This is a genomic window from Comamonas sp. MYb396 (assembly GCF_037479555.1).
GTDB lineage: Bacteria > Pseudomonadota > Gammaproteobacteria > Burkholderiales > Burkholderiaceae_C > Comamonas.
Genome location: NZ_JBBGYU010000012.1, coordinates 1 through 115,343, shown reverse-complemented (window position 1 = coordinate 115,343; position 115,343 = coordinate 1). Strand labels below are relative to the sequence as shown.

Here is a 115,343-nt window from a genome sequence, read left to right as displayed (position 1 = left end):
TGTTGAGCGCGGGATCGGCCAGCAGCGTCCACCAGCTGGCCAAATCGGCCGCCTGGACGGCGCGCGCATTCGCCTGTGCCTTGCCGACCTGGCGCCACTGCGCAGGGGTGTCCTGGTCCAGCGGGGGCTGGGGCGGTGTCATGCAGCCAGCCAGCAAAGCCGCAGGCGCAAGCATCAGCAGTGTTTTGCAGAACAGGGGTTTCACGTGCAAGGCAATCGGTTCATGGCCCGCAGGGGCCGCAGCGGCCCAAGCCGCAGATGCGGGGCCGGTATGCGTTGGATTCAACCCTGTAAAACTTGCGCAAGCTTGCACAATTGATGGAGGAAACATGGAGGCGCAAAAGGGGGTGTCAGGGGGCGGCGGCACGGTCATAATGGCTTGTTTCAACAGCGTGTGCGCGCCTTGGAGGCTGCACCGCATGCCCTTATTTTTGGAAGCAGTCCGCGATGAAACTACCCACCCCAACGGTGGCGGCTCCGCTGGTGCTCGTCGTGGAGGATGAGCCGGGAATCGCCACGATTTTGCTGGCCTACCTGGAGCGCGATGGCCTGCGCAGCCTGCATGCGCGCGATGGTGAACAGGCGGTGCAGCTGTTTCGCCAGCATGCGCCCGACCTGGTGCTGCTCGACATCCACCTGCCCGGCATGGACGGGGTCGATGTGCTGCGCTTTATCCGCGACCAGGGCCAGACCCCGGTGATCATGGTGACGGCGCTCGCCGACGATGTGGACAAGCTGGTGGCTTTGCGCCTGGGGGCCGATGACTATGTGGTCAAGCCCTTCAATCCTGCGGAGGTGGTGGCGCGGGTGCGCGCCGTGCTGCGCCGCAGCCAGCCCAAGGCCGCCTCTGCGCCGCTGGCGCCGATCCGGGTGGGGGCGCTGGAGATCAACTCCGCCGAACACAGTGCCCGGGTCTATGACACGCAGGGCCAGGCCACGCCGCTGCCATTGACGCTGACCGAGTTTCGCCTGCTGGCCCTGCTGGCTTCGCAGCCACGGCGCTGTTTCTCGCGCGCGCAACTGATCGAGCATTGCCTGCCCGAGAGTGACGCGCTCGAGCGGGTGATCGACTCGCACCTGTCCAAGCTGCGCCGCAAATTGCAGCTGGCTGGGCAAGATGAGCTGATCGAGACTGTCCGCAGCATTGGGTACCGCCTATGGCCCGGGGATTGAACCGCATCTGGGTGCGCTTTGGCCTGTGGATTGCCGCCACCCTGCTCACCTCCATTGCCCTGCTCAGCGCCTGCGCCTGGGCGTTCGATGCGTTGGAGTACAACCAGTTCTACAAAAGCCTGCCCGAGACCGTGCGCGTGGAGCTGGACGATCTGGTCGAGCGGAACATGGAGAGCAGCCCGCGCGCGATGCAGATCTATGGCGAGTACTGGCGCGGCGAGGTGTTTTTTGGCGAACAGGTCTCGGCGGTCATTGCGCTGCTGATCTGCCTGCCATTTGGCCTGGCCATGGGCTTTTTCGTCTCGCGCTATATCACCCGGCCGCTGGCCTCGATGGTGGAGGTGGCGCAGCGGGTGGCGCATGGGGATTTCAGCTCGACGCGGGTGGTCGAAGAGGGCGCGCATGGCGAGCTGAAGGAGGTGGTGCACACCTTCAACGCGATGCTCGATGCGCTGCAAAAGCTCAAGGCTGAGCGCCAGGCGTCGGCCGCCTCCATCTCGCATGAGCTGCGCACGCCCTTGTCGGTGCTCAAGACCCATTTGCATGCGCTCTGCGATGGCGTCATTGCGCCCAGCGAGCTGGAGTTTCGGCTGCTGCTGGCGCAGACCGAGCACCTGGGCCGCCTGATTGACGACCTGCATACGCTGGCGATGGCCGAGGCGGGAGAGATGTCGCTGCGCAGGGAGCGGCTGAGCCTGGGCGCGCTGGTACGCGCGAGCCTGCAGGAGCTGCAGCCCCAGCTGCAGCAGGCCGAGATGGCGCTGTCGCTGCTGCTGCCCCAGGACGATGCGCTCAGCACGATCCGCGCCGACCCATTGCGCATGCGCCAGATCATTGCCAACCTGGTCGGCAATGCCGTGCGCCACGCGGCCAGCGGGCATTGGCTGGAGGTGGAGGTGCGCAACCTGCGCGATGCGCAAGGGCATATCTGGATCGAGCTGCTGGTCAGCGATGCCGGGCCGGGCCTGCCGCAGGAGCTGCGCGCCCACCCCTTCCGCCGCTTTGCAATGGCCCCGGGCCGGCGCAAGCGGGAAGGCTCGGGCCTGGGGCTGTCCATTGTGCAGGCGCTGACCGAGTTGCAAGGCGGGGTGGCGCATGCCGAGAGTTCGCCGCGGGGCGGCGCGCGGTTTCGCCTGCGTTTTGCGCCGGCCTGAAGCCCTCCACCCGGTCAAAGGCAAGGCCACACAGCAGGCAGCGGGCGCAAGCGATGGCCGGCGATTAAAATGGCGTTTACGCTCTGTGATTGCAGAGTTTTTGCTATTTTTTAAGGAGCGGATGGTGCGTTGTTGCGCCAAGCCGCAGAGTTGCTGCCATGCAAGCCCAAGACCCCCAAGCCATTCGCCTGTCCAAACGCCTGGCCAGCGACATCGGTTGCTCGCGCGCCGAGGCTGAGCACTACATCGATGCCGGCTTTGTCTCGGTGGATGGCCAGATCCAGGACACCCCCGGCGCCCGTGTGCTGCCCAGCCAGACCGTGCTGCTGCAGCGCGGCGCCGATCTGCGCCCGATCCAACCGGTCACCTTGCTGCTGCACAAGCCTGCGGGCTACAGCCTGCGCGCGCTCGAGCCCGGGCGCCCGGGCCTCAGTGCGCTGGATTTGCTGACGCCCGACAACCTGGCCGATGTCGATACCCCCCAGCCTGCCCGGCCCGTGGCGCGCCATTTTCGCCACCAGCAGTTTTTGCTGCCGATCCCGCGCGCTGCCAGCGGCCTGGTGGTCTACAGCCAGGACCCGCGCATCATCCGCCACCTGGCCGAAGAGGCGGATTTGCTGGAGCAGGAATGCCTGGTCGAGGTGCAGGGGCAGATCGTCGACGATGGCCTGGCCTTGCTGGCCCAGGGGCTGTATGTGGATGGCGAGCGCCTGCCGCCCCTCAAGGCCAGCTGGCAGAACGAGACCCATCTGCGGTTTGCGCTCAAGCGGGTCGCGCCCGAATGGCTGCCCGCCATTTGTGCCGCGCTGGGGCTGGAGCTGCTGTCGCTCAAGCGTTTGCGCATCGGCCGGATTTCGCTGAGCAAGCTGCCCCAGGGGCAGTGGCGCTACCTGCAGGGCTACGAGCGGTTCTGACGCGCTCGGGGGCACCCACGGTGCCTGCTCGAAAAAACCAGACCGCCATTTGTTATTGATTTGATAGCAAGCTTTTTTGACTGGCATTGAAATATCCGCCGCTTGTTCCGTTGAATGTGCTGCCTGCAAAACATGCCACAATAGCCCGCTGTCGGCATCGCCACAGAAATTACCTGTGGCTGTCTTGATATTGCCTGGCATGGCCCCATATAACGGTGTTTGATACAAAGGCCTGAGCTTGTGCGCTGGGCCGTGGGCGGGCAAGCCTGGCGCGTGGCGCGGCTTGTGAACGCTGCCTTTTGTGTAACTATCAGGGGTCCTATGTCACTCATTCCAGTCACCATCCTCACGGGCTTCTTGGGCTCGGGCAAAACCACGCTGCTCAAGCGCGTGCTGCATGAGTCGCACGGCATGAAGATTGCCGTGATCGAGAACGAGTTCGGCGAAGAGAACATCGATACCGACATCCTCAAGACGGAATCGAAGGAACAGATTCTGCAGATGAGCAATGGCTGCATCTGCTGCACCATCCGTGAGGACCTGCGCGAAGCGCTGCAGCTGCTGGCGGCCAAGCGCCGCAAGGGACTGGTGGATTTCGAGCGCATCGTGATCGAAACCACGGGCCTGGCCGACCCCGGACCGGTGGCGCAGACCTTCTTCATGGATGAAGAAATTGCCGAAACCTATTTGATCGACTCCATCATCACCCTGGTGGACGCCAAGCATGCCGGCCAGCAGCTCGACACCCGCCAGGAAGCACGCCGCCAGGTGGGCTTTGCCGACCAGATCTTCCTGTCCAAGACCGACCTGGTGACGGAGGCCGACAAGGACGCGCTGGTCCACCGCCTCAAGCACATGAACCCGCGCGCACCGATCCGCGCTGTGCATTTTGGCGATGTGCCGCTCAAGGACGTGTTCGATCTGCGTGGTTTCAACTTGAATGCCACGCTCAACATCGATCCGGACTTCCTCAAGGAAGAAGGCCACGACCACGGCCATGTGCATGACGAGCATTGCGGCCACGACCATGACCATGGCGATAGCCATGGCCATGTGCACGATGAAAACTGCGGCCATGACCATGACCACGTGCATGGCGAGCACTGCAACCACCCGCACCACCACCACCATGACGATGATGTGAAAAGCTTTGTCTACCGCGTGGACAAGGCCTTTGACCCGGCCAAGCTGGAAGACTTCCTGGGCGCCATTGTGAACATTTATGGTCCGCGCATGCTGCGTTACAAGGGCGTTCTGGCGATGAAGGGCACCGACCGCAAGGTGATTTTCCAGGGCGTGCACCAGCTGATGGGCAGCGATCTGGGTCCCGAGTGGGCTGCCGACGAGCGCCGCCAGAGCAAGATGGTCTTCATCGGTATTGATTTGCCGCAGGACATCCTGCGCCAGGGCCTGGACCAGTGCGTGGTGGAGGCCTGATTGCCCACGAGGGGCCGGCCCGGGGATGAGACCCCGGGGAAACCCCCCGTTGCATCCGGGCTGCATCCACTTGTTGCTGTGCAGCGATGCCATATACAATCGCGGCCCGAAATGCAGCAAAGCAGGCATGCGGCGAGATACGGTTTCCGTGGTTCGTCCTGAAGATTTCGATGAGAGAGCGCGGTGTGACAAGGGGCTATGGCCTGTTGGGCACGGCGCTGAAGGAGAAGGAGGCTTGTGCAAGCGAGCTTTACCCTGCCAGGTGCTGGCCGGGTTGGCCTGCAAGATGACGGAGTTGCGGGCACCGGCCCGACTTCATAGATGTGCCTGGGTCCCTGTGGGACGCGGGCAAGTTGATCAGGGGGCGGAGCCTGTCGGGCTTTGCACCTTTTGTAACGAGACGGACATCCGTCGCATGTAAGAACTGCGCTAGCCAGTCGAGAGAACTATGCCTACCACTACGCAAACCATCCCTAAACGCGACGCCAAGCTGGCCAATGCCTGGAAGTCCAAGACGGTAGACACCCTCACTGACGATGAGGTGCTGTCGATGCCGGAGAGCGAATACATGAACGACATCCAGCTGGCGTTCTTTCGCAAGAAGCTGGTGGAGCTGAAGACCGGCATCCACCTCAATGCCGATGCCACGACGGAAAACCTGCGTGAAGACACCGTGGTCGTGCCCGATCCAGCAGACCGCGCTACCATTGAGGAAGAGCATGCGCTTGTCTTGCGCACGCGCGACCGTGAGCGTAAGCTCTTGAAGAAGATCGACCAGTCGATCAGCCGCATCGATGCGGGCGACTATGGCTACTGCGACGAGACGGGCGAACCCATCGGGGTGGGCCGTCTGCTGGCGCGTCCTACGGCCACTTTGTCGCTGGAAGCGCAGCAGCGCCGTGAATTGAAACAAAAAATGTTTGGTGATTGAGGCTGGGGCAGCGCACCGGACACACAAGGGGAGGGAGTAACCATGAGTGAGGCTCAAAAGCCAACCAAGGGTTTGTTGTCCAAAGTGGTGCGCTTTGTAACCAAACCGACCACGCAGTGGTCGGAGCTGGACAAGACGCCGGAGCCGGAGAACCCTGAGGCGCAGTTTTCCAAGCAGGCGCTCAAGGAAATCATGGAGCGCAAGCGCCGCAATGATTTTGTGCGCAAGCTGGAGTTCGACCAGCTGCGCAAGATCCGGCGCGAAGCCAACAAGTCCAGCAGCGCTGGCGCTGATGGGGCTGCCAGCTCGGCGGCCATGCTCGAAGGCGGGGTGGCGCCCGATGCCGCAGCTGTTGCGGCGGGCAAGCATGCCCATCCTTCGCACACCATCGAGAAAATCAACCAGATCGAGCGGCAGATGTCCAAGCAGTGGTGGTCCGGCGACAACGCCGCTGCGGCTGCGGCCGATCCTGCCGCTGCTGCCCCTGCCGAGGCCACGCCGGTCAGTGCGCCGGTGCCTGTGGCATCTGCTGCGGCGCCCTTGGTGGCCGAAGCTGTGCCTGTGGCACCCGCCGCTGCACCGGTGGCGCCGCCGCCAGCGGCACCGGCGACCTTGCCTGCCGCTGCCTTTGATGCCCAGGTCGAGTCGGGCCGGTTTATCCACGATACCGATCTGGAAGAAGCGGCGGTGTTGTTTGCCAACGGCGATGCAGCCGGGGCCGAGGCCTCGCTGCTGGCCCTGGTGCAACAGCGCCGTGGCGATCTGATGGGGCAGCTGACGATCTGGCTGACCTTGTTTGACCTGTACCGCGCCACCGGTGACCAGACCAAGTTTGATTTCCACGCTATTGAATTTGCCAGCAAATATGGGCGCTCTGCGCCCGTGTGGTTCTCGATGCCGCAAGAGCTGGGCGCCAAGGCGCTGCAGGCGGGCGACACCTCCGCGCAAGAGGTGCGGCTGCTTAACTGGCAGGCGCCGCCCGTGCTCAGCAGCGCGGCGCTCAGTGGCCTGCAAGGCAACCTCAAACGCTATGCACCCCCCTGGACGCTGAACTGGTCCCGCGTGACCGAGGTGCGCGATGAGGTGGTTGCCGCGCTGCTGGCGCAGTTCCGCGTATGGGCAGACCAGCCCGATGCGCGCCTGGTCTTTGTCGGGGCGGACCATCTGCTCTCGGTGCTCGAGGCGCAAACGCCGGTGGGTGACAACGCCGTGGCCCAGGAGCGCTGGTCGCTGCGCATGGCCTTTTTGCGTTTGCTGCAGCTGGAGCAGGATTTTGAAGCGGCTGCGCTCGATTACTGCATCACCTACGAGGTCTCGCCGCCATCCTGGGTCGCGCCCCGGGCCGAGACCAGCAGCGACAGCGCGCGCTCTGGCGCCCCCGCTGCGCCCGATATGTCGCTGGGCTTTGATCTGCCCGAGAGAAAGCCGGTGGCCGCCGACAGCCCGCAGGCCGTGCTCGAGGGGATTGTCGAAGGGGATGTCTCCCAGCAGCTCGATACCTTCACGCCGATGGTGGAGCCGGGCATGCCGTTCACGGTGCGCTGCGACCGCCTGATGCGCATCGATTTTGTCGCGGCTGGCTCGGTGCTCAACTGGGTGGCCGAATGCCAACAGAAAAACGTGCTGGTGCGTTTTGGCAACCTGCACCGCTTGAATGCCGTGTTCTTCAACCTGATCGGCATCAACGAGCACTCCATCGTCAACCAGCGGGAAAACTGATCGGTCAGCGGCAGCTGGCGACCAACGCACCTGCGGGTGCGTTTTTTTCTGCCTGCTGCGCCGCCCCCCTCCTTGGAAAACCCGTGCCAGGCTCCATATAGGCAAGACTATGGAACAGTATCACGGCACAACCATTCTCAGCGTGCGGCGCGAAACGCCGCAAGGCATCCAGGTCGCCATCGGCGGCGATGGCCAGGTCACCCTGGGCAACATCGTCGTCAAGGGCACTGCACGCAAGGTGCGCAAGCTCTATGGCGGCAAGGTGCTGGCCGGCTTTGCCGGCGCCACGGCCGATGCCTTCACCTTGTTTGAGCGCTTCGAGGCCAAGCTCGACAAGCACCAGGGCCAGCTGACCCGCGCAGCGATCGAGCTGACCAAGGACTGGCGCACCGACCGGGTGCTGCGCCGGCTCGAAGCCATGCTGGCGGTGGCCGACCATTCGGCCTCGCTGATCATCACCGGCAACGGCGATGTGCTGGAGCCCGAGCAGGGCATTGTGGCCATTGGATCGGGCGGCGCCTATGCGCATTCTGCCGCCAAGGCGCTGTTGAACAACACCGAGCTGTCGGCCGAAGAGGTGGTGCGCAAATCGCTGGGCATCGCCGGTGAGCTGTGCATCTACACCAATATGCACCACACGATTGAGACCTTGTGAGCGTCTGGCAGGCTGGCGCGCCGCCTGCCGCCCCATCTCCCATTGATCGACTGCTGTACCCGTTGCCCGGCGGGTGCCAACCGGATTTTTGCACTATGTCCTCGATGACACCCCAGGAAATCGTTTCCGAACTCGACAACCATATCGTTGGCCAGGCCAATGCCAAGCGCGCGGTCGCTATCGCGCTGCGCAACCGCTGGCGCCGCCAGCAGGTTGCTGACGGCCTGCGCCAGGAGATCACGCCCAAGAACATCCTGATGATTGGCCCCACGGGTGTGGGCAAGACCGAGATCGCCCGGCGCCTGGCCAAGCTGGCCGATGCGCCCTTCATCAAGGTTGAGGCGACCAAGTTCACCGAGGTGGGCTATGTGGGCAAGGATGTGGATGCCATCATCCGCGATCTGGCCGAGGTGGCCGTCAAACAGACCCGCGCCTCGGACGTGAAGAAGCTGCGCGTGCGTGCCGAGGATGCCGCCGAAGAGCGCATTCTGGACGCGCTGCTGCCACCCGCCCGCACCGGCGAAGCCGCACCCGATACCAGCACGCGCCAGGTGTTCCGCAAGAAGCTGCGCCAGGGTGAGCTCAATGACAAGGAAATTGACATCGAGGTGGCCGAGGCCAAGCCCCAGCTCGAGATCATGGGCCCCCAGGGCATGGAAGAGATGGCCGAGCAGCTGCGCGGCATGTTCAGCCAGATGGGCCAGGAAAAGCGCAAGGTCCGCAAGCTCAAGATCAGCGAAGCGCTGCAGCTGATCACCGATGAGGAGGCGGCCAAGCTGGTGAACGAGGAAGATGTCAAATCCCGGGCCATCGAGAACCTCGAGCAAAACGGCATCGTCTTCATCGACGAGATCGACAAGGTCGCCACGCGCCAGGAGACCAGCGGCAGCGATGTCTCGCGCCAGGGCGTGCAGCGCGATCTGCTGCCCCTGGTCGAAGGCACTTCGGTGTCGACCAAGTACGGCATTGTGAAGACCGACCACATCCTGTTCATTGCCTCGGGCGCCTTTCACCTGGCCAAGCCCAGCGACCTGATCCCCGAGCTGCAAGGGCGTTTTCCGATCCGCGTCGAGCTCGGCTCGCTGTCGGTGCAGGATTTCGAGGCCATTCTGACGCAGACCCATGCATCGCTGATCAAGCAGTACGAAGCGCTGCTGGCCACCGAAGGCGTGACGCTGCAGTTTGAGGCCGATGGCATCACGCGCCTGGCGCGCATCGCCTTTGACGTCAATGAGCGCACCGAGAACATCGGCGCGCGCCGCCTGGCGACGGTGATGGAACGCCTGCTCGAGGAGATCAGCTTTGGGGCCGCCAAGCTGGGCGGACAGACGGTGGTGATTGACGCCGCCTATGTGGACCAGCGCCTGGGCTCGTTGAGCCAAAACGAGGATTTATCGCGTTATATCCTCTAGCCATAAGGTGCGCGGCAGCGCGCATTCTGAACCGCGTGCCCGCCCATGTTGGCGGGCACTTGCTTTTCGGCCAGCCGCCGCATCTGGGCCTGTAGGAGAACATCTAGTTTTGTAACAAAAGACGATCAGATGCTAATCCCTGATGGCGTCAATTTTGCTAAGAGTCTGGATATAGAGGCGATTGTAAGTGCCTATCAAATAAGAAGAATTTCATAGCGGTTTTTGCTCGAAGTGCGTTATAAGTTATTGATTTACTTGTATTTTCATTGCAAATCATTGTGTTGAAGTGTGGCGTGATCTGGAATTCCTGATACAGTGGGGAAAAGTGCAGTTTTGTGGGAAAAAGTGCACTTACTCCCTCCGAAACCCCAACCAGAGTCCACACCGTGTTTCAAGGAGCTTCCTCACTCAGTCTTGATGCGAAAGGTCGGTTATCGATACCGACCCGGCATCGCGACGCGCTGACGAAGCCCGGACCTACGCTCACCATTACCCGCCACCCCCATGGTTGCCTGATGATCTTCCCGCAGGATGCCTGGGCGGTTTTCAGCGCGCGCATGGCGCAGGTCAAGATGGGCGAGCAGGTGCTCAAGCGGATTTTTCTGGGTAGCGCCATGGATGTGGAGATGGATGGCACCGGCCGTGTGCTGGTGTCCCCCGAGCTGCGTGCTGCGGCCAACATCACCAAGGACGCGATCCTGATGGGGATGGGCAGCCATTTTGAATTGTGGGACAAGGCGACGTACGAGAAGCAGGAGGCCGAAGCCCTGCAGAATCTGCCGCCCGACGCCCTGGATAACTTTGCATTCTGAGGTGCATGTGGAAACCAAGAACTACCTGCACACCACCGTCTTGCTGAACGAGGCCGTGGACGCCTTGTTGGAGGCCAGGGTCGAGATGGACCCGGTCTTTGTCGATGGGACTTTCGGCAGAGGCGGGCACTCCCGCCTGGTGCTGTCCAAGCTGCCGGCCCAGGGCCGGCTCATTGCTTTTGACAAGGACGTGGAGGCGATTGCCGAGGCCGGCAAGATTGCCGACGCCCGGTTTGCCATTCGCCATGAGGGCTTCAGCCACATGGCGCAGCTGCCTGCCGCTTCGGTGGCCGGCGTGCTGCTGGATCTGGGGGTCAGCTCCCCGCAGATTGACAGTCCCGAGCGCGGCTTCAGTTTCCGCTTCGATGGCCCGCTCGACATGCGCATGGACACCACCCGAGGCCAGAGTGTGGCCGAGTGGTTGCAAGAGGCGGAAACACAGCAAATAGCGGAGGTGATTCGTGACTTCGGTGAAGAACGGTTTGCTGGGCCCATTGCAAAGGCGATTGTTGCGCGGCGGGAGGCTGGCTCGCCAGTCGCCACCACTGCCGATCTGGCCGAGCTCGTGGCTGGCGCAGTCAAGACCCGCGAGGCTGGGCAAAATCCAGCTACGCGGACATTCCAGGCTCTTCGGATTTTCATTAATGCCGAGCTCGAAGAGCTCGAACAGGCGCTAGAGGCCAGTCTGCGGGTGCTCGCTCCCGGCGGCCGCCTGGTGGTGATCAGCTTCCACTCGCTGGAAGACCGCATCGTCAAGCAGTTCATCGCCAAGCATTCCAAAGAGGTGTTCGACCGCCGTGCACCCTTTGCAGCGCCCAAGCCCATGCTGCTCAAGGCGCTCGAGCGCATCAAACCCAGTGAGGCAGAAGTCTCGGCCAACCCGCGCGCCCGCAGTGCGGTGATGCGGGTGGCCGAACGCACCGAGGTGGCGGCATGATGCACCGCTGCCTGCCCGGACCATGCAACAGGGGGTGGCTGTGCTGCTGCGCCTGAACATTCTGCTGCTCATGGTGACGATCCTCAGCGCGATGGCGCTGGTGCAGTCGCAGTATGAATCGCGCAAGCTGTTCACCGAACTCGACCGCGCACTGGCCGAGTCGCGCCAGCTGGAGACGGACCACCAGCGCCTGCAGGTGGAAAAGCGCGCCCAGGCCACGCCGCTGCGCCTAGAGCAGCTCGCGCGCGACAAATGGGGCATGCAGACGGCGACGCCGGCCGTCACCGTCTATGTGCCCGAGCCTGGCACCGGAGGCGTGGCACCATGAGCAAGGACATGCGCTACTCCACCAGCCCGCTGCTGGCCGAGCGCACGCCGATGTGGCGCAGCCGCTTCATCATGATTGGCCTGGCGCTGGCCTTTACCGGCCTGATTGGCCGCGCCGCCTATGTGCAGGTCATCGGCAACGATTTCTTCCTGCGCCAGGGCGAAGTGCGCTTTGCCCGCACGATCGAGCTGCCGGCCAACCGGGGCCGCATCCTCGACCGCAATGGCCTGATTCTGGCCTCCAGCGTGCCCGCTGCCAGCATCTGGGCGATTCCTGAAGATGTGGACCAGGCCGATCCGGCGATCAAGGCCAAGATTGGCGAGATCGCCAAGCTGATGGGCATGCCGCTGGCGCAACTCGATGCCAAGCTGGCCGATGAGGACAAGTCCTTTGTCTGGATCAAGCGGCAACTCGATTGGGACATCGGGCAGAAGATCAAGGCGCTGGATGTCAAGGGCATCTACCTGCGCAAGGAATACAAGCGCCAGTACCCCGAAGGTGAATCCGCAGCCCACGTCGTGGGCTTTACCAATGTGGAAGACCAGGGCCAGGAAGGCATGGAGCTGGCCTTCAACACCGAGCTGGGCGGCAAGGCCGGCTCGCGCCGCGTGATCAAGGACCGCCTGGGCCGCATCGTCGAAGGCGTCGGCGTGGAGACGCCGCCGCAAGAGGGCCAGGACATCCAGCTGTCCATCGACAGCAAGGTGCAGTTCTTTGCCTACCAGAAGCTGCGCGACCAGGTGGCCGCCTTCAAGGCCAAGGCCGGCAGCGTGGTGGTGATGGATGCCCACACCGGCGAAGTGCTGGCGCTGGCCAACTACCCCAGCTACGACCCGAACAACCGCTCGCGCCTGACCGGCGAGCAACTGCGCAACCGCGCCATCACCGACACCTTTGAGCCCGGCTCGACGATGAAGCCCATCACCGTGGGCACGGCGCTGGAGCTGGGCCGGGTCAAGAACACCACGATCATCGACACCACCCCCGGACGCTACGCGATTGGCGGCTTCACGATCAGTGACACCCACAACTACGGGGCCTTGACGGTGGATGGCGTGATCCAGAAGTCCTCCAACGTGGGCGCGCTCAAGGTGGCGCAGAAGATGACGCCCCAAGAGATGTGGAATGTGCACTCGGCGCTGGGTTATGGGCAAAAGCCCCAGATCGCCTTCCCGGGCGCGGCCAGTGGCCGCCTGCGTCCCTGGAAGACCTGGAAGCCGGTCGAGCAGGCCACCATCTCCTACGGCTACGGCCTGTCGGCTTCGCTGTTCCAGATGGCGCGCTCCTACACCGTGTTCTCGAACGACGGCAATGTGATCCCGGCGACCATGCTCAAGCGCACGGGCCGTCCTGCGGGCACGCCGGTGTTCTCGAAGAAGACCGCCGAGCTGGTGCGCCACATGCTGTGGATGGCTGCCGGCCCCGGTGGTACCGGCCAGAAGGCGCAGACTGTGGGCTACTCCATCGGCGGCAAGTCGGGTACGGCCCGCAAGCAGCAGGGCCGGGGCTATGCCGCAGGCAAGTACCGCGCCTGGTTCACCGGCATTGCACCGATCGAGAACCCGCGCATCATCGTGGCCGTGATGGTCGACGAGCCCAGCCAGGGCAGCTTTTATGGCGGTACCGTCGCTGGCCCGGTGTTCAGCGAAGTGGTGCAGCAGACCCTGCGCCTGATGGGCGTGCAGCCCGATATGTCGGTCAAGCCGCAGATCGTGGCCAACGATGTGGAGGAGCCGCTATGATCACCACCACCCACAACACCACCACCGTGACCACGGTGCACAGCACCGCCGCCGCCGTTGAGTGGCTGCGCGAGCGTGTGCGTGGCGGTACCCTGCACACCGACAGCCGCCAGGTGCAAGCGGGCGACGCCTTTATCGCCTGGCCCGGCGGCGTCAACGACGGCCGGGCCTATGTGGCCCAGGCCGTGCAACGCGGCGCGGCCGCCTGCCTGGTCGAGCAGGCAGGCCTGGAACAATTTGATCTGCAAGGCATGCCCGTTGCTGCGATGGCCGATTTGAAGGCTGTCACCGGCCCGATGGCCAGCGCCTGGTTTGGCCAGCCCAGCGAGCAGCTCGATGTGCTGGCTGTCACCGGCACCAATGGCAAGACCAGCATCAGCTGGTGGCTGGCCCAGGCGGTGAGCCATCTGTGCGAAGCCGGCGTGCTGCCGCACCGGGGCTGCGCGATGGTCGGCACCCTGGGCGTGGGCATTCCGCCGCACCAGCTCGATGTGACCGGCATGACCACCCCCGATCCGGTGCTGCTGCAACGCGCCTTCCGCGGCTTTGCCGATGCCGGCTATGGCGCTTGCGCGATCGAGGCTTCGTCCATTGGCATTGCCGAGCACCGCCTGGCTGGCACCCGTATCCGGCTGGCCATCTTCACGAATTTCACCCAGGACCATCTGGACTACCACGGCAGCATGGATGCCTACTGGGCCGCTAAAGAGGCTCTGTTCCACTGGTCCGGCCTTCAATCGGCCGTGGTCAACCTGGACGACGCCCGGGGCGCGGCACTGGCGGCCTCCCTGGCCGGCGGCGCACTCGATCTGTGGACCGTCTCCGTGGATAAGCCCAGCCAGGCCCGTCTGTCTGCCCAGGCCATCCGCGCAGGCGAGCGTGGTCTGGTGTTCGAGGTCGTAGAGGCCGGCGCCGAAGGCGCTGCCGTGACGCTGCACAGCCAGGTGATTGGCCAGTACAACGTGCTCAACCTGCTGCAGGTGATGGCCAGCCTGCGCGTGCTGGGAGCCAGCTTGCAGCAGGCTGCACAAGCCTGCGCGGTGCTGGCGGCAGTGCCCGGCCGCATGGAGCAGGTCAGCCAGGCCGGTGCGCCGCTGGTGGCCATCGATTACGCCCACACCCCCGATGCGCTGGACAAGGCCTTGCAGGCGCTGCGCCCGCTGGCTGTACAGCGCGGCGGCCAGCTGTGGTGCGTGTTTGGCTGTGGTGGCAACCGCGATGCCGGCAAGCGCCCGCTGATGGGCCGCATTGCCCAGGCCGGTGCCGACGAGGTGGTCGTGACCAGCGACAACCCGCGCGGCGAGCAGCCCCAGGCCATCATCGACGACATTCTGCGCGGCATGACGCCCAGTGCGCATTGGCATGTACAGGCCGACCGCGCGGCCGCCATCGAAGAGGTGCTGCTGCGTGCAGCCAGCCAGGATGTGGTGTTGCTGGCTGGCAAGGGCCATGAGGATTACCAGGAAGTGGCCGGCGTGAAGCTGCCCTTTCTCGATGCCGCGCAGGCCCATGCTGCGCTGGCCAAGCGGAAAGAACAACTATGAGCATGATGACCCTGCAGCAGGCGCTGGGCTTCATTGAGCCCCTTGTCCCCCAGGCCCGGCTGGTGGGGGATGGTGCTGTGCCGCTGCTGCGCGTCCATTCGGACTCGCGCAGCCTGCAGGCGGGCGATTTATTTGTGGCGCTCAAGGGCGAGCGCTTTGATGCCAACCAGTTTCTGGCCCAGGCCCAGGCCGCAGGTGCAGCGGCCGCACTGTGCCATGCCGACCCGGCCGAGGCTGGCCTGCCCGGCATTGTGGTGCCCGATACCCTGGCGGCGCTGGGCGCGCTGGCCACGGGCTGGCGTGCGCAGTTCCCGCTGCCGCTGATTGCGGTGACGGGCAGCAATGGCAAGACCACGGTGACCCAGATGCTGGCCTCGATCCTGCGCGCCCATGCGGGTGATGCGGCCTGGGCCACGCGTGGCAACCTGAACAACGAGATCGGCGTGCCGTTGACCCTGCTGGGCCTGACGGCTGCGCACCGCGCTGCCGTGGTCGAGCTGGGCATGAACCACCCTGGCGAAATCGCCGTGCTCGCCGCGATGGCGCAGCCCCAGGTGGCCCTGGTCAACAACGCGCAGCGCGAGCACCAGGAGTTCATGCACACGGTGGAAGCCGTGGCCCGCGAAAACGGCAGCGTGCTCGCCGCGCTGCCGGCCGATGGCGTGGCGGTGTTCCCTGCTGGCGATACCTACACCCCCTTGTGGCAAGCACTGGCTGCCGGCCGGGCGACCTGCCTGTTCGGCGAACAGGCCGATGGTGCCCAGGCCTATGCCAGCGATGTGCGGTGGCAAGAGGGTGCCTGGCATTTGCAGCTGCACCTGCCCGGTGGCGCTGCGCCCGTGGTGCTGCAGATTGCCGGCCGCCACAACGTGCGCAATGCCTTGGCCGCCGCTGCTTGCGCCCATGCCGCCGGTGTGCCGCTGGCTGCGATTGCCCAGGGCCTGTCGGCGTTCGAGCCGGTCAAGGGCCGTTCGCGCGCGCTGGCCCTGCCCATCGCCGGCCGCAGCCTGACGGTGGTCGATGACAGCTACAACGCCAACCCGGATTCGGTGCAAGCCGCGATCGAGGTGCTGGCCGAGCTGCCTGCGGCCCAGCTCTTGGTGCTGGGTGATATGGGCGAGGTGGGTGACCAAGGGCCCCAGTTCCATGCCGAGGCCGGTGCGCTGGCCAGGCAGCATGGCATCGCCCAGTTGTTTACTTTGGGTGCCCAAAGCCAGTCGGCCGCCGAGGCCTTTGGTGCGGGTGCTCAGCATTTCGAGAGCATGCCTGCCTTGCAGGATGCGGTGTGCAAGTTGATGCCTCAGTTGGGCAGTGTGTTGGTCAAAGGTTCGCGGTTCATGAAGATGGAGCAAGTGGTGCAGGCGATGCAGTCGTGCGCAGACAAGGGCCTGAACGCCCATGAGGAGGCCGCATGCTGATTGTGCTCGCCAGCTGGTTGCAAAGCCTCTCGCCCGAGTTCGGCTTTTTGCGCATCTTCCAGTACCTGACCTTCCGCGCGGTGATGGCGGCGATGACGGCGCTGGTGATCGGCTTGGTGGCTGGCCCCAAGGTCATCCGCACCTTGTCGGCGCTGAAGATCGGCCAGCCCATCCGGGGCTATGCGATGCAAAGCCATTTGAGCAAGAGCGGCACCCCCACGATGGGCGGCGTGCTGATCCTGCTGGCGATCACCATCTCGACCGTGCTGTGGTTTGACCTGTCCAACCGCTTTGTCTGGATCGTGCTGATCGTCACCTGGGGCTTTGGTGCCATTGGCTGGGTCGATGACTGGCGCAAGGTGGTCAACAAGGACCCCGAAGGCATGCGCTCGCGCGAAAAGTATTTCTGGCAGTCGGTGCTGGGCCTGGCCTCCGCGCTGGCCCTGGTGTTCTGCATCTCGGAAAACACCAATGCCGAGGTCTGGAGCCTGTTCGTCAACTGGGTGCAGTCGGGCTTCTCGCTGGATCTGCCGCCCAACGCCGGCCTGATGGTGCCCTTCTTCAAGCAGGTGAACTACCCGCTGGGCGTGCTGGGCTTTGTGATCATGACCTACCTGGTCATCGTGGGCGCCAGCAATGCCGTCAACCTGACCGACGGTTTGGACGGCCTGGCCATCATGCCGGTGGTGATGGTGGGCTCGGCCCTGGGCGTGTTCGCCTATGTGACCGGCAGCGTCAATTTCTCGCGCTACCTGCTGTTCCCGCACATTGGCGGCACCGGTGAGCTGCTGGTGTTCTGCTGCGCAATGACCGGCGCGGGCCTGGCCTTCCTGTGGTTCAACACCCACCCGGCCCAGGTCTTCATGGGCGATGTGGGCGCGCTGGCGCTGGGCGGCGCGCTGGGCACGATCGCGGTGATCGTTCGGCAAGAGATCGTGCTGGCCATCATGGGCGGCATCTTTGTGGCCGAGGCCGTGTCGGTGATGATGCAGGTGGTCTGGTTCAAGTACACCAAGAAGCGCTATGGCGAAGGCCGGCGCCTGTTGAAGATGGCCCCCTTGCACCACCATTTTGAAAAGAGCGGCTGGCGTGAAACCCAGGTCGTTGTGCGTTTCTGGATCATCACGATGCTGCTGTGTCTGATCGGTCTGTCTACCTTGAAGCTGCGGTGAGCACCATGTCAACCGAGCACCTCCACCCTCTTGATCCTTTGGCAGAAGCCGCAGCTGCGCCCCTGGCGCCAGCGGTAGCGCCGGTGGCTGCGGCTGAGCTGGCGCAGCCTGCCGCGTTGCAGCCTGAGGTGGCAGCGCCTGGCGATGATGCCCAGGCACCAGCGCTTGCGACCACGGATGCGGCCTTGACGATGGATGAGGCCGCGCTGGAGGCCGCAGCGGATGCTGCAGCCTTGGTGGCCGGCGATGCTGCGGATGCTGCAGTGACTCCCCCGGCCGACGCCTCGGCAGTGGACATGGCCCCCGTGCCCGATGTGTCGACCCTGACGGCCGCCAAGGATGCGGCGGCCTTTGTCGCGCAGATCTTTGCCGATCCTGGCGTGTCGGACGCGGCCAGCAGCGAGGTGACCGCAGTGGATGTACAGCCCCAGGAGGCCGAGGTGGTCTATGCCCCGGTGCCGGCCCAGTGGCCGCAGGGGCAAGAGCATCCGCTGCAAGGCCAGCAGGTGCTGGTGCTGGGTTTGGGTATCTCGGGCCTGGCGATGGCGCGCTGGTGTGTGCGTTGCGGCGCCCAGGTGACGGTTGCGGATACGCGCGATGCGCCATCCCATTTGGCGCAGCTGCGCAGCGAGCTGCCGGAGGTGCGTTTTGTCGCCGGTGCCTTGTCCGCCGCGCTGGTCGATGGCCAGCCGGTGCGCGTGGTCTACCGTTCGCCCGGCCTCAGCCCCGAAACCGTAGCCCCCGTCGTTGATGCGGCGCGCGCCATTGGCTTGCCGGTCAGCGGCGAGCTGGATCTTTTCAGCCTGGCCCTGCAGTCGCTGGCCCAGGCCCATGGCTATGCGCCCAAGGTGCTGGCGATCACGGGCACGAATGGCAAGACCACGGTCACGTCGCTCACGGGGCAATTGCTCGCGCATGCCGGCATGACCACGGCCGTGGCCGGCAATATCGGCCCCAGCCTGCTCGATACGCTGTCGCAGCACATCGATGCCCAGAGCCTGCCCCAGGCCTGGGTGCTGGAGCTGTCGAGCTTCCAGCTCGAAGATGCGCATGCCTTCAACCCGACGGCAGCGACCGTGCTCAATATCAGCCAGGACCACCTGGACTGGCATGGCAGCATGGAGGCCTATGCAGGCGCCAAGGCCAAGATTTTTGGCAGCGATGCGCTGATGGTGCTCAACCGCGACGACCCGGCCGTGATGGCCATGTTGCCGCCACCGGTGCGGGTCAAGCTGCAGCGCCCCCAGCTGCGCCCCCACATCAGCTTTGGTCTGGATCTGCCCACGCAAGTGGGTGACTATGGCCTGGACGTGGTCAACGGCATGGCCTGGCTGGTGCGTGCGCAGGACGATGGCAACAGCGCCAGCAACAAGCGCAACCAGGCGGCTGCAGACGATGTGTTCCTGCAGCGGCTGATGCCCGCCGATGCGCTGCGCATCCGGGGCCGCCACAACGCGATGAATGCGCTGGCCGCGCTGGCGCTGGGCCATGCGGCAGGCGCCGGTTTTGCGCCGATGCTGTTTGGCCTGCGCGAGTACCGCGGTGAGCGCCACCGGGTCGAGCCCATCGGCATCGTCAGCGATGTGGAATATTTTGACGACAGCAAGGGCACCAATGTGGGCGCTACCGTGGCCGCGCTGATGGGCCTGGGTGCCGAGCGCCGCATCGTGCTGATCCTGGGCGGTGAGGGCAAGGGCCAGGATTTTTCGCCGCTGGCCGCGCCCGTGCTGCGCTATGCGCGCGCCGTGGTGCTGATTGGCCGCGATGCGCCGCTGATCGAAGCCGCACTGGCCGACACCGGTGTGCCGATGTTGCACGCAGCCAGCATGGACGATGCCGTGCTGCTGGCCAGCCAGAAGGCGGTCGCAGGCGACGCGGTGCTGATGTCGCCGGCCTGCGCCAGCTTTGACATGTTCCAAAACTACGGCCACCGCGCCGAAGTCTTCTGCCAGGCCGTTGCGGCGCTGGCCGAAGAGCGCGGTACCAGCCTGGAGGTGCAGCCATGAGCGCCGATACCGGACTGCGCAGCAGGTTCTCGGGCTGGTTCAAGCCGGCCGGGGAAAAGCCTGTGGATATCCTGCCGGTGCGCGTGGGTGGCAATGAGTACCGCCAGACGCCATCGAACACCACCAATATCTTTGGTGCCGACCAGGTGCTCATCTGGCTGGTGGTGGCCATCCTGTCCTGGGGCATCGTCATGGTGTTCTCGGCCTCGATCGCGATGCCGGACAACCCGCGCTTCGGCAAGATCGCGCATTACTATTTCTTCCAGCGCCACCTGATGAGTGTGGGGCTGGGCTTTGTGGCGGCGGTGCTCACCTTCCAGATCCCGATGAAGGTCTGGGAGCACTGGGCGCCCTGGCTGTTCATTGCCTCGATCCTGTTGCTGATTGCGGTGCTGATTCCGCATGTGGGCACGGTGGTCAATGGCGCGCGCCGCTGGCTGTCGCTGGGCATCATGAACTTCCAGCCCTCCGAGCTGGCCAAGATCGCGGTCATCATGTATGCCGCCGATTACATGGTGCGCAAGATGGAGGTCAAGGAGCGCTTCTTCCGCGCCGTGCTGCCGATGGGGCTGGCCGTGGGTATCGTCGGCGCGCTGCTGCTGGCCGAGCCCGACATGGGCGCCTTCATGGTGATCGCCGTGATCGCCATGGGTATCCTGTTCCTGGGCGGCGTCAATGCCCGCATGTTCTTCCTGATCGCGCTGGTGCTGGTGGCCGCCTTTGCGCTGATCGTGATGACCTCCGAATGGCGGCGCGAACGGATTTTTGCCTACCTCGATCCCTGGAGCGAAAAGCATGCGCTGGGCAAGGGCTACCAGCTCTCGCATTCGCTGATTGCGATTGGCCGGGGCGAGATCTTTGGCGTGGGCCTGGGTGGCAGCGTCGAGAAGCTGCACTGGCTGCCCGAGGCGCATACCGACTTCTTGCTGGCGGTGATCGGCGAGGAGCTGGGCCTAGTGGGCATCATTGCGCTCTTGGGTCTGTTCTTCTTCATGATCCGCCGCATTGTCGAGATCGGCCGCCAGGCGATCCGCATGGACCGCATCTTCTCCGGCCTGGTGGCGCAGGGCATTGCGATCTGGCTGGGCTTTCAGACCTTCATCAATGCCGGTGTGAACCTGGGCGCCTTGCCCACCAAGGGCCTGACCCTGCCGCTGATGAGTTTCGGCGGCTCGGCGATCTTGATGAACCTGGTGGCGATTGCCATCGTGCTGCGCATCGATTGCGAAAACAAAGCCATGGGTGCCGGGGGGGCGCGATCATGAGCGGCAAGACGGCACTGATCATGGCGGGCGGCACCGGCGGCCATATTTTCCCCGGCCTGGCCGTGGCCCAGGAGCTGCGCAGCCGTGGCTGGACCGTGCACTGGCTGGGCGCGCCCGACAGCATGGAAGAGCGCCTGGTACCCCCCCAGGGCTTTGCGCTGGAGCGGGTGGCGTTCTCGGGCGTGCGTGGCAAGGGGCTCATGTCCCTGGTCGGCATGCCGTTGCGCTTGTTGAAGGCCTTGCAGCAGGCGCGCGCCGTGCTGCGCAAGGTCCGCCCCGATGTGGTTGTGGGCATGGGCGGCTACATCACCGTGCCCGGCGGCCTGGCGGCCAAGCTGGCCGGTGTGCCCATCGTGCTGCATGAGCAGAACTCGGTGCCGGGCATGGCCAATAAGCTGCTGGCCCGCATGGCACAGCGCGTGTTCAGCGCCTTCCCCCATGCGATTGACGGCGGCCAGTGGGTGGGCAACCCGCTGCGCGCCGAGTTCCTGCAGCAGCCAGAACCTGCTGAGCGCTTTGCCGGCCGCAGTGGCCCGCTGCAGCTGCTGGTGGTGGGCGGCAGCCTGGGCGCCAAGGCCTTGAACGAGGTGGTCCCTAAGGCGCTGGCGCTGATGGCACCCGAGACCCGCCCGGTGGTCACGCACCAAAGCGGCGCCAAGCAGATCGATGCACTACAGGCCAATTACGCAGCCGCTGGTGTGCAAGCGAGCCTCACCCCCTTTATCGACGATGCGGCCAAGGCCTATGCGGATGCCGATGTCATTGTCTGCCGCGCAGGTGCCAGCACGGTGACCGAGCTGGCTGCCGTGGGGGCTGCGGCGGTGTTTGTGCCGTTTCCGGCGGCGGTGGATGACCACCAGACGGCCAATGCGCGCTTTCTGGTGGATGCCGGCGCCGGCTGGTTGGTGCAACAAACCGTTCTGACCCCGGAAAACCTGGCTCAGATGCTAGAGAATATGCAGCGGACGGGCCTGGTGGACATGGCCCAAAAGGCAAAGAAAATGCAGAAATTGGAAGCCGCCCAAGCAGTGGCGGATGCCTGCGTGGAGGTGGCACGATGAAACACGCCATCCAACGCATTCATTTTGTAGGTATCGGCGGTGCCGGCATGAGCGGCATTGCCGAAGTGCTGCACAACCTGGGCTATGTGGTCTCGGGCTCGGACCTGTCGGACAGCAGCACCATGGCGCATCTGCGCGATGCCGGTATCACCACCTTTGTGGGCCATGATGCGGCGCATATCGCCCAGGCCCAGGCGGTGGTGACATCGACGGCGGTGCAGGCCGACAACCCCGAAGTGGTGGCCGCCCGGGCCATGGGAATTCCGGTGGTGCCGCGCGCGCTGATGCTCGCCGAGCTGATGCGCCTGCGCAAGGGCATCGCGATTGCCGGCACCCATGGTAAGACGACGACCACCAGCCTGGTGACCAGCGTGCTGGCCGAGGCGGGGCTGGACCCCACCTTTGTCATTGGCGGCAAGCTCAACAGCGCCGGCGCCAATGCACGCCTGGGCAGTGGTGAGTACATCGTGGTCGAGGCCGACGAATCCGATGCCTCGTTCCTGAACCTGCTGCCCGTGATGGCGGTGGTCACGAACATCGATGCCGACCACATGGACACCTATGGCCATGACTTTGGCCGGCTCAAGACAGCCTTTGTCGATTTTTTGAACCGCATGCCGTTTTATGGCAATGCCGTGGTCTGCATCGACAGCCCGGCCGTTGGCGACATCATCGAGCGCGTGGCCTGCAAGGTCACCACCTATGGCCTGGGCGAGAACGCCCAGATCCGCGCTGTGAACCTGCAGGCCGACAACGGCCAGATGCGCTTTACCGTGCAGCGCCGCCTGGCCCAGCCCTTGCCCGATCTGGAGGTGGTGCTGAACCTGCCTGGCGAGCACAACGTGCTCAATGCGCTGGCCGTGGTCAGTGTGGCGGCTGCCATCGGCATCGATGACGCAGCGCTGCAGCGGGCGCTGCAAGGCTTCAAGGGTGTGGGGCGCCGTTTTCAGCGTTATGGCCAGGCCCAGCTGCCCAACGGCGGCGAGTTGACGGTTATTGACGATTACGGACATCACCCTGTCGAAATGGCTGCCACCATTGCGGCCGCGCGCGGCGCGTTTCCGGGCCGCCGGCTGGTGCTGGCCTTCCAGCCGCACCGCTACACCCGCACGCGGGATTGCTTTGAGGATTTTGTCCAGGTGCTGGGCGGCGCCGATGCGGTGCTGCTGGCCGAGGTGTATGCCGCCGGTGAGGCGCCGATCGTGGCGGCCGACAGCCGTGCGCTGGCCCGCGCGGTGCGGGTGGCTGGCAAGGTCGAGCCGGTGTTTGTCGAGCAGATCAGCAGCCTGCCCCAGCAGATTCTGGACCAGGCGCAGGACGGCGACGTGCTGCTGTGCATGGGCGCGGGATCGATTGGTGCGGTGGCTGCCAAGGTGATGGCATTGGCGGGTGGGCAAGAGCGTGTAGCGCCGCAGGGGAGCGCGGTATGAGTGAAACCATGAAAAACATTGATGTGAAGGCCTTGGGCAAGGTCGCGGTGCTGATGGGCGGGAGCTCGGCAGAGCGCGAGGTGTCGCTGATGTCCGGCAAGGGCGTGCTCGCTGCGCTGCAGTCCAAGGGGGTGGATGCGTATGCGTTTGACCCCTCGCAGCAGGACCTGGGCGAGCTGCGCAAGCAAGGCTTTGCGCGCTGCTTCATCGCGCTGCATGGCCGCCATGGCGAAGATGGCACGGTGCAAGGCGCGCTGGAGCTGCTGGGCATTCCCTACACCGGCCCGGGCGTGATGGCCTCGAGCATCGCGATGGACAAGATCATGACCAAGCGCATCTGGCGCTTTGAAGGCCTGTCCACCCCCGAGTGGCGCATGGCCGCCAGCGAGCAGGACACGCGCGATGCGCTGGCCGCACTGGGCGCGCCAATGATCGTCAAGCCCGCACGCGAGGGCTCGACCATTGGCCTGTCCAAGATCAGCAGCCCCGAAGAATGCGCCCAGGCCTATGCGCTGGCCTCGCGCTACGACCCCGAAGTGCTGTGCGAGCAGTTCATCGAGGGCATGGAGACCACCTGCGCGGTGCTGGGCCAGGGCCGCAGCGCCAAGGCACTGCCGGTGATCAAGATCGTCGCGCCCGAAGGCAACTACGACTACCAGAACAAGTACTTCACCGACACCACCCAGTATTTCTGCCCCAGCGAGCTGCCTGGCGAGATGGAAGCGGCGATCCGCGACCTGGCGGAAAAGGCCTTCCGCACCCTGGGCTGCCGGGGCTGGTCGCGTGCCGATGTGATGGTGCGGGCTTCGGACCAGCAGCTGTTCCTGCTGGAGATCAATACCTCGCCGGGCATGACCAGCCATTCGCTGGTGCCGATGGCGGCCCGTGCCACCGGCATGAGCTATGAAGACCTGTGTTTGTACCTGCTGGCCCATGCATCGAGCGATGCGGCCCAGGGTGCGGAGCTCTAAGACAAGGAGATGAGATCCATGGAGCAGACCATGCCAGTCCCCTTCGACGTCAAGCTGATGAACATGCTGGCCACGGCATTGTTCCTTGGCTGCGGCGCGTTGCTGGTGCTGGCTGGGGTGCGCTGGGCCATCCACCATCCGGCGCTGAGCATTGCGCGCATCGTGGTGCAGGGCGAGCTCGAACACAACAGCGCCGTGTCGCTGCAGGCCAATGTGATGCCGTCCTTGAAGGGCAACTTCTTCACGATGGACCTCGATGAGACGCGCCGTATCTTCGAGCAGGCGCCCTGGGTGCGCCAGGCGCGCATCAAGCGCGAGTTCCCCAGCACCTTGGCGGTGACGATCACCGAGCAGGATGCCACGGCGATCTGGGGCGCGGAGGGCGAGTCCCGCTTGCTCAACAGCGAAGGCCAGATGTTTGAAGGCGACTCGGCCGACCCCGATCTGCTGCATCTGCCGCACCTGTCGGGCCCGGCTGGGCGCTCGCAAGAGGTGCTGGCCATGTTCCGCGCGCTCGCGCCCATCTACGCCAAGCTCGACAACGCGCTGGTGGCGCTGGCCGAGTCGAACAGCGGCAGCTGGAAGGCCACCTTGCAGTCGGGCGCAGTCATCGAGATGGGCCAGGGCCGGGAGGATGTCCTGAGCGAGCGGGTACGTAAATTTGTTGAATCTTTGCCTGAAGTCACCGGTACCTACAGACGCAGCGTGGCATCGCTGACGTCGGCGGATCTGCGCCATGCCGGGGGCTATGCGGTGCGCATGCAAGGGGTGACCACGGGCACCTCGGCAGCGGGCCGGGCGCCAGTCAAAAAATAAAACACAGAGATGCGAAACATGAACCATACCAATCACTTGATCAGCGAGGGCTACTGACTATGGCGCGAGATAGCAAAGACGTGGTCGTCGGCCTGGACATCGGCACCGCCAAGATCATGGTGGTCGTCGCCGAGGTGCTGGGCAATGGCGAGCTCAAGCTGGCAGGGCTGGGCGTGGCGCCCAGCAACGGGCTCAAGCGCGGTGTGGTGGTGAACATCGATGCGACGGTGCAGAGCATCCAGCAGGCGCTCAAGGAGGCCGAGCTGATGGCCGACCTGAACATCCAGCGCGTCTACACCGGCATCACCGGCAGCCATATCCGCGGCATCAATTCCAGCGGCATGGTGGCGGTCAAGGACAAGGAAGTCTCGGCCGCCGATGTGGCGCGCGTGCTCGACACCGCCAAGGCGATCAATATTCCCTCGGACCAGCGCCTGCTGCTGGTCGAGCCCCAGGAGTTTGCGATCGACGGCCAGGATGTGCGCGAGCCCATCGGCATGAGCGGTCTGCGCCTGGAGTCCAAGATCCATATTGTGACCGGGGCGCAAAGCGCGGCCGAGAACATCATCAAATGTGTGCGCCGCTGCGGGCTGGAAGTCGAGCAGCTGCTGCTCAACCCGCTCGCCTCCAGCCAGGCGGTGCTGACCGATGACGAGCGTGAGCTGGGCGTGTGCGTGGTCGATATCGGCGCGGGTACCACCGATGTGTCGATCTTCACCGGTGGCGCGATCCGCCACACGGCGGTGATCCCGATTGCCGGTGACCTGATCACCAGCGACATCGCGATGGCGCTGCGCACGCCGACCAAGGACGCCGAGGACATCAAGGTCGAGAGCGGCTGCGCCAAGCAGCTGCTGGCCGATCCGGACACGCAGGTGGATGTGCCCGGTCTGGGTGACCGGGGCCCGCGCCTGTTGAGCAAGCAGGCGCTGGCCGGCGTGATCGAGCCACGCGTCGAAGAAATTTTCTCGCTGGTGCAGCAAGTCATCCGCGAGTCTGGTTATGAGGAGGTGCTGTCGTCGGGCATTGTGCTGACGGGCGGCAGCGCGGTGATGCCGGGCATGGTGGAGCTGGGGGAAGACATCTTCCTCAAGCCCGTGCGACGCGGCATTCCCAAGTATTCCGGCACCCTGGCCGAGATGGTTGCGCAGCCGCGTGCTGCCACCGTCATGGGCCTGCTGGAAGAGGCCCGCATGGCCCGCATGCGTGGCTACAAGGTGGCCCAGAAGTCCGGTTCGGTGAAATCGGCATTTGGGCGTTTGAAGGACTTTATTGTGGGGAACTTTTAACCATGCATGACACCCCTTGTTGGCTGGCGCAAAGCGGCCCTTCAAGGCTCAAAGGGTATGACCCTTGGAGACCTAAAGGGCCACCAAGCAACCAATGTTCATTAAAGAGTGAATTATCCGTAGACCATTTTTTCCAAATTGACGCGAGAGCGAGAGGAGCAGGCAATGACCATCGAAATGTATGAAGGCAACACATTCAACCAAGGCACCCAGATCAAGGTGATCGGCGTCGGTGGCGGTGGTGGCAATGCGGTCGAGCACATGATCGCCAACAGCGTGCAAGGTGTCGAATTCATTTCGGCCAACACCGATGCGCAAGCGCTGGAGCGTTGCCATGCCCACCGCGTGATCCAGCTGGGAGAGACCGGCCTGGGCGCGGGCAGCAAGCCTGAGAACGGCCGCGAGGCTGCCGAATCCGCGATCGAGGACATCCGCGCTGCGATCGTGGGCTCGCACATGCTGTTCATCACCGCCGGCATGGGTGGTGGCACCGGTACCGGTGCTGCCCCTGTGATCGCTCGCGTCGCCAAGGAAATGGGCATCCTGACCGTGGGCGTGGTGACCAAGCCCTTCGAATGGGAAGGCAAGCGCCGCATGTCCAATGCCGATGGCGGCCTGAGCGAGCTCGAAGCCAATGTGGATTCGCTGATCGTGGTGCTCAACGAGAAGCTGCTCGATGTGCTGGGCGACGACATCACCCAGGACCAGGCCTTTGCCCATGCCAACGATGTGCTGAAGAACGCCGTGGGCGGCATCTCCGAGATCATCAACGACCACGGCTACATCAACGTCGACTTTGCCGACGTGAAGACCGTGATGAGCGAGCCCGGCAAGGCGATGATGGGTACGGCAACGGCCAGCGGCCCGGACCGTGCACGCATCGCTGCGGAACAAGCGGTTGCTTGCCCACTGCTGGAAGGCATCGATCTGTCGGGCGCCAAGGGCATCCTGGTGCTGGTGACCGCGACCAAGGGCAGCCTGAAGCTGGCCGAATCGCGCCAGGCCATGAGCACCATCAATGCCTACGCCTCGCCAGAGTCGCATGTCATCTTCGGCGCGGCTTACGACGAAACCCTGGGCGACGAGATCCGCGTGACCGTGCTGGCCACCGGCCTGTCCCGTCCCGTGGCCAAGCGCCAGCCGATCTCGGTGATCCAGGGCAGCGCAGGTCTGCGTACCGGTACCGACGACATCGCCTACACGCCCCAGTCGGTCAACAGCCCCGTCTCGGGTCTGGGTGTGCAAAATGCGGTGCCCATGGGCAATGCCTTTGCCAACGACTTTGCCGACAAGAAGACCCCCTCGGTCTGGCGCACCGGCCGCAATGCGGCTTCGGCTCGCGTCGATGCGATGTCTTCGAGCGGCATGGAAGACCTGGAGATCCCCGCCTTCCTGCGCAAGCAGGCGGACTGATCGCCTTGCGGGGCTTTCGTTGAAGCCAGTCCAGCCTCTGGGATGGACCGGGCTTTGAAGACAACGCGCTGAAACCTTTCAGGGGTTCAGCGCGTTGTTATTAGAGGGCTGCGTGGTTGTTCGTTGTCCCGTCCGCTGTCCGTGCAAGCACGGGGGTAGCGGCTTTGTGCACAGATTGGCCGGCAAGGCAAGTGTTTGTCCTACAAGGCTTGCACTATCTGGGTGATTGGCATTTTTGCGCGTCCCAAGCGGGCGTACGGCGTAAAATCAACGAGTTATGCTCCAGCAACGAACCATCAAGTCTTTAACCCGTGCCGTGGGCGTGGGCCTGCACAGCGGCCAGCGGGTCGAGCTCACCTTGCGCCCTGCACAACCCAATACGGGCATTGTGTTTCGCCGGGTGGACCTGCCCGAGCCGGTCGATATCCCCGTCAACGCCGAAGCGGTGGTGGACACCCGCATGGCCTCGACCCTGGGCAAGGGTGATGTGCGCATCCATACGGTGGAGCATGTGATGTCGGCCTGCGCCGGCCTGGGCATCGACAACCTCTATATCGACGTGACGGCCGAGGAAATCCCGATTCTCGACGGATCGTCGGCCTCCTTTGTGTTTTTGCTGCAGAGCGCCGGTATCGAGCTGCAAAACGCGCCTAAGCGCTTTTTGCGCCTGACCAAGCCGGTCGAAATCCGCCAGGGCGAGGGCGCTGCGCAAAAGTGGGCGCGCCTGGACCCCTACCATGGCTACAAGCTGCGTTTCGAGATCGACTTCTCGCACCCGGCGGTGGATTCCACCGGCCAGACCTATGAGTTCGACCTGGGCATCGGCAACTACAGCCGCGATATTGCCCGCGCCCGCACCTTTGGCTTTACCAAGGATGTGGAAATGCTGCGCTCCAACGGCCTGGCATTGGGTGGTGGTCTGGACAACGCCATCGTCATGGACGACTACAAGGTGCTCAACAGCGACGGCTTGCGCTATGACGACGAGTTCGTCAAACACAAGATCCTCGATGCCATCGGTGACCTCTACATCGTGGGCTATCCCTTGCTGGCCGCCTACAGCGCGTTCCGCTCGGGCCATGGCCTCAACAACCTGCTGCTGCGCGAGCTGATGCAGCGCCAGGATGCCTGGGACATCGTCACCTTTGACCATGTGCGCGAAGCCCCGCAGGGCTTTGCGCAGTCTGCGCTGGCCTGGTAAGTCTGGGCTGCACGGATGCTGCTGTTTCGCTGGATCTTCATGCTGCTGGTGCTGATGGCAGCCCTCAGCTTTTGCTTTTACCTGGGCACCGGCCAGCGCCGCTACCGCCAGTGGTCCCTGCTGCTGGTCAAATGGACCGTGGTCGCGGGCCTGGCCTTCTTTGCGGTGCTCTTTGTCGGCCGCATGGTCTGAGCCAGACCGGCCTTGGGCAGGCCGCGCGACAGGTAAAGTGCGGTAAACCCAGGCTTGCCCCGGGCGGGCCAACACCGGCCCCAGCCCTCTGCCCATGCGGCTTTGCCGCCTCCTTCCCAACTTTACAAATGACACATACCGGTGCGCAGCACCGGCCTTGGGTAAACGATGGCGCGCCGACAGGCGTTAAATCTGCATGGGGGCATGCTTGCCGCTCGCACCAGCAGCCGCTGGTTCATCAGAAAGGATTCCGTCATGAACAAGCACCGAAGCCGTTTTAGCCGCCTGGCCGGCATGGGCAGCCTGGCCCTGGCATTGGCCGGCGCCCTGGCTTTTAGCGCGCCTGCACAGGCCCAGCCCGATGGACGCCATGGTGACCGCCATTACCAGCGCGATGACCGGCGCGACCATGCCGACCACCGCCGCTGGGAGCGTGAACGCGAGCGGGACCGCCGCTACCGCGAGCAGCAGCGCCGTGACTACCGCCACGACCACCGCCCACCTCCCCGTGTCGTGGTCGTGCCAGACCGGGGCCGTGGCATCGGCCCGCGCAATGACTGGTACCGGGGCGGCTATGTGCCCGCACCCTACCGTGGCTACAGCTATGTGGTGGGCGATTGGCGCGGCCACCGCCTCAGCGCTCCACCCCGGGGCTACCAGTGGATCCAGTACGGCGGTGACTACCTGCTTATCGCCATTGGCACCGGCCTGATCGCCAATATTGTCATCAATGGTTATTGAGCCGCCGCGAAGTCGCGATAATTGAGGGTTTGCATGGTGCCCACAACGAACCTTTGTGTGGCGCCACGCTCCAAAGCTTACTTTGGTGGTTGCACCTTATGCCGAGCGCTGCTTCACGGAGCGCACGGATCCACGCATAAGGAGCCTGTAGCCGGCCAGACCTGTGCACGCTAGCGATGCACAGGTTTTTTTTTGCCTGCGCGCTGCAGGCGGGGTGGCTCACCAGGCCGCAGGGGCACCCGGTGGATGCTCGCCTAGTAGCTGCGCCCGGCCTTGTACATCGCGTGCTGGCGGCGTTGCAAGGGGCTGGCCTCGGCCATGCGTGCCATTGCCAGGCCGGCATGGGCATGGGTGATCGCCAGGCCCAGCGCATCGGCTGCATCGGTGCCGGGCAGGCCAGGCAGCTGCAGCAGGCGGCGCACCATCTCCTGGATCTGGTTCTTGGCAGCGCGCCCATGGCCGACCACGGCTTTTTTCATCTGCAGCGCGGTGTACTCGGCAACCGGCAGGTTCTGCGACACCAGCGCCGTCAGCGCGCAGCCCCGGGCCTGGCCCAGCAGCAGGGTGGACTGGGGGTTGACGTTGACGAACACGATTTCCACCGAGGCCATGTCGGGCTGGTAGCGCTGGCTGACTTCGCAGATACCGTCAAAGATCATCTTCAGGCGGCCGGGCAGGTCACCCAGGTTCAGCGTGGTGGTGCGGATGGTGCCGCTGGCCACATAGGACAGGCGCTGGCCATCGACGTCGATGACGCCAAAGCCGGTGGTTTGCAAGCCAGGGTCGATGCCAAGGATTCTCATGCGTCTCAAAAGGGGTGGGGGCGCGGGCGCCTGTCAGGGAAGCTCAGCATAGCGCATGCGTGCCGCGATGGTGGCGCTGCGGCGGTTCAGGTAGGCGGAGTTGGGGTTCTTGTCCGCACCCTTGGGGTTGGGCAGCATGACGGCCAGGCGCGCCGCTTCATAGGCGCTCAGCTGGGCGGCCGGTTTGCCAAAGTAGCGCTGGGCGGCGGCCTCGGCGCCAAACACGCCGTCTCCCCATTCGGCATGGTTCAGGTACAGCTCCAGAATGCGCTGCTTGCTCAGCAGGAACTCCAAGGTGTAGGTCAGCAGCAGCTCCTGGCCTTTGCGCAGCAGGCTGCGCTCCGACGACAGCAGCAGGTTCTTGGCCAGCTGCTGGGTGATGGTGGAGCCGCCCATGATCCTGGCGGGCGGGCCGGCTTGCACCGCGCTGGGGTCAAAGGCCTCACCCCGCCGCTCGGCCTGGGCCTGGGCGCGTGCCAGGGCCTTTTCCCGGCGCTGCTCGGCGCGCTCGATGGCCTTGGCATTGCGCGCGCGGGCCTTTTCAATCGCATCCCAGAGCACGCCATCGTGGTTGACAAAGTCGTCGTCCTCGGAGGCGATCACCGCGCGCTGCAGGTTGACCGATATCTGCGACAAGGGCTGCCATTGCTGGCGCCAGTGCAAGCGCCCGTCCTGGCGCAGCTGGCGCCAGGCTTCGCTGCGCTCGAAGGCGGTGGAGGCCGGGTCCACGCGGGCCATCATCGCAATGCGGGCGACAAAGAACAGCTGCAGCGCGATGCCCAGCAGCAGTGCCCAGCCGATCCAGCGCGCAATCGCTTTCATCGGCGGGGCCTGCGGGCTAAGGCGGGGAGAGGGCTGGGGACCATCGGCGCCTGCGCTCAGTGGGCGGCCAGTTCGCTGCGCAGCTGCGCCAGCACCGGCTGGGAGGGGGGGCGCACACCGCGCCACAGCGCAAAGGCCTCGGCCGCTTGCTCGACCAGCATGCCCAGGCCATCGCGGCCCTGGGCGCCGTGCTGCGCGGCCCACTGCAAAAAGGGCTGGGCGGCGGGGCCGTACATCATGTCGTAGGCCAGCGCGCCGGGGCGCAGCAGCGCGCCGGGCACCGGGATGGCCGCGCCTTGCAGGCTGCTGGCGGTGGCGTTGATCACCACATCGAAGGGGCCTTCGAGTGTGCCCGCTTCCAGCGCCAGCAACTGGGTGGCCGAGCCCTGGGCCAGGTCGGCATGCTGGTCCACCAGATCCTGGGCCTTGGCATGGGTGCGGTTGCAGACCACGAGCAGCGCCGGTGCCTGGGCCATGAGCGGCGCCAGCGCGCCGGCAGCGGCGCCGCCGGCGCCCAGCAGCAGCACGCGCTGGCCGGTGAGCGCCACCCCCGCATTGCGCACGATATCGGCCACCAGGCCCAGGCCATCGGTGTTGTCGGCGTGGATGCGGCCATCGGCGCCCACCACCAGGGTGTTGGCCGCGCCCGCACGCAGCACGCGCTCGCTGAGGCTGTCGGCCAGGCGCGCGGCGTCGAGCTTGAAGGGAACGGTCACATTCATGCCCCGGGTGCCGGCCTGCACCAGCTGGCGCAGGGCCGCGTCAAAACCGTCCAGCGCCACCAGCTTGGCCTCATAGACCAGCGCCTGGTCGGTCAGCTGCGCAAACAGCGTGTGGATGCGGGGTGAGCGGCTGTGGGCAATCGGGTTGCCCATCACGCAATAGCGGTCTGGAAGGGGCATGGTCGTAAGGGCCTGGGCCGTAGCGGCTGCGCGGTGAAGGCGCTGGCCGCGCATGGCAGAAAAAAGGGCATGCGCTGGGCATCCGGTGGCGGCGCAAGGGGGCCCGCCAGCATGGCGCTCAAGCGCCTGCCACTTTACTGCAAATTGGCCGTTTCCAATGTCTGCTCGCGGGTGAAGCGGAATTTGGAGACGACGGCAATCTGGTCGGCCTTGGCGCGCAGCGCCGGGCCAAAGTGGCCAAAGGGGCCGCTGCTGACGGCAATGGCCTCGGCCCGGCGGTCGAGCTGCTGGTTGCCCGAGCTTTTGTAGACCTCGGTGCCCAGCACCCGGCCGTCGTGGTTGACGGTCATGATCATCACCAGCTCGCCATAGAGCTTGCGGCCACCGGCTTCGGGGAAGTTGCTGGTGCCCCGGTCCTCGACCTTGCGGCGCAGCTGGTCGTAGTAGATGGCGAACACCTCTTCGCGCGTGGCGGGGCTGATGTAGCGCTTCTTGGGGCGGGCGTTTTCTTCGTGGATGCGCTTTTCGATCTCGGCGAGCATCTTGAGCAGCTGCTGGTGCTTTTCTTCCTGCTCGACTTCCGCCTGCGAGGCGCTGGCCTTGCGCGTATCGGGCGGCTGGTACTGGGCCAGCTGGTTGCGCAGGTCGGCCAAAAGCTGCATCTGCTGGGTCTGCATGGCATCGAGCTGGCGCTGGCGCTCTTCAAAGTCATCACCCATGTTGGTGATGGCCGAGTAGGGCATGGGGCTGGTGGCGCGCTCCTGGCTGTTGGCTGATTCGCCGCCGCCGGCCAGGTTGGCCTGGGCGACGGCCTGGGCCTTGTCAGGCGGGGCGTCGTTGGACTTGGCGTTGACCAGAATCACTTCGAGCGGGGTGTCCTCGAACACCCGGTCAAAGGCCTGGGGGTCGACAAAGCGGATGCTCAAGATGGCGGCGTGCACCAGCACGGACACGGCCAGCGCCAGTTGCAGCGTGGACAGCGATCGAAGAAATTGGAAAAACTTCACGGTTCCGGGTTAATCGGTTTTTGTGGTCGCCGCGTCCTCACCGTCGCCCATGTCCACCGCGATTGCGATGGGCCCAGCCACAGCCTCCTCCTCATCTTCCGGCGACTCTGTCTCGGCCTGGTTGGCCTGTTCGTCGTCCAGTCTCTCCAGCACGGTTCCGGTCACATCCAGCGTGATCTCGTCGATCTCGCCGAGCTTGACCCGGACCTGGGCACCACGCGGCAAACTCTGCGCGCCCAGCACCGGAAACACCAATGGTAGTTCATCTGCACGCACCAGCATGCTGCCTGCCGGGCCTTCCTTCATAACTGTTGCAGTGAGGTCACTGATGCTGTTCTGCGCCAGGTACTTCAAGGTCCAGTAGCGCTCCATGCCGGCCTGGTAGCCGTTGTAGGCGCTGTAGGCCGCATCAAAGCCGCTGATGATGGAGAACAGTTCCGCATCCTTGGGCTTGAACGGGGCGACCAGCGCGGCGGTGGCGCCATGGCGCGCGCAGGCGATGATCTGCCACTGGTTGACCAGGTCGGTGTAGCGGCGCAGTGGCGACGTGGCCCAGACATAGCTTTTGACGCCGATGCCGGCATGCGGCAAGGCCTTGGTGGACATGCGCACCTTGATGCCGGGTGCCAGGCTGGCCTGGCTGCGGTAGATGCCGGGCACGCCATAGTCCGCCAGCAGCTGGCCCCAGCTGCTGTTGGCGACGATGGCCGCCTCGGCCACGATCAGATCGAGCGGCGCGCCGCGCTTGCGCACGGAGATCTGCACCGTCTCGCTGCCGTTGGGCACCTGGCCGCCATTGCCTTGCAGGCGGAAGTTGTAGTCCGGGCGGTTGAAATTCTCGGGCTTGCCGCGCACCACTTCGCGGCCGGCCTTGAGGTGGCGCGAGAGGCGGTAGAGAAAGCTCAGCTCGTCGCGCTTGTCCAGCAGCGGCTGGGGCGTGTCCTCGACCTGCAGCGCCGGGTCGGTCAGCCAGGCTTCGGTGGCGATGTGGTCGAGCTTGTCGTAGCGGAAGTTGCTAACCACCGGTACACGCTCCAGGCGCGTTTCCTTGTGGAGCACCTCCAGCGTGGCTTCGTCGTAGGTGACGTAGAGCGAGACGGCGGGGTTGGCACGGCCCTCATCCAGGGTGTAGATCTGCACCACTTCATCGGGCAGCATCGTGACCTTGTAGCCCGGCATGTAGACGGTGGAGTAGCGGCTGCGGCCCAGATGGTCAAGCGCCGAGCCGGGCTCGATCGCGAGACCAGGTGCTGCAATGTGCACGCCGACGATCACCTGGCCGGTGCCCAGGCCTTGTACCGACAGCGCATCGTCGATTTCGGTCGTGGCCGAATCGTCGATGGAGTAGGCCTCCACCGTGGCCAAAGGCAGATCGGCAGGCGGCAGCGGCGCGGTGACGGCCGGGAAGCCCGTGCCCTTGGGGAAGTTGTCAAACAAAAAGCGCTGCCAGTGGAACTGGTAGGACGAGTCGATGGCACCGGCCTGTTGCAGCAGCGCCAGCGGCGCGAGCTGCGCCTTGCGGCTGGCTTCGACCACGGCCTTGTACTCGGGCGCGTTCTTGTCGGGGCGGAACAGGATCTTGTAGAGCTGCTGCTGCACGGGCGCGGGGCACTGGCCGTTGACGAGTTCGGCCGCCCAGCCGTCGATCTGGGCCTGGATCTGGGCCTTTTTCTCGATGGCGGCCAGCGCTTGCTGCACGATCTCGGCCGGTGCCTTCTTGAAGCGGCCCTTGCCGGCGCGGCGGAAGTAGTGCGGTGCTTCAAACAAGGTGAAGAGCGCCGCCACCTGTTCGGTGATCGAGGCGTTCTCCGAGAAGTAGTCGCGCGCCAAGTCGGCAAAGCCAAACTCCTGCTCGGGCGCAAACTCCCAGGCCAGCTGGGGGTCGATGTCCGCCGACAGGGTTTGCGCCTGTGCGATCAGCTCCGCAGGCGTGGGCTTGTCAAATTTGAGAAGCAGGTTCGCTGCTTTGACCTTGACCCGTTTTCCGGAGTCCAATTCAATTTGGGCGGAGCTTTCAGCTTCGGAGAGGATACGGCCGGCCAAAAATTTGCCAGCGTCGTCAAACAGTGCATACATAGCCGGGCATTTTCCCATGCTGGATGGTGCCGGGGCGCGCTCGCAGGGTTTTTTGCGTGGGGGCTCTGGCCGGCCCACGGCGGGCGGGCCAGCCAGCGCTGGTGTTTACCAGCCCAGAAACTTGTCGATCTGCGGCAGATAGCTCTCGAAGTTGGACAGCGCATGGTCGCTGCCCTCGTCCAGCAGCAGCTGGGCGGCGGGGTAGCGCGCGACCATGTCCTGCCAGTGCAGCACCTCGTCGCCCATGGCGGCAATCAGCAGCTGGGCCGCGGCAGGGGGCTGGCCGTTGACGTTCAGTGCCTGCAGCTCGTCCAGGTACTCCGGGCGGAAGAAGAAGGATTCTTCCGGGTTGTGCCAGGCCGTTTGCTCGCCCAGGTGCTGCGCCAAGGTGACCCAGGGCGTTGTCGAGGGGTTGATCATCACGCTCTTGCAGCGCAGCTGCTGGGCCACCCAGCTGGCATAAAAGCCGCCCAGCGAGGAGCCGACGACCGCCAGGCTCTCGGGCGGCAGGCCGGCCCAGCTGCGGGTGGTTTGCAGCAGCAGATCGGCCGCTTGCCGGGGCGAGGCGGGCAGCTGGGGGGCTGACCACACCACATGCGGGCGGGTGTCTTCAATATGGCGTTGCAGGCGCTGGGCCTTGGCCGATTGGGGGGAGGAGCGAAAGCCGTGCAGGTAGAGCAAGTGGGTGGTCGTCATACACAAATGATAGCGCCCAGACCGCCACTGCTAAGGCCTTGACAACCTTAGTTGTTTTGTTGAATTGATTTGGTTCGGGTGACACAGGTAAAACCGGTCTTTACCGCTAGCGCTGGCGGCCATTCTGTGCCAAGCAGAGATAATGGCGGCCATGTCCGAAGTTCTTGATAAACCGAATCTGTTCCAGCGTCTCATGCCGATGCTGCGCGGTTATGACTGGCCGCTGATCTTCATCATCGGCGCCCTGGCCGCCATCGGACTGACGGCCATGTATTCCGCCGGGTTTGACCATGGCACCCGCTTTTCCGACCATGGCCGCAATATGCTGCTGGCGCTGGGCATCTTGCTGGTGGTGTCGCAGATCCCGCCGCACCGGCTGGCCAGCTTTGCGCTGCCGCTGTATGGCTTGGGCGTTGCCTTGCTGATCGCCGTGGCGCTGTTTGGTATCACCAAGAAGGGCGCGCAGCGCTGGGTGAACCTGGGCATCGTCATCCAGCCCAGTGAGCTGCTGAAGATTGCGATGCCGCTGATGCTGGCCTGGTGGTTCCAGCGCCGCGAAGGGGCCTTGCGCCCGGCCGATTTTGTCGTCGCGTTTGCGATTCTCGTCATCCCAGTGGGCCTCATCATGAAGCAGCCCGACCTGGGCACGTCGCTGCTGGTGATGGCTGCGGGCCTGGCGGTAATCTATTTTGCCGGCCTGTCCTGGAAGCTCATCATCCCGCCGGTGCTGATTGGCGTCATCGGCCTGCTGCTGATCGCCATCTATGGCCACCATCTGTGCGAAGACGGTATGGACCTGGTGGTGCTGCATGAATACCAGCGCCAGCGCGTCTGTACCTTGCTGGACCCCACCCGCGACCCGCTGGGCAAGGGCTTTCACATCATCCAGGGGATGATTGCCATCGGCTCGGGCGGCTTTATGGGCAAGGGCTTTATGGCGGGCACGCAGACCCATCTGGAGTTCATCCCCGAGCGCACCACGGACTTTATCTTTGCCGCGTTTTCCGAAGAGTTCGGCCTGGCCGGCAACCTGCTGCTGATCTTTTTCTTCCTGCTGCTGGTCTGGCGCGGCCTGGCCATTGCGATGCGCGCGCCCACCTTGTTTGGCCGCCTGATGGCCGGTGCGGTGGCGATGATCTTTTTTACCTATGCCTTCGTTAACATGGGCATGGTCAGCGGCATCCTGCCGGTGGTGGGTGTGCCCCTGCCCTTTGTCAGCTACGGGGGCACGGCCATGGTCACCCTGGGGCTGGCGCTGGGGATCTTGATGTCGGTCGCCCGATCGCAGCGCCAGCTGGCGCGGGAGCAGGCGCCGCGGCTCTAGCGGACAGGTGCAGGCCAGGCTTTGCCATTGAAAACACCCCCGCCAGCCGCAGATACGGAAGAGGTCGCGGCTGGCCCGCTGGCCGCCGCAAATCAACGCATGGGCCCACGGCCATTGCGCAAGCCCTAAAATCGTCTCTATGAATGCACCTTTTGACCTTGCTGTGGCCAAGCCGCTGGCGGCTTCTACCGAACAACGACTGGATATAGCGCGCAGCCTGTTGCTGACGCCTTTTGGTCTGGATGACAGCCATCTGGCGCGCGCGCTGGCGGACATTCGCGCCCACAAGGTGGACGATGCAGACCTGTACTTCCAGTACACCCGGGCCGAAGGCTGGAGCCTGGAAGAGGGCATCGTCAAGACGGGCTCCTTCTCGATCGACCAGGGCGTGGGCGTGCGCGCGGTGTCCGGCGAGAAGACGGCCTTTGCCTATTCGGACGACATCTCGCTGGCATCGCTGTTGGATGCCGCCCATACGGTGCGCAGCATTGGGGCGCAAAGCCAGTCGCGCCAGGTCAAGGTGCCTGCCAAGAAGATTGCGCTGAGCCGCTCGCTCTACCCCGATCTGGACCCGATCTCCACGCTCGACAGCACCGCCAAGGTCGCCTTGCTGGAAAAGGTCGAGAAACTGGCCCGTGCCAAGGATCCGCGCGTCAAGCAGGTGATGGCAGGTCTCGCCGCTGAACACGATGTGGTCCTGGTCGCCCGTGCCGATGGCACCCTGGCTGCCGATGTGCGCCCGCTGGTGCGCCTGTCGGTCACGGTGATCGCCGAGAGCAAGAGCCGCCGCGAAGTGGGCTCGGCCGGCGGCGGTGGCCGCTTCGGTCTGGCCTATTTTGACGATGAGCTGGTGCAGCAATATGTGGACGAGGCCGTCAAGGCGGCCCTGGTCAACCTGGAATCGCGTCCCGCGCCAGCCGGCGTGATGACCGTGGTTCTGGGCCCGGGCTGGCCCGGTGTGCTGCTGCATGAGGCGGTGGGCCATGGCTTGGAGGGCGACTTCAACCGCAAGGGCTCGAGCGCGTTCAGTGGCATGATTGGCCAGCGCGTGGCGGCCAAGGGCGTGACGGTGCTGGACGACGGCACGATCGCCGACCGCCGCGGATCGCTCAATGTGGACGACGAGGGCCAGCCGACCCAGCGCAATGTGCTGATCGAAGACGGCATCTTGAAGGGCTATATCCAGGATGCGATGAATGCGCGCCTGATGAAGGTCAAGCCCACCGGCAATGGCCGGCGCGAGAGCTATGCCCACATCCCCATGCCGCGCATGACCAACACCTACATGCTGGGGGGCGACAAGGATCCGCAGGAAATCATCGCCTCGATGCAAAAGGGCCTGTATGCGACCAACTTTGGCGGTGGCCAGGTCGACATCACCAGCGGCAAGTTCGTGTTCTCCGCCAGCGAAGCCTATTGGGTCGAGAACGGCAAGATCCAGTACCCCGTCAAGGGCGCCACCATCGTGGGCAGCGGCCCCGAGTGCCTCAAGCACGTCAGCATGATCGGCAACGACATGCGCCTGGACAGCGGCGTGGGCACCTGTGGCAAGGAAGGCCAGAGCGTGCCCGTGGGCGTGGGCCAGCCGACCATGCGTATCGATGGTTTGACGGTGGGCGGTACGGCCTGAGCGATCCAAATAGCCGCTGCTTAGGCGGCGGCTAACGCAAGAATCAACCAAACGCCTGCGCGGTTTCTGCCGCGCAGGCGTTTGTTTTTTGACATCTTTCTGCAGTGTGTCTTTCTCAGCTGCGCAATAAAAACGCGTATAGAAACAAATTGACAAAGCAATGGTGTGATTTCAACTTTGAAATCTTATTTTTTGCAATTTTTGTGCGTTTTATACAGAATGATGAATTGCGCCGCCCGCAGATGTGGTACATTGAAAAACATGCAAGCACGTAGCGCTTTTACCTTTTACTTTTGGTTCTCTGTCCCAGGCGGACGAGAGGTCTAGAAGCGCGCGAGCACCTAAACCTCCAGACAACCGCCGAAGCTGAAAAGCCCGGCGGTTTTTTGTTGCATAAACCACTCACACATTCAGGATCCTCAGATGACTCAGCAAGCCCAACCCACAAGCGATGCTTGGTATCGCGGTGTCGAGAAAACAAGCCAAACCGACGACCAACGTATCAAGGACATTACTGTGCTGCCGCCACCCGAGCATCTGATTCGCTTCTTCCCCATCAACGGCACGCCCGTTGAATCGCTGATCAGCAACACCCGCCAAAACATCCACAACATCATGTCCGGCACGGATGACCGCCTGCTGGTCATCATCGGCCCCTGCTCGATCCATGATCCGCAAGCCGCGCTGGAATACGCCCGCCGCCTCAAGGCCGTGCGCAAGCAGTACGAAGGTACCTTGGAGATCGTCATGCGGGTCTACTTCGAAAAGCCCCGCACCACGGTGGGCTGGAAGGGCCTGATCAACGACCCCTACCTCGACGAGAGCTACCGCATCGACGAAGGCCTGCGCATTGCGCGCCAGCTGCTGATCGAGATCAACCGCCAGGGCGTGCCCGCGGGCAGCGAGTTCCTGGACATGATCTCGCCCCAGTACATTGGCGACCTGATCAGCTGGGGCGCGATTGGCGCGCGCACGACGGAGAGCCAGGTGCACCGCGAGCTGGCCTCGGGCATCTCGGCGCCGGTGGGTTTTAAGAACGGCACCGATGGCAATATCCGCATCGCCACTGACGCGATCCAATCGGCCAGCCGCCCGCACCATTTCCTGTCGGTGCACAAGAACGGCCAGGTCGCCATCGTGCACACCAAGGGCAATACCAACTGCCACGTGATCCTGCGCGGCGGCAAGACGCCCAACTACGATGCCGTCCATGTGGCCGCCGCCTGCAAGGACCTGGAGGCCGCGCACCTGCCCGCCACCCTGATGGTGGACTGCAGCCATGCCAACAGCAGCAAGCAGCACGAGAAGCAAAAAGAGGTGGCGCGCGATATTGCCCAGCAGATCGAAGGCGGCTCGCGCAGCGTGTTTGGCGTGATGATCGAGAGCCACCTGCAAGCCGGCGCGCAGAAGTTCACCCCCGGCAAGAACGATCCGGACAGCCTGGAGTACGGCAAGAGCATCACCGATGCCTGCCTGGGCTGGGACGACTCGCTGGAGACCTTGGCCGAGCTGTCCGACGCGGTGCAGGCCCGCCGCGTGCGCGCAAATACCGAGGAGCGTGCCGCTGCAACGGTGTAAGCTGGCGGCTTTGGGGCGGCCGCTGCCCGCCCCGTTTGCACCACCAATAAGGGATTGTCATGCGCAATGAAGTACGGGTTCTGCTCGAGGATGGCCAAGAGTTTGTCCATGGCTTTGACAGTGCGGAGGCCATGTCCAACGAGGACGGGCGCCGCTGGCTGGACCAGGAATTTCTGCGTATGGACTGCGAGCCGCTGCGCGCCAGCGGCAAGGTGCTGATCGTCGACAAAGTTGTCGTCGTTGCCAAGGCCGCTGGCGCTCCGCTGCTGGGCGATGCCCAATGGCTGGCGCAGTTTGCCCGTGCCAGCGTAGGCGCGGTGGGCCGGCCCACGGTGGTGGTGAACACCAAGGCGATGACGGCCTCGTTTTAAGCGTTCTCACTGCCCGCCTGACCTCAAAGCGCGAACCGCTGGGTTCGCTCACCACGCCAAAAACCCGCTCGACAATGAGTGGGTTTTTTCTATTGTGGAGAATGCATCGTTAATCAACCGCTATGAATGCTGGCTGAAGAGGGTGTTGCTCCAACCATGGGTGCATCTGGCAGATATCTCGGGAGGGAGGGTGGATGCGAATCCTGTTGGTGGAGGATGAACAAGATCTGGCGCACTGGCTGGCCCGAACGTTGGCGCAGCAGTCGGGCATCGTCGTGGACTGGGTGGGCGATGGGCAGATGGCAGATCTGCGCCTGCAGCAGGAAGACTTTGATGCGGTAGTGCTGGACCTGGGTCTGCCTGGCATCGATGGCCGCACCGTGCTGGAGCGCATGCGCGAGCGCGATGACCGCACACCCGTCCTGGTGCTGACCGCGCGGGACTCCCTGGCTGAGCGCGTCGGCACGCTCAAAAATGGTGCCGACGACTTTCTGGCCAAACCCTTTTTGCTCGATGAGTTGGAGGCGCGCCTGCAGGCCCTGGTTCGCCGCAGCCGGGGGCGCGAGCACCCTCGGCTGTCCTGCGGGCCGCTGCAGTTTGATGTCGCTGCGCAGCGCTTTTCGATGGCGGGCGATGCCTTGCCGCTGACACCCCGAGAGCATGCGGTGTTGCTGGCGCTCATCCAGCGCAGCGGTGAGCCAGTGGGCAAGCAAAGTATCTTGGACCGGGTCTTCCTTGGAGACCGGGATGTGAACCTCCAGGTCATTGAGGTACTGGTGTTTCGCCTGCGCAAGAAGCTCTTGGGCCGTGGCGTGCAGATTGTCACCCTGCGCGGTCTGGGCTACTGCCTGGAAGAGGCGCAAGGCCGTGGCGTAGCCGGCGCTGCATTGCAAGGCCCATGATCTGGCGCAGCGCCGATCGCGATCTGGATGGCCGCGCTGCTTGGCGCCACCGCTGGCGTGATCGCGCCCGCTCTTTGAAGGCTGCGCTGCTGGTGTGGCTGGTGCCGGGTTTGCTGCTGGGCATGGGCGGCAGCTTGCTGTGGTCCACCTACAGCCTGCGCATCCAGGTTGACGAGGCCTATGACCGTGCGCTGGCGGGCGCGTTGCGTGCGATCCACTACAACATCTCCACGGCCAGCGGCGGCTTGAGTGTGGAGCAGCCGTATCTTCTGCTGGAATTCTTCGAGCTGACGGTCAACGGCCGGGTCTACTTCCGGGTCGCGACCGAGGACGGTCTGGTCGAAATGGGGAATCCGGGCCTTCCTTTGCCCGAGGGCGAGCTCGAACTCGGCGTGCCGCAGTTCTATGACGCGGTGTACCTGAATGAGCCCATCCGTGTGGCCGCCTGGGCTCGGCTGGCGGACCCGCCCGTCGCGGGCAATCCGCACAGCCGCATCGTGGTGCAGGTGGCAGAGAATCTTCAGGAGCGTGCGCTGGTGGAGCGGCACATGGTCACGCGTGCCATCTTGCGCGATGTGCTGCTGGTCGGCATCAGCGTGGTGTTGCTGGTGGCGGGCGTGGTGCGCGCGCTCAGGCCATTGAAGCGCCTGCGCCAGCACCTGGATGCGCGCGCCTGGGATGACCTCTCGCCCATCGATGCGGCCAGCCTGCCTGCAGAAGTGCGGCCACTGGTGCAATCGCTGAACCACTTGGTGGAACGCTATGCCCACAGCGCCCAGGCCCAGCGGCAGTTTCTCGATGACGCCTCCCACCAACTGCGCACGCCGCTGGCCTTGCTGCGTACCCAGATCGGCTATGCATTGCGTGAGCGGGACCCGGCCCAGATGCGGGCTGCACTGCATGCGATGCAAGACGGTCTGGGCCGGGCCGAGCGCCTGACCCAGCAGATGCTGGCGCTGGCCCGCGCCCGAGATGCCGGGGCCGCTGCCAGTATCCGATCGCAATTTGCCGAGGTCGATCTGCGGGCACTGGCGGAGCAGGTGGTCACCACCTTGTGGCCGCTCGCGCGCGCCAAGCAGATTGACCTGGGGCTGGATGTGGTGGGGTTGGGCGACGACCCCCGAGGGTGGCAGGTGCAGGCCCTGGGCTGGCTGCTGCGCGAGGCTATCAGCAACCTGGTGGACAACGCCATCCGCTATACGCCTGCCGGTGGCCAGGTCACCGTGCAGCTGCAGGGCAGCGCGTCGTCCATCGCGCTGGTGGTGATCGACAGCGGCGGGGGCATGAGCGAGCACGACAGGGCACAGGCGGGCAGCCGGTTTCGGCGTGGTGCTGCGGGCAAGCGCCAGCAGGGCGCGGGCCTGGGCCTGGCCATTGTGCAGACCATTGCCCAGATGCATGGCGCCGAGTTCAAGCTGGCCAATGGCCGTGATGCGCAGGGGCAGCTGGGTTTGCACGGCAGCTTCCGGATGCCGCATACCGCCGCTGACCTGGGAATAACCCCGAATTGAAAGGCTATTGAAAGCCGCGAGCGTTTAGTCTTTGTCTACCTTGGTGGCGATCCTTCGCCCGACCAGGTTTCACGCTTGGCCAGCGCTGCCAGCCAGGTTCCGGCCAGCCGCCCCTTGGCCAAAGCGCCCATGCCCAAAAAAGGAGACAAAACCGATGTTTGCAAGCCGTTTATCAGGCCAGGCCTCAGGCCTTTTCATCAGCACGGTCATCGCAGCGAGCACCTGGGCGCCAGCGATGGCGCAGGCAGAGCCCCGCCGCCCGGAGTGCATTGCCCCGGCCCAGCCTGGCGGCGGGTTTGACCTGACCTGCCGCCTGGCCCAGACGGGCATGCGCGAGTCCAAGGCGCTCCAGAAACCCATGCGCATCGTCTACATGCCTGGCGGCATTGGTGCGGTGGCCTACAACAGCATCATCACCCAGCGCCCGGCAGATGGCAGCGCCATTGCTGCCTTCTCCAGTGGCTCGCTGCTCAATCTGGCCCAGGGTAAGTTTGGCAAGTACAGCGCCGATGATGTGCGCTGGCTGGCCACTGTGGGTGCGGATTACGGTGTGGCCGTGGTGCGGGCGGATTCGCCCCACCAGGATCTCAAGGGCCTGATGGCGGCTTTCAAGGAAGATCCGAGCCAGGTGGTGCTGGGCGCGGGCGGCTCCATTGGCAGCCAGGACTGGATGAAGGCAGCGCTGACCGCGCGCGCCGCCGGCGTGGACTACAAGAAAATGCGCTTCGTTGCCTTTGAGGGCGGTGGCGAGGCCGTCACGGCGCTGCGCGGCGGCCATGTCCAGGCCTTCATGGGGGATGCGGCCGAGGCGGTCACCATGCTCGAAGGCGGTGCCCCCATCCGCGTGCTGGCGGTCTTCCACTCCGAACGCTTGCCGGGCAAGCTGGCCGACGTGCCGACCGCGGCCGAGCAGGGCTTCAACATCGAATGGCCGATCATCCGGGGTTTCTACGTGGGGCCCAAGGTATCGGATGCCGACTACCGCTGGTGGCAGCAGGCGTTTGACAAAGCCATGGCCACGCCCGAGTTCCGCAAGGCCCAGGCGCAACTGGGTCTCATGCCCTTGAACAAGACGGGGGCCGAGCTCGACCACTACATCAAGGCCCGTACCCGGCACTACACCGAGCTGGCCACGTCCTTTGACCTGGTCAAGTAAGACCTGGTCAAGTAGGAGCTGGTCAAGTAAGGCCTGCCTGGGCCTGGCACCTGCCAGCCATGGCCCATGGGGCTTGAACAAGGCGGCCAGATGTCCTGGTCCGCCGCACTCGCACATCTTGCGGAAAGATATCTATGGTTCTCAATGATCGCACCCTGGGCGTGGCGGCGCTGCTGCTATCGGCCTTTCTGGCGTGGTTTGGACACGGGCTGGAGGCAGCATTTGCCTACGAGCCCGTGGGTCCGCGCGCCTTTCCTATGTTGCTGGCCGCGGTGATTGGCTTGTGTGGCCTGCGCCTTGTTGTGAAAGGCGGCAACCCGGCAGCGCCCAACCCGCCCGGGGCCAACAGCCGCATTGCGCTGATGGTGGCGCTGGTGCTGGTGTATGCCGGGCTGTTCCAGTGGGCCGGCTTTGTGCTGGCCACGGCCGTGGTTGCCGCTTGCGTGGGCCGGCTCTTTGGTGGCAGCTGGCTGCAGTGCGGGATCGGTGGCACCAGCCTGAGCGTGCTGTTTTATGTTCTTTTTGACCGCTTGCTGGACGTGGTGCTGCCACTGGGCTGGCTGGAGGGGCTGCTATGAGCGCGATGCTGGATAACCTCTCCCTGGGTTTTGGTGTTGCCTTCTCGGGCACCAACTTGCTCGTGGCACTGATTGGCTCGTTCTTTGGCACCATCGTCGGTGTGCTGCCGGGCCTGGGCCCGACGAACGGGGTCGCCATGCTGGTGCCGATCGCCTTTGCGATGGGCTTGCCGCCCGATACCGCCTTGATCTTGCTGGCCGCTGTCTATGTGGGTGCCGAATACGGAGGCCGGATCACCTCGATCCTGATCAATGTGCCCGGCGAGGCGGCTGCGGTTATGACCACGCTGGATGGCTACCCGCTGGCGCGCCAGGGGCTGGGGAGCGTGGCGCTGTCCCTGTCGGCCTGGTCCTCCTTTGTCGGCTCCCTCATCGCCATTGTCGGTATCGCCGCGTTTGCGCCTTTTCTGGCGCAGTGGGCCTTGGCATTTGGCCCGGCGGAGTACTTTGTGCTGATGGTGTTTGCCTTCTGTGCGCTCACCAGCTTGCTGGGGGAGCAACCCATCAAAGGGGTTCTGGCGGCCGCCATCGGGCTGTCGATTGCGACCATCGGCGTGGATGCGAACTCCGGCGTTTACCGCTATACCTTCGACATCCCGCACCTGGCCGATGGCCTGGATTTTGTCGTCGTTGTCATTGGCTTGTTTGCCGTCGCGGAAATGCTGCAAATGCTGGAGAACAAGCTCTCGGGCCAAAGCGTCGAAGTGCCGCCCAGCCAACGCAAGCTCTTCAATCTGCGCGAGCTGCGCTTTACCTCCGGCAGCACCATCCGTGGCAGCCTGCTCGGGTTTGTGATGGGCGTGTTGCCAGGGGCGGGCGCCAGCGTGGCGTCGGCCGTGGCCTATGCCACCGAGAAGCGCTATATAGAAGACAAAGACCCGGATGCCAAATTTGGCCAGGGAGACATGCGTGGCCTGGCCGCGCCTGAGGCGGCGAACAACAGCGCCGCTACCGGCTCGTTCATCCCCATGCTCACCTTGGGCATCCCTGGCTCGGGGACGACGGCCGTGATGATGGGCGCGCTCACGCTCTACAACATCACCCCCGGCCCGGTGCTGTTTGAGCAGCAGCCCGCGCTGGTCTGGGGCTTGATCGCCTCGCTGCTGATTGCCAATGTGATGCTGCTGGTCATGAACATCCCGATGGTGCGGGTGTTTGCCTCGATGCTGTCCATCCCGGGCTGGCTGCTGGTGCCGGGCATCCTGGCCATCAGCTTTATCGGTGTCTATGCCATCAGTGCCACGACCTTTGACCTGATGGCGGTCGTCGCCATCGGCGTGATCGGCTACCTGCTGCGCAAGCTCCAGGTGCCCATGGCGCCGATGGTGCTGGGCGTTGTGCTGGGCACGATGATGGAGCAAAACCTGCGGCGTGCGCTGTCCATCACCAATGGCGATGTGTCCATCCTCTGGGCCAGCACGGTCTGCACCATCCTCTGGGTGCTGGCAGCTGCGGTGGTGCTGGGGCCCATGGGCTACCGTTGGTGGGTCAAGCGCAAGCGGGCAGAGCCATCTGCCGCTTGATGGCTGCGCAGTGCGCTATTAATAGAAAGGCGAGCACCTGGGGGGCGCCTTTTTCTTGGGGAGGGCCGTCGCGCAGACCGCTCAGTTGCGGGCGGCGAGCGCCTTGAGCAATTTGTCGTGGATACCACCAAAGCCGCCATTGCTCATGCAGACGATCACGTCTCCGGCCTTGGCTGCCTGCAGCACCTGGGCGATCAGGCTGTCGATATTGCTGGCGGTCTGGGCGCGCGCGCCCATGGGGGCCAGGGCCTGGGCAGCGTCCCAGTCCAGGCCGGCAGTGTGGCAAAAGGCCAGGTCGGCCGATTCCAGCGACCAGGGCAGTTGCGACTTCATCGTGCCCAGCTTCATCGTGTTGCTGCGCGGCTCGAACACCGCAAGAATGCGGGTTTGCGCGCCCACCTGCTGGCGCAGGCCATCCAAGGTGGTGCGGATGGCCGTGGGGTGGTGGGCAAAATCGTCGTAGACCTGGATGCCGGCAGCGGTGCCACGCAATTCCATGCGGCGCTTGACGTTCTGAAAGCGCGACAAGGCTTGGGCCGCTTCTGCGGGTGCCACGCCCACATGCTGGGCCGCAGCGATGGCAGCGAGCGCATTCATCTGGTTGTGCACGCCGCTCAGGCCCCACTGCACCCTGCCAGCGGGCGCATCTTTGTAGAGCACCTCAAAGTTGGACGGGTCGCCCTCGGCGCGCATATCGTCAATGGCAGCGCCAAAGCGCACCACTTCGCTCCAGCATCCTTGGTGCAGCACGCGGGTCAGGCTTTCTTCAACACCATTGGCCACCACGCGGCCGCTGGCGGGCACGGTGCGCACCAGGTGGTGGAACTGGCGCTCAATCGCTGCCAGGTCATCAAAGATGTCGGCATGGTCGAACTCCAGGTTGTTCAGCACGGCAGTGCGGGGGCGGTAGTGCACAAACTTGCTGCGCTTGTCGAAAAAGGCGGTGTCGTATTCGTCGGCCTCAATCACAAACACGGGGCGTGGGTCGCCACCGCCGGGCCGGGTGGGCGCACCCAGGCGGGCGGAGACGCCAAAATCCAGCGGCACGCCGCCGACCAGAAAGCCCGGCTGCAGGCCGGCGGCCTCCAGAATCCAGGTGAGCATCGAGGTCGTCGTGGTTTTGCCATGGGTGCCGGCCACGGCCAGCACATGGCGGCCCTGCAGTACATGCTCGGCCAGCCATTGGGGGCCGCTGGTGTAGGGGGCGCCGGTGTCGAGGATGGCCTCCATCAGCGGAAACTTGGGTGAGCCATCGTCCAGGCGCGCACGGCTGACGACGTTGCCGACCACGTACATATCGGGTTGCAGCGCGAGCTGGTCGGCGCCAAAGCCTTCGATCAGCTCGATGCCCAGCGCGCGCAGTTGGTCGCTCATCGGCGGGTAGACGCCGCTGTCGCAGCCCGTCACCTTGTGCCCAGCCTCGCGTGCCAGTGCGGCCACGCCACCCATAAAGGTGCCACAGATACCCAGAATATGAATGTGCATGGACGTCGATTCTACGGCGCGTCCGGATATAAGCCGCGCTCTGGGCGGCTGTAATTGCAAGCAAGTGCCGCAGGGGCCATGCAAATCCGACACAATGGAATGCATGAAGACTGATGCAAGCTGGGAAATCGCCTATACCGCCGCACGCATGGTGGTGGAGGAAGGCCTGGAGTGGGGGCCGGCCAAGAAGCGCGCCGTCAAGCAGCTGGGGCTGCCAGGCCGCACGGCGCTGCCCGACAACGAGGTGCTGGAAGCGGCGGTGCGCGAGTACCTTGAGCTGTTCTGCGCCGACACCCAGCCCGCTGAGTTGCGCGCCTTGCGCGAGATGGCCGTAGTGTGGATGGAGCGCATGGAGGCTTTCCGGCCTTATCTGGCAGGCGCCGTCTGGAATGGCACGGCCACGCGCCTGTCTGATATATACATTCAGTTGTTCTGCGATGACTCCAAATCAGCTGAGATTGCGCTGATTGACCATGGCGTGCGCTATGAGGTATCGTCGATCAACGGTTTCCACGGTGAGACGGTGGATGCCTTGTCGATCAGCAGCCTTTGCAAACCGCTCCATGAAAACATTGGTGTGCACTACCTGGTCTATGACCTGGATGACCTGCGCGGCGCCTTGAAGCCCGATGCCCAGGGCCGCACACCGCGCGGCTCGCTGGAGGCGGTGCGCCGCCTGCTGACCCCACCCACGGAGTGATGCCCCATGCCGACACCTGAACGCGCGCCTGTTGATGCAGCGCAAACCTTGCCAGCGCAGGCCGCCGCCAGCCGCCGGCGCCTGCTGACCGGTGGCGTGGCGGCGGCAGCTTTGGCCGCCGGTGCAGGCTGGGCCTGGTGGCGCCACCGCTTGGCCGAGCCCAGTGGCCCGGCGATGGACGGGCTGTGGGGCCAGGCCTTTGCGGCGCCCGGTGGGCAGACCGAAGTGCGCATGCAGGCCTTCCAGGGCAAGCCTTTGCTGCTGAACTTTTGGGCCACCTGGTGCCCGCCTTGTGTTGAAGAGCTGCCGATGCTCAACCAGTTCTACGAAGCGCAGCGCGCCAAAGGCTGGCAGGTGGTGGGTTTGGCGGTGGACCAGGATGCGGCAGTACAGCGTTTTTTGCAGCGCACGCCGCTGGCCTTCCCCGTGGGGATTGCCGGCATGGGCGGCACGCAGCTGACGCGTGACCTGGGCAATTCCGCAGGCGGCCTACCGTTCACAGTGGTATTTGGTAGGCAAGGTGACGTTCAACATCGTAAAATGGGGCAACTTCTTGCATCTGACTTGCAAAATTGGGCAAGTCTATAAGGTGTGCAAGCCGGGACGGCAGTAGTGCCGTTGATCAAAAATCAAAGATATTGAGTCAAATAGGGCGAAATTGGAGTAAATTTGCGCCCTGTTTGATTTTCTAGCCGTTGGAGCTCCCATGGATTTACGCAAGCTGAAAACCCTGATCGATCTCGTGTCCGAATCGAATGTCTCGGAGTTGGAAATCACCGAAGCAGAAGGCAAGGTTCGCATTGTGAAGGGCGGCGGCGCTGTGGTGCAGCAAGTGATGGCGGCGCCCGTGTTGCCCGCTGCGGCCCCTGCAGCGGCCCCCGCTGCTGCCGCTGCGCCGGCAGAAGCTGCTCCCGCTGCGGCGCAAGGCCATACGGTCAAGTCGCCGATGGTAGGCACGTTCTACCGCTCGTCCGCGCCCGGCGCCAAGGCCTTTGTCGAGGTCGGCAGCCAGGTCAAGGAAGGCGACACCGTGTGCATCATTGAAGCGATGAAGATCCTCAATGAGATCGAAGCCGACAAGTCCGGCACGATCAAGCAGATCCTGGGCGAAAACGGCCAGGCCGTGGAATTTGGTCAGCCTTTGTTCATCATTGAATAAGGCCTCGCCCATGTTCAAGAAAATTCTGGTTGCCAATCGCGGAGAGATCGCACTGCGTGTGCAGCGCGCTTGCCGCGAGCTGGGCATCAAGGCCGTGATGGTCTATTCCGAGGCCGACCGCGACGCCAAGTATGTGAAGCTGGCCGATGAGGCCGTCTGCATTGGCCCGGCTCCGTCGGCCCAAAGCTACCTGAACATGCCGGCCATCATCTCGGCGGCCGAAGTGACCGACGCCGAGGCGATCCACCCTGGCTACGGCTTTCTGTCCGAGAACGCCGACTTTGCCGAGCGCGTGGAAAAGAGCGGCTTCCAGTTCATTGGCCCGACGCCCGAGTCCATCCGCATCATGGGTGACAAGGTCTCGGCCAAGCAGGCGATGATCAAGGCCGGTGTGCCTTGCGTGCCTGGCTCCGATGGCGAATTGCCCGATGACCCCGCGCTGATCCGCCGCATTGCCAAGGCCATCGGCTACCCGGTGATCATCAAGGCCGCAGGCGGCGGTGGTGGCCGTGGCATGCGCGTGGTGCATACCGAGGCTGCGCTGGTCAATGCCGTGCAGATGACCAAGGCCGAAGCTGGTGCTGCGTTCGGCAATCCTGCGGTGTACATGGAAAAGTACCTGCAAAACCCGCGCCACATCGAAATCCAGGTGATGGCCGACAAGTTCAAGAACGCCGTCTACCTGGGCGAGCGCGACTGCTCCATGCAGCGCCGCCACCAGAAGGTGATTGAAGAGGCGCCGGCCCCTGGCATTCCACGCCGCCTGATCGAGAAGATCGGTGACCGCTGCGTGGCCGCCTGCAAGAAGATCGGCTACCGCGGCGCGGGCACGTTCGAGTTTCTGTACGAAAACGGCGAGTTCTACTTTATCGAGATGAACACCCGCGTGCAGGTCGAGCACCCGGTGACCGAATGGATCACCGGCGTGGATATCGTCGGCACCCAGATCATGGTGGCCGCTGGCGAGAAACTGCCGTTCACGCAGCGCCAGATCAACGCGCAGATGCGCGGTCATGCGATCGAATGCCGGATCAACGCCGAAGATGCCTACAAGTTCACGCCATCGCCTGGCCGGGTCACCACCTGGCACATGCCTGGCGGCCCGGGTGTGCGCGTCGATTCGCATGTGTACGCCAACTACTTTGTGCCACCGAACTACGACTCGATGATCGGCAAGCTGATCGTCTATGGCGACACCCGCGAACAGGCCATTGCCCGCATGCGCACCGCGCTGCTGGAGACGGCGGTCGAAGGGATTTCGACCAATATCCCGCTGCATTCGGAGCTGATGGTGGATGCCAAGTTCAATGCCGGCGGCACCAATATCCACTATCTGGAAGAGTGGCTGGCTGCGCGCAAGCGCTGATGCGCCCCCTTTCATCGTGATAGATGCTGGCATTTCCAAAGGAATGCCAGCTTTTTGCATTAAGGAAACCCTGTCATGTACGAACTGTGCCTGATGTGCCCGGAAGACCGGGTCGAGAGCGTGAGCGAAGCGCTGGATGCGCTCGATGCGCTCAGCGTCTCGGTCGAAGATGCCGATGCCCAGACCGATGCCGAGCAGGCGCTGTTTGGCGAGCCCGGCATGCCGCCGCCCAAGGATGGCTGGCAGCGCAGCCGCATCGTGGCGCTGTTCCCGCAGCGCGCTGCGGCCGAGGAGGCGCAGAGCCTGCTGCAGCTGCAGGATTTCTTTGCAGGTTGCAGCCTGCTGGGCATCCGTGAAGTGACCGAGCAAGACTGGGTGCGCCTGACCCAATCGCAGTTCGCTCCGGTGGACATCACGCCGGAATTCTGGATTGTGCCCACCTGGCATGAGCTACCAGCGGCCGCGACCCGCAGCATCCGGTTGGACCCGGGCCTGGCCTTTGGCACCGGCACCCACCCCACTACCCGCATGTGCCTGCGCTGGATTGCCCAGCGCGGCGCGCAAGGCCAGGACCTGGGCCGTGTGCTCGACTACGGCTGCGGCTCCGGCATTTTGGCCATTGGTGCCGCCAAGTTTGGTGCGGTGGATATTGATGCGGTGGACATTGACACCGCTGCCGTGGAATCGACCGAATACAACGCCCAGGCCAACCATGTGCAGCTGCGCGCCGGCTTGCCTGATGCCGCCCAGGGCGAGTACCAGACGGTGCTGGCCAATATCCTGGCTACGCCGCTGAAGGTGCTGGCCCCCTTGCTCTGCGCCCATGTGGCCCAGGGTGGCCACCTGGTGCTGGCCGGCATCCTGGAGCGCCAGACCGATGAGCTGAAAGCCGCCTACGCCCCTTATCTGCAGCTGGACGTGGCCGATACCGAAGACGGCTGGGTGCTGATGACAGCACGGCGCGCAGCAGATTCCGCCACCGGGACAGGCCGCTGAACTTCTGACCCTACAATCCACTGCGATGAGCCAGATAACGCGTTGCCCCCAGTGCCAGACCCGCTTCAAGGTGGTGGATGACCAATTGCGCATCTCCGATGGCTGGGTGCGCTGTGGCAAGTGCAAGGCGGTATTTGATGCGCTGACGCACCTGGTGGCCGGCGCGCCGGCGGCAGTGCCCGCAGGGCCGCAGGTGCCGGCTGTGGACCATGCCGCTGTCGCCGCGCAGGCCCCGGCGGTCGCGCCATCGCAGATGGTGTCGCCTGCCGCTCCTGCACGCAGTGCCGAGCCCGTGCAGGAGGGGGCTGCAGTGCTGCGGACGGAGAACTCGCTGCAGGTGGACCCCAACGCCCAGGTGCCCGAGCTGTCGGTGCTGGTGTTTCCGCGCCGCGCCAATGCAAGCGGGGATTCGGGCTATGTGGATTCGTCCTGGATGCAGGCCTATGAGGAAGAGGCCCAGGCGCAGACCCCCGTCGCGCCACCCGCAGGCCAGGACCGCAGCGGTCTGGAGAGCGAATGGCAGCCGATGGCGGACCAGCGCCCGGAATCGCTGCGCAGCAGCCGGGTGGACTTTTCGGCGACGGACGACCTGGCGGAGCTGCAAGCCCGCGAGGGCCGCTTGCTGGAGGCCATAGCCGAGCGCCAAAAGCCCGCGCAGGCACCTGTGCCGCCCGTGCCCCCTGTACCGCCAGTTCCAGCGCAGCCCGCTGAGGTGCCTGAGGCACCGGCGCTGTTTGTCGATGAGGTGGTGGCACCCGCTGCCCCGGCCGCAAAAGACCTGCAGCTGCAGGCGCCTGCTTCACCTCCGCCGTATTTGAGGCGGAGCAGCGCCCATGATCTGTCCGACCCCGCCCCGGCGGCGCGGCAAGAGGATGCGCTGCTGCTGGCGCCCGAGATGGCGGGCAGAACCCTGGATGCGGGCAAGCTGGAGCCCTCGCTGGCTGCAGCCACCAACTATGTGGCGCAGATGGACGAGGCCGTTGCAGCTGCTGATGCAGCGGCTGCCGATGCTGCGGCCGCCGATGCAGCCGCTGCCGACACCGCTGCTGCTGCCGGCATGGGTGCGGCAGCCGAGCCCGGTTTTGTGCGCGCCGCCAAGCGCAAGGCCTTCTGGCGCAAGCCCTGGGTGGTCGTGCTGTCGCTGTTGCTCAGCCTGCTGCTGTTGGCGGCCTTGCTGCTGCAGATCGCGCTGACCCAGCGTGACCGCCTGGTCCTGGCCCAACCCCAATGGCGCCCGGCGTTGCAAGCCGCTTGCCGCCTGGCGGGTTGCGAGATTGCGCCGCCCCGGCAACTGCAGGCCGTCTCCATCGACAGCACCAGCTTCAATGCCGTGGGGCCGCGCCAGTTCCGGCTGCGCGTGGTCTTGCGCAATGGTGTTGACTACCCGGTCGCAGTGCCGTCGCTGGAGCTGAGCCTCAATGACGCGGCAGAAAAGCTGGTGCTGCGCCGCGTGCTGAGCCCGCAGGAGCTGCAGGCACCTGCCGCGCTGGACGCGCATGGCGAGTGGACGGCGGAGATGGTCATCCAGGTGGCAGAGGCGGCAGGTGATGTCGTGGGCTACCGCGTGCTGGCGTTTTACCCTTGAATTTTTGATAACAGAAAGAATAGCTTCATGGCTTCGCTGATCTGCGGCTCGCTCGCATTTGACAACATCATGACCTTTTCGGGCCGCTTTGCCGACCAGATCATGCCCGATCAGATCCATATCCTGAACGTGTCCTTTCTGGTGCCGACCTTGCGCCGCGATTTTGGCGGCTGCGCCGGCAATATTGCCTATGCGCTGCACCTGCTGGGCGGCCAGGCGCTGCCAATGGCGGTGGTGGGCCATGATGGTGACGGCTATGTCGCGCATTTCAAGCAGCTGGGTATCGATACGCGCTTTATCAAAAAGCTCGACGACCACTACACCGCCCAGTGCATGATCACCACCGACATGGACAACAACCAGATCACCGCCTTCCACCCTGGCGCGATGATGCAGGCCCATGAAAACACCATCACCAAGGACTGTGGCGCAGCCATTGGCATCGTGGCGCCCGATGGGCGTGACGCCATGCTGCAGCACGCCGAGCAGCTGCATGCCGCCGGTATTCCCTTTGTGTTTGACCCGGGCCAGGGCCTGCCGATGTTCGATGGCAATGACCTGCGCCACTTCATCAGCCTGGCCACCTGGGTGACCGTGAACGACTACGAAGGCAAGATGCTGAGCGAGCGCACCGGTCTGTCGTTTACCGAGATCTCCACCCAGGTGCAAGGCCTGATGGTGACCCTGGGCGCCGAGGGCTGCGAGCTCTGGGAAAACGGTGTGCGCACCCATGTGCCTGGCATCCAGGCCACGGCCGTCGTCGATCCGACCGGCTGTGGCGATGCCTGGCGCGGCGGTCTGCTCTGGGGCCTGGAGCAAGGCCGTCCGCTGCGTACCTGCGTGGAACTGGGCAACCGCATGGGCGCCTTGAAGATCGCAGCACGCGGCCCGCAGAACTACCAGCTGGATTTTGACCCCGCAGCGGTCTGAGGCGGTGGCTTGGCCCCCCCGGGCTGAGCCTTGTCCTCAACCCTTGGCAAAGGCCTCCAGCGCCTCGCCGGTCATCCGGTAGCGAATCCATTCGCTCTGCGGCTTGGCGCCCAGGCTGTCATAGAACTCGATCGATGGCGTGTTCCAGTCCAGCACGCTCCACTCGAAGCGCCCGCAGTCCTTGTCCACGGCAATACGCGCCAGATGGCGCAGCAGGGCCTTGCCGGCGCCGCTGCCGCGGTGGCGGGGGTCCACGTACAAGTCTTCCAGGTAGAGGCCATTGCGCCCCTGCCAGGTCGAGTAGTTGAAGAAATACACCGCAAAGCCAATGGCCTGGCCATCTTGCTCGCAGATGAGGCCATGCGCCGTGGCGCCCGCGCTGAACATGGTCTTGTGCACATGGGCGGCTGTGGAGAGCACCTCGTGCTCGGCATTTTCATAGACGGCCAGATCACGCACAAAGCGCAGGATGGTGTCGGTGTCGTCGATGGTGGCGGGGCGGATGGTCAATGGCATACGAAAAAGCCGCTGGGGCGCTGGCAAGCAAAGGCTCAATCGTACAACGGCAACCAGGCCTGCACTGCCCAGGCCAGCAGGATGCCGCAGACCACACCGCCCACAATCTCGGCAAGGCTGTGGCCCATGCGTTCGCGCAGCGGCGGGGCTGTGGGTGCCGCATCGGGAGCTTGCGCCTGGAGGTGGTTGATGGCCTGCGCATGTTTGCCCACCTGCCGGCGCAGGCTGCTGGCATCGAGCACCACGATAAATGCCAGGGTCAGCGCGACGCCAAACGCCGGGTGACCAATGCCCTGTTTGAACGCGACCAGTGCCGCCATGCTGCTGACAATGGCGCTGTGGTTGCTGGGCATGCCGCCATAACCGATCAAGCCAAAGGCGGGCTTGCCAGCGCGCAAGCTGTTGATCAGAAACTTGAGCGAGCCAGCCACCAGCCAGGCCAGCAACGGGGTCAGCAGATACGACAGGTCCATGCTTATCCTTTCAGCCCTGCCAGCGCCCAGAGGCAGACCAGCACCCAGGCCAGCACCGTCAGCAGCAGCGGCAGATCGCTGAGCAAGGCATCGGTGGGCGACTCACCGCCATCGAGCTTTTCCACCACATACCAGTAGCGAAACAGGCCAAACAGGACCAGCGGTATGGACACCACCAGCTGCGGACGGACCGACATCACAAACATGCTGTAGAACAGCAGCGCACCGGTGGCGGCGATTTCTGCGTAGCGTTCCACCAGTGACACCGAATACTTCTGCAATACTGCCCGGGCTTCGGTGCCCGTTTGCAGCAGCTCCTGGCGCCGCTTGAGCGCCGCCAGATACAGCGCCAGGCACAAGGTGGTGACAAACATCCAGGCGCTGATTGGCACCTGCAACGCCTGCGCACCACCCCATACGCGCAGCACAAAGCCGATGGCGATCGTGAAAATATCGAGCACGGGCTGGTGCTTGAGGTAGTAGCTGTAAGCCAGGTTCAGCGCCAGGTAGGCAGCAATCACCGGCAGCACCTGCGGTGCCAGCGGCCATGCGGCCAGCAGTAGCACATACAGCACCAGCAGCAGCAGCAGTGCCTGGCGCACTGTCACCAGGCCTGCGGCGAGGGGGCGGCTTTTGGATTTGCGGGGGTGCTTGCGGTCCTGCTCGATGTCGCGCAGGTCGTTGACGATATAGGTGGCCGAGGAGGCGACACAAAACAGCAGCATGGCCAGCAAGGCCTGCAGCACGGCATGCTGGTCGGTGAACGACCCCGTGAACACCAGCGGCGCCAGCACAAAGCCGTTCTTGATCCACTGGCGCGGCCGCATCAGGCGCACAAGACCTTGCAGACGGTGGTAGGGCGAGGGGGGGGTCACGGCCATGGCGCTATCTTGCCGCACGCAGGCGATCGAGCAGGCCAAAGAGGACGCCCAGCCACAGAAGGATGAAGCCAGGCAAGAAGACCGCTGCATGGCGTTCGACCTCCAGCAGGCCATCGCCAAACACCGAGCTGAAGATGCTGTAGAAACACAGCAAGCCGCCCAGCCAGATGGCATGTGCCCAGAGGCACTGGCGCCCCCGAGGCAGCAGGGTATAGACAAAGGCGGCAGCAGCTAGCACGGCCATGACCGCAACCATCCCCAGGTACAGGCCCCGTGGGGCACTGACCATCAGCGATGAGGGCGAGCTGGCATACATGCCTGGCGACAGCTCACTGGCATGGTGGGGATAAAGCTGGGGGAAAAATCCATAAACCGGTTGGTAGGCCTCTGCGCCCGCGAGCAGTGTCTTGGCAATAGTTGCTGGTTGCTGGGCTGCCAGGTTCAGCAGCTTCAAGCGGCTGATGCTGGCGACCTCCGGGCATATGTTCTCTTTGAGGCCATGGTTGAAGACATGGGCATTGATACCGGCCATTTGGGCGCATTCGGGACGCAGCCCGAGGCTGACGGCTGCTTCTTCTGGCTCGCTGGAATGCATCAACACGCCATAGAAGATGGTGTCGATGCGGTTGACGCGGTCGATGCCGGCATAGAACTCCTGGCTTTGTGCGGGGCGCAGATAGCTATGGCAGAAGCTGGCCACCAGCACCGCGCACAGCATGGCAGCGCTGTGCAAGCGGTAGTGCCTGCCATTGAAGAGCAGGAAGGCGGCAGCCAGCACAATGGCCAGGTAAAAGTACTGCTGGTTGGAAAACCCCAGCATAAAGGTCAGCACTGCCAGCAGCAGCGAGGCCCAGGGGCTGCGCGCGTACGCATCCAGGCGGCAGGCCAGCAGCACCGTCACCACGAACAAGGAAAAGAACAGGCTGCTGAAAACCGGGTAGAGCGACTGGAAGTACAGCAAGGTGCTCATGTCCCACCACAGCAGCACAAAGCAGGCACTGAGAAACAGGCGCAGACGCATGCTGCGCAAGGCCCACATCAGCGCGGCATAGGCCAGCAGCACAATGGCCAGTTTGGTATAGGCCAGGTGCTGGATGGGGAAGGTGTCCCCCACGCTGTGCCCGAGCTTGAGCGCGCTCAGGTAGAGGGTCTCGGCCGTGGGATTGCAAAACTGCCAGAGCCGCTCGTTGTTGTAGTGCAGCTGCGCGACCACCCGGTCGGGTGCAGGGCTGTGGAAGGCTTCGGACTGGGCGTCAAAGTTCCAGATGCCGACGCAGCCCGAGGTACGCAGGAAATCGAAGTTGTTGGGGTAGCCGAGCACCGGTGCGTGCGCGCTGAACACCAGAAAACGACCGATACCCAGCAGCACCAGCACGGCAATGAGTAGCCAGGGCCAGCGGGCACCTTGGCGGTTGGAGACAAAGGCTTGCATGGCCGCTATTGTGCGTTGCCCGCCAGTACTTTCTGCACGATCTGGAAATGGTCCTCAAAAAACTCGGCCTCGCGGGCGCGTATCGCGTCGATGCTGAGCCAGAAGGCCTCGGCCGCGTCATCGTCGGCGCGCACGGCGGGCTTGGGGCTGCGCTGCAGGTCGAAATAATGCACATGGGTGATGGTGCGGCCACGCTGGCTGCGGTCGGGGTGGTCGAACACGGTCACTGATTGCAGGCTGGCCTGCAGTTGCGACTCGTCCAGCGCGCAATGCGTCTCTTCCTGCAGCTCGCGCAGGCAGGATTGCCAAAGGCTGTCGCGCGGCTCGACAAAGCCGCCGGGCAGGGCCAGCAGGCCTTGGCCGGGCGCATGGCCACGGCGGATCAGCAGCACCTCGTTGCCGCAGCGCAGCAGCGCATCGACGGTGACAAAGACCGGCGGGTAGGGCGCTGCCGACCAGGAGGCCTGGTAGCGGCGCAGCATCTGCCATTCGGTTTGCAGCGCGGCGTATTCTGCGGTAGTGCGGAACTGCTGCAGAAACTGCAGCGAGCTGGCGGGCAGCATGTCGGCCAAGGGAGCGAGACTTGCTGCAGAGCCGTCGCCTTGCGTGCCAAAGTAGGCATCGCGGATGGGGGTAGCGTCGATGCTGTTCTGGCGCGGCAGGCTGACCAGCTCCCAACCGGGGAAGTGGGCCAGGTAGCTGCTGCTTTCGTCCTTGAAGTGGCCCACCAGGCCAATGCGCGCACCCGGTGTGCTGTGGCTGGTGACGGCTTCGCGCACGGCGGTCACCCAGCGCGGCTCGTCATAGTAATCGCGGATGGGCACAAACACCAGGCGCGCTGCATCGGTGGGGCAGAGCGCTGCAGCAAACATCTGCGCACGCTCTTGCCAGGTGAAGGGGTTCTTGGGGCTGCGGGCCTGTAGCGCCGATCCCAGTACCACCACCACCTTGCTGGCGCGGGCAAGGGCCTGCTGCAGCAAGGCCAGATGGCCCAGATGCGGCGGCTGGAAGCGGCCAATCAGTACGGCCAGGTCATAGTGCTCGGTAGCTGCGGTCATGTCTCGTTGTCTTGGTGCCTGCTGGGGTGCTGGTTGGGGATTATGCGCTGTGGATGTGCCGGGGCGCCGCGCTGTGTCTTCATGGGTAGTAGGCCGCAATCGGCATTTGCCGGCCGGTGCCAAAAGCGCGCGGGCGCAGCCGCAGGATGGGCGGCGCCTGGCGGCGCTTGTACTCACTGCGGTGGACCATGCGCTGCACCTTGGCGAGGGTCTGGCGTCCTGCCTCGGTCTGTACAAAGCGATCGACAAAGAGGCGCGCGGCGTCGTACTCCAGGCTCGACAGGCGCTGGCCTTCGATGAGGATCTTGAGGATCTCGTCGAGCACGGCGTAGGGTGGCAGGCTGTCCTCGTCCTTCTGGTCGGGGGCCAGCTCGGCCGATGGCGGCTTGTCCATGATGGCCTGGGGGATCAGCTCACGCCCGGCGCTGGCATTGATATGGCGCGCGAGCGCGAACACCTCCGTCTTGTACAGGTCTCCGATCAGGCCCAGGCCGCCGTTGGTGTCGCCATACAGCGTGCAGTAGCCCACGGAGATCTCGGACTTGTTGCCCGTGGTCAGCAGCAAATGGCCAAAAGCATTGCTGTACTCCATCAGAATGGTGCCGCGAATGCGGGCCTGCACATTCTCCAGCGGCAGGCCTTGCAAAGGGCTGCCAAAGCTGGCCTCAAACTGCCGGGCATAGCCCTGTACCAGGTCGGCAATCGGGTGCGTGTGCAGCGCAATGCCCAGATTGCGGCACAGCGCCACTGAATCGTCCACCGAGCCGCTGGAGGAATAGTGCGAGGGCATGGTGATGCCCACCACGTTCTCGGGGCCGAGCGCCTCGGCCGCCAGCGCCAGGGTCAGCGCCGAATCGATGCCGCCGGAGCTGCCGACCACCACCTGGCGGAAGCCGCAGCGGCGTGCATAGTCGCGCAGGCCCAGAATGGTCTGCTGGCGGTAGAACTCCATCGTCGGCAGGCCTTCAGCCGGAGGGGTGGCGGGCTGTGTGCCATCGGGCAGGCAGAAGTCGCCACTGTCAAAGCCCAGCGTGCAGACGGATTGCACAAAGCGCGGCGCCTCCCAAACAATGCCGCGCTCGGGCTGCACCGCAAACGATGCGCCGTCGAACACGATCTGGTCCTGGCCTCCGATCTGGTTGACATACAGAATCGGCAGGCCATGGCGGCGCGAGGCATGGCTGAAGATCTGGTGGCGCTCCTCGCGCTTGCCCAGGTGGCTGGGGCTGGCATTGATGCTGACGACCACATCGGGGGCGGCATCGGCCATGCGCTCGAAGGGGTTGGTGGCGTAGTCGGCGCCGCTGTCGTTCCAGCCGTCCTCGCAGATCAGAAAGCCGACCTGCATCTGGCCGATGCGCAGCACCTTGGCCACGTCGCGGCCGGGCTCAAAGTGGCGGCGCTCGTCAAAGATGTTGTAGGTAGGCAGCAGCTGCTTGTCGTACTGCAGGCGGATGGCGCCGTTGTGCAGCACCAAGAGGCTGTTGTGCAAATGCTTGCCGGGGCCGGCGGCGCGGGTGGGCGCGCCCAGCACCCAGTGCAGATCGGGCAGTTGCTGGCTCTCTTGCAAAAGCCGCGCAATGCCGGCATCGACGCGCGCCAGAAAGTCGGGCTCGTCGAGCAGGTCGCCGGGGTAGTAGGCGGTCAGCGACAGCTCGGCAAAGACGACCAGTTGCGCGCCGTCGGCCTGCGCCTGGCGGGCGGCGGCCAGCATCTGGTCGATGTTGCCGTCCATGTCGCCCACGGTGGGGTTGAGCTGGGCCAGGGTGATCTTGAGCATGGAGGTTCCTTACTGCGTCACATGGAACACTTGCTTGAGGTAGGCCAGGTAGGTCTCGTCGTCGCACAGGGTTTTGCCTGGGCTGTCGCTGAGCTTGGCCACCGGCTGGCCGTTGGCATGCGTGAGCTTCATCACGATGTTGAGCTGCTTGAGACCCATGTCGTTGGCCAGCTGGGTGCCGATGCCAAAGCCGCACTGGATGCGATCGGCAAAGTGCTGGTAGAGGGCCAGCGCGCTGTCCAGGGTCAGGCCATCGGAGAACACCAGGCGCTTGGCATGCGCATTGATGCGCAGCTTGGCGTAGTGGGCCAGCGCTTTTTCGCCCCATTCATAGGGGTCGCCCGAGTCATGGCGCAAGCCGTCGAACAGCTTGGCAAAGTACATGTCGAAATCGGCGAGGAAGGCATCCATGCCGACGGTGTCCGTCAGCGCAATGCCCAGATCGCCCCGGTACTCCTGCACCCAGTCTTCCAGCGCAGCGATCTGAAAATCACGCAGGCGCACGCCATGGGCCTGGTAGCTTTGCAGGTACTCGTGAGCCATGGTGCCAATGGGCACCAGGTTCAGGTCGCGCGCCAGCAGCACGTTGGACGTGCCCTTGAACCACTGCGCCGTCTGCGTGGCAAAGGCCTGCACCACCTCGCGCTGCCAGGGGGCCGAAAAGCGCCGGCGCACGCCAAAGTCAAACAGCTCAAAGGGGTGGCGGTGCTTGGCCTCTTGCGCCAGCTCCTGCAGCCGCACTATTTTTGCCCCCAGGCGCTTGCGCCCTTCAGCCAGCGCGCTGGCCTGCGCAAAGCGGCGGAAGTACAGCTCGTTGACGATGGACAGCACAAAAATCTCAAAACCCATCACATGCACCTGAGGGCCATGGGCCACGATGTGCAGACCGTCGCCATCGGGCTCGACCTCGATGAAATCACGCTGGAACTGGAAGATGCGCAGAAAGTCGATGAAGTCGCTCTTCATGAAGCGCAGACTGGCCAGGTAGTCGAGCTCGTCCTTCTTGAACTTCAGCGCACACAGCGCGTCGATCTCGGCGCGCACTTCGGCCAGCAGATCGACCAGCGGAAACTCGGTCTGCGAGCGGCAGACAAAGCGGTAGGTGGACTGGGTCTGCGGATGGCGATGGAGCATGGCCTGCCACATCGTGAACTTGTACAAATCGGTGTCGAGCAGGCTGGTGATGATGGGCTGCATACCGCGTCTTTCTCTGTCAAAAATACGATCCATCAGCGCTTGTCCCTCAAGCACCAATGGCCAAACGGCTTACAAATTGAAAGCCGTGCTGGTGCAGCAGCGTACACCGAGGGCGCGCATCTGCTGCAAAAAGGTGTCTTGCTCCGCCTCAAAGCCGGCGACCGGGCTCATGCAGTCGGTCAGCAGGACAATGCGCGAGAAATCCTCGGCGCCCCACAGCGGCACAATATGCTGCACGATGTGCTCGGTGGTGGCGCGCACGCAGTGGCTGCCCGCCTCACCGGCAATCACCAGGGTATCGGCCTGCGCCAGCTGCTGGAGCAGAGCGGTGTTGAGGCCAGTTTCTGCATCCTGCGGGTCAGGCACCTCAGCGCAGATGGCGCTGTAGTGCTCGGTGTAGGGGTTCATGCCCTTGAACACATGCTTGACTGCACGCTGGCGCTGGCTTTGCCATTGGCGGCAGGCGTTCAATATGTCGGCATGCACGCCATGGCCGATGCCGCCGATCTCGCAGTGCAGCGGCCAGACCATCAAGGTGTAGCGGCCCTGGGCTTCCAGCGCATCCAGATAGGCGAGGGTACGGGCCTGCTCGTCCGGGTTGCGGGGCTGGAAGCTGCCGTCGCGCATCTGGGCCGCCGTGATGGCGGTAAAAGGCTGCACCGGGTTGCCATCGCCTTGCTGCCAGAAGGCGGGGTGGGCAATGTCATAGGCCTGGTGGGAGTCGAGTGTGACGGTGATGCCATCGAGCTGCGCAGCATGCTGCAGCAGCCATTGCGCCAGGCGTTGCATGTCGGCATGGGCGCCGGCCACCGGCAGGCTGGGGGCATAAGGCGCGGGGCTCGCCGCGCTGCTGGGGCGCCAGTCTGGTGGCAGATCGCAAAAGTCGTTTTGCGGGTCGATGATGAGCAGCTGTGTGCGTTGGCGCATGTCTTTCTCCTTCGATGTGAGGCAGTCTACGCTTGTTAAAACATTTTTGCAACTAACTAATTAAAAAAGGTCGAAGCAAATCTTTTGCCTGAAGTCTGTATTTTTATTGATTCTGGGTGGCTGCAGCGGCATACTGCCCTTCATGAAAAAGACTTGGTACAGAAATGATGCAAAGTGAAGCCGCCTCCATCCAGGTGCTGACCACCGTGGATGTGGTGGTGCTGACCTTGGTGGACGGGGTGCTGAGCGTCGTGATGGTGCAGCGCGAGCGCGCGCCGTTTGCCGGGGTCTGGGCTTTGCCGGGCGGCTACATCCATGCGCAAGAGGACGCCGATGCCCATGCCAGTGCCGCCCGCGTGCTGCGCAGCAAGGCGGGGATCGAAGAGGCGTACCTGGAACAGCTGGCCACTTTTAGCGGCCCGGCGCGTGACCCACGCGGCTGGTCGGTCGCCATCAGCTATTGCGCATTGATCCCGCAGCAAAAGCTGCCCACGCCAAGGCCGGGGCTGAAGCTGGTACCCGTCGCTGCCACTGGCCAGTTGCCGTTTGACCATGCACAGATCCTGCAGGCAGCGCTGGCGCGGGTGCGCAGCAAGAGCCAGTACTCCTCGCTGCCGGTGCATTTTTTTGGCGAGACCTTTACCCTGCCGCAGCTGCAGCAGGTCTATGAAAGCATCCTGGGCGAGCCGCTGAACAAGGTGAGCTTTCGCCGCAAGATGGACGAGCTGGGCATGCTGGAGCCCGTGCCGGGCGAAATGCAGGCCGGTGGCGCGCACCGGCCGGCGCAGCTGTACCGGGTGCGGCCGGAGTTCAGGCAGCAGCTGGCGCTGAGTGCGAGAGGATTGTGAGTGCGTTGCCCGGACTGACGAGCGCGCATGAAAAAATCCGCTGGATCACTCCGAGCGGATTTTTAAAGCAGACTAATCTGAACTGAATTACTTCAAGCCAGCAGCAGCGCGCAGTAGCGCAGCCTTGTCCGTACGCTCCCACGTAAACTCAGGTTCTTCACGGCCAAAGTGGCCATAAGCTGCCGTCTTGCTGTAGATCGGGCGCAGCAGGTCCAGCATCTGGATGATGCCCTTGGGACGCAGGTCAAAGTGCGCGGCCACCAGCTTGGCGATGTCGGCATCGGGGATCACGCCGGTGCCTTCGGTGTAGACGGTGATGTTCATCGGACGGGCCACACCGATCGCATAGGCCACCTGCACCTGGCACTGGCGCGCCAGACCGGCGGCGACCACGTTCTTGGCGACATAGCGGGCAGCGTAGGCGGCAGAGCGGTCCACCTTCGTTGGATCCTTGCCGGAGAAGGCACCGCCGCCATGGGGGCAGGCACCGCCGTAGGTGTCCACAATGATCTTGCGGCCGGTGAGGCCACAGTCGCCCTGGGGGCCGCCCACGACGAAGCGGCCGGTGGGGTTGATCAGGTACTTGGTGTCCTGCAGCCATTCCGATGGCAGCACGGGCTTGATGATCTCTTCGATGATGGCTTCGGTGAAGCTGGCCTTCATCTTGGTGGCGGTTTCCGACTGGTCGGGGCTGTGCTGGGTGGACAGCACGACGGTGTCGATGCTGTGGGGCTTGCCGTCCACATAGCGCATGGTGACCTGGCTCTTGGCGTCAGGGCGCAGGAAAGGCAGGCGGCCATCCTTGCGCAGCTGGGCCTGGCGCTCGACCAGGCGGTGCGCGTAGTAGATCGGCGCGGGCATCAGCTCGGGCGTTTCGTCGCAGGCATAGCCAAACATCAGGCCCTGGTCACCTGCGCCGGTGTTCAGCTCGTCATCGCTGGCCTTGTCCACGCCCTGGGCGATGTCCTGGCTTTGCTTGTCATAGGCCACCAGCACGGCGCAGCCCTTGTAGTCGATGCCGTAGTCGGTGTTGTCGTAGCCGATACGCTTGATGGTGTCGCGGGCCACCTGGATGTAGTCCACGTTGGCGCCGGTGGTGATCTCGCCTGCCAATACCACCAAGCCGGTGTTGGTCAGTGTCTCTGCCGCCACGCGGCTGTGTGGATCTTGGGTGAAAATAGCGTCCAAAATCGCATCAGAGATCTGGTCGGCTACTTTATCGGGATGGCCTTCGGACACTGATTCCGAGGTAAACAGAAAATCGCTGTTTGCCATAAACAAAAAACTCCTTCAAAGCTTGGGCAATTGCGTTGCCCGAGCCTTAAAGGAGCCTGGCGAACGCTTTAGCAGTTTGTTTTTAACGTCGCCCTGCAAGTTGCTCTTTAACTCAGCGACCGACACATTCTAATGCCTTTCTTGTTTCGACTATTTGCTGCGCTGCCGTTGTGGCTATTGCATGGCCTGGGCGCTGGCCTGGGCTGGCTCACTTTCGTGGCCTCGCCCACCTACCGCCGGCGCTTTCTGGCCAATGCCCAGCAGGCGGGTTACCGTTTTGCCGATGTGAAAAAGGCCGTGGCCCATGCCGGGCGCATGGTGGCCGAGGTGCCGCGCCTGTGGTTTGGCGCGCCGCTGCCCTGCGATATCCATGGGGCCGAGGTGATCGAGCAGGCGCTGGCTGACGGCAAGGGCATTGTGTTTTTGACCCCGCACATGGGCTGCTTTGAGCTGTCGGCCCAGTATATGGCGCGGCGCTGGGGCGTGGTGCATGGCCCCATTACCGTGCTCTACCGCCCGGCGCGCCAGGCCTGGCTGGCCAAGCTGATGGAGACAGCGCGTGCACGCCCCGGCCTGGCTTCGGCCCCGACAACGATGGCGGGGGTGCGGCAGATGATCAAGGCCTTGCGCCAAGGCCATAGCGTGGGACTGCTGCCCGACCAGGTGCCGCCCGATGGCCAGGGCATGTGGGTGCCTTTTTTTGGCAAACCCGCCTACTCGATGACCTTGGCTGCCAAGTTGGCCCAGCAGACGGGTGCGGCTGTTATATTGGCGCGCTGTGTGCGCCGGCCCCTGGGCCGGGGCTTTGATCTGTATGTGCGCGGCCTGCAGACCCCGCTGGCCCAGGAGGCGGAAGCCGCCGTGCTGCAGATCAACCAGGAAATGGAGCGCTTGATCCGCGACAGCCCCGAGCAGTACCTCTGGGGCTATGCGCGCTACAAGCAGCCGCGCAGCCTCGCTGCCGCTCCCTCGGAAGGTCAAAAGCATGGGTAAGTTGTTTATCGGGTGGATGTGGCTGATGTCGCACCTGCCTTTGTCGGTCTTGCGCGGCCTGGGCTGGTTGATGGGCCGGGTGCTGTTCTATCTGGTGCCATCGCGCCGCCGCATTGCGCTGCGCAATCTGGAGCTGTGCTTTCCCGAAGCCAGCGCTGAGCAGCGCCGGGCCTGGGCCAAGCAAAGCTTTGTGGTGTTCTGTCAAACCTGGCTGGACCGCAGCTGGCTGTGGTTTGCACCACAAAAAACGCTGGAGAAACGCACCCGCATGGCGGGCGCGCTCGAAGAGCTGGAAGGCGATACGCCGACCATCATCTTTGCGCCGCACTTCTACAGCATGGATGCCGGCGGTACGGCGCTCACCATCCACTGCAGCCGGCCCTTCACGTCGATCTTCTCGACCCAGCCCAATGCCGATGTCGATGCCTGGATCCGCAAGGGCCGCCAGCGCTTTGGCGATGTGCGCATGCTCAACCGCGACGATGGCATCAAGCCCATCATTGCCAGCCTGCGCAAGGACCATGGGCTGTTGTACCTGCTGCCGGACATGGACTTTGGCCCCAGCGACTCGCTGTTTGTGCCATATTTTGGCCAGGTGGCCGCGACCATTCCCTCGCTGTCGCGCTTTGCGCGGCTGGGCAAGGCCAAGGTGATCGGCATGTATACGCGGCTGACGCCCGAGGGCTATGAGGTGACCATCTCGCCCGCCTGGCAGGACTTTCCCACTGACGATGTAGTGGCTGATACCACGCGCCAGAACCGTGAGTTGGAAGCCCAGATCCGCACCATGGTGCCCCAGTACTACTGGGTGCACAAGCGCTTCAAGACCCGGCCCGAAGGCGAGCCCTCGCTCTATTCATAAACAACAAAGGCCCGAAGGGGCCTTTGTTGTTTGGCGTTCCTGCAGTTTATTGCTCGTCCGCAGGGGCTTCTGGCGCTGCTGGCGCGGCCTCAGGGCTGACCAGGCCTTCAGGGTGCGACCACTGCCACAGCAGCTGGGCGACCTTGTCCACATTCTGCTTCTTTAATGCGCTGAACAGCATCACCTCACCACCGCCGGCATTGAGCTTGGTGATGGACAGGATCTTGGCCTGCTCGACGCGGGTCAGCTTGTCGGCCTTGGTGAGCAAAATCAAGAACTTGAGGCCTTGCTCCACCCGGGGGCGGATGATGTCGAGCAGCGCTTCGTCCAGCTCGGTCAGGCCCAGGCGCGGGTCGCAGAGCAGCACAATGCCCGTCAGGCTGGGGCGGCTGACGAGGTAGTTCACCATCACCTGCTGCCAGCGCTTCTTGTCCTCGCGCGAGACAGCGGCATAGCCGTAACCGGGCAGGTCGGCCAGCACGGCATCGATCACGCCCTTCTTGCCCAGTGAGAACAGGTTGATATGCTGGGTGCGGCCGGGCTTTTTCGAGGCAAAGGCCAGCTGGTTCTGCTGGGTGAGCGTATTGATCGATGTGGACTTGCCCGCATTGGAGCGGCCCACAAAGGCGAACTCGGGCACATCGACAACAGGCAATTGGTGCAGCTGCGCAGCGGTGGTGAAAAAGCGGGCGGTGTGCATCCAGCCCAAAGCCGCCTTGCCATCAATGCCTGGGCTTGGCGTGTCTGCAACGGCTTGGGGGGTACTAGGTGTTGTCGTCATGTGCGTTCGAGTCTATCTAAGGCATCATTGTAGAATCTGGCCGCTTTGGCCTTATACCCATAAACCAGACAAAGACCCACGATATGAAGTTGATCGCCCCTTTGCTGACAACGGCTGTACTGGCTTTTTCTTCCGTTTCTGTGTATTCGGCGTCCGAGACGCCCAACCGGTCGCCCAAGCCGGACCTGGCCAAAGGGGAGGCCAGTTACACCGCCGTCTGCGTCGCTTGCCACAATGCCGATGGCAATGCTTCCATCGCCATCAACCCCAAACTCTCGCAGCAGCATCCTGAGTACCTGCTCAAGCAGCTGCAGGAGTTCAAATCCGGCAAGCGCAAGGACCCGGTGATGCAGGGCATGGTTGCCGGCCTGTCGGATTCGGACATGCTCAATATCTCGGCCTGGCTGGCCAGCAAACCCGGCAAGCTCGGTTTTGCCAAGGACAAGGACGCCGTGGCCCTGGGCGAGCGCATCTACCGCGGCGGCCTGCCCGACCGCCAGATTGCCGCCTGCGCGGGCTGCCACAGCCCCAATGGCGCGGGCATTCCGGCCCAGTACCCCCGGCTTTCGGGCCAGAACGCTGATTACGTCAGCAAGACCTTGCATGATTTCCGCGATGGCAAGCGCGGCAACAGCCTGCAGATGACTGGCGTCACCGCCAAGATGAACGACAAGGAAATCAAGGCGGTGTCGGACTATATTGCGGGCCTGCGCTAGGCCGGCGCCCTGCGCGTTGGGCCTGTGCCGCCACGGGGAAAGCCCCCGCGCAAAGACATTGAGCGCGTTGCTGGGCATTTTCCGGCCCCCCGGGCTATCCCTAGGGTTGCAGACTAAACTTGGCGTTCTGCGAACTTGTACTCTGGTGGCGACTCCATGGGGTGCGGACTGGCAGCGCAGCAGCGGTCCTGCTCCTGCTTTTCACCGATAGCGTCGTACCATGTCTGAATCTTCTCCCCCGCCAACGCAGCTGCAGCCTCAGCTGGGCACCCGTGCCGTCTATGAGATGCTGTCGTCGATGCGCTTTGCGATTGCGCTGCTGTCCATTATCTGCATTGCCTCGGTCATCGGCACCGTATTGCGCCAGCATGAGCCGGCCGTCAACTACGTCAACCAGTTTGGCCCCTTCTGGGCGCAACTGTTTCTGTCGCTCAAGCTCAATGCGGTCTACAGCGCCTGGTGGTTTCTGCTGATCCTGGCGTTTTTGGTGACCAGCACCAGCCTGTGCATTGCCAAGCATGCGCCCAAATACCTGGCCGATTTGCGCCAGTACAAAGAAAACCTGCGCGTGCAAAGCCTGCAGGCCTTCCACCACCAGGCCAGCGCCCATTTGGCAGAGACCCCGGCGCAGGCGGCGCAGCGGGTGGGATCGCAGCTGGCCGGCAGCGGCTGGAAGGTGCGCCTGCAAGAGCGCAGCGATGGCTGGATGGTGGCGGCCAAGGCCGGTGCCGCCCACAAGATGGGCTACCTGGCAGCGCACAGCGCCATTGTGCTGATCTGCCTGGGTGGCCTGCTCGATGGCGACTTGATTGTGCGTGCGCAAATGCTGCTGGGCGGCAAGACCACCTTCAGCGGCGGCGGCATGATTGCCGATGTGCCCGAGCAGCACCGGCTGTCCGCCAGCAACCCGACCTTTCGCGGCAACCTGATCGTGGCCGAGGGCGCGCAGTCGGGCACGGCCATCCTCAACCAGTCGGACGGCATCCTGCTGCAGGATTTGCCGTTTTCGGTGGAGCTGAAGAAATTCATCGTCGAGTACTACTCCACCGGCATGCCCCGGCTATTTGCCAGCGAGGTGGTGCTGCATGACAAGAAAACCGGCGCTGCGGTGGAAAAACGCATCGAGGTGAACCATCCCGCCAGCTACCAGGGCATCGAGATCTACCAATCGAGCTTTGAAGACGGCGGATCGCGCCTGCAGCTGCGCGCCGTGCCGCTGGTGCCGGGCATGAAGAGCTTTGAGGTGAAGGGCGAAGTGGGTGCCTCCACGCAGATCACGATGGGCGAGGGCCAGCCACCGCTGGAGATGGAGTTCACCGGCCTGCGCACCATCAATGTAGAGAATATGGGCGCCAACCCGGGTGATACGGCACAAGGCGGCACCGATGTGCGCAAGGTGGATTTGAGATCCAGCCTGGACAACCACCTGGGCGCTGGCAACAAGGTGACCACGCCGCGCGATCTGCGCAATGTGGGCCCCAGCGTCAGCTACAAGCTGCGCGATGCCTCGGGCCAGGCGCGCGAGTTCAACAACTACATGCTGCCCGTCGACATGGGAGATGGTCAGCCGGTCTACCTCTGGGGCGTGCGAGAGACTTTGGCCGACCAGTTCCGCTACCTGCGCATTCCGGCCGATGACCAGTCCAGCTACCGCGGCTTCCTGCGTTTGAAGGCAGCGCTGCAAACGCCAGCGATGCGCGAACGGGCCGTGCAGCAGTATGTGGCCGGCGCCGTGGAGCCGAGCCGCCCCGCACTGCGCGAGCAGCTCTATGCCTCGGCGCTCAAGGCGCTGGTGATTTTTGCCGGCGATGGCCAGACAGGTGCGAACAGCGTCACCGGCTTGCAGGCGATTTCGGCCTTCATGGAGCAAAATGTGCCCGAAGGCGAACGCGCCAAGGCGGGCGAAGTGCTGGTGCGCATCCTGAACGGTGTGCTGTTTGAGTTGATGCAGGTGGCGCGGGCCGACGAGGGCCTGGCACCGCTGGAGCCCAATGAGCAGACGCAGCGCTTCATGACCCAGTCGGTGCTGTCGCTCAGCGATGCGCTGCTGTACCCCGAGCCCCTGGTGTTTGAGCTGACCCAGTTTGACCAGGTGCAGGCCAGCGTCTTCCAGGTGGCCAAGGCGCCGGGCAAGCTGGTCGTGTACCTGGGCTGCCTGTTCCTGATTCTGGGGGTGTTTGCGATGCTCTATGTGCGTGACCGGCGCCTGTGGGTCTGGCTGGCGCCGCGCGCCGATGGCAGTGCCGATGCGCGCATGGCCTTGTCCACCAACCGCCGCACCCTGGATGTGGACCGCGATTTTGAGGGCCTGAGTCAAAAGCTTCTGGGCACCAGCCCCAGCGGAGAACAACGATGAATACTGCTTCCACCAACCTGCCGCCCGCCCAGGCGGGCACCGTGGTTCAAACGGTGCAACTCAACCCCGGCTACTTCAGCAGCCGATCGGTCTGGGACTGGCTGTTTGCATTGGCCCTGGCCGTTGGCGGCGGTTTTGCGCTGTTTTTGTACGGCCACCATATGGATGGCTACGAAAAAGGCATCCTCATCGCCTCGGTGCCGTTTTTCATCTGGCTGGGCTGGTTCTGGCGGCCCTTGCAGCTGTTGATGCTGGTGGTGACTGCGCTGTCGCTGCTGGCCATTGGCCTGTACCGGGTCGATGGCGCAGGGCAGATCGCCCGGTCGGAGACGGTGTTTGGCCTCAAGTATTTTCTGTCCAGCCAGTCGGCCATCCTGTGGATGAGCGTGCTGTTCTTCATGAGCACGGTGTTTTACTGGATCGGCCTGCTCTCCAAGGGCGAGGGATCGGCGCTCACAGCCGTCGGCTGCCGCCTGACCTGGCTGGCCATTGTGATGGCCCTGGTGGGCACGATGGCGCGCTGGTATGAGAGCTATCTGATGGGGCCGGACATCGGCCATATCCCCGTCAGCAACCTGTATGAAGTGTTTGTGCTGTTCGCCTGGATGACGGCGCTTTTCTACCTCTACTTTGAAGCGCATTACCAGACCCGGGCGCTGGGCGGCTTTGTGATGCTGGTGGTCAGCGCCTCGGTGGGCTTTTTGCTGTGGTACACCGTCGCGCGCCAGGCCCATGAGATCCAGCCGCTGGTGCCCGCGCTTCAAAGCTGGTGGATGAAGCTGCATGTGCCAGCCAATTTTGTCGGCTACGGCACCTTTGCGCTGGCGGCCATGGTGGCACTGGCCTACCTGCTCAAGGCCGCCACGCAGCGCGCTCTGTGGATCGGCCTGGTGCTCGTGCCCATGCTGGTGCTGGTGCTGCCGCTGGTGGCTTTCCGCATCTGGGGCGATGAGAGCCTCTACCCCTCGCTCGACAAGACCTTGCGCATGGCCTTGCCGCTGGAGCTGTTCTTCGGGCTGATGATCCTGCTGCGCGGCTGGATCAACCGGGGCACGCCGCGCCTGCAGATCATGGATGACCTGATGTACAAGGCCATCGCCGTGGGATTTGCCTTCTTTACCATTGCCACCGTGCTGGGTGCGCTCTGGGCGGCCGAGGCCTGGGGCGGCTACTGGAGCTGGGACCCCAAGGAGACCTGGGCGCTGATCGTCTGGCTCAACTATGCCGCCTGGCTGCACATGCGCCTGGTCAAGGGCCTGCGCGGTGCGGTCTCGGCCTGGTGGGCGCTGGTGGGCCTGGTGGTGACCACCTTCGCGTTCCTTGGCGTGAACATGTTTCTCTCGGGCTTGCACAGCTACGGCACGCTGTAAGCGGTACGCGCCAGGCTTACTGCGGGCGTTGCGGCTGCGGCGAGATCGCCTGTTGGGGCAAGGTGTAGTTGTGGTTGTCCATCAGATCGACCCCGCACATCAGGTGGTCGAGCCAGTCAAAGAACTGCGCAATGGCCGGGCCCATGATGGGCGCGCCGTGCTGGGGCACGATCAAGGAGATATCCAGCTGGCGCGCCATGGCCACCCACAGGCGCAGCACCTTGTTGGACACCATGTAGCGGCGGTGAAAGCCTTCCATGCGCGGAATGTGCGGGGCCAGGTCGGTCACGGGGGTGCGGGCGAGATAGCCATCGGTCATCGAGACGCCCAGGTCCCCGGTGAACAGGATGCGGCTGATCGGGTCGTAGAAGTGGAAATTGCCTTCGGCATGCAGAAAATGCGCGGGCAGGATGTGCAGCTGGCTCTGGCCCAGCGGCAAAATGCCACCGGGGTCCTGCACGGGGATGACCCGGTTTTCCGTCTTGCCGACCTTGGTGAAATGCGGCACAAAGCGCTCCCAGACGCGGGAGATCACCAGGGATGCGCGGGTCGAGGTGAGCCAACGGTCCAGTGAGGCGATGATGTCCGGGTCGGCATGCGAGGCGATCAGGTAGGACAGCTTGTGCGGCGAGAAGTAGCGCACCATGCCCATGTAGAGCTCATTGAAGGCGAGGTTGCCACCCGGATCGATGATGGCGCCGGTGCCATGGTCGACAATCAGGAACTGGTTGGCCTGCACGGCCTGCGCATCCTCTTCCACCAGATCGGTGAACATCAGACAAGCATGCTGCTCGTCACGGTACAGTTCCACAGGTTCCAACGCCATCTATTCCGCCCAGTTATCTATTGCAACGGGCGTGACTGTAACGGGGTGTAGTGGGTTGGACCTTGAGGTGGATCAAGGAGGCAGGCTGGGTGGTCCGAAGAGGGCAAGGGCCGGCGCTGGATCAGGGCTTGGCAGCGGGCTGCATCACGGTGGAGGGCTGCAGCTGGGGCTCAGGCCGGTCCGGGGCACTGGGGTCTAGCGTTTGCGGCAAAGTGGCCCGGTTGGCTGCTGCCGGTTCCGTGGGCAGGTACAGCGGCCCACGTTGGCCGCAAGCGGCCAATAGTGCCGCACCGGTGGCAAGGACAATGGTCCTGCATACAATTTGGTAAATACTCCACATTGAAGCATTGTAATGAACGAACTCGAATACCTGGATGCGGCAGAAAAACTCTTGCTGGCGGTTGAGCAGACCTGCGACCGCATCAACGATGAGACCGATGCCGATATCGACGCCCAGCGCGTGGGCGGCCTGCTGACCCTGATTTTTTCCAACCGCAGCCAGATCATCATCAATCTGCAGCCGCCGCTGCACGAGGTATGGCTGGCGGCCAAGTCCGGTGGCTACCACTACAAGTTCGATGGCAGCGTGTGGCGCGATACCAAGACCGGCCATGATTTCTTTGCCGATCTGACGCGGGATGCCGGTGTGCAGTCGGGTCTGCCCCTGGTCTTCAAGGCCTGACGCGACACCCCCGAGTAAAAAGGCCAGTCCGCGCAATGCGGGCTGGCCTTTTGTCTGGACGCTGGCGCTGTGTCAGTTGCGGAACAGGTCCAGAATCTTGTTGCGCTCTTCCGAGTTCGGCGGCGGCACCATGGTGCCAGCAGTTGACGCGGGGGAGTCCAGGCCCAGGTTGGGGGCACTGCGCGCATATTCTTCGTAGAGCCAGTCCCCACCCACATTGACCAGGCCGCTGGGCGGCGTCATCTTGTCTACCGGCACGTCCTTGAGCGCGTGCTGCATGTAGTTGATCCAGATGGGCAGGCTCAGACCCCCCCCATATTCGCGCGCACCCAGGCTGCGAGGGTTGTCATAGCCCATCCAGACGACGGCCGCATTGGTGGGCTGGAAGCCGGCAAACCAAGCGTCCACCGAATCATTGGTGGTGCCGGTCTTGCCGTAGATGTCCGGGCGCTTGAGCTGGGCCTGGGCCTTGGCGGCCGTGCCGTAGCGCGCGACATCCTGCAGCAGCGAGTCCATCACAAAGGCATTGCGGGCGTCGATGGCGCGCGGCAGGTCCTCAGTGGCCGGTGGTGCAAATTCAGACAGTACATTGCCACGGTGGTCGGTGATCTTGGCAATCAGGTAGGGATTGACCCGGTGCCCGCCATTCGCAAACACCGAATAGGCCGCCACCATCTGCATCGGGGTGACGGAGCCCGCGCCCAAGGCCATCGGCAGGTAGGGTGGCTGCTTGTCGGCATCAAAGCCGAACTTGGTCACCCATTCCTGCGCCTTCTTGGGGCCCACCGATTGCATCACACGGATGGTCACCAGGTTCTTGGAGCGTGCCAGTGCCTGGCGCATGGTCATGGGGCCATCGAAGCGGCCGTCGGAGTTCTTGGGCTCCCAGGGCTGCTGGCCGGCCGATCCGGGGAAGCTCAGCGGCGCATCATTGATCACCGTGGTGGGTGAGAAGCCTTTTTCCAGTGCCGCCGAATAGATAAAGGGCTTGAAGCTGGAGCCCGGCTGGCGCCAGGCCTGGGTCACATGGTTGAACTTGTTCTTGTCGAAATCGAAACCACCGACCAGCGCCTTGATGGCGCCGCTGCGCGGGTCGAGCGAGACAAAGGCGCCTTCCACTTCGGGCAGCTGGGTCAGCTCAAAGGTCTTCTTGGCGGTTTCCATGATGCGCACCACGGCGCCGGGGCGCAGCTTGGTGTTGGGCGGCGCCTTGTCGCTCAGGCCCGATTGCACGGGCTTGAGGCCGTCCCCGGTGATCTCGATCGGATCGCCATCGGCGCGGATCACCACAACCTTGCGCGGCGCAGCCTCGAGCACGACGGCAGACAGGATATTGCCGTTGTCCGGGTGCTGGGCCAGCACCTCGTCAATGGCCTCGTCCCGCTCCTGGCCAGCGGCCGGCAGGCTGATGAACTTCTCCGGGCCACGGTAGTGCTGGCGCTTTTCGTAGTCCATGATGCCCTTGCGCAGCGCCTCATAGGCCTTTTCCTGGTCGCTGGCGATCAAGGTGGTGTAGACGTTGAGACCGCGCGTATAGGCTTCGCTGCCGTACTGGGCAAAGATCAGCTGGCGCGCCATCTCGGCCACATATTCGGCATGCACGCGGTTGTCTGCATAGCTGGATCGAATCTTGAGTGACTCCTCACGTGCCTGGCTGGCCTGGGCGGGTGTGATGAAGTGGTTCTCTTCCATCCGGTCAATGATGTAGAGCTGGCGAATGCGGGCCCGCTTGGGATTGCTGATCGGGTTGTAGGCCGAAGGGGCCTTGGGCAGGCCGGCGAGCATGGCCGCTTCTGCCACCGTCACATCCTTGAGCGGCTTGCCGAAATAGGTTTCGGACGCGGCCGAGAAGCCATAGGCACGGTTGCCCAGGTAGATCTGGTTCATATAGATTTCCAGAATCTGGTTCTTGCTCAGCGTGTGCTCGAGCTTCAAGGTCAGCAGGATCTCATATATCTTGCGGGTATAGGTTTTTTCAGATGATAGATAGACATTGCGGGCCACCTGCATCGTGATGGTGGAGGCGCCCTGGGCCTTTTCGCGCCCCAGGTTGGCAAGCAGCGCGCGCGCCATGCCCTTGTAGTCCACACCGCTGTGCTCAAAAAAGCGCGTGTCTTCGATGGCCAGCACGGCATCGACCATCACCTTGGGGATCTCGCTGATCGGCGTCAAATTGCGGCGTTCTTCGCCAAACTCGCCCAGCAGAGCGCCTTCGGAGGAGTAGACGCGCATCGGCAGCTTGGGCCGGTAGTCGGCCAGCTCGGAGACATCGGGCAGGTTGGGGTAGGCCATGGCCAGGCCCACGGCGACCACCGCCGCCCCTGCGATGGCGCCGGCCACCAGCAAGGCCAGCAGCCAGCCAAAGAACTTCATGGCCTTGGTGGTGAAGCTGGAGGGCTTGGCTTGCTTGGGAGATTTGGCGGGAGGTTTTTCAGGCGTTCTGCGCGAAATCGGAGCGTCTGGATTCATGGGGTCAGACCGTCGAGGGGAGCTTGCATAAGCAGGGGATGCTATCACGCGGCTGCTTTGGCTGGGGTACGCGCCGGTTTTGAATTAGCTTGTGACAAATGTCATGCTGCGTCCAATGTATCCCTTGTATCGTATTGTTTTGACAACGAATTGGACCTGGGAGCAGGTGGTTCTTTGCTGCGCGACTATCTTGCTGATAGCATTCATAGGGGGTGTTAAGTTTTGTAGCTCAATATAGAGCAAATTAGGGAGGAGCCCATCTTGGTCTCAATGGGATCTTTGTTCCGACGCCAGCCGCCTAGCCTCTTGGGGATAGACGTGAGCGCGTCGAGCATCAAGTTGGTTGAACTGGGGAGGAGCGGCAGCGGTCAATACATTGTTGAGCGCTGTGCACAAGAGCTGCTGGAGCCTGGCTGGGTCACTGAGTCGGGCATCGAGCGTTTTGACGAGGTGGCCGATTCCTTGCGGCGTCTGGTCAAAAAAAGCGGCACGCGCACCAAGCAAGCGGCACTGGCGTTGCCGCTTTCTGCCGTCATCCAGAAGAAAATCGTGCTGCCATCGGGGCTCTCCGAGCTCGAGATGGAGTTTCAAGTTGAATCAGAAGCTAACCAATACATACCATTTTCCCTCGATGAGGTGAATCTGGATTTCTATGTCATCGGTCCCTCCGCCAATTCGGTGGGGGATGTTGACGTGTTGATTGCCGCTGCCCGCAAGGAAACCGTGCAAGACCGGCAGGGCCTGGCGGAAGCCGCAGGCCTCAAGCCCGTGGTGCTGGAGATCGAGTCCAACGCTACCGCGCTGGCGGCGCGGCGCTTGATCGGCAATATGCCCAGCAAGGGCAAGGATGCCTTTATCGCCATCTTTGAAATCGGTGGCAATGCGTCGTTCCTGCAGATCATCCACAACAACCAGGTGATCTATGAGCGTGACCAATCCTTCAATGGCGGCCAGCTCACGCAAATGATCATGCGGCAATACGGTTTCTCGCAAGAAGAGGCCGAGCAGAAAAAACGCGGTGGCGATCTGCCTGCCGACTACAAGCAGGTGGTCCTCAAGCCTTTTGTAGAGAGCATCGGGCAGGAGATCAATCGCGCTTTGCAGTTCTTCTTTACCAGTACGCCGCACAACCGCATTGACCACATCCTGCTTGCTGGCGGCTCTGCGGTGCTGAGCGGCCTGACGGATGCAGTGATCGATGCGACCGGCTTTGCCGCGTCCGCTGCCAACCCGTTTGAAGACATGGTGATGGATGCCGCCGTGCGGTCCAGGGCCAAGAGCAAGGACTTCACCACCTATCTCACCGCCTGCGGCCTGGCACTGCGGAGGTATGCAGCATGATCTTGATCAATCTGCTCCCCCACCGCGAAGCTGCGCGAAAAAAGCGCAAAGAAAGCTTCCAGGCATCGATGGTGGCCGCGGCCCTGGTGGGTGCGCTGGTCTGCGGTGCCGTGTATATGTTCTACCAGTACAAGATTGATCTGCAGGGCCAGCGCAATGCGCTGCTGACGCGCGAGATCAAGGCGCTGGATGTCAAGATCGCCGATGTGGCCAAGATCGATGCGGAAATTGCGGCGCTGAAGGCGCGGCAAAAGGCCGTAGAAGACCTGCAGTCCGATCGCAATCTTCCCGTGCATTTGCTCAATGAGCTGGTGCTGCAGCTGCCCGATGGCGTCTATATCGAAAGCCTCAAGCAACAAGATCAGACCGTGCAGATCCAGGGCATCGCCCAGTCGAATGAGCGGGTGTCCGAGTTGCTCAACAGCCTGGCGACCAAGACGCCCTGGCTCTCCAAGCCTGAATTGGTTGAGGTGGTTGGTACGACCACCCAAATCAATGCTCGGGAGAGAAAGCGGGTCGCTGGCTTCAACCTGCGCTTTGGCCTGATGCGCTCCAGCGACGTGGAGCAGGCCCATAACGCGCAGGCGCTGAAAAAATAAGGGCGACCATGGCAACGAAAAAAAATATTCAAGTGGGAGAGGCGCTGCAAGGCTTTCAGCGCCAGTTTCAAAACCTCGACCCCAAAGACCCTTCCGTCTGGCCGGCTGCACCGCGTGCAGCACTGTTGGTCATTATTGCGGGGCTCGTCATTGGTGCGGGTTGGTGGTTTTACTTGAGCAGTTTTGAGGAAGAGTTGACCGCCTCGCAGGCCCAGGAGCTCAAACTCAAGGAAGACTACAAGACCCGTCTGCGCAAAGCCGTCAACCTGGATGCGCTGCGCAAACAGCGTGAGCAGGTCTTGCAGTATGTGACCCAGTTGGAAAAGCAACTGCCCAGCAAAGCGGAGATGGCAGCGCTGCTGTCGGACATCAACCAGGCGGGTATTGGCCGCAGCCTGCAATTTGACCTGTTCAAGCCTGGCCAGACGGTGGTGAGGGACTACTACGCGGAATTGCCGATTACGCTGAAGGTCAATGGCAAGTACCACGACATCGGCTTTTTTGCGGCCGATGTTGCCAACCTCTCCCGTATCGTGACCTTGAACAATATCGCTTTGGCGCCGGCCAGCAAGGACAGCGCTACCTTGGCGTTGAATGCCACGGCCAGAACCTTCCGCTATTTGGATCCGCAGGAACTCCAAGAGCAGCAAGCTGCGAAGTCCAAACAAAAAGGGAAGAAGTAGGGTGGGATATGCATACTTTGTCTAAATGGATAGGGGCTGCGCTGGCGGTATCGCTGCTGGCAGGCTGCAGTGACGAAGGCGATGACCTGCAGCAATGGATGCAGCAGGAGCAGGCGAGCACCCGGCCTTCGGTCAAGCCCATCAGCGCTCCCAAGGAGTTCGTGCCGCAAGGCTATCTGGCCAGTGCGACGCTCGACCCGTTCAGCAAGGAACGCTTGGCAGCCCTGTTGGGTGGCAGTGCGAGCGCGCCAGCAACCATCTCGGACGCACTGGTCGCACCCGAGCGTGCGCGGCGCAAAGAGCAGCTCGAGTCGTTTCCGCTCGACACCATTTCCATGGTGGGTTTCTTGAAAAAGGGCGCGCAGGACGTCGCGCTGGTCAAGGCCGATAGCCTGATCTACCAGGTCAGCAAGGGCATGTACATGGGCCAGAACTACGGAAAGATAAAAAGCATCAGCGACAGCGCGATCACCCTGCGGGAGATTGTGCAAGACGGTGTGGGTGAATGGATAGAGAGAGATGCAGTGCTTGAGCTGCAGGAGGCCAAAAAATGAAGAAATTCAGTGTACTTATCCCTTTGATGGCCATGCTGCTGCCATCTTGGGCGCTGGCACAGGGGCGTATCAACAAAGTCTCGACCCTGGTGCGTGACGGCGTGGAGATGGTCAAGATTGAGACCGACGGTGCGCCGCTGGTCTTGCCAGAGACCTTCAGCATCCAATCGCCTGCACGCGTGGTGCTGGATCTGCCAGGGTTCAAAAGCGCAATGCCCAGCAACCGGGTGGAACTCAACCAGGGAAATCTGCGTTCCTTGAATGTCGTGGAGACGGATACCAAGGCCCGTGTGGTGCTGAACCTCAAGGAAAGCACCAGCTACAAGACCGAAGTGAGCGGCAACGACTTGCTGGTGGCGCTGGAACCTGCTGCCAAGGCGGTCGCCAGCGTCAATGCGCAAAACACGCAGTTTGCCGAAGATGGCAATAACTATTCGCAGCCGCTGTCGGATCTGGATTTTCGCCGTGGTACCGATGGTGCTGGCCGTCTGGTGATCTCCTTGCCGAACAACAAGGTGGGCGTAAATATCTCCAAGCAAGGCGATGGCCTGACCTTGGAGCTGCAGCATACCCTGCTGCCCGAGGCGCTGCGCCGCAGGCTCGATGTGGCGGACTTTGGCACGCCAGTGGGCATGATCTCGGCACGCCAGTCTGGCAGCACCGTGTTTGTGCAGCTGAAAAATGCGGGTGAGTGGGAACACAGTGCCTACCAAAGCGACAACCAGTTTGTCGTGGAAGTGCGCCAGCGCAAGAGCGACCCGAACAAGCTGGGTTCATCGGGCACCTTCACCGGTGAAAAGCTGTCGCTGAGCTTCCAGAACATTGAAGTGCGCTCGCTGCTGCAGGTGATTGCAGATTTCACCAACTTCAATATCGTCACCTCGGACACCGTCAATGGCGCGCTGACGCTGCGCTTGAAGGACGTCCCTTGGGACCAGGCCTTGCAGATCATCCTGGATGCCAAGGGCCTGGGCATGCGCAAGTCCGGCACGGTTCTGTGGATTGCGCCCAAGGATGAAATCGACGAGCGCATCCAGAAGGACTTTGATGCGGTTGCCAAGCTCGAAGAAAAGACGCCGCTGCAGACCCAGTCGTTCCAGCTCAACTATGCCAAGGCGACCGAGCTGCTCAAGCAAATTACCAGCAACTCCGGCGGTGGCGGAGGTACTGGCGGCACCCAAAGCCGTTTCTTGACGGCCCGTGGCTCGGCCATTGCCGAGCCCCGCACCAACCAGCTGTTCATTACGGATATTCCTGCCAAGCTGGAAGAGTTCAGACGCTTGCTCGTGACCTTGGACATCCCCGTGCGACAGGTGCTGATCGAGGCGCGGATTGTGGAGGCGCGCGACACCTTTGGCCGTGCGCTGGGTGTGCGCCTGGGCGGTGGCGATATGCGCGCGGCCAACGGTGGTGATGGGGGTTATAGCATTGGAGGCGGCAACCGTGTCGGCTTTGGCACCAGCTATGACAATGCGGTGGGAACCACGGGTATGGGGGGGACTAACACCTCCAACGGTAGCTTTGTCAACCTGCCTGCCGTTCTGTCCACCGGTGGTGGCAGTGGCTCCTTCGCACTGTCCATTTTCAACTCGGCGGCCAATCGCTTTTTGGCGTTGGAGTTGTCGGCGATGGAGGCTGATGGCAAGGGCAAGATTGTCTCCAGCCCGCGCTTGATTACGGCCGATCAGACCAAGGCGCTGATCGAGCAAGGTACCGAAATTCCCTACCAGAACTCGGCACAAAACGGCGCGACCACGGTGGAATTCAAAAAAGCGGTGTTGAAGCTTGAAGTGGTGCCCCAGATCACCCCTGAAGGCAGCATCATCCTGGACCTGGATGTCTCCAAGGACTCCCAAGGCGCTAACACCTCTGCAGGTCCTGCTATTGATACGAAGCACATCAAGACCCAAGTCTTGGTGGAAAATGGCGGTACCGTGGTGATTGGCGGTATTTTCGAGCTCTCGGAAACATCGACCACCAACAAGATTCCTTTGTTGGGCGATGTGCCGGTGCTGGGCAATCTATTCAAGAGCAATGTTCGTGAATCGGAAAAGCGCGAAATGCTGGTGTTCATCACTCCGAAGATGATTTCAGACCGCGGTGAAATGCGTTAATTAAGATAGACAGGGAGAGTTATGAGAAATTTGTTGAAGCCCTTGGTGCTGGTGGCGCCGCTGTTGTTGGCCGCCTGTGGCGGCGGTGGTGGCAGCGGTGGTGAAGCGCAACTGCAGTACAGCATCAAGCTGACGTCTTCCAAGACAACGGTGCCCGTGAATGTGGGAGGCAGTTTGCCGGGCTATCCTGGGGCGGCGGATTACTATCCTTATATGTCCACACTCTACATCCAGGCCAATGCGGGCAATAACCCGATTCCTAACCAGGAAGATGGTGCCTTCTCGTGCAATATCACCTCTGGGCTGGATTCGGGTGCGCTCTATTATCTGGATGGTAAGGATGAGCACACCATCGATGCTGTGATCAACGGGGCAACGGTCAAGGTGCCAGGCGCCTACCGCAATATTACGCTGGGCTCCAATGCTGGCGGTGCATCGTTCCACATCATCTCGCATGACATTGCTGGTGAAGTCACTGTGCAGTGCAGTGTGACGGATCCGCGTGACAGCAAGGTCTACACCGACCGTGCGACGGTCAAGGTAGGCGGTGGCAGCACTGCAACGCCTGCGACGGTCACCTTGACCAAGCAGACCGAGTATGTCGGCTCGCGTGACAACCTGAACAACATCCCCAACAGTGTGGTGGTGCAGGCTATCCTCAAGAACGACAATGACCAGCCTGTCAGCAGCGCGGGCAATGCCAACCTGCAGGTCAGCATTGTGCCGAATGCCGCGTCAGATGGTGCCAAGCTGCTGGCTAATGGCCAGTCCAATGGCGGCTCGATGCAGATCAACACCGTCAACGGTGTGGGTCAGTTCTCGGTGGCCAGCGGCCCAGCATCGGGCTCCCTGTTGCTGCGCTTGACGGTGGACCGCGCCGACAACGACGTCTCCAACGGCATCCAGGATCCCATCACGCAGTACGCGGTGATTCCCGTGGTGCATGCGATTGCCACCAGCGCACTGACTATTCCTGAATCGGAATTGGCGCAAACTGTGCAGAACGCTGCGCCCTATGTCCATGCCCTGATTGCCGAAGGCGGTGTGGCTCCATTCCTGTGGTCCACCAGCTCGACCCTGCCTGCCGGCTTGAGCCTGAGTTCTGATGGCCTGATCTCGGGTACGCCTAATGTCAAGACCCCTGGTGCCTACACCATTGTGCTGAATGTGCGCGATGCCAATGGCGCGGTTACACGCAGCACCCTGGTGCTGACCGTGGTGGGTAACCTACCGGACAATCCTGTGGCTTTCACCATCAATGGTTGCACTGGCTCGTCGACCTCGCCTTGCGAAATCGCATCAATGGATGTGGGAACTTCCTATACCTACGCCTTCACTGCGACGGGTGACAATGTGACCTGGGTTCTGGAAGGTGCGCCTGGCTGGATGCAGGTGGTCGGCCAAGGCTCCACTGGCCGCATCGGTTCGGGTTCGCTGTTGACCTGTGCCCAAATCGGGACCTACCGCATGTTCGTAACGGCAAAGAATTCGGCTAACTCGGTGACCCGCGAAGTAACCTTCCGTATCACTGACACCGCTGGCACCTGCACGCCGACTGAGCCAACGACGCCCGGCACGACAACGTGATCGCGTTGATGTAGACCCTTCACCGGGTCTGCCCCAAAACCTCCGGCAACCCCGGAGGTTTTTTTATGCCCGCCATTGCCCTATCATGTGCAGTCCGTTTTCAGGATCTAGCGCGATGGCACCTTCTGTGTGTTTGATTGGGCTGCCCGGCAGTGGTAAATCCACCATCGGCCGGCAGCTGGCACGCCTTTGGGGTGTGGATTTTGTCGATTCCGACCATGTGATCGAGGCGCAGCTGGGTTGCACGATCAAGGAGTACTTCTCGGCCCAGGGCGAGCAGGCTTTTCGCGATGTCGAGGTCCAGGTGATTGCCGCGCTCGCGACACGGGAGCGGGCCTGCATTCTGTCCACCGGTGGTGGCGCAGTGCTCAGGCCTGAGAACCGTGCGGTGCTGCATGCCCACACAACGGTGTTCTACCTGCATTCCAGCCCCGAAGACATTGCCCGGCGCCTGCGCAACGATACCGGGCGGCCCTTGCTGCAGGGCGATGACACGCTCAAGCGCCTCAAGGACCTGCTGGCGGTGCGAGCGCCCCTGTACGAAGAGACGGCGCACTACACCATCGACACCTTGCGTTGCGGCACCGGCCAGGTCATGCGCAAGGTCAGCATGCAGGCCGAGCTTGCCGGCTTGGTGCCGCAGCTGGGCGCGAATCTGGCAACTCCCCGATAATGGGCGGGCGAAACCGTACAACTTCCCGAAGCAAACACCTGTGACCGACACTGTTCATATTGATCTGGGCGACCGCTCCTACCCCATTCTGATTGCTTCTGGCTTGCTCGCCCAGGCGGACACCTTTGCGCACTGCCCCAAGGCCTCGCAGGCGCTGATCGTCAGCAATGACACGGTGGCGCCGCTCTATGCCCGCCAGCTGCAGGCCGCGCTCGCACCCCACTACCCCAAGGTCGAACTGGTAGTGCTGCCCGATGGCGAAGCGCACAAGAACTGGACAACCCTGCAGGGCATCTTTGATGCCCTGATGCACAATGGCGCCGACCGCAAGACGGTGCTGTTTGCTTTGGGGGGTGGTGTTGTGGGCGATATGACCGGCTTTGCCGCTGCCAGCTTCATGCGTGGTGTGCCTTTTGTGCAGGTGCCCACCACCTTGCTGTCGCAGGTGGATTCGTCGGTCGGCGGCAAGACCGGCATCAACCACCCGCTGGGCAAGAACATGATCGGCGCCTTCTACCAGCCCCAGCTGGTGGTCTGCGACCTGGACACCTTTGACACCTTGCCCGCGCGCGAGTTGAGCGCTGGGCTGGCCGAGGTCATCAAGTACGGCCCGATTGCCGATATGGCCTTTATGGATTGGCTGGAGGCTGAGATGCCTGCGCTGATTGCGGGCGACAAGCGCGCACTGGCCCATGCGGTGCGCCGCAGCTGCGAGATCAAGGCCGATGTGGTCTCCAAGGACGAACGCGAAGCGGACCTGCGCGCCATTCTGAACTTTGGCCACACCTTTGGCCATGCGATCGAGGCTGGCATGGGCTATGGCGTCTGGCTGCATGGCGAGGGCGTGGGCGCCGGCATGGTGATGGCTGCCGAGCTGTCCCAGCGTCTGGGCCTGGTCGATGCCGCCTTTGTGCAGCGCCTGCGCGCCTTGGTGGCCCGGGCCGGTTTGCCGGTGCGCGGCGCCATGTTGGATGCCCATGACAACGCAGGCCGCTATCTGGAACTGATGCGCCACGACAAGAAATCCCAGGCCGGCGCGATCCGCTTTGTGCTGATCGATGGCCCGGGCAAGGCGGTGGTGCGCGAGGCGCCCGATGCGCTGGTGCGCGAAGTCATCGACCTGTGCTGCGCCGGCGCAGTACAGGCCTGATCGGATGGACCGTCCCTCGCTGCTGATGCAGCCAGCCGAGCCCCAGCAGATATGGACCGAGCTGGGCCTGGCACCTTATGCTTGCTTCTCCCACCGCAGCCAGGGCCGTCTGCATGCGCAAGAGGCCGCGCCCACGCGCAGCGCTTTTCAGCGCGACCGCGACCGGATTGTCCACTCCACCGCCTTTCGCCGACTGGTCTACAAGACCCAGGTCTTTCTGAACCACGAGGGCGACTTGTTTCGTACCCGCCTCACGCACTCGATCGAGGTGGCGCAGCTGGGCCGCTCGGTGGCGCGGGCGCTGCGCATCAATGAAGACCTGACCGAAGCGATCTGCCTGGCCCATGACCTGGGCCACACCCCTTTTGGCCATGCGGGCCAGGATGCGCTCAATGCCTGCATGCAGGACTTTGGCGGCTTTGAGCACAATATGCAAAGCCTGCGCGTGGTCGATACGCTCGAAGAGCGCTACCCGGACTACAGCGGTCTGAACCTCTGCTTTGAGACCCGCGAAGGGATTTTGAAGCACTGCTCGGCCAAGCACGCGCGCCAGCTGGAGCAGCGCGAGCCCGGCGGTGTGGGGCAGCGTTTTTTGCTCGGCCACCAACCGGGGCTAGAGGCCCAGCTGGCCAATCTGGCCGACGAGATTACCTACAACGCCCATGATGCGGACGACGGCGTGCGCTCGGGCCTGATCAGCCTGGAGCAGCTGATGGGCGTGCCGCTGTTTGCCCGCTATGCCCAGGAGGCGCTGGCCGAGTACCCGCAGCTGCAGGAGCCGCGCTGGCAGCGCAAATGGCTGTATGAGGCCACGCGCCGCATGCTCAGTGAGCAGATCTACGATGTGATTCGCCACACCAGCGCCGGCCTGCAGGCCGCGCAGCCCGCCGATGTGGATGCTGTGCGCCAGCTGCCCGCGCTGGTCGGTTTCAGCAGCACGATGGCGGCCGAATCGGCCGAGCTCAAGCGCTTTTTGTTCAAGAACCTGTACCGCCATCCACAGGTGGTGCAGACCACCGGGCAGGCCAAGGTCGTCGTGCGCGAGCTGTTTGACATCTACCTGGCTGACCCCGCGCAGATGAAGCCGCGCTTTGCCGCCCGTGCGGCCGGTCTGGACCCGATTGCTTGTGCCCGCGTGGTGGCCGATTTCATCGCCGGCATGACCGACCGCTATGCACTGCGCGAGCATGAGCGCCTGACCGGCCAGCGCGTGCTGGTCCCCTGACAGCAGGACGCCTGCACGCTGGGCATGGCTTAGCGCCGCAAGTGGCAAAGCGCCCCTCGCTACAATGGCAGGCCTAGCGTCAGCCTCTGCCTGCCTGCGGCCCTGCGCCGCCCTAGCGCCCACCCCCGTTGCAGGGTGAAGGCCCGCAGACAGCCCCCGCTGGCCACCCATAACTCCACCAGAAAGCCCCACGATGACCGATACCCATGCTGCGCCCGCGCCTGCGGATGAGGCCTTGCACCAAGTGGTGATCGCCGACACCGTGAACTGGCTGGAAAAAGCCGTCATCGGCCTGAACCTCTGCCCCTTTGCCAAGGGCGTACATGTCAAGGACCAGATCCACTATGTGGTGAGCGATGCGCAGGACGCCGAAGCGGTGGCGCATGATCTGCACCGCGAGCTCGAAGCGCTGGCCGAAGCCAATCCGGACAAGCGCGATACCACCTTGCTGATCCTGCCGCTGGCCTTGCATGATTTTCTGGATTTCAACGATTTCCTGGAGATCGCCGACGAAATGATCGAAGAGCTGGATCTGGGCGGCATCCTGCAGGTGGCCTCGTTCCACCCACTGTTCCAGTTCGAGGGAACGACGGTCGATGACGTGACCAACTGTACCAATCGCTCGCCGTACCCGATCCTGCACCTGCTGCGCGAGGAGAGCATCGACAAGGCGGTCGAAGCCTTCCCCGAGGCGGATGCAATTTACGAAAAGAACATGGACACGCTCGATGCGCTGGGCCTGGAAGGCTGGCTCGACTTGGGCGTGGGCCCGCGCTGCCCCTTCCCGCACCAGGGCGCTGCCAGCGACAAGGCCAAGGAATGAAAACGATGAAAGCACCGCGCGCCGCAGGCCGTAGCGCCACCAAGCCCGCCGCCCCCGATGTCGCCCAGCAGCTGGAGCTCAAGCCCGGCCAGTCGATTGAGCTGCTCAAGGCGCTGCACATCCTCACGCGCGATGGCAAGCTGAACCAGGATTCGCGCCGCAAGCTCAAGCAGGTCTACCACCTCTACCAGTTCATCGAGCCTTTGCTGACCGAGCTGTCGGCGCAGGACCACCCGGTCAGCCTGGCCGACCATGGTGCCGGCAAGTCCTACCTGGGTTTTATCCTCTACGACCTGTTCTTCAAGAACCTGGGCCGTGGCCATATCTACGGCATCGAGACCCGGGCGCCATTGGTTGAGGCCTCGCAGCAGCTGGCGGCCGATCTGGGTTTTGCGCGCATGTCGTTCCTGAACATGTCGGTCGCCGATTCCACCCGTACCGATGCGGTGCCCGAGCGCTTTGATGTGGTCACTGCGCTGCATGCCTGCGATACCGCCACCGATGACGCCATCGCCTTTGGCCTGGAAAAGCGGGCCCGCGCCATGGTGCTGGTGCCCTGCTGCCAGGCCGAGGTGGCCGCCTGCCTGCGCCAGAACAAGGCCATGAGCCTGTCGCGCACTCCGTTGGCAGAACTCTGGCGCCACCCCATCCACACCCGCGAGATGGGCAGCCAGATCACCAATGTGCTGCGCTGCCTCTACCTGGAAAGCCAGGGCTACCAGGTCACTGTGACCGAGCTGGTCGGTTGGGAACACAGCATGAAGAATGAGCTGATCCTCGCCAAATACACCGGCCAGAAAAAGCGCGCAGCGGCCGAGCGCCTGCAGCAGCTCTTGGTCGAGTTCGGCCTGGACCAGTCTTTGCAGCACCGTTACCGCTGGGATTAATTTGCAGTTTTTGCGGGTGTGGCGCGGCTTATACCGCACAAACTTATCGCATCGATGACAGTGCTGTGACGTCATCGGAGATTCATAAAAGTCGCGTCGCCGCTTTCTAGACTGGGCCTTCCCTACGGTGGTTCAATAATCTGGAGAGTCGAAGCGATGAGCAAATCCATTTCCGACAAAGTCGTCCGCAACACGGATGGCAACACCCCTTTCAGCACCATTCTCGAAGCGAACATGTCGCGCCGTCTGGTGATGCGCGGCAGCCTGGGCTCGGCCCTGGCGCTGTTTGCCGGTGCCAGCATCTCCGCCTGCGGTGGCGGCAGTGATGGCGATGATGACAAGGCCGTCAAGCTCGGCTTTGCGTCGCTGCCCAACTCGATGACGGATGCCTGCGTAGTGCCCGCCGGCTATGTGGCCTCGGTCATCGGTGCCTGGGGTACGCCGCTCAACGACCAGGCAGCGCCCTGGAGCAATGAAGGCCGCAACACCTCGCAGGATCTGCTGCACTCCACCGGCATGCACCATGACGGCATGCACTACTTTCCGCTGGCTGGCAGCTCCAGTGAAGGCCTGCTGGTCGTCAACCACGAGTACATCGACGAAAAGGCCTTGCATCCCAACGGCCCCACCTCGGTGGGCGGCAAGCGCCCGGCTGAAGAGGTGCGCAAGGAGGTCAATGCCCATGGCGTCGCCGTCATGCATGTGCGCAAGCAGGGCAGCCAGTGGGAGATTATCCAGAACTCGCGCTACAACCGCCGCTTCACCTCCGCCACGCCGATGAACCTGTCCGGCCCTGTGGCGGGCACCGACTGGGTCAAGACGCCGTTCTCCACCACCGGCAGCCAGGTGCGCGGCACCAACAACAACTGCGGCAATGGCACCACCCCTTGGGGCACCTACATCACCGCCGAAGAAAACTGGGCCGCCTGCTTTGTCAACACCGGCGAGCAAACCGCCGCGCAAAAGCGCGTGGGCGTGCAGACCAAGCTGGGCCGCTACCAGTGGGAAACGGCAGCGGGCGATGCGACGGAGCAGCAAGGCGAATTTGCCCGATTCAACATCACCGCCACTGGCGCCGATGGCCTGCAGGACTGGCGCAATGAGGTCAACGGTTTTGGCTACCTGGTCGAGATCGACCCCTACGACCCCGGCAGCACGGCCACCAAGCGCACCGCGATGGGCCGCTTTGCCCACGAAGGCGCTGCCTACGGCATCCCGGTGGCGGGCAAGCCGCTGGCTTTCTACAGCGGTGATGATTCGCGCTTTGAATACATCTACCGCTTTGTGTCCGAAGCGCTGTGGGACCCCAAGGATGCCGAGCGCAGTGACCGCATTGCCGTGGGCCACAAGTACCTGGACAAGGGCACCCTGTACGTGGCGCGCTTTGATGCCGAAGGCAAGGGCGAATGGCTGGCGCTGACCCCCGCCACCAAGGGCAAGGACGGCCGCAGCCTGGGCGAGGCCTTTGGCAATATCGATGCCATCCTGATCAACACGCGTGGTGCGGCCGACTTTGTCGGTGCCACGCCGATGGACCGCCCCGAGTGGACCGCCGTGCACCCCAGCAATGGCGATGTCTACCTGACCCTGACCAACAACACCAGCCGCAATGCCGAACGCGGCACCAACCCCGCCAACCCGCGCCTGAACAATGTCAACGGCCATATCGTGCGCTGGCATGACGACGCTGGTGCCAACACCTTCCGCTGGGACATCTTTGTGTTTGGCTCGGACGCGGCGGGCAATGCCGACACCAACCGCTCGGGCCTGACCGAGCTGAACCAGCTCGCCAGCCCCGATGGCATTGCTTTCGATGACCGCGGTATTCTGTGGATCCAGACCGACAACGGCATCGATGGTGGCCGCAACAATGCGGTTGCCAAGGCCACCAACGACCAGATGCTGGCCGTGGTGCCGGGCGCCTTGAAGGATGCCAAGGGCACCGGCCCCGTCATCAATGCCAGCAACCAAGCCGAGCTGCGCCGTTTCTTTGTCGGCCCGAACGAGGCCGAGATCACCGGCTTTGCCTATACCCCCGACCACACCAGCATCTTCCTCAACATCCAGCACCCGGTGAACTGGCCCGCCTATGGCACGGCCGATGCCACCCGCGCGCCCGATGGCACGGTGCGCCCGCGCTCGTCGACGGTGGTGATCCAGAAGGCGGACGGCGGCCCGATCGGCGTCTGATCTTTTAGTCAGCCGCCATAGAAAAAGCCGCCGGTCCTGGGCGTCCAGGATCGGCGGCTTTGTTATGGGCGCTTGCTAGGTGGATTAGCCTGCGGTCGCGCCCGAGGTCTTCACCACTTGCTTCCACTTTTCGTTTTCAGCAGCGATGAACTTGCCAAATTCGGCCTGCGATTCGGTCACCACTTCGCCGCCCTGGTCGCCAATTTTCTTGATTACGTCAGGCTTTTGCAACACCTTGATGATGGCGGCATGCAGCTTGGCCTGCACATCGGCGGGCGTCTTGGTGGGGGCGAACAGGCCAAACCACGAAGTAGCCTCGTAGCCGGGCACGCCGGCTTCGGCAACCGTTGGCACATCCGGCAGCTCGGGCGAGCGCTTGGCGGTGGTCACCGCCAGCGGGCGCAGCTTGCCAGAACGCACGTGCTGGATCGCCGAGGGCATGTTGTCAAACATGATCGCAATCTGGTTGCCCAGCAGGTCGGTCACGGCTGGCGCGCTGCCCTTGTAAGGGATGTGGATCATGTCGACCTTGGCCATCATCTTGAACAGCTCACCCGACAGGTGAATGGAGCTGCCGCTGCCCGAGGAGCCAAAGTTCACCTGGCCGGGGTGGGCCTGGGCGTAGCTGATCAGCTCCTTGACGTTCTTGAAAGGCTGCGCAGGGTTGGCCACCAGCAGGTTGGGCACATTGGCCACGCGGGTCAGCGGCACAAAGTCTTTGTTGGGGTTGAAGGGCATCTTCTTGTAGAGCCATTCATTGATCGCGTGGGTGCCCACGGTGCCCATGAAGATGGTGTAGCCGTCGGCCGGAGCACGTGCGGCAAACTGGCCGCCGATATTGCCACCGGCACCGGCGCGGTTGTCGATGATGACCGGCTGGCCCAGCTCCTCGCCCAGCGACTGGCCGACGATGCGGGCCAGAATGTCGGTGGTGCCGCCGGCCACAAAGGGCACGATCAGTGTGATGGGCTTGTTCGGGAAGGCCTCAGCTGCAAAGGCTGCTGGCATGAGGGCTGCCCCCAGGCTGGCAGCGGCGATGGCTTGCAGCACGGTGCGGCGGGCGTTGAGGCGGATGGTGTTCATGGGTATCTCCAAAGCAAGGTGAAAAAGGCTGCCACTTGTTTTGTCAATGCTTGTTGGGTCTCGCGTGACAGCCGGAGGAAGGGAAGGTCTGGCCCGGTTTATGGCCAGAACAGGGAGGAGCCGATGTAGATGGCCCCCACGACGAACATCGAGACCACGGTGTAGCCCATGATGTCCTTGAGCTTGAGCTTGGACAGCGCCAGCGCCGGCAGGATCCAGAAAGGCTGCACCAAGTCGTTCCAGCCATTGCCCAGCATCACCGACATGGCGGTGTGGGCCTGCGATGCGCCCAGGGTCTTGGCCGCTTCAATCATGAAGGGGCCTTGCAGCACCCAGTGGCCGCCGCCCGAAGGCGCAAAGAAGTTGATGAAGAAGGAGCTCACCAGGCCCCACAGCGGCAGGGTGTAGGCGGTCGAGAAGCTCACAAACACATGGGCGATCGATTCGACCAGGCCCGAGGCATGCATGATGGCCATGATGCCGGCGTAGAACGGGAACTGCAAAATGATGCCGCCAATGGTCTTGACGCCTTCATTGACCTTTTCCACATACTTCATCGGCGTGCCCAGCAGCAAGATGCCCAGGAACAGGATGAAGAAATTGATCATGTTCAGATCCAGGCTGCCGTTCTGCATGAAGTGCATGGCCACAAAGGCCATGCCGGTGAGGCCAATCAGCCAGCTCAGGATGCTGCTGTTGTTCAGGCGGCCGGCAAAGGTCTTTTCATCGCCCAGCAGGTTGGCGGCCGATGGGCCCTTGGCCTCTTCGTTGCTGGCCAGCTCGGGGCTGATTTCGGTGATCTTCTCACCGGCCTTGGGGTGCATCGCCGCATTGATCAGCGGCAGCACAATCAGCACGACCAGCGCAGTCAGCAGGATGTGGGGCGAGAAGATGGTTTCGCTCAGCGGGATAATGCCCATCTGCTTTTCAAAGCTGTGGCCCTTGGTGGAGATCAGCACCGGAATGGTCGCCGACAGACCCAGGCTGTACATCGTAAAACCCGTGTAGGCCGAGGCGATGATGAGCGGGTAGTGCACGCCCTTGACGCGCACGGCCAGCTTCTTGGCCATGATGCCGCCAATCACCAGACCGAAACCCCAGTTGAGGTAGCTGCCCACGCAGCCCACGACGGTGGCCATGATGATGGCGCCACGCGGCGTGTGCACCATGCCGGCAATGCGGTTGAGGAAGCGGTCCACCACCGGCGCGGCGGCCAGCACATAGCCCATCACCAAGATCACCGCCATCTGGGTGGTGAAGGCCAGCAGGCTCCAAAAGCCCTTGCCCCAGTCCTGCACCACCAGGTTGATGGGCCGGCTCTCCACAGCAAAGGCCAGCACCATGGTCAATAGCGTCAGCAAGATCGCGAACACAAAGGGGTCGGGCAGATACTTGCGCATCAGCTCGGTGAAAAAAGCGGTGATTTTTGACATCAATGTCTCTTGTTATCGGTGGATGGAGCAAAGGCGGGCCGGTACCAGACAGGCCCACGAAAAAATTTAGACCGGTGCCACGCCCACGGTCATGCCGCCGCAGACATAAAGCGCCTGGCCGGTGACAAAACCGCTGCGCTCGTCGAGCATGTAGGCCACGGCATGGGCCACGTCATCGGGCGTGCCCACGCGCTTGACGGGCACGGACTGGATGATCTTTTGTGTGCGCTCGGCGCCCGGCGGGTTGGCCTTGTCGAACAGCTCGGTACGGATGGGGCCGGGGCCAATCGCATTGGCGGTGATACCCCATTGGCCCAGTTCCAGCGCCCAGACGCGGGTCATGCCGATCAGGCCGGCCTTGGTGGCGGCGTAAGCGGTGCGCAGGTCCTTGCCCAGCGCGGCACGCGAGGACATGTTGACGATGCGGCCAAAGCGCGCCTCCTGCATGCCCGGCAGCAAGGCCTGCATGCACTGGAAGGCGCAGCGCAGGTTCAGCGATACGGCCAGATCAAATTCGGCCAGGGTCTGGCTGGCGGCGTCGTTGGGCACCACGATGCCGACGTTGTTCACCAGGCGGGTGATGGGGCCGCCAGCGAGCGCTTCGCCCAGCGCGCGCGCCGTGTCTTCGGCGCTGCTGAGGTCGGCCTGGATCGCGACAAAGCCTGCCGGCACCTGGTCAATCTGGCGGTCGATGATGACCGGGTCATAGCCATCGGCATGGCAGCGCAGCGCAGCGGCTGCACCAATGCCGGCGCCGCCGCCGGTGATGAGCACGCGGGGGCGTGCGGGAGTCGATGGGGTCGATGGAGTGGACATAGCAGTTTCCAAGAAAGGCGTCACAGGCAGCACTGGCCGGCCACATAGGCCTTGCGCCAGCGCGTGATGCGCACCTGGGCAAACAGTGCAGCCTGGTAGAAGGGATCGGATTCGATAAAGGCCTGGGCGGCTTCGCGCGTGTCCAGGTCCACCACATAGAGGCCACCGCCCATGTCGCTGCCGTCGTCCTGCAGCTTGGCGCCGCAGGCCAGCAGCAGCTCGGCGTTGCGCGCCAGAAAGTCCAGATGCGCCGGGCGGTGGGCCTGGCGCACGGCCTGGTGTTCGGGCTTGTCGAAAGTCTCAATGATGTAGGGCATGGTGGCTCCGGGGTAGGGCGCGGCAGGCGTGCTTAGGACGGCTGCCGCTGTAAAACGGGTCTCTGAATGCCGGTCTCAGACCGTGGCAATCGGGGTCACGGGCGAGGCAATGGCGCCGGGCAGGTTCAGCGGTGGGGCGGTCAGCAGAAAGCGGCTGCGGCCATGGGCACGCAGCCACTGCGCCAGCGGCGTCAGGTGCCAGAGCTCACCCAGGTGCAGGCCCAGCTTGAACAAACAGTGCTCATGCAGCGGCAGCGCGGCGCAGCAATCGGCACCGGGCTGGGCCGGATGGGCTTCGACGGCATAGTTGTCGGCAGCGATCACGGCGATCTGGCTATCGCTGATCCACTGAAGCAGCTTCTCGTCGCGGCCATTGAGCACCGCGCAGCTGTTGTTCAGCACCACCGGGTCGGGGTTCTTCTGCATCGCCAGCACGGCCTGGGCAAAGCCGGTGTGCAGGCAGAGCATGTCGCCGGGCTCGATCTCCAGCCGGTCGGCCTCGATCACGCGCATCCACTCGTCGTAACCGATCAGGCTGCGGGCATCGCCGTAGTGCGCATGCAGGTCCAGCATCACGCCCCGGCCTTGCACGCCGTTCTGCGCCATGCCCTCGATGCCCAGCGCCTTGGCGCAGCTGGTGCTGCCGCTGCTCTCGGCCGTGGGCATGCCGGTGTCGCTGACCAGCAGCGGCCCCAGCACATCGCGGCCAGCGGCAAAGCCGTTGTAGTAGAGCGGCTCGGGCACACCGTCGCCATTGGCGTCGAACAGCTGGCCGGCATGGGCCAGGCCATCCCACTGGGTGGAGTACTGCAGCGACAGCACGGCCATGTCGTCCGACAGCACATCGGTGCGGCCGGGCTCCAGGTCGCCCAGCAGGCAGTTGAAGTTGACCAGGCCCTTGCGCTGCAGCGGGCGCAGCACAGGCGGTTTGCGGTTGGGGTTGAGGGCGCTGCCGCCTGGGTAGTCGAGGGGCAGGCTGAGCGAAAAGCGCAGGCCTTCCCGCACCTCGGCAACGCCCTGGCGCACCTTGGCGGCCGTCAGCAGGTTGAGGCGGCCGAGTTGGTCATCGGGGCCGAAGTCGCCCCAGGTCGATCCTGCAGGGCGCTGCTTCCAGCGTGGATTGGCATCGGACATGCTTGTCTCCTTGGTTGAGGAAGGGCTGCAGCGGGCGGTTGTTGTTCTTGGTACCCGTCTGCATGGTTCAAGGCGGTTGCCTCAGTGTTTTTGCAAAAAGCTGCCCAGTGCCAGGTCAAAGGCCTGGGGCACTTCGAGGTTGGACAGGTGCGAGGCCGGCACGGTCGCCAGCTCCGAGCCAGCAATGGCGGCATGCATGGCCTGGGCATCGGCCACCGTGGTGACCGGGTCGGCGCTGCCGCCAATCAGCAAGGTGGGGGTCTGGATGCGGGCGATATCGGCACGCAGGTCCTCCACGGCCAGGGCCTCGCAGCAGCTGGCATAGCCTTCGGGGGCAATGCCGGCAATCCAGGCCTGGGCGGCCCGCACCACCTGGGGCTGGCTGGCGATAAAGCCTTCGGTGAACCAGCGGCTGGGCGATGAATCGGCCAGGGTCTGCATGGCGGCTGTGCCATTGGCACGCACCAGCGCGGCGCGGTCGCGCCAGCCGGCTTCGGCGCCAATCTTGGCGGCGCTGTTGGCCACGGTGATGCTGCGCAAGCGTGCGCCGGCATGCACGCCCAGCCAGAGCCCTGTGAGGCCGCCCATCGAGATGCCGCAGAAATGGGCCTGGTCGATGCCCAGGCTGTCCAGAATAGCCAGCACATCGCCGCCCAGTTGGGCGAACTGGTAGGGGCCTGGGCTCACCACGCTGGCGCCGTGGCCACGGGTGTCATAGCGCAGCACGCGGTACTGGCTGCTGAAGGTCTTGGCCTGGGCGTCCCACATATCCAAGGTGGTGCCCAGCGAGTTGGAGAACACCAGCACCGGCGCACCCTCGGGGCCTTGCAGATCGATGTTGAACATGCCGGTCGCAGTGGTGATTTGTTGTGTTGCCATGGCGTTCTGTCCTTCAAAAAGTGCCCCTGCATCGCTGCGCGGGCGTGGCTGCGCCAAGGTGGGCGAGGCAGCAGCGCTGGTGTTGGGGGGGGAGGGTGTCGGGGGGATGCGGGGCAAGGCGCGGCCTTGGCAGGCCCGCGCTTGCCGCCGCAGTGGGCGTCAGACTTTTTCGAGAACCACGGCAATGCCCTGGCCCACGCCGATGCACATGGTGCACAGCGCGTAGCGGCCACCCAGTGCATGCAGCTGGTTGACTGCGGTGGTCGCGAGGCGTGCACCCGATGCGCCCAGCGGGTGACCCAGCGCAATCGCGCCGCCCCATTGGTTGACGCGCTGGTCGTCATCCGCAATGCCCAGGTCGCGCAGCACAGCCAGGCCTTGGGCGGCAAAGGCTTCATTCAGCTCGATGACATCCATGTCGGCCAAGCTCAGGCCGGCCAGTGCCAGCACCTTGCGCACGGCAGGCGCCGGGCCAAAGCCCATGATGCGTGGGGCCACACCGGCCGTCGCCATGGCCACCACCCGGGCGCGCGGGGTCAGGCCGTATTGCTGGGCGGCTTCTTCATTGGCCAGCAGCAAGGCGCAGGCGCCGTCGTTCACGCCCGAGGCATTGCCGGCCGTCACGGTACCGCCTTCGCGCACCACGCCCTTGAGCTTGGCCAGCGCCTCGATCGTGGTGGCGCGGGGGTGTTCGTCCTGGCTGATCACCAGTGCGTCGCCCTTTTTCTGCGCAATGGTCACGGCCACGATCTCGCGGGCCAGGTGGCCGGCAGCGATGGCCGCTGCGGCCTTTTGCTGCGAGGCCAGGGCCATGCGGTCCTGGGCGTCGCGCTCGATCTTGAAGTCGTCGGCCACGTTCTCGGCCGTCTCGGGCATGGAGTCCACGCCGTACAGCGCCTTCATCTGCTTGTTGACAAAGCGCCAGCCAATGGTGGTGTCGTAGACGGCATTGTTGCGGCTGAAGGCGGATTCGGCCTTGGGCATCACAAAGGGGGCGCGGCTCATCGATTCCACACCCCCCGCGATCATCAGGCGTGCTTCGCCGGACTTGATGGCGCGGGCAGCGGAGCCCACGGCATCCAGGCCCGAGCCGCAGAGGCGGTTGACGGTGGCGCCGGGCACCTCAATGGGCAGGCCCGCGAGCAGGCTGGACATGCGGGCCACATTGCGGTTGTCTTCGCCGGCCTGGTTGGCGCAGCCGTAGATCACATCGGTCACGGCCGTCCAGTCCACACCGGGGTTGCGCTCCATCAGCGCCTTGATGGGCACGGCGCCCAGGTCATCGGTGCGCACACCGGCAAGCGCGCCGCCGTAGCGGCCAAAGGGGGTGCGCACGGCGTCGCAGATATAGGCGTTGGTCATCTTGGTCTCCTTGGATGAATACAGATCGGCGCTGCGCTTACAGCAGGCTCAGGCCAATCATTTTTTCGAGTTCGGCCTTGTCCAGACCTGCAACGGTGTCGATGAGCTTGAGGCCTTGGGGCGTGACCTCGATGGTGGCCACATCGGTGTAGATGCGCTTGACGCAGCCAATGCCGGTCAGCGGGTAGCTGCATTGCTTGACGATCTTGCTCTCGCCCTTCTTGGTCAGCAGGTCCATCATTACCCAGGTCTGTTTGGCACCAATGGCCAGGTCCATCGCGCCGCCCACGGCCGGAATGGCACCGGCCTCACCGGTGCTCCAGTTGGCCAGGTCGCCGTTCTCGGCTACCTGGAAAGCGCCGAGCACGCAGATGTCGAGGTGACCGCCGCGCATCATCGCAAAGCTGTCGGCATGGTGAAAGAAGCTGCCACCCGCCAGCAAGGTGACGGGCTGCTTGCCGGCGTTGGTGAGGTCATAGTCTTCCTCGCCAGCGGCGGGTGCCGGGCCCATGCCCAGGATGCCGTTTTCCGACTGCAGGATGACTTCGCGGTCCTGGGGGATGTGGTTGGCCACGGCCGTCGGCTGGCCAATGCCCAGGTTCACGTAGGCGCCATCATGGATGTCCTGCGCCACGCGGGCGGCCAGTTCGTCTTTCGTGCGTTTTTGGTAGCTGCTCATGGTCTTGTCTCCTGCTTCAGGCTGTTTTTTTGAAGCCACCGGCTTGCGTGGCAACGCGCTCGATCTTGATGACCTGGTTGACATAGATACCAGGGGTGACCACGGCCTCCGGGTCGAGCTGGCCCAGCTCCACGATCTCATGCACGGTGGCCACGGTGTACTTCGCCGCAGTAGCCATCACCGGGCCAAAGTTGCGGGCCGATTTGCGGTAGGTGAGGTTGCCCCAGCGGTCGCCTTGCTCGGCCTTGATCAGCGCCACGTCGCCATAGATGGGGTACTCCAGCACATAGTGCTTGCCATTGATCTCGCGCGTTTCCTTGCCCGCGGCCAGCTCGGTGCCGTAGGCGGTGGGGCAGAAGAAGGCGCCGATGCCAGCTCCCGCAGCGCGCATGCGCTCGGCCAGATTGCCCTGGGGCACCACTTCGAGCTCGATCTTGCCGCTGCGGTAGAGCTCGTCAAACACATAGCTGTCGACCTGGCGCGGAAAGCTGCAAATGATCTTGCGCACGGCGCCGGTCTTGAGCAGCGCCGCCAGGCCCGTGTCGCCATTGCCAGCGTTGTTGTTGACCACCGTGAGGTCGCGCGCACCTTGCGCGATCAGGCCATCAATCAGGGCTGCGGGAATGCCGGCGGTGCCAAAGCCGCCGATGAGCACGGTCGAGCCGTCCTGGACGCGGCTGAGGGACTCGGCAATCGAGTCCGAAATCTTGTTGATCATCTTGTCTCCTGGTTCTGAACACGGGTCGCAACAGGCTGCTGATCCCGCTGCGGCATGGTCGCGCTGCGCTGGGGCAGTGCCTGTACCGCGTGCGACAAATGCAATGCCGAGGCTGCCTGCGCGAGACTTGGGAATGCATTTGAGAGGATCGGCGGCCCTTAGGGAGCTTCTGCAAAACTCCCTGCCGTGGTCTGCACGCGGGCTCGGGCGATCTGCGGCGTTGTCTTTCTTGTCAATAGCTGGCTATTGACTGCAAAAGACGCCTTGCATCTCATCCCGATCCGCGTCCATCCCGCTTGGCGAGGGTTTTGCAGAACCTCCCAGAGGCTCTTAGTAAAAATGTTCGTATATAGAACATTAGTTCGCTAAAAGAATTATAGACTGCCTGATAATCCGCTACCCGATGTCCCTGCGATTTGCTTTTGTATTGCCAGGGACCCGCTCCACGCCAACGACCAAGAATGCGGCCTATGAAAGAAGAAGACCCGACCCTCCGCCCCAGCGACAGCTATGTGCAGTCCTTCGCGCGCGGGCTGGAGGTCATCCGCAGCTTTGGCGCGGCCGCGCCCCGCCAGACCCTGACAGAAGTGGCCGAGGCCACCGGCATGACGCGGGCCGGGGCGCGCCGCATTCTGCTGACCTTGCAGACCCTGGGCTATGTGCGGGTGGAGGGCCGTTTGTTTGCGCTCACGCCGCGCATCCTGGATCTGGGCTTTGCCTATCTGTCGTCGATGCCGGTCTGGAACCTGGCCCAGCCGGTGATGGATGCACTGGTCGAGCAGACGCACGAGTCCTGCTCCATCGCCGTGCTCGATGGCCAGGATGTGGTCTACGTTTTGCGCGTGCACACGCACAAGATCATGAGCACCAACTTAGGCATGGGCTCGCGCCTGCCGAGCTTTTGGACCTCGCTCGGCCGGGTGCTGCTGGCCGAGCTGCCGCCGCAGGAGCTGCAGCCCTTGCTGGAGGGCCGCGACCGCACGATGTTCACCCGCTTCACCCTCCAGGACGATGCCCAGCTGCTGGCCGAGCTGGCCCAGGTGCGCGTGCAGGGCTGGTGTCTGCTCAACCAGGAGCTGGAAGAGGGCCTCACCTCGGTCGCGGCCCCCATCCGCAATGCCAGCGGCCAGGTCGTCGCTGCGATGAACATCAGCGGCCAGGCCAACCGCACCACGCCCGAGATCATGCAGGGCGAGCTGCTGCCCCAGCTCTTGCAGGCGGCCGGGCGCGTCTCGGGCCTGCTGGGCTACCAGCCGGGTCGGGGCATCGGCGGCAAGATAGCGCCACGCTGCTGAGCGGCGGGCGCCGTTGCGCGCTTGGGCCCCAGCCTCATCGTTCCCCCTTCGCTTTGATGCGCCCAGGCCGGTCGCGGGCTGCGGCTCGCCATGCCCTGGCCCCGGTAAGCCCTCTGTTGCTGGGGGCATTTCTCTGCTTTGAGCCGAGCCAAGCGCGGCCTGCGACGGCGCGCAGACAGCCCATGCGCTGCAGTTGCGGCGTTTCTTAACAAAACCTGAAGGCGCGTTAAGAAATCGCCTACTGTGGCTTTGTTGCTGCCTTGCATTCCTTTCTTAAAGATATGTAAATGAGAACCATTTTCCTCTTTAAGATGTGCGAGCTTTTCACGGTGGTAGCCAACCAGAGTGCGGATCTCCCATGCGGTACAGCCAGACCGAACACATACCAAGGCAATAAAAGGAACTGGAATGGCTTTCAAAACACAAGCCGTGGCAGCAGCAGTGGCGCTGTTGTGCACGGGCTATGCAGCGGCGCAGCAGGCGCCAGCTGAGACGACCTTGCAGGAAGTGCGCGTGCAGGGCGATACCGCAGCGGACGTGGGCTATGCAGCGCCCACGGCCAAGAGCGCCACCAAGATTGAAGCGCCTTTGCGCGACATTCCGCAAACGGTGAACGTGGTGCCCCAGCAGCTGATGCGCGACCAGGCCGTGCAGTCGATGCAGGACGTGCTCAAGGCCGTGCCCGGCATTGGCCTGTCGCATGGCGATGGCCAGCGCGACCAGGTGACGATCCGTGGCTTCTCGGCCATTGCCGACCAGTTTGTCGATGGCGTGCGCGATGACGCACTGTACTTCCGCGATCTGTCCAATGTCGAGCAGGTCGAAGTGCTCAAAGGCCCGGCATCGGTGCTGTATGGCCGGGGCTCTTCGGGTGGCTTGATCAATCGCATCACCAAGAAGCCTGGCATTGACCGCAGCGAAGTGGGCCTGACCCTGGGCAGCTGGAACCAGCGCCGGGGCGAGTTTGACCTGGCACGCGCGCCGCAGGACAGCATCGTCTCCTACCGCCTGACCGGCGCCATCGAGCGCGCTGACAGCTACCGCGACCAGCAGTTTCTGGACCGCAAAGCGCTGGCCGGCTCGGTGCAGTTCAAGTTCAGCGCGGACACGCAGCTGCTGCTGCAGGCCGACTACCTCAAGGACAGCCGCCTGACCGACTTCGGTATCCCCGCCTTCCAGGGCCGCCCGGTGAATGTGTCGCCCCGCACCTACTATGGCGCGGCCAATGCACGCGATACCGATGTCAGCACCTCGGAGGTGTACTCGGCCTCGGCCACCTTGAGCCACCGCTTCAACGACAGCCTGAGCCTGCGCAATGTGCTGCGCTACTACGACTACACACTGGACCGCAGCAACACCCTGGTCGGCTCGGTCAATGAGAAGGCGCAGACGGCGACCCTCAACCGTGGCCATCTGGAGCGCGACGAGCACGGCTTTTTCAACCAGCTGGAACTGACGCAGAAGCTGGACTTGGCGGGCATTCAGCACCAGATGCTGTACGGGCTGGAGTTGGGCCGCCAGAACAAGGGCCTGCTGAGCATCAACCAGAACAATGTGGGCACGGTGTCGCTGTTCAACCCGGTGCTGCCGGTCGTCTCACCGGTGCTGACGGCTGCACCGTCGGCCAACAACGACAGCGTCTTCAGCGTGGCCAGCGCCTATGTGCAGGACATGGTGACCCTGGCCCCGGAATGGAAGCTGCTGGCCGGCGTGCGCTATGACCGCTTCCGCCAGGAGACCGACAACTACACGCCAGGCAGCGTCAACCTGGGCCGCACCGATGTGGCCTGGAGCCCGCGCGTCGGCCTGGTCTACCAGCCCAGCAATGCGCTGTCGTACTACGTGTCGTTCAGCAAGTCCTTCCAGCCCTCGGGCGAGACCTTTGCGCTGGCAGCCAACAATGCCCAGCTGGCGCCTGAGAAGACCACCAGCCGCGAGGTCGGTGTGAAGTGGGATCTGCTCGACGGCAAGGCCAGCGCCAATGCCGCGCTGTTCGAGATCGAGCGCACCAATATCAAGAGCGTGGACCCCGTCAGCAACACCCTGGTGCCGCTGGGCGTGCAGCGCAGCCGAGGCCTGGAGCTGAGCTTTGCCGGTGACCTGTCGCAGGGCTGGCAGATCTGGTCGGGCTATGCCTACCTGCTGAGCGAGATGACCTCGTCACCTGCCGTCGATGCCGGCCAGGCCGTAGAAGGCAAGCGCGCCACCTTGACGCCCAAGCACAGCGCCAATATCTGGGTGACCAAAGCCCTGGGCCATGGCTTTGGCGCCGGTGGTGGCATCAACTATGTCGGCGCGCGTTTTGCCAACCCTGGCAATACCGTTGTGCTGCCGGGCTACGTCACCCTGGATGCCATGGCCTACTACCGCCTGAACAACGTGGACCTGCAGCTCAAGCTCAACAACCTGCTGGACAAGCGCTACATCGTGGCCGGCCACGGCTCCTCGCCCAACCTGAACCTGCCGGGCGCGCCGCGCTCGGTGCAACTGGTGGCGCGTTACCGCTTCTAAGCTGCAAGGCTGGAATAGAAAAAGGCCATCTGCCGTGCGGCGGATGGCCTTTTGTCGTTGTGGGTGTTGCGGTGAGAGGCTTAGTCGATATTGCCCAGGCCTTGGAGGTTGCCGAAACGGTCGCGGATTTGGATCCAGGTGCTGCCCTGGTTCAGCAGCGGCAGCGAGAATCCAAAGTTGTTGGTTGACAACTCGTTGGGAGGTGGGCCGGCCTTGGTGCAGGACACGAAATCGGGGCGGGCCGGATACTTTTGCTCGCAGCTCACCGAGCCATCGGAAGAAATCACTACGCCGTTGCTTTCCTGGTTGAACACCAGATGGGTGCGCTGGATCGGCCAGTACCATTCGCCAAACAGCTTGTCAGCGAGGGAAGTCTGGCTATCCAGTCGCATGCGCACAATAGCCTTGGGTTCCTCTCCAGGGAATGTCACTGTGCCCTTCTGCGACACATGGGGTGTTTGCTGTTCACGGTTCAGCGCTAGCTCAATGCGTACCGAACCTGCATTGGCCACCATCTGCGCCGATTGAGCGGCACCGCCCAGGCTGCGCCCGCCGGCGTACTGGCTCAATGCAAACTCGGCGCGCGAGGCCAGCGTATTCACCCCGGTACTGCCATAGCTGCCGCTGCCCATATGGAACGTGGGCTGGCCATTGGCGCCATAGTTAAAGACCTGCAGCACCATCGTCGAATTTTGTACATCCAGCGCCAGCCCGCGTCCTGGCTTGCCGGTCAGCTCATCTTGCACAATCCAGGTGCCATTGACCGGCATCCACTGGTGGGTAGCAGTCGGGGGTGGGCCTAGGGTGTACGCGCCTGGAATCGAATACTCCCAATAGTTTTGCTGCTGCCGCTCGCCATTGACGTGGTTGATGGCCGTTTCACTTTGCCCAATCAGCGGCAGCTGCAGCTCTGGCGCATTTTTCATCGTGGCATGGCCTGCAATCTGACCGCCCACGATTTGAAAACGCAGGCTTGCAATGTCGCTGTTGCTGTCCGTGGACTGGCACAGGAATTCACCATGCTCGGCATCCAGCGTGCAGGGCACTGTGCTATCAACACCCTTCTCATCTATCCGCTCCACCAGTTCTGGAAGATCTTGCGCATTGCGCTGGAGCATGGCCCACCGGTATGTCTTGAGCTGCAGATTCTCATCCAAGATAAGCAGATGCAAGCCGCGCAGGCCCACCTGTGCCAGCGGGTTGCTGAGGCTTGGCGTCAGCTCCTTAATCGCAAAGCGCTCCATAGCCACTGGTGCTTCGCCCGGAAACTGCACCGTTCCCTTCAAACCATTGCGGAAGGACACCGTCACACTGCCGGGCGAGCTGTCTTCCAAAGCATCACGCGCTTCGCTGCCAAAGCTGCGCCCGCCGGTATAGCGGACGAGTGGGGCAGTGATGCTGTTGCCGTCCAACTGCCCGGTTGCGGTGTAGAACGTGGCATCGCCATTTTTCTCGTAGCCAAACACCTGCATAAAAAAGGTATTGCCTTGCACATCGATGGCCAGGCCACGGCCAGGTTTGCCATCGATCTCGCTGCTGACGATCCAGGTGCCCGCTTGGGGTGTGAAGTCGCGTGCGGCCCAGCTGTTGGCGCTGAAGACCAGCAAGGACGCAATCGCTAGCGAAGAAAAGCGCATGGTGTTTCCATCTCCCGGGTTATTGGCTTATTTACCAGTTGGATCATAACGAATAGGTACGCAAGCTAGCTGTCAGGGAAGCGTTGATAATGGTGCCGCCTCTCCATCCGCCGTCCTCGCCCATTACGCCTATGGCCCGCCTTCCCCGACTCAGCATTCCTGACATGCCGCACCATGTGCTGCACCGGGGCAACAACCGGCAGACGGTTTTTGTCGATGACGAGGATTTCCGACATTTCGGCGATTTGCTGCGCCAGCTGGCGCAGACCCATCTGGTGGCAGTGCATGCCTTTGTGCTGATGCCCAACCATTTCCATCTGCTCTTAACACCTCAGACCGAGCAGGGCCTGCCGCTCTTGATGCAGGCGCTGGGCCGGGCCTATGTGCGTTATTTCAATGCCCGGCACGGGCGCAGCGGCACCTTGTGGGAAGGGCGCTACCGCTCGACGGTGCTTGAACCGGCCGAGCCGTTGCTGCAATGCATCATCTATATCGATTCCAACCCGCAGCGTGCAGGCCTGGTCGCCAAGGCGGAAGACTACCCCTGGTCCAGCTGCGCGCACCATTTTGGTGCAAAACCGCTGGCTTGGCTGCGCGATCCGGCCGCTTTCTGGGCCTTGGGCAACACCCCCTTTGCGCGGGAGGCCCGTTATGCCCAAATGCTGGCCTATGGCCTGTCGCAGCGCGACTCCCGGGCGCTGACAGATGCAGTTCAGGGCGGCTGGGCGATGGGCAGTGAGGACTTTGTGCAATCCCTGCAGTCCAAAACGGTGCGCAGGCTGCACAAAAAGAGTGCGGGCCGTCCCCGTCTGCTAGCTCCTTCCGACGAATGAATTAAAAATGTCATATAAATCAACGATAATTTTGCCAATTTAAATATGACCCTAATTAATTGTTGAGAAAAATCATTTGAAAATAATTGGTATCTGACCCTAAATAAAAATCTTGCTCGGGTATTGCCAGCTGCTCTACATTGACCTTCCCGCGATAGATTATTTGAAGGATTGCGCCATGTCGGCTTCTGCACGCGAGCACATGCAAGCTCAGGGTCTGTATGACCCGACTCTGGAACACGATGCCTGCGGCGTCGGTTTTGTGGCCCACATCAAGGGCCAGAAGAGCCATGCCATCGTGACCCAGGCTCTGAAGATTCTGGAGAACCTGGACCACCGGGGTGCGGTGGGTGCCGACAAGCTGATGGGTGATGGCGCCGGTATCCTGATCCAGCTGCCCGATGCGCTCTACCGCGACGAGATGGCCGCCCAGGGCGTCAAGCTGCCGCCGTTTGGTGAATACGGCGTGGGCATGGTGTTTTTGCCCAAGGAGCATGCATCGCGTCTGGCCTGCGAGGAAGAGCTGGAGCGCGCCATCAAGGCCGAAGGCCAGGTGCTGCTGGGCTGGCGCGATGTGCCGGTCAACCGCGAAATGCCAATGTCGCCTACGGTGCGCGAGAAAGAGCCTGTCATCCGCCAGGTGTTCATCGGCCGTGGCGCCGATGTGATCGTGCAGGATGCGCTGGAGCGCAAGCTGTATGTGATCCGCAAGACCGCCAGCGCGGCGATCCAGAACCTGCAGCTCAAGTACAGCAAAGAGTACTACGTGCCCAGCATGAGCAGCCGCACCGTGATCTACAAGGGTCTGCTGCTGGCCGACCAGGTGGGCACCTACTTCCGCGATCTGGAAGATGAGCGCTGCGTCTCAGCGCTGGGTCTGGTGCACCAGCGCTTCTCGACCAACACCTTCCCCGAATGGCCACTGGCCCACCCTTACCGCTATGTGGCGCACAACGGTGAAATCAACACCGTCAAGGGCAACTACAACTGGATGCGTGCCCGCGAAGGCGTGATGAGCTCGCCCGTGCTGGGCAATGACCTGCAAAAGCTCTACCCGATCAGCTTTGCGCACCAGTCCGACACGGCCACCTTCGACAACTGCCTGGAGCTGCTGACCATGGCAGGCTACCCTCTGGCCCAGGCCGTGATGATGATGATCCCCGAGCCATGGGAACAGCACGCCACGATGGATTCGCGCCGCCGCGCTTTCTATGAATACCATGCCGCGATGATCGAGCCCTGGGATGGCCCCGCATCGATCGTGTTCACCGATGGCCGCCAGATTGGCGCCACCCTGGACCGCAACGGCCTGCGCCCTGCCCGCTACTGCGTGACCGACGATGACTTCGTCATCATGGGCTCCGAATCGGGCGTGCTGCCTGTGCCCGAGCACAAGATCGTGCGCAAGTGGCGCCTGCAGCCCGGCAAGATGTTCCTGATCGATCTGGACCAGGGCCGCTTGATCGACGACGAAGAAGTCAAGTCCTCGCTGACCAATGCCAAGCCCTATATGCGCTGGATCGAAGACCTGCGCATCCGCCTGGACGATGTGGAAAAGCCCGTAGCCGGCGAGTCGCAGGTCGACCAGCAGGCCAAGGCCTCGCAAGAGTTCGGCGCGATTGCCGATGAGCAGCAGTCGCCCGAGTTGCTGGACCTGCAGCAGGCCTTTGGCTACACCCAGGAAGACATCAAGTTCCTGATGAGCCCGATGGCCGCCAACGGCGAAGAAGGCATTGGCTCGATGGGCAATGACAGCCCGCTGGCTGTGCTCTCGGACAAGAACAAGCCGCTGTACAACTACTTCCGCCAGATGTTCGCGCAGGTGACCAACCCGCCGATCGATCCGATCCGTGAAGCGATTGTGATGAGCCTGGTGTCCTTCATCGGCCCCAAGCCCAACCTGCTCGACATCAACCAGGTGAACCCACCGCTGCGTCTGGAAGTGACCCAGCCGGTGCTGGACTTCACCGACATGGTCAAGCTGCGCAACATCCGCTCGCATACCGCTGGCAAGTTCAGCTCGGCCGTGCTCGACATCACCTACCCGCTGGAATGGGGCAGTGAAGGCGTGGAAGCGCGCCTGGCTTCGCTGTGCGCACAAGCGGTTGATGCGATCAAGACCGGCAACAACATCCTGATCATCAGCGACAAGGGTGTCAGCAAGGACCGCGTGGCCATCCAGGCACTGCTGGCGCTGTCGGCCATCCACCAGCACCTGATCCGCGAAGGCCTGCGTACGGCCTGTGGTCTGGTGGTGGAAACCGGCACCGCCCGCGAAGTGCACCACTTCGGCGTGCTGGCCGGCTACGGTGCCGAAGCCGTGCACCCCTACCTGGCGCTCGAGACGATCACCTCGATCCACAAGCACCTGCCCGGCGATCTGTCGGCAGACAAGGCGATCTACAACTACATCAAGGCCATCGGCAAGGGTCTGTCCAAGATCATGTCGAAGATGGGTGTGTCCACCTACATGTCCTACTGCGGTGCGCAGCTGTTCGAGGCCGTCGGCATCAACAGCGAAACCATCGACAAGTACTTCACCGGCACCTCCAGCCGCGTCGAAGGCCTGGGCGTGTTCGAGATCGGTGAAGAAGCCATCCGCCGCCACAAGGCAGCCTTTGGCAACGACCCGGTGCTGGCCACCATGCTGGACACCGGTGGCGAATACGCCTGGCGTGCCCGGGGTGAAGAGCATATGTGGAGCCCCGATGCGATTGCCAAGCTGCAGCACTCGACCCGCGCCAACAGCTTCAACACCTACAAGGAATACGCGCAGCTGATCAACGACCAGAGCAAGCGCCACATGACCTTGCGCGGCCTGTTCGAGTTCAAGATCGACCCTGCCAAGGCCATCCCGGTCGAGCAGGTCGAATCGGCGGCCGAGATCGTCAAGCGCTTTGCCACCGGCGCCATGTCGCTGGGCTCGATCAGTACCGAGGCCCATGTGACCCTGGCCGTGGCGATGAACCGCATCGGCGGCAAGAGCAACACCGGCGAAGGCGGTGAAGACCCCGCCCGTTACCGCAATGAGTTGAAGGGTATCCCGATCAAGCAGGGCGAGTCGCTGGCGTCGATCATCGGCAAGGACCAGATCGAATCGGACTACGTGCTGCAAGACGGCGACAGCCTGCGCTCGCGCATCAAGCAAGTGGCATCGGGCCGCTTTGGTGTGACGGCCGAGTACCTGGCCTCTGCGGACCAGATCCAGATCAAGATGGCGCAGGGTGCCAAGCCCGGTGAAGGCGGCCAGCTGCCAGGCGGCAAGGTGACCGAGTACATCGGCAAGCAGCGCTACTCGGTGCCGGGTGTGGGCCTGATCTCTCCCCCACCGCACCACGACATCTACTCGATCGAGGACTTGGCCCAGCTCATCCACGACCTGAAGAACGTCGCCACCCATTCGTCGATCAGCGTCAAGCTGGTGTCCGAAGTGGGCGTGGGCACCATTGCCGCCGGCGTTGCCAAGTGCAAGGCCGACCATGTGGTGATCGCCGGCCATGACGGCGGCACGGGCGCATCGCCCTGGTCGTCGATCAAGCATGCGGGCTCGCCTTGGGAAATCGGCCTGGCCGAAACCCAGCAGACCCTGGTGCTCAACGGCCTGCGCAGCCGTATCCGTGTGCAGGCAGACGGTCAGATGAAGACCGGCCGCGACGTGGTGATCGGTGCGCTGCTGGGCGCCGATGAGTTCGGCTTTGCCACCGCACCGCTGGTGGTCGAGGGCTGCATCATGATGCGCAAGTGCCACCTCAACACCTGCCCGGTGGGTGTGGCCACGCAAGATCCCGAGCTGCGCAAGAAATTCAGCGGCAAGCCCGAGCATGTGGTGAACTTCTTCTTCTTCATCGCCGAAGAAGCGCGCCAGATCATGGCCCAGCTGGGTATCTCCAAGTTCGACGACCTGGTGGGCCGTGCCGATCTGTTGGACATGAAGGCCGGTATCACCCACTGGAAGGCCAAGGGCCTGGACTTCAACCGCCTGCTGGCCCGTGCCGAAGTGGCGGACGATGTACCGCTCTACCACACGCAAAACCAGGACCATGGTCTGGAAAAGGCCTTCGACAACATCCTGATCGAGAAGTCGCGCCCAGCCATCGACAAGGGCGAGCGGGTCAAGATCCTGGAGACCGTGCGCAATGTGAACCGCACCGTGGGCGCCATGCTCTCGGGCGCGGTGACCAAGGTGCATGCCGAAGGCCTGCCTGACGACACCATCCACATCCGTGTCGAAGGCACGGGCGGCCAGTCCTTTGGCGCCTTCCTGTGCAACGGCATCACCCTGTACCTGGTGGGGGACGCGAACGACTACACCGGCAAGGGCCTGTCCGGCGGCCGCGTGGTGGTGCGCCCTAGCCTGGATTTCCGTGGCGAAGCGCACAAGAACATCATCGTCGGCAACACCGTGATGTATGGCGCGACCACCGGTGAGGCTTTCCTGAGCGGCGTGGCTGGCGAGCGCTTTGCAGTGCGCCTGTCGGGTGCCACGGCAGTCGTCGAAGGCACGGGTGACCATGGTTGCGAATACATGACCGGCGGCACCGTGCTGGTGCTGGGCAAGACCGGCCGCAACTTTGCAGCCGGCATGAGCGGTGGCGTGGCCTACGTCTATGACGAAGACGGCCAGTTCGCCAGCCGCTGCAACACGACGATGGTGACCATGGACAAGGTGCTGAGCCAGTCCGAGCAAGAGGCCAGCATCGACAAGGGCATCTGGCACAACGGCCAGACCGACGAAGCGCAGCTCAAGCGCCTGCTCGCCGACCACCTGCGTTGGACCGGCAGCAAGCGTGCCCGTGATCTGCTGGACAACTGGGCGGAAGTGCGCAGCAAGTTCGTCAAGGTCTTCCCGACCGAGTACAAGCGCGCGCTGGGTGAGATCCATGCCCGCGCCGAAGCCAAGGCGCAGGTCGCTAAGGCCAAGACCTCGGCCAAGAAGAGTGTGGACGCCGCCGCAAAGTGAGGCCCCTGGCGGCCTGGCCGCCAAGCACCCAGCCCCTTATTAATGACCACGATTGCTGTCCCCGCCAACGCGGCGCGGGCAGCAGCCAAGCAAGAGATCCGATCATGGGAAAAGTCACAGGCTTTATGGAATTTGCGCGTATCGACGAGGGTTATGCACCCGTTGAAGATCGCCTCAAGCACTACAAGGAATTTGTTGTTGGCCTGAACTCGCAGCAGGCCAAGCAGCAAGGCGCCCGTTGCATGGACTGCGGCACGCCGTTCTGCAACAGCGGCTGCCCGGTCAACAACATCATTCCGGATTTCAACGATCTGGTGTACCGCGCCGATTGGGCGGCAGCCTTTCATGTGCTGGACTCGACCAACAACTTCCCCGAGTTCACCGGCCGCATCTGCCCCGCGCCTTGCGAAGCAGCCTGCGTGCTGAACATCAACAACGACCCGGTGGGCATCAAGTCCATCGAGCACGCCATCATTGACCGTGCCTGGGAAGAGGGCTGGGTGCAGGCGCGCCCCGCCAAGCACCAAAGCGGCAAGAAAGTGGCCGTGGTCGGCTCCGGCCCTGCCGGCATGGCCGCTGCCCAGCAGTTGGCCCGTGCAGGCCATGCGGTGACCCTGTTCGAAAAGAACGACCGCATCGGCGGCCTGCTGCGCTACGGCATCCCTGACTTCAAGCTCGACAAGCTGCACATCGACCGCCGCGCCGCCCAGCTGCAAGCCGAAGGCGTGACCATCCGCACCGGCGTGCTGGTGGCGGGCAAGGACGGCCTGGGCAAGGACAGCAAGGTCACCAACTGGGCCAAGGAAACCGTCTCGCCCGAGCAGCTCAAGTCCGAGTTCGACGCGGTGCTGCTGACCGGCGGCTCCGAGCAGTCGCGCGATCTGCCCGTGCCCGGCCGTGAGCTGGACGGCGTGCACTACGCGATGGAGTTCCTGCCCCAGCAAAACAAGATCAATGCCGGCGACAAGCTCAAGGGCCAGATCCGTGCGGATGGCAAGGACGTCATCGTCATCGGCGGTGGCGACACCGGCAGTGACTGCGTGGGCACCAGCAACCGCCACGGCGCCAAGAGCGTCACCCAGTTCGAGGTGATGCCCATGCCGCCCGAAGAGGAAAACAAGCCCCTGGTCTGGCCCTACTGGCCGATCAAGCTGCGCACCAGCTCCAGCCATGAAGAGGGTGCCGTGCGTGAGTTCGCGATCTCGACCAAGACCTTCAACGGCGACAAGGGCAAGGTCAAGAGCCTGACCACCGTGCAGGTCGAGTTCAAGGACGGCAAGCTGAGCGAAGTCAAGGGCTCCGAAAAGGAATGGCCCGCCGACCTGGTGCTGCTGGCCATGGGCTTTGTGAACCCGGTCTCGCCGGTGCTGGAGGCCTTTGGCGTCGACAAGGACGCCCGTGGCAACGCCCGCGCCACCACCGACTTCACAGGCGGCTACGCCACCAATGTGGACAAAGTATTTGCCGCTGGCGACATGCGCCGTGGCCAGTCGCTGGTGGTCTGGGCCATCCGCGAAGGCCGCCAGGCTGCCCGCTCCATCGACGAGTACCTGATGGGCTGGAGCGATCTGCCGCGCTAAAACCGCTAGCTACTCACCCACCCAAGACCGCAGCCGAGGCTGCGGTCTTTTTTTTGTGCCTGCTCGGCCTGAGAATATCCGAGATATTCAGCATACCCCCAGGGGGTACCTGGGGTTTTCATCTATTTTTCATATGTAATTTTTATAAATTACATTTATACTCTGGCCCAGTACCTGAGTTTGGCGTGCTTTTGCGCCGTTGCGAACACCGCCTGCCATGCCCCATAACGCCGAAGACAAGCACCGCGCCATCACCCGCCTGCGCCGCATCAAGGGCCAGGCGGAGGCCTTGGAGCGGGCGGTGGAGGCGGGCAGTGATTGCGCCCCCATCCTGCAGCAGCTCGCCGCCATGCGCGGGGCCGTACACGGCCTGATGGCCGACTTGCTCGATGGCCATATGCGCGAGACCATGGCCAAGCAGCCGGCGCCATCGCAAGCGGACATTGACGAAATGCTGTCGCTGCTGCGTTCGTACCTCAAATAGGCCTGTGGTCGTGACCGCGCCTGACTGTTTTCCCCCGTTTTTGACCCAAGGAGTCCACCCATGAAATCCCGCGCCGCTGTTGCCTTCAAAGCCGGAGAGCCTTTGCAGATTGTCGAGATCGACGTTGCGCCGCCCCAGAAGGGCGAAGTGCTGGTCAGGATCACCCACACGGGCGTGTGCCACACGGATGCCTTCACCTTGAGCGGTGATGACCCCGAAGGCATCTTCCCGGCGGTGCTGGGCCATGAAGGCGCCGGCATCGTGGTGGAAGTGGGCGAGGGCGTCACCAGCGTCAAGCCGGGCGACCACGTGATTCCGCTGTACACGGCAGAGTGCGGCGAATGCCTGTTCTGCAAGAGTGGCAAGACCAACCTCTGCGTGGCGGTGCGCGCCACCCAGGGCAAGGGTGTGATGCCCGATGGCACCACGCGCTTTAGCTACAACGGCGAGCCGATCTACCACTACATGGGCTGCTCCACGTTCTCGGAGTACACCGTGGTGGCAGCGGTGTCGCTGGCCAAGGTCAACCCCGATGCCAATCCCGAGCAGGTCTGCCTGCTGGGCTGTGGCGTGACCACCGGCCTGGGCGCTGTCAAGAACACCGCCAAGGTGCAAGATGGCGATACCGTGGCCGTGTTCGGTCTGGGTGGCATTGGCCTGGCGGTAATCCAGGGCGCGCAGCTGGCCAAGGCCGGCCGCATCATTGCGGTGGACACCAACCCCGGCAAGTTCGAGCTGGCCAAGACCTTTGGCGCGACCGACTGCATCAACCCCAAGGATTTCGACAAGCCGATCCAGCAAGTGATCGTCGAGATGACCGGCTGGGGCGTGGACCACAGCTTTGAATGCATCGGCAGCACGCAGGTGATGCGTGCAGCGCTGGAATGCGCGCACCGTGGCTGGGGCCAGAGCGTGATCATCGGCGTGGCGGGCGCGGGCCAGGAAATCTCTACCCGTCCCTTCCAGCTGGTGACCGGCCGCAAGTGGCTGGGCACCGCGTTTGGCGGCGTCAAGGGGCGCAGCGAGCTGCCCGGCATGGTCGAAGACGCGATGGCCGGCAAGATCAAGCTCGAGCCCTTTGTCACCCACACCATGGGCCTGGCCAAGATCAACGAGGCTTTCGACCTGATGCATGAAGGCAAGTCGATCCGCTCGGTGGTCAATTACGCCAGCTAAGCACTGCTGGCCGAAGCTGACCAGCGCCGGCTGCCAGCATGCGCTGCAATAGTCCTGCGCAGCGCTGGCGGCGCTGCCAGGGGCGACAATGCGAGGCTTGTTGTCCCTGCGGCCCGGCCCGCACCATTGAAATCCATGTCTTTTACCTCTCTTGGCCTTGCTCCGTCGCTGGCCCACGCTGCCCAGGCCCATGGCCTGATTGCACCCACGGCCATCCAGACCCAAGCCATTCCGGCCATTCTGGACGGGCGTGACCTGCTGGGCTGCGCGCCGACCGGCTCGGGCAAGACGGCGGCCTATGTGCTGCCCCTGATGCAGGCCTGGATGCTGAGCGACGCGGCAGGCCAGGCGGGCCGCCACGAGACGCAGGCCTTGATCCTGGTGCCCACGCGCGAGCTGGCCACCCAGGTGGCCGAGCTGGTCTATTTTGTTGGCGAGTCCCTGGGCCGCCGCCCCAAGGTGGCCGTGCTCACCGGTGGTGTCTCCATCAATCCCCAGCTGCTGGCCCTGCGTGGCGGCGTGGATCTGGTGATTGCCACGCCCGGGCGCCTGCTCGATGTGGTGGCGCACAGCAAGCTGCGGCTGGACACCATCAGCACCCTGGTGCTGGACGAGGCCGACCGCTTGATGGACCTGGGTTTTGCCGAGGAGCTGCAAAGCGTGCTGGGCCTGGTGCCCGCGCGTGAGCAGCGCCAGACCCTGCTGCTGTCGGCCACCTTTGCCCCGGCGGTGCAGGCGCTGGTGCCCACCTTGCTGCGTGCCACGCATGAGACGGTGGAGATCGCCTCGACCCACCTGCAGGATGCCACCATCGTGCAGGAGGCCTACTACCTCGATGCCGCCAAGCGCACGGCCTGGCTGCGTGAGCTGGTCACCCAGTACACCGGCCAGCGCATGCTGGTGTTTGTGGCCAGCCGCTACAGCGCCGAGCATGTAGCCAACAAGCTCTATGACAAGGGCATCAGCGCCACCGCCTTCCATGGCGAGCTGAGCCAGGGCGCGCGCCAGCAGGTGCTGCAGGAGTTCCGCAGCAGCCAGTGGCAGGTGCTGGTCACCACCGATCTGGCCGCGCGTGGCATCCATGTCGAGGCACTGCCCCTGGTGATCAACTACGACCTGCCGCGCTCGCCCACCGATTACACCCACCGCATCGGTCGTACCGGCCGGGCTGGTATCTCGGGCCTGGCCATCAGCCTGGTGACCCCCGCCAGCCTGGCGCACTGGAAGCTGATTGCCAAGCGCAATGGGCTCGATGTGGCGCTGCAGACGCTGGACCAGTACCCGGTCACCGAAGCGGTGCCCGCGCATGCGCCCTCTGAAGACGCCGGCAATGGCGGCATCAAGGGCAAGCGCATGAGCAAGAAAGACAAGCTGCGTGCAGCGGCTGCCCAGGCCGCATCCCCGCAACCCCCTAGCGAAGGAAATTCCGATGTCTGAAGCCCAAGCCAGCCTCAAGCTGCAGGCGGCCCATGCCTGCTTTGGCGGCGCCCAGCGTTTTTATGAGCATTTCTCCAGCCAGATCGGCCTGGCGATGAAGTTCTCGGTGTTTCTGCCGCCCAAGGCGGTGGAGGGCGAGAAAGTGCCCGCGCTGCTGTACCTGGCAGGCCTGACCTGTACCGAAGAGACCTTCATGACCAAGGCCGGCGCCCAGCGCCTGGCGGCGTCGCTGAACGTGGCCCTGGTGACCTGCGACACCAGCCCGCGCGGCGCGGGCCTGCCTGGCGAGGCAGAGAGCTGGGATTTTGGCGTGGGGGCCGGTTTTTACCTGGATGCCACGGCCAAGCCCTGGGTGCTGCACTGGCGCATGGAAAGCTACATCCTCGAAGACCTGCTGCCGCTCTTGGGCGCCAAGCTGCCGATCGACCTGCAACGCCTGGGCATCTTTGGCCACAGCATGGGCGGCCATGGCGCGCTGACCCTGGCGCTGCGCCACCCCGGCGTGTTCAAGTCGGTTTCGGCCTTTGCGCCGATTGCCAATCCCATTAACTGCCCCTGGGGCCAGAAAGCCTTTGCCGGCTACCTGGGCGATAACCAGGCCGAATGGGCCAAGCACGATGCCACCGCCCTGATGGCGGCGCAAAAGCAGCCGCCATACCCGGCCGGCATCCTTATCGACCAGGGCCTGGCCGACAAGTTCTTGCTGGAAAAGCAGCTGCTGCCCGAAGCCTTTGAAGCCGCATGCGCCCAGGTCGGCCAGCCGCTGACCCTTCGCCGCCATGGCGGCTATGACCATGGCTACTACTTCATCCAGAGCTTTATCGACGAGCACCTGCGCTTTCACGTGAGCCAGCTGTAAACAAAGCCAGATACGCGGATTTCTGCCAGGCGCTGCAGCCCCACGGGGC

General features: G+C 63.5%; 101 protein-coding genes (1 of these 101 running past the window's edge). 70 read left to right on the top strand and 31 right to left on the bottom strand.

Annotated features, from left to right (window positions below):
* Positions 1–142, bottom strand: partial view of a TolC family protein gene (locus tag WH265_RS22850; RefSeq protein ID WP_339559754.1) — the 5' portion only. Its footprint begins 1,220 nt before the window's first position; the window shows 142 of its 1,362 coding nt (coding positions 1–142); its start codon is at positions 140–142; its stop codon lies beyond the left edge, outside the window.
* A 305-nt stretch (positions 143–447) separates the two neighbouring features.
* Between WH265_RS22850 and WH265_RS22845 the strand changes: the two genes are divergently transcribed.
* The 26 genes from WH265_RS22845 to WH265_RS22720 all read left to right on the top strand — a co-directional run bounded on the left by WH265_RS22845 (position 448) and on the right by WH265_RS22720 (position 29,733).
* Positions 448–1,173 (top strand): response regulator, encoded by a 726-nt coding sequence (locus WH265_RS22845; RefSeq protein WP_027010725.1) that lies wholly within the window; start codon positions 448–450, stop codon positions 1,171–1,173.
* Complete coding sequence (locus tag WH265_RS22840) at positions 1,170–2,327, top strand: sensor histidine kinase (RefSeq protein WP_239644922.1); 1,158 nt, start codon at positions 1,170–1,172, stop codon at positions 2,325–2,327. Before WH265_RS22845 ends, WH265_RS22840 begins: the two co-directional genes overlap by 4 nt.
* A gap of 158 nt (positions 2,328–2,485) precedes the next feature.
* Positions 2,486–3,241 carry an RNA pseudouridine synthase gene (locus WH265_RS22835; RefSeq protein WP_021026152.1) on the top strand — a complete coding sequence of 252 codons (756 nt, stop codon included), beginning with the start codon at positions 2,486–2,488 and terminating at the stop codon, positions 3,239–3,241.
* A 321-nt stretch (positions 3,242–3,562) separates the two neighbouring features.
* The gene (locus WH265_RS22830; protein ID WP_021026153.1) at positions 3,563–4,678 is read left to right on the top strand and encodes a CobW family GTP-binding protein; all 1,116 of its coding nucleotides are present in this window, start codon (positions 3,563–3,565) and stop codon (positions 4,676–4,678) included.
* A gap of 448 nt (positions 4,679–5,126) precedes the next feature.
* Entirely contained in the window at positions 5,127–5,609 is a 483-nt protein-coding gene (gene dksA, locus WH265_RS22825) for an RNA polymerase-binding protein DksA (RefSeq protein WP_027010726.1), read from the top strand.
* 42 nt (positions 5,610–5,651) lie between these two features.
* On the top strand, positions 5,652–7,328 hold the full coding sequence (locus WH265_RS22820) for a hypothetical protein (protein ID WP_021026154.1): 1,677 nt from the start codon (positions 5,652–5,654) through the stop codon (positions 7,326–7,328).
* A 109-nt stretch (positions 7,329–7,437) separates the two neighbouring features.
* Positions 7,438–7,983 carry an ATP-dependent protease subunit HslV gene (hslV, locus tag WH265_RS22815; protein WP_021026155.1) on the top strand — a complete coding sequence of 182 codons (546 nt, stop codon included), beginning with the start codon at positions 7,438–7,440 and terminating at the stop codon, positions 7,981–7,983.
* A 95-nt stretch (positions 7,984–8,078) separates the two neighbouring features.
* On the top strand, positions 8,079–9,395 hold the full coding sequence (gene hslU / locus WH265_RS22810; RefSeq protein ID WP_339519703.1) for an ATP-dependent protease ATPase subunit HslU: 1,317 nt from the start codon (positions 8,079–8,081) through the stop codon (positions 9,393–9,395).
* A gap of 386 nt (positions 9,396–9,781) precedes the next feature.
* A complete protein-coding gene (gene mraZ / locus WH265_RS22805) occupies positions 9,782–10,207 on the top strand; it encodes a division/cell wall cluster transcriptional repressor MraZ (protein ID WP_021026157.1) in 426 nt (141 codons plus the stop codon).
* A gap of 7 nt (positions 10,208–10,214) precedes the next feature.
* The gene (rsmH, locus tag WH265_RS22800; RefSeq protein ID WP_339519836.1) at positions 10,215–11,144 is read left to right on the top strand and encodes a 16S rRNA (cytosine(1402)-N(4))-methyltransferase RsmH; all 930 of its coding nucleotides are present in this window, start codon (positions 10,215–10,217) and stop codon (positions 11,142–11,144) included.
* A 43-nt stretch (positions 11,145–11,187) separates the two neighbouring features.
* Positions 11,188–11,472, top strand: a complete 285-nt coding sequence (gene ftsL, locus WH265_RS22795; RefSeq protein WP_027010728.1) for a cell division protein FtsL — start codon at positions 11,188–11,190, stop codon at positions 11,470–11,472.
* Positions 11,469–13,214, top strand: coding sequence for a peptidoglycan D,D-transpeptidase FtsI family protein (locus WH265_RS22790; RefSeq protein ID WP_021026160.1), 1,746 nt, complete (start codon positions 11,469–11,471; stop codon positions 13,212–13,214). The genes ftsL and WH265_RS22790 overlap by 4 nt, the downstream gene beginning before the upstream one ends.
* On the top strand, positions 13,211–14,758 hold the full coding sequence (locus WH265_RS22785) for a UDP-N-acetylmuramoyl-L-alanyl-D-glutamate--2,6-diaminopimelate ligase (protein WP_339559753.1): 1,548 nt from the start codon (positions 13,211–13,213) through the stop codon (positions 14,756–14,758). Before WH265_RS22790 ends, WH265_RS22785 begins: the two co-directional genes overlap by 4 nt.
* A 2-nt stretch (positions 14,759–14,760) precedes the next feature.
* Positions 14,761–16,176, top strand: coding sequence for a UDP-N-acetylmuramoyl-tripeptide--D-alanyl-D-alanine ligase (locus WH265_RS22780; protein ID WP_339519837.1), 1,416 nt, complete (start codon positions 14,761–14,763; stop codon positions 16,174–16,176).
* Positions 16,170–17,348, top strand: coding sequence for a phospho-N-acetylmuramoyl-pentapeptide-transferase (gene mraY, locus WH265_RS22775; RefSeq protein ID WP_339519706.1), 1,179 nt, complete (start codon positions 16,170–16,172; stop codon positions 17,346–17,348). Before WH265_RS22780 ends, mraY begins: the two co-directional genes overlap by 7 nt.
* Before the next feature lie 5 nt (positions 17,349–17,353).
* Positions 17,354–19,354, top strand: coding sequence for a UDP-N-acetylmuramoyl-L-alanine--D-glutamate ligase (gene murD, locus WH265_RS22770; RefSeq protein ID WP_339559752.1), 2,001 nt, complete (start codon positions 17,354–17,356; stop codon positions 19,352–19,354).
* The gene (ftsW, locus tag WH265_RS22765) at positions 19,351–20,619 is read left to right on the top strand and encodes a putative lipid II flippase FtsW (protein WP_021026165.1); all 1,269 of its coding nucleotides are present in this window, start codon (positions 19,351–19,353) and stop codon (positions 20,617–20,619) included. Before murD ends, ftsW begins: the two co-directional genes overlap by 4 nt.
* Positions 20,616–21,680, top strand: a complete 1,065-nt coding sequence (gene murG, locus WH265_RS22760) for an undecaprenyldiphospho-muramoylpentapeptide beta-N-acetylglucosaminyltransferase (protein ID WP_339559751.1) — start codon at positions 20,616–20,618, stop codon at positions 21,678–21,680. Before ftsW ends, murG begins: the two co-directional genes overlap by 4 nt.
* A complete protein-coding gene (murC, locus tag WH265_RS22755) occupies positions 21,677–23,110 on the top strand; it encodes a UDP-N-acetylmuramate--L-alanine ligase (RefSeq protein WP_339559750.1) in 1,434 nt (477 codons plus the stop codon). The genes murG and murC overlap by 4 nt, the downstream gene beginning before the upstream one ends.
* Complete coding sequence (locus WH265_RS22750) at positions 23,107–24,081, top strand: D-alanine--D-alanine ligase (RefSeq protein WP_445228571.1); 975 nt, start codon at positions 23,107–23,109, stop codon at positions 24,079–24,081. The genes murC and WH265_RS22750 overlap by 4 nt, the downstream gene beginning before the upstream one ends.
* Positions 24,082–24,111: 30 nt before the next feature.
* Positions 24,112–24,897, top strand: coding sequence for a cell division protein FtsQ/DivIB (locus WH265_RS22745; protein WP_232539438.1), 786 nt, complete (start codon positions 24,112–24,114; stop codon positions 24,895–24,897).
* Between the two features lie 59 nt (positions 24,898–24,956).
* Complete coding sequence (ftsA, locus tag WH265_RS22740; protein ID WP_021026170.1) at positions 24,957–26,186, top strand: cell division protein FtsA; 1,230 nt, start codon at positions 24,957–24,959, stop codon at positions 26,184–26,186.
* 165 nt (positions 26,187–26,351) lie between these two features.
* Positions 26,352–27,599 carry a cell division protein FtsZ gene (gene ftsZ / locus WH265_RS22735; RefSeq protein ID WP_021026171.1) on the top strand — a complete coding sequence of 416 codons (1,248 nt, stop codon included), beginning with the start codon at positions 26,352–26,354 and terminating at the stop codon, positions 27,597–27,599.
* Positions 27,600–27,876: 277 nt separating this feature from the next.
* Positions 27,877–28,800: a UDP-3-O-acyl-N-acetylglucosamine deacetylase gene (gene lpxC / locus WH265_RS22730; RefSeq protein ID WP_021026172.1), complete on the top strand. Its 924-nt coding sequence runs from the start codon at positions 27,877–27,879 to the stop codon at positions 28,798–28,800.
* Positions 28,801–28,815: 15 nt separating this feature from the next.
* Entirely contained in the window at positions 28,816–28,992 is a 177-nt protein-coding gene (locus WH265_RS22725) for a hypothetical protein (RefSeq protein WP_021026173.1), read from the top strand.
* A 255-nt stretch (positions 28,993–29,247) separates the two neighbouring features.
* Positions 29,248–29,733 carry an RcnB family protein gene (locus tag WH265_RS22720; protein ID WP_021026174.1) on the top strand — a complete coding sequence of 162 codons (486 nt, stop codon included), beginning with the start codon at positions 29,248–29,250 and terminating at the stop codon, positions 29,731–29,733.
* A gap of 254 nt (positions 29,734–29,987) precedes the next feature.
* Here WH265_RS22720 and ruvC read toward each other — a convergent pair whose 3' ends face one another.
* From ruvC to WH265_RS22690, 6 genes are all read right to left on the bottom strand, one after another.
* Positions 29,988–30,536: a crossover junction endodeoxyribonuclease RuvC gene (ruvC, locus tag WH265_RS22715; protein ID WP_182343568.1), complete on the bottom strand. Its 549-nt coding sequence runs from the start codon at positions 30,534–30,536 to the stop codon at positions 29,988–29,990.
* A gap of 33 nt (positions 30,537–30,569) precedes the next feature.
* Complete coding sequence (locus WH265_RS22710; protein WP_339559748.1) at positions 30,570–31,358, bottom strand: transglycosylase domain-containing protein; 789 nt, start codon at positions 31,356–31,358, stop codon at positions 30,570–30,572.
* A 56-nt stretch (positions 31,359–31,414) separates the two neighbouring features.
* Positions 31,415–32,260 carry a shikimate dehydrogenase gene (aroE, locus tag WH265_RS22705; RefSeq protein ID WP_339559747.1) on the bottom strand — a complete coding sequence of 282 codons (846 nt, stop codon included), beginning with the start codon at positions 32,258–32,260 and terminating at the stop codon, positions 31,415–31,417.
* A gap of 134 nt (positions 32,261–32,394) precedes the next feature.
* The gene (locus WH265_RS22700) at positions 32,395–33,267 is read right to left on the bottom strand and encodes an energy transducer TonB (protein ID WP_339519719.1); all 873 of its coding nucleotides are present in this window, start codon (positions 33,265–33,267) and stop codon (positions 32,395–32,397) included.
* Between the two features lie 9 nt (positions 33,268–33,276).
* The gene (locus WH265_RS22695; RefSeq protein WP_339559746.1) at positions 33,277–35,343 is read right to left on the bottom strand and encodes a ribonuclease catalytic domain-containing protein; all 2,067 of its coding nucleotides are present in this window, start codon (positions 35,341–35,343) and stop codon (positions 33,277–33,279) included.
* 105 nt (positions 35,344–35,448) lie between these two features.
* The gene (locus tag WH265_RS22690; protein WP_339559745.1) at positions 35,449–36,039 is read right to left on the bottom strand and encodes a YqiA/YcfP family alpha/beta fold hydrolase; all 591 of its coding nucleotides are present in this window, start codon (positions 36,037–36,039) and stop codon (positions 35,449–35,451) included.
* A gap of 151 nt (positions 36,040–36,190) precedes the next feature.
* Here WH265_RS22690 and rodA point away from each other — a divergent pair, with 151 nt between their 5' ends.
* The 9 genes from rodA (at position 36,191) to WH265_RS22645 (ending at position 46,612) form a co-directional block, all read left to right on the top strand.
* Entirely contained in the window at positions 36,191–37,363 is a 1,173-nt protein-coding gene (gene rodA, locus WH265_RS22685) for a rod shape-determining protein RodA (protein WP_116926555.1), read from the top strand.
* Between the two features lie 139 nt (positions 37,364–37,502).
* Entirely contained in the window at positions 37,503–38,993 is a 1,491-nt protein-coding gene (gene tldD / locus WH265_RS22680) for a metalloprotease TldD (RefSeq protein ID WP_021027762.1), read from the top strand.
* A gap of 423 nt (positions 38,994–39,416) precedes the next feature.
* A complete protein-coding gene (locus WH265_RS22675) occupies positions 39,417–40,571 on the top strand; it encodes a 3-deoxy-7-phosphoheptulonate synthase (RefSeq protein ID WP_339559744.1) in 1,155 nt (384 codons plus the stop codon).
* A gap of 59 nt (positions 40,572–40,630) precedes the next feature.
* Entirely contained in the window at positions 40,631–40,942 is a 312-nt protein-coding gene (locus WH265_RS22670) for a hypothetical protein (protein ID WP_021027764.1), read from the top strand.
* A 194-nt stretch (positions 40,943–41,136) separates the two neighbouring features.
* The gene (locus WH265_RS22665) at positions 41,137–41,844 is read left to right on the top strand and encodes a response regulator (RefSeq protein WP_339559743.1); all 708 of its coding nucleotides are present in this window, start codon (positions 41,137–41,139) and stop codon (positions 41,842–41,844) included.
* Entirely contained in the window at positions 41,841–43,355 is a 1,515-nt protein-coding gene (locus WH265_RS22660) for a sensor histidine kinase (RefSeq protein WP_339559742.1), read from the top strand. Before WH265_RS22665 ends, WH265_RS22660 begins: the two co-directional genes overlap by 4 nt.
* Before the next feature lie 235 nt (positions 43,356–43,590).
* Positions 43,591–44,511 (top strand): tripartite tricarboxylate transporter substrate binding protein, encoded by a 921-nt coding sequence (locus WH265_RS22655; protein ID WP_339559787.1) that lies wholly within the window; start codon positions 43,591–43,593, stop codon positions 44,509–44,511.
* 134 nt (positions 44,512–44,645) lie between these two features.
* Positions 44,646–45,089 (top strand): tripartite tricarboxylate transporter TctB family protein, encoded by a 444-nt coding sequence (locus tag WH265_RS22650; protein WP_339559741.1) that lies wholly within the window; start codon positions 44,646–44,648, stop codon positions 45,087–45,089.
* A complete protein-coding gene (locus tag WH265_RS22645; RefSeq protein WP_339559740.1) occupies positions 45,086–46,612 on the top strand; it encodes a tripartite tricarboxylate transporter permease in 1,527 nt (508 codons plus the stop codon). Before WH265_RS22650 ends, WH265_RS22645 begins: the two co-directional genes overlap by 4 nt.
* 81 nt (positions 46,613–46,693) lie before the next feature.
* Here WH265_RS22645 and mpl read toward each other — a convergent pair whose 3' ends face one another.
* On the bottom strand, positions 46,694–48,097 hold the full coding sequence (gene mpl / locus WH265_RS22640) for a UDP-N-acetylmuramate:L-alanyl-gamma-D-glutamyl-meso-diaminopimelate ligase (protein WP_339559739.1): 1,404 nt from the start codon (positions 48,095–48,097) through the stop codon (positions 46,694–46,696).
* Positions 48,098–48,200: 103 nt separating this feature from the next.
* On the opposite strand from mpl, the gene WH265_RS22635 reads away from it, so the two are divergent.
* From WH265_RS22635 to WH265_RS22605, 7 genes are all read left to right on the top strand, one after another.
* Entirely contained in the window at positions 48,201–48,797 is a 597-nt protein-coding gene (locus tag WH265_RS22635; protein WP_339559738.1) for a hypothetical protein, read from the top strand.
* A 6-nt stretch (positions 48,798–48,803) separates the two neighbouring features.
* Complete coding sequence (locus WH265_RS22630) at positions 48,804–49,385, top strand: TlpA disulfide reductase family protein (RefSeq protein WP_339519735.1); 582 nt, start codon at positions 48,804–48,806, stop codon at positions 49,383–49,385.
* A 118-nt stretch (positions 49,386–49,503) separates the two neighbouring features.
* Positions 49,504–49,956 (top strand): acetyl-CoA carboxylase biotin carboxyl carrier protein, encoded by a 453-nt coding sequence (gene accB, locus WH265_RS22625; protein ID WP_021026146.1) that lies wholly within the window; start codon positions 49,504–49,506, stop codon positions 49,954–49,956.
* A gap of 10 nt (positions 49,957–49,966) precedes the next feature.
* Positions 49,967–51,322, top strand: coding sequence for an acetyl-CoA carboxylase biotin carboxylase subunit (gene accC / locus WH265_RS22620; protein WP_021026145.1), 1,356 nt, complete (start codon positions 49,967–49,969; stop codon positions 51,320–51,322).
* 75 nt (positions 51,323–51,397) lie between these two features.
* Positions 51,398–52,318, top strand: a complete 921-nt coding sequence (prmA, locus tag WH265_RS22615; protein WP_339559737.1) for a 50S ribosomal protein L11 methyltransferase — start codon at positions 51,398–51,400, stop codon at positions 52,316–52,318.
* Positions 52,319–52,343: 25 nt separating this feature from the next.
* Positions 52,344–53,903 (top strand): zinc-ribbon and DUF3426 domain-containing protein, encoded by a 1,560-nt coding sequence (locus tag WH265_RS22610; protein ID WP_339559736.1) that lies wholly within the window; start codon positions 52,344–52,346, stop codon positions 53,901–53,903.
* 27 nt (positions 53,904–53,930) lie between these two features.
* The gene (locus WH265_RS22605; RefSeq protein ID WP_339559735.1) at positions 53,931–54,833 is read left to right on the top strand and encodes a carbohydrate kinase family protein; all 903 of its coding nucleotides are present in this window, start codon (positions 53,931–53,933) and stop codon (positions 54,831–54,833) included.
* Between the two features lie 36 nt (positions 54,834–54,869).
* Here WH265_RS22605 and WH265_RS22600 read toward each other — a convergent pair whose 3' ends face one another.
* From WH265_RS22600 to WH265_RS22565, 8 genes are all read right to left on the bottom strand, one after another.
* Positions 54,870–55,349: a GNAT family N-acetyltransferase gene (locus tag WH265_RS22600; RefSeq protein ID WP_339559734.1), complete on the bottom strand. Its 480-nt coding sequence runs from the start codon at positions 55,347–55,349 to the stop codon at positions 54,870–54,872.
* Positions 55,350–55,384: 35 nt separating this feature from the next.
* Positions 55,385–55,822 (bottom strand): divergent PAP2 family protein, encoded by a 438-nt coding sequence (locus WH265_RS22595; RefSeq protein WP_339559733.1) that lies wholly within the window; start codon positions 55,820–55,822, stop codon positions 55,385–55,387.
* Between the two features lie 2 nt (positions 55,823–55,824).
* Positions 55,825–56,703 carry a decaprenyl-phosphate phosphoribosyltransferase gene (locus WH265_RS22590; RefSeq protein WP_339559732.1) on the bottom strand — a complete coding sequence of 293 codons (879 nt, stop codon included), beginning with the start codon at positions 56,701–56,703 and terminating at the stop codon, positions 55,825–55,827.
* A gap of 4 nt (positions 56,704–56,707) precedes the next feature.
* Complete coding sequence (gene wsfD / locus WH265_RS22585) at positions 56,708–58,135, bottom strand: glycan biosynthesis hexose transferase WsfD (RefSeq protein WP_339559731.1); 1,428 nt, start codon at positions 58,133–58,135, stop codon at positions 56,708–56,710.
* A gap of 5 nt (positions 58,136–58,140) precedes the next feature.
* Entirely contained in the window at positions 58,141–59,193 is a 1,053-nt protein-coding gene (locus WH265_RS22580) for a bifunctional nicotinamide-nucleotide adenylyltransferase/Nudix hydroxylase (protein ID WP_339559730.1), read from the bottom strand.
* Between the two features lie 79 nt (positions 59,194–59,272).
* The gene (locus WH265_RS22575; RefSeq protein WP_339559729.1) at positions 59,273–60,973 is read right to left on the bottom strand and encodes an NAD+ synthase; all 1,701 of its coding nucleotides are present in this window, start codon (positions 60,971–60,973) and stop codon (positions 59,273–59,275) included.
* 9 nt (positions 60,974–60,982) lie between these two features.
* Positions 60,983–62,170 carry a nicotinate phosphoribosyltransferase gene (gene pncB / locus WH265_RS22570; protein WP_339534026.1) on the bottom strand — a complete coding sequence of 396 codons (1,188 nt, stop codon included), beginning with the start codon at positions 62,168–62,170 and terminating at the stop codon, positions 60,983–60,985.
* Between the two features lie 69 nt (positions 62,171–62,239).
* Positions 62,240–63,097 (bottom strand): cysteine hydrolase, encoded by an 858-nt coding sequence (locus WH265_RS22565; protein ID WP_339559728.1) that lies wholly within the window; start codon positions 63,095–63,097, stop codon positions 62,240–62,242.
* A gap of 167 nt (positions 63,098–63,264) precedes the next feature.
* Between WH265_RS22565 and WH265_RS22560 the strand changes: the two genes are divergently transcribed.
* Complete coding sequence (locus WH265_RS22560; protein ID WP_339534130.1) at positions 63,265–63,945, top strand: NUDIX hydrolase; 681 nt, start codon at positions 63,265–63,267, stop codon at positions 63,943–63,945.
* Between the two features lie 87 nt (positions 63,946–64,032).
* Here WH265_RS22560 and metK read toward each other — a convergent pair whose 3' ends face one another.
* Positions 64,033–65,220 carry a methionine adenosyltransferase gene (gene metK, locus WH265_RS22555; RefSeq protein WP_239810717.1) on the bottom strand — a complete coding sequence of 396 codons (1,188 nt, stop codon included), beginning with the start codon at positions 65,218–65,220 and terminating at the stop codon, positions 64,033–64,035.
* Between the two features lie 132 nt (positions 65,221–65,352).
* On the opposite strand from metK, the gene WH265_RS22550 reads away from it, so the two are divergent.
* Complete coding sequence (locus WH265_RS22550) at positions 65,353–66,213, top strand: lysophospholipid acyltransferase family protein (RefSeq protein ID WP_339559727.1); 861 nt, start codon at positions 65,353–65,355, stop codon at positions 66,211–66,213.
* Complete coding sequence (locus tag WH265_RS22545; protein ID WP_339559726.1) at positions 66,206–67,075, top strand: lysophospholipid acyltransferase family protein; 870 nt, start codon at positions 66,206–66,208, stop codon at positions 67,073–67,075. Before WH265_RS22550 ends, WH265_RS22545 begins: the two co-directional genes overlap by 8 nt.
* A gap of 46 nt (positions 67,076–67,121) precedes the next feature.
* Here the strand turns inward: WH265_RS22545 and yihA are convergent, their stop codons facing one another.
* Complete coding sequence (yihA, locus tag WH265_RS22540; protein WP_339559725.1) at positions 67,122–67,856, bottom strand: ribosome biogenesis GTP-binding protein YihA/YsxC; 735 nt, start codon at positions 67,854–67,856, stop codon at positions 67,122–67,124.
* Between the two features lie 83 nt (positions 67,857–67,939).
* On the opposite strand from yihA, the gene WH265_RS22535 reads away from it, so the two are divergent.
* The 3 genes from WH265_RS22535 (at position 67,940) to ccsB (ending at position 72,298) form a co-directional block, all read left to right on the top strand.
* Positions 67,940–68,572 (top strand): c-type cytochrome, encoded by a 633-nt coding sequence (locus WH265_RS22535; RefSeq protein WP_021026129.1) that lies wholly within the window; start codon positions 67,940–67,942, stop codon positions 68,570–68,572.
* A gap of 220 nt (positions 68,573–68,792) precedes the next feature.
* A complete protein-coding gene (locus tag WH265_RS22530; RefSeq protein ID WP_445228570.1) occupies positions 68,793–70,928 on the top strand; it encodes a cytochrome c biogenesis protein ResB in 2,136 nt (711 codons plus the stop codon).
* Positions 70,925–72,298: a c-type cytochrome biogenesis protein CcsB gene (gene ccsB, locus WH265_RS22525; protein ID WP_339559724.1), complete on the top strand. Its 1,374-nt coding sequence runs from the start codon at positions 70,925–70,927 to the stop codon at positions 72,296–72,298. Before WH265_RS22530 ends, ccsB begins: the two co-directional genes overlap by 4 nt.
* Before the next feature lie 16 nt (positions 72,299–72,314).
* Here ccsB and WH265_RS22520 read toward each other — a convergent pair whose 3' ends face one another.
* A complete protein-coding gene (locus tag WH265_RS22520; protein ID WP_339559723.1) occupies positions 72,315–73,124 on the bottom strand; it encodes an MBL fold metallo-hydrolase in 810 nt (269 codons plus the stop codon).
* 121 nt (positions 73,125–73,245) lie between these two features.
* Entirely contained in the window at positions 73,246–73,464 is a 219-nt protein-coding gene (gene lptM, locus WH265_RS22515) for an LPS translocon maturation chaperone LptM (protein ID WP_133856919.1), read from the bottom strand.
* Positions 73,465–73,476: 12 nt separating this feature from the next.
* Here lptM and cyaY point away from each other — a divergent pair, with 12 nt between their 5' ends.
* A complete protein-coding gene (gene cyaY / locus WH265_RS22510) occupies positions 73,477–73,806 on the top strand; it encodes an iron donor protein CyaY (RefSeq protein ID WP_339519760.1) in 330 nt (109 codons plus the stop codon).
* Positions 73,807–73,878: 72 nt separating this feature from the next.
* On the opposite strand, the gene WH265_RS22505 is transcribed toward cyaY, so the two are convergent.
* The gene (locus WH265_RS22505; RefSeq protein WP_021026123.1) at positions 73,879–76,179 is read right to left on the bottom strand and encodes a penicillin-binding protein 1A; all 2,301 of its coding nucleotides are present in this window, start codon (positions 76,177–76,179) and stop codon (positions 73,879–73,881) included.
* Between the two features lie 357 nt (positions 76,180–76,536).
* Here WH265_RS22505 and WH265_RS22500 point away from each other — a divergent pair, with 357 nt between their 5' ends.
* From WH265_RS22500 to WH265_RS22445, 12 genes are all read left to right on the top strand, one after another.
* Positions 76,537–77,616: a pilus assembly protein PilM gene (locus WH265_RS22500; protein WP_021026122.1), complete on the top strand. Its 1,080-nt coding sequence runs from the start codon at positions 76,537–76,539 to the stop codon at positions 77,614–77,616.
* Positions 77,613–78,215, top strand: a complete 603-nt coding sequence (locus WH265_RS22495; RefSeq protein WP_339559722.1) for a PilN domain-containing protein — start codon at positions 77,613–77,615, stop codon at positions 78,213–78,215. Before WH265_RS22500 ends, WH265_RS22495 begins: the two co-directional genes overlap by 4 nt.
* A gap of 8 nt (positions 78,216–78,223) precedes the next feature.
* Complete coding sequence (locus WH265_RS22490; protein WP_116926455.1) at positions 78,224–78,898, top strand: type 4a pilus biogenesis protein PilO; 675 nt, start codon at positions 78,224–78,226, stop codon at positions 78,896–78,898.
* Between the two features lie 8 nt (positions 78,899–78,906).
* Complete coding sequence (locus tag WH265_RS22485) at positions 78,907–79,452, top strand: pilus assembly protein PilP (protein WP_339519764.1); 546 nt, start codon at positions 78,907–78,909, stop codon at positions 79,450–79,452.
* Positions 79,449–81,566, top strand: coding sequence for a type IV pilus secretin PilQ (pilQ, locus tag WH265_RS22480; RefSeq protein ID WP_339559721.1), 2,118 nt, complete (start codon positions 79,449–79,451; stop codon positions 81,564–81,566). The genes WH265_RS22485 and pilQ overlap by 4 nt, the downstream gene beginning before the upstream one ends.
* Positions 81,567–81,587: 21 nt before the next feature.
* On the top strand, positions 81,588–83,153 hold the full coding sequence (locus WH265_RS22475; protein WP_339559720.1) for an Ig domain-containing protein: 1,566 nt from the start codon (positions 81,588–81,590) through the stop codon (positions 83,151–83,153).
* Between the two features lie 115 nt (positions 83,154–83,268).
* Positions 83,269–83,826 (top strand): shikimate kinase, encoded by a 558-nt coding sequence (locus WH265_RS22470; RefSeq protein WP_339559719.1) that lies wholly within the window; start codon positions 83,269–83,271, stop codon positions 83,824–83,826.
* A 40-nt stretch (positions 83,827–83,866) separates the two neighbouring features.
* Complete coding sequence (gene aroB, locus WH265_RS22465) at positions 83,867–84,976, top strand: 3-dehydroquinate synthase (RefSeq protein ID WP_339559718.1); 1,110 nt, start codon at positions 83,867–83,869, stop codon at positions 84,974–84,976.
* Positions 84,977–85,001: 25 nt separating this feature from the next.
* Positions 85,002–86,201: a deoxyguanosinetriphosphate triphosphohydrolase gene (locus WH265_RS22460; RefSeq protein WP_339559785.1), complete on the top strand. Its 1,200-nt coding sequence runs from the start codon at positions 85,002–85,004 to the stop codon at positions 86,199–86,201.
* Between the two features lie 193 nt (positions 86,202–86,394).
* The gene (locus WH265_RS22455) at positions 86,395–87,024 is read left to right on the top strand and encodes a DUF1415 domain-containing protein (RefSeq protein ID WP_021026113.1); all 630 of its coding nucleotides are present in this window, start codon (positions 86,395–86,397) and stop codon (positions 87,022–87,024) included.
* A 5-nt stretch (positions 87,025–87,029) separates the two neighbouring features.
* Positions 87,030–87,911 carry a class I SAM-dependent methyltransferase gene (locus WH265_RS22450; protein WP_339559784.1) on the top strand — a complete coding sequence of 294 codons (882 nt, stop codon included), beginning with the start codon at positions 87,030–87,032 and terminating at the stop codon, positions 87,909–87,911.
* 156 nt (positions 87,912–88,067) lie between these two features.
* A complete protein-coding gene (locus WH265_RS22445) occupies positions 88,068–90,101 on the top strand; it encodes a PhoX family protein (protein ID WP_339559717.1) in 2,034 nt (677 codons plus the stop codon).
* A gap of 84 nt (positions 90,102–90,185) precedes the next feature.
* Here WH265_RS22445 and WH265_RS22440 read toward each other — a convergent pair whose 3' ends face one another.
* From WH265_RS22440 to WH265_RS22400, 9 genes are all read right to left on the bottom strand, one after another.
* Complete coding sequence (locus tag WH265_RS22440; RefSeq protein ID WP_339559716.1) at positions 90,186–91,184, bottom strand: Bug family tripartite tricarboxylate transporter substrate binding protein; 999 nt, start codon at positions 91,182–91,184, stop codon at positions 90,186–90,188.
* A gap of 98 nt (positions 91,185–91,282) precedes the next feature.
* Positions 91,283–92,617: a short-chain fatty acid transporter gene (locus WH265_RS22435; protein WP_339559715.1), complete on the bottom strand. Its 1,335-nt coding sequence runs from the start codon at positions 92,615–92,617 to the stop codon at positions 91,283–91,285.
* Positions 92,618–92,683: 66 nt separating this feature from the next.
* The gene (locus tag WH265_RS22430) at positions 92,684–93,433 is read right to left on the bottom strand and encodes an SDR family NAD(P)-dependent oxidoreductase (RefSeq protein WP_021026109.1); all 750 of its coding nucleotides are present in this window, start codon (positions 93,431–93,433) and stop codon (positions 92,684–92,686) included.
* Between the two features lie 20 nt (positions 93,434–93,453).
* Entirely contained in the window at positions 93,454–93,750 is a 297-nt protein-coding gene (locus tag WH265_RS22425; protein ID WP_133856902.1) for a YciI family protein, read from the bottom strand.
* A gap of 75 nt (positions 93,751–93,825) precedes the next feature.
* Positions 93,826–94,884, bottom strand: coding sequence for a cyclase family protein (locus WH265_RS22420; protein ID WP_339559714.1), 1,059 nt, complete (start codon positions 94,882–94,884; stop codon positions 93,826–93,828).
* 81 nt (positions 94,885–94,965) lie between these two features.
* Positions 94,966–95,763, bottom strand: a complete 798-nt coding sequence (gene pcaD / locus WH265_RS22415; protein WP_339559713.1) for a 3-oxoadipate enol-lactonase — start codon at positions 95,761–95,763, stop codon at positions 94,966–94,968.
* 159 nt (positions 95,764–95,922) lie between these two features.
* Positions 95,923–97,125 (bottom strand): 3-oxoadipyl-CoA thiolase, encoded by a 1,203-nt coding sequence (gene pcaF, locus WH265_RS22410; RefSeq protein ID WP_339559712.1) that lies wholly within the window; start codon positions 97,123–97,125, stop codon positions 95,923–95,925.
* Between the two features lie 37 nt (positions 97,126–97,162).
* A complete protein-coding gene (locus tag WH265_RS22405) occupies positions 97,163–97,804 on the bottom strand; it encodes a 3-oxoacid CoA-transferase subunit B (protein WP_339559711.1) in 642 nt (213 codons plus the stop codon).
* A gap of 16 nt (positions 97,805–97,820) precedes the next feature.
* A complete protein-coding gene (locus tag WH265_RS22400) occupies positions 97,821–98,522 on the bottom strand; it encodes a 3-oxoacid CoA-transferase subunit A (RefSeq protein ID WP_021026103.1) in 702 nt (233 codons plus the stop codon).
* A gap of 461 nt (positions 98,523–98,983) precedes the next feature.
* Here WH265_RS22400 and WH265_RS22395 point away from each other — a divergent pair, with 461 nt between their 5' ends.
* Positions 98,984–99,817, top strand: coding sequence for an IclR family transcriptional regulator domain-containing protein (locus tag WH265_RS22395; RefSeq protein WP_445228569.1), 834 nt, complete (start codon positions 98,984–98,986; stop codon positions 99,815–99,817).
* Positions 99,818–100,225: 408 nt separating this feature from the next.
* A complete protein-coding gene (locus tag WH265_RS22390) occupies positions 100,226–102,328 on the top strand; it encodes a TonB-dependent receptor (RefSeq protein ID WP_339559709.1) in 2,103 nt (700 codons plus the stop codon).
* 80 nt (positions 102,329–102,408) lie between these two features.
* Here WH265_RS22390 and WH265_RS22385 read toward each other — a convergent pair whose 3' ends face one another.
* Positions 102,409–103,821 carry a hypothetical protein gene (locus WH265_RS22385; protein ID WP_339559708.1) on the bottom strand — a complete coding sequence of 471 codons (1,413 nt, stop codon included), beginning with the start codon at positions 103,819–103,821 and terminating at the stop codon, positions 102,409–102,411.
* A 275-nt stretch (positions 103,822–104,096) separates the two neighbouring features.
* On the opposite strand from WH265_RS22385, the gene WH265_RS22380 reads away from it, so the two are divergent.
* The 7 genes from WH265_RS22380 to fghA all read left to right on the top strand — a co-directional run bounded on the left by WH265_RS22380 (position 104,097) and on the right by fghA (position 115,294).
* Positions 104,097–104,798 (top strand): transposase, encoded by a 702-nt coding sequence (locus tag WH265_RS22380; RefSeq protein ID WP_339559707.1) that lies wholly within the window; start codon positions 104,097–104,099, stop codon positions 104,796–104,798.
* A 178-nt stretch (positions 104,799–104,976) separates the two neighbouring features.
* On the top strand, positions 104,977–109,758 hold the full coding sequence (locus WH265_RS22375; protein ID WP_339559706.1) for a glutamate synthase-related protein: 4,782 nt from the start codon (positions 104,977–104,979) through the stop codon (positions 109,756–109,758).
* Positions 109,759–109,862: 104 nt separating this feature from the next.
* Entirely contained in the window at positions 109,863–111,338 is a 1,476-nt protein-coding gene (locus tag WH265_RS22370) for a glutamate synthase subunit beta (RefSeq protein WP_339559705.1), read from the top strand.
* A gap of 217 nt (positions 111,339–111,555) precedes the next feature.
* A complete protein-coding gene (locus WH265_RS22365) occupies positions 111,556–111,822 on the top strand; it encodes a metal/formaldehyde-sensitive transcriptional repressor (protein ID WP_021026096.1) in 267 nt (88 codons plus the stop codon).
* 60 nt (positions 111,823–111,882) lie between these two features.
* The gene (locus WH265_RS22360; RefSeq protein WP_339559704.1) at positions 111,883–112,998 is read left to right on the top strand and encodes an S-(hydroxymethyl)glutathione dehydrogenase/class III alcohol dehydrogenase; all 1,116 of its coding nucleotides are present in this window, start codon (positions 111,883–111,885) and stop codon (positions 112,996–112,998) included.
* Positions 112,999–113,133: 135 nt separating this feature from the next.
* Complete coding sequence (locus WH265_RS22355; protein WP_339559703.1) at positions 113,134–114,435, top strand: DEAD/DEAH box helicase; 1,302 nt, start codon at positions 113,134–113,136, stop codon at positions 114,433–114,435.
* Entirely contained in the window at positions 114,428–115,294 is an 867-nt protein-coding gene (fghA, locus tag WH265_RS22350) for an S-formylglutathione hydrolase (RefSeq protein ID WP_339559702.1), read from the top strand. Before WH265_RS22355 ends, fghA begins: the two co-directional genes overlap by 8 nt.
* The last annotated feature ends 49 nt before the right edge of the window (positions 115,295–115,343 follow it).

Bases quoted from the DNA above. Each gene is read 5' to 3' on its own strand.
- WH265_RS22845 (WP_027010725.1), top strand. From the start codon at position 448: ATGAAACTACCCACCCCAACGGTGGCGGCTCCGCTGGTGCTCGTCGTG.
- WH265_RS22835 (WP_021026152.1), top strand. From the start codon at position 2,486: ATGCAAGCCCAAGACCCCCAAGCCATTCGCCTGTCCAAACGCCTGGCC.
- WH265_RS22830 (WP_021026153.1), top strand. From the start codon at position 3,563: ATGTCACTCATTCCAGTCACCATCCTCACGGGCTTCTTGGGCTCGGGC.
- dksA (WP_027010726.1), top strand. From the start codon at position 5,127: ATGCCTACCACTACGCAAACCATCCCTAAACGCGACGCCAAGCTGGCC.
- WH265_RS22820 (WP_021026154.1), top strand. From the start codon at position 5,652: ATGAGTGAGGCTCAAAAGCCAACCAAGGGTTTGTTGTCCAAAGTGGTG.
- hslV (WP_021026155.1), top strand. From the start codon at position 7,438: ATGGAACAGTATCACGGCACAACCATTCTCAGCGTGCGGCGCGAAACG.
- hslU (WP_339519703.1), top strand. From the start codon at position 8,079: ATGTCCTCGATGACACCCCAGGAAATCGTTTCCGAACTCGACAACCAT.
- WH265_RS22790 (WP_021026160.1), top strand. From the start codon at position 11,469: ATGAGCAAGGACATGCGCTACTCCACCAGCCCGCTGCTGGCCGAGCGC.
- WH265_RS22785 (WP_339559753.1), top strand. From the start codon at position 13,211: ATGATCACCACCACCCACAACACCACCACCGTGACCACGGTGCACAGC.
- WH265_RS22780 (WP_339519837.1), top strand. From the start codon at position 14,761: ATGATGACCCTGCAGCAGGCGCTGGGCTTCATTGAGCCCCTTGTCCCC.
- mraY (WP_339519706.1), top strand. From the start codon at position 16,170: ATGCTGATTGTGCTCGCCAGCTGGTTGCAAAGCCTCTCGCCCGAGTTC.
- murD (WP_339559752.1), top strand. From the start codon at position 17,354: ATGTCAACCGAGCACCTCCACCCTCTTGATCCTTTGGCAGAAGCCGCA.
- ftsW (WP_021026165.1), top strand. From the start codon at position 19,351: ATGAGCGCCGATACCGGACTGCGCAGCAGGTTCTCGGGCTGGTTCAAG.
- murG (WP_339559751.1), top strand. From the start codon at position 20,616: ATGAGCGGCAAGACGGCACTGATCATGGCGGGCGGCACCGGCGGCCAT.
- murC (WP_339559750.1), top strand. From the start codon at position 21,677: ATGAAACACGCCATCCAACGCATTCATTTTGTAGGTATCGGCGGTGCC.
- WH265_RS22750 (WP_445228571.1), top strand. From the start codon at position 23,107: ATGAGTGAAACCATGAAAAACATTGATGTGAAGGCCTTGGGCAAGGTC.
- WH265_RS22745 (WP_232539438.1), top strand. From the start codon at position 24,112: ATGCCAGTCCCCTTCGACGTCAAGCTGATGAACATGCTGGCCACGGCA.
- ftsA (WP_021026170.1), top strand. From the start codon at position 24,957: ATGGCGCGAGATAGCAAAGACGTGGTCGTCGGCCTGGACATCGGCACC.
- ftsZ (WP_021026171.1), top strand. From the start codon at position 26,352: ATGACCATCGAAATGTATGAAGGCAACACATTCAACCAAGGCACCCAG.
- lpxC (WP_021026172.1), top strand. From the start codon at position 27,877: ATGCTCCAGCAACGAACCATCAAGTCTTTAACCCGTGCCGTGGGCGTG.
- WH265_RS22725 (WP_021026173.1), top strand. From the start codon at position 28,816: ATGCTGCTGTTTCGCTGGATCTTCATGCTGCTGGTGCTGATGGCAGCC.
- WH265_RS22720 (WP_021026174.1), top strand. From the start codon at position 29,248: ATGAACAAGCACCGAAGCCGTTTTAGCCGCCTGGCCGGCATGGGCAGC.
- ruvC (WP_182343568.1), bottom strand. From the start codon at position 30,536: ATGAGAATCCTTGGCATCGACCCTGGCTTGCAAACCACCGGCTTTGGC.
- WH265_RS22710 (WP_339559748.1), bottom strand. From the start codon at position 31,358: ATGAAAGCGATTGCGCGCTGGATCGGCTGGGCACTGCTGCTGGGCATC.
- aroE (WP_339559747.1), bottom strand. From the start codon at position 32,260: ATGCCCCTTCCAGACCGCTATTGCGTGATGGGCAACCCGATTGCCCAC.
- WH265_RS22695 (WP_339559746.1), bottom strand. From the start codon at position 35,343: ATGTATGCACTGTTTGACGACGCTGGCAAATTTTTGGCCGGCCGTATC.
- WH265_RS22690 (WP_339559745.1), bottom strand. From the start codon at position 36,039: ATGACGACCACCCACTTGCTCTACCTGCACGGCTTTCGCTCCTCCCCC.
- rodA (WP_116926555.1), top strand. From the start codon at position 36,191: ATGTCCGAAGTTCTTGATAAACCGAATCTGTTCCAGCGTCTCATGCCG.
- tldD (WP_021027762.1), top strand. From the start codon at position 37,503: ATGAATGCACCTTTTGACCTTGCTGTGGCCAAGCCGCTGGCGGCTTCT.
- WH265_RS22675 (WP_339559744.1), top strand. From the start codon at position 39,417: ATGACTCAGCAAGCCCAACCCACAAGCGATGCTTGGTATCGCGGTGTC.
- WH265_RS22670 (WP_021027764.1), top strand. From the start codon at position 40,631: ATGCGCAATGAAGTACGGGTTCTGCTCGAGGATGGCCAAGAGTTTGTC.
- WH265_RS22665 (WP_339559743.1), top strand. From the start codon at position 41,137: ATGCGAATCCTGTTGGTGGAGGATGAACAAGATCTGGCGCACTGGCTG.
- WH265_RS22660 (WP_339559742.1), top strand. From the start codon at position 41,841: ATGATCTGGCGCAGCGCCGATCGCGATCTGGATGGCCGCGCTGCTTGG.
- WH265_RS22655 (WP_339559787.1), top strand. From the start codon at position 43,591: ATGGCGCAGGCAGAGCCCCGCCGCCCGGAGTGCATTGCCCCGGCCCAG.
- WH265_RS22650 (WP_339559741.1), top strand. From the start codon at position 44,646: ATGGTTCTCAATGATCGCACCCTGGGCGTGGCGGCGCTGCTGCTATCG.
- WH265_RS22645 (WP_339559740.1), top strand. From the start codon at position 45,086: ATGAGCGCGATGCTGGATAACCTCTCCCTGGGTTTTGGTGTTGCCTTC.
- mpl (WP_339559739.1), bottom strand. From the start codon at position 48,097: ATGCACATTCATATTCTGGGTATCTGTGGCACCTTTATGGGTGGCGTG.
- WH265_RS22635 (WP_339559738.1), top strand. From the start codon at position 48,201: ATGAAGACTGATGCAAGCTGGGAAATCGCCTATACCGCCGCACGCATG.
- WH265_RS22630 (WP_339519735.1), top strand. From the start codon at position 48,804: ATGCCGACACCTGAACGCGCGCCTGTTGATGCAGCGCAAACCTTGCCA.
- accB (WP_021026146.1), top strand. From the start codon at position 49,504: ATGGATTTACGCAAGCTGAAAACCCTGATCGATCTCGTGTCCGAATCG.
- accC (WP_021026145.1), top strand. From the start codon at position 49,967: ATGTTCAAGAAAATTCTGGTTGCCAATCGCGGAGAGATCGCACTGCGT.
- prmA (WP_339559737.1), top strand. From the start codon at position 51,398: ATGTACGAACTGTGCCTGATGTGCCCGGAAGACCGGGTCGAGAGCGTG.
- WH265_RS22610 (WP_339559736.1), top strand. From the start codon at position 52,344: ATGAGCCAGATAACGCGTTGCCCCCAGTGCCAGACCCGCTTCAAGGTG.
- WH265_RS22605 (WP_339559735.1), top strand. From the start codon at position 53,931: ATGGCTTCGCTGATCTGCGGCTCGCTCGCATTTGACAACATCATGACC.
- WH265_RS22600 (WP_339559734.1), bottom strand. From the start codon at position 55,349: ATGCCATTGACCATCCGCCCCGCCACCATCGACGACACCGACACCATC.
- WH265_RS22595 (WP_339559733.1), bottom strand. From the start codon at position 55,822: ATGGACCTGTCGTATCTGCTGACCCCGTTGCTGGCCTGGCTGGTGGCT.
- WH265_RS22590 (WP_339559732.1), bottom strand. From the start codon at position 56,703: ATGGCCGTGACCCCCCCCTCGCCCTACCACCGTCTGCAAGGTCTTGTG.
- wsfD (WP_339559731.1), bottom strand. From the start codon at position 58,135: ATGCAAGCCTTTGTCTCCAACCGCCAAGGTGCCCGCTGGCCCTGGCTA.
- WH265_RS22580 (WP_339559730.1), bottom strand. From the start codon at position 59,193: ATGACCGCAGCTACCGAGCACTATGACCTGGCCGTACTGATTGGCCGC.
- WH265_RS22575 (WP_339559729.1), bottom strand. From the start codon at position 60,973: ATGCTCAAGATCACCCTGGCCCAGCTCAACCCCACCGTGGGCGACATG.
- pncB (WP_339534026.1), bottom strand. From the start codon at position 62,170: ATGCAGCCCATCATCACCAGCCTGCTCGACACCGATTTGTACAAGTTC.
- WH265_RS22565 (WP_339559728.1), bottom strand. From the start codon at position 63,097: ATGCGCCAACGCACACAGCTGCTCATCATCGACCCGCAAAACGACTTT.
- WH265_RS22560 (WP_339534130.1), top strand. From the start codon at position 63,265: ATGCAAAGTGAAGCCGCCTCCATCCAGGTGCTGACCACCGTGGATGTG.
- metK (WP_239810717.1), bottom strand. From the start codon at position 65,220: ATGGCAAACAGCGATTTTCTGTTTACCTCGGAATCAGTGTCCGAAGGC.
- WH265_RS22550 (WP_339559727.1), top strand. From the start codon at position 65,353: ATGCCTTTCTTGTTTCGACTATTTGCTGCGCTGCCGTTGTGGCTATTG.
- WH265_RS22545 (WP_339559726.1), top strand. From the start codon at position 66,206: ATGGGTAAGTTGTTTATCGGGTGGATGTGGCTGATGTCGCACCTGCCT.
- yihA (WP_339559725.1), bottom strand. From the start codon at position 67,856: ATGACGACAACACCTAGTACCCCCCAAGCCGTTGCAGACACGCCAAGC.
- WH265_RS22535 (WP_021026129.1), top strand. From the start codon at position 67,940: ATGAAGTTGATCGCCCCTTTGCTGACAACGGCTGTACTGGCTTTTTCT.
- WH265_RS22530 (WP_445228570.1), top strand. From the start codon at position 68,793: ATGTCTGAATCTTCTCCCCCGCCAACGCAGCTGCAGCCTCAGCTGGGC.
- ccsB (WP_339559724.1), top strand. From the start codon at position 70,925: ATGAATACTGCTTCCACCAACCTGCCGCCCGCCCAGGCGGGCACCGTG.
- WH265_RS22520 (WP_339559723.1), bottom strand. From the start codon at position 73,124: ATGGCGTTGGAACCTGTGGAACTGTACCGTGACGAGCAGCATGCTTGT.
- lptM (WP_133856919.1), bottom strand. From the start codon at position 73,464: ATGTGGAGTATTTACCAAATTGTATGCAGGACCATTGTCCTTGCCACC.
- cyaY (WP_339519760.1), top strand. From the start codon at position 73,477: ATGAACGAACTCGAATACCTGGATGCGGCAGAAAAACTCTTGCTGGCG.
- WH265_RS22505 (WP_021026123.1), bottom strand. From the start codon at position 76,179: ATGAAGTTCTTTGGCTGGCTGCTGGCCTTGCTGGTGGCCGGCGCCATC.
- WH265_RS22495 (WP_339559722.1), top strand. From the start codon at position 77,613: ATGATCTTGATCAATCTGCTCCCCCACCGCGAAGCTGCGCGAAAAAAG.
- WH265_RS22490 (WP_116926455.1), top strand. From the start codon at position 78,224: ATGGCAACGAAAAAAAATATTCAAGTGGGAGAGGCGCTGCAAGGCTTT.
- WH265_RS22485 (WP_339519764.1), top strand. From the start codon at position 78,907: ATGCATACTTTGTCTAAATGGATAGGGGCTGCGCTGGCGGTATCGCTG.
- pilQ (WP_339559721.1), top strand. From the start codon at position 79,449: ATGAAGAAATTCAGTGTACTTATCCCTTTGATGGCCATGCTGCTGCCA.
- WH265_RS22475 (WP_339559720.1), top strand. From the start codon at position 81,588: ATGAGAAATTTGTTGAAGCCCTTGGTGCTGGTGGCGCCGCTGTTGTTG.
- WH265_RS22470 (WP_339559719.1), top strand. From the start codon at position 83,269: ATGGCACCTTCTGTGTGTTTGATTGGGCTGCCCGGCAGTGGTAAATCC.
- WH265_RS22460 (WP_339559785.1), top strand. From the start codon at position 85,002: ATGCAGCCAGCCGAGCCCCAGCAGATATGGACCGAGCTGGGCCTGGCA.
- WH265_RS22455 (WP_021026113.1), top strand. From the start codon at position 86,395: ATGACCGATACCCATGCTGCGCCCGCGCCTGCGGATGAGGCCTTGCAC.
- WH265_RS22450 (WP_339559784.1), top strand. From the start codon at position 87,030: ATGAAAGCACCGCGCGCCGCAGGCCGTAGCGCCACCAAGCCCGCCGCC.
- WH265_RS22445 (WP_339559717.1), top strand. From the start codon at position 88,068: ATGAGCAAATCCATTTCCGACAAAGTCGTCCGCAACACGGATGGCAAC.
- WH265_RS22440 (WP_339559716.1), bottom strand. From the start codon at position 91,184: ATGAACACCATCCGCCTCAACGCCCGCCGCACCGTGCTGCAAGCCATC.
- WH265_RS22435 (WP_339559715.1), bottom strand. From the start codon at position 92,617: ATGTCAAAAATCACCGCTTTTTTCACCGAGCTGATGCGCAAGTATCTG.
- WH265_RS22430 (WP_021026109.1), bottom strand. From the start codon at position 93,433: ATGTCCACTCCATCGACCCCATCGACTCCCGCACGCCCCCGCGTGCTC.
- WH265_RS22425 (WP_133856902.1), bottom strand. From the start codon at position 93,750: ATGCCCTACATCATTGAGACTTTCGACAAGCCCGAACACCAGGCCGTG.
- WH265_RS22420 (WP_339559714.1), bottom strand. From the start codon at position 94,884: ATGTCCGATGCCAATCCACGCTGGAAGCAGCGCCCTGCAGGATCGACC.
- pcaD (WP_339559713.1), bottom strand. From the start codon at position 95,763: ATGGCAACACAACAAATCACCACTGCGACCGGCATGTTCAACATCGAT.
- pcaF (WP_339559712.1), bottom strand. From the start codon at position 97,125: ATGACCAACGCCTATATCTGCGACGCCGTGCGCACCCCCTTTGGCCGC.
- WH265_RS22405 (WP_339559711.1), bottom strand. From the start codon at position 97,804: ATGAGCAGCTACCAAAAACGCACGAAAGACGAACTGGCCGCCCGCGTG.
- WH265_RS22400 (WP_021026103.1), bottom strand. From the start codon at position 98,522: ATGATCAACAAGATTTCGGACTCGATTGCCGAGTCCCTCAGCCGCGTC.
- WH265_RS22395 (WP_445228569.1), top strand. From the start codon at position 98,984: ATGCGGCCTATGAAAGAAGAAGACCCGACCCTCCGCCCCAGCGACAGC.
- WH265_RS22390 (WP_339559709.1), top strand. From the start codon at position 100,226: ATGGCTTTCAAAACACAAGCCGTGGCAGCAGCAGTGGCGCTGTTGTGC.
- WH265_RS22380 (WP_339559707.1), top strand. From the start codon at position 104,097: ATGGCCCGCCTTCCCCGACTCAGCATTCCTGACATGCCGCACCATGTG.
- WH265_RS22375 (WP_339559706.1), top strand. From the start codon at position 104,977: ATGTCGGCTTCTGCACGCGAGCACATGCAAGCTCAGGGTCTGTATGAC.
- WH265_RS22370 (WP_339559705.1), top strand. From the start codon at position 109,863: ATGGGAAAAGTCACAGGCTTTATGGAATTTGCGCGTATCGACGAGGGT.
- WH265_RS22365 (WP_021026096.1), top strand. From the start codon at position 111,556: ATGCCCCATAACGCCGAAGACAAGCACCGCGCCATCACCCGCCTGCGC.
- WH265_RS22360 (WP_339559704.1), top strand. From the start codon at position 111,883: ATGAAATCCCGCGCCGCTGTTGCCTTCAAAGCCGGAGAGCCTTTGCAG.
- WH265_RS22355 (WP_339559703.1), top strand. From the start codon at position 113,134: ATGTCTTTTACCTCTCTTGGCCTTGCTCCGTCGCTGGCCCACGCTGCC.
- fghA (WP_339559702.1), top strand. From the start codon at position 114,428: ATGTCTGAAGCCCAAGCCAGCCTCAAGCTGCAGGCGGCCCATGCCTGC.